The sequence below is a fragment of the Streptomyces sp. NPDC001492 genome (assembly GCF_053597275.1).
This window is the reverse complement of record NZ_JBSFHW010000017.1, coordinates 1-115,343: the sequence shown is the minus strand read 5'-3', so window position 1 is coordinate 115,343 and position 115,343 is coordinate 1. Positions and strand designations below refer to the sequence as shown.

The window sequence follows — 115,343 nt, the reverse complement described above, 5'->3', positions numbered from 1 at the left end:
CAACGTCCAGCCGGTCTCGGTGAAGTCGTCGACGAGGAGGACGGGGCCACCGGCCTCGGCCAGAGCGGAGGCGAGGGCGGGCGGCACGGTCAACGTGCCGTCCAGTGCCTTCAGTCGCTGTGCACTGTTGCTTCGGGAGACGTGGGACGCGTCGCTCGCGTATTCCACGGAGCCGAGCAACGGCAGCCTGCCGACCTCCGCGATGCGCGCACCCAGGGAGTGGATCAACTGAGGACGGGTGCGAGAGGAGACGGTCACCACACCCACCGGGCGCGGCTGCGGGTCAGCCGCTCCCGAGGCCCATCCCCCGGGCCCCCTGGCCCAGTCGGCGAGCACGCCCACGACGGCCTTCGCCACGTCGTCCGGCACGGGACCGTCGGGGGCCTGTGCCGCCAGCATCGGCCGCAGCCGGTTGCCCCAGCCGATGTCCGACAGCCGGCCCAACGCCCGCCCGGGAGCGGCCTGTTCACCGGTCGGGATGCGTCCCTTGAGGTCGACGCCGATCGCGGGCAGGCCGGTCGGCCACATACGGCGTGGCTCCACCTCCACACCGGCCCGACCGAGATCCACCCGCGCCGCGTCCAGTGCCGTCGTGGACATGTCCGTGGTAAACCGCGCCCCGGCGCAGTTGTCGCAGCGGCCGCAGGGCTTGGCCCCCTCGTCGTCCAGCTGGCGTTGCAGGAACTCCATGCGGCACTCGGTCGTCGAGGAGTACTCACGCATCGCCTGCTGCTCGGCCCTGCGCTGCCGCGCGACCCAGTCGTACCGCTCCGCCTCGTACGTCCACGGCTGCCCCGTTGCGATCCAGCCGCCCTTGACGCGCTTGACCGCCCCGTCCACGTCGAGAACCTTGAGCATGGTCTCCAGGCGGGAGCGGCGCAGCTCCACCAAGGGCTCCAGGGCGGGCAGCGACAAGGGCCTGTCCGCTCTCGCCATGACATCGAGAGTGCGGCGTACCAGGTCTTCCGGCGGGAAGGCGAGCGACGCGAAGTACTCCCAGATCGCCTCGTCCTCCTTCCCCGGCAGCAGGAGCACCTCGGCGTGCTCGACTCCGCGCCCGGCGCGACCCACCTGCTGGTAGTAGGCGATGGGCGAGGACGGCGATCCCAGGTGCACCACGAATCCGAGATCAGGTTTGTCGAACCCCATGCCCAGAGCGGAGGTGGCGACCAGGGCCTTCACCCTGTTGGCGAGGAGGTCGTCCTCGGCCTGCTGCCGGTCGGCGTTCTCGGTCCTGCCCGTGTAGGAAGCGACCGTGTGACCGCGGTGCCGCAGGAAAGCAGTGACCTCTTCGGCAGCGGCCACGGTGAGCGTGTAGATGATCCCGGAACCCGGCAGCTCGCCCAGGTGGTCGGCGAGCCAGGCCATACGATGTGCGGCGTCCGGCAGCCGCAGCACGCTCAGGCTCAGGCTCTCCCGGTCCAACGGGCCCCGCAGCACCAGGGCGTCCGACGTGCCACCGGTGCCGAGCTGTTCGGCGACGTCGGCGGTCACGCGCGCGTTCGCGGTGGCCGTGGTCGCGAGCACCGGGACGCCCGGCGGCAGATCACCGAGCATGGTGCGCAGTCGCCGGTAGTCCGGCCGGAAGTCGTGCCCCCAGTCGGAGATGCAGTGGGCCTCGTCCACCACCAGCAGTCCGGTGGCGGCGGCCAGCTTGGGGAGCACCTGATCCCGGAAGTCCGGGTTGTTGAGGCGCTCCGGACTGACCAGCAGGACGTCGACCTCACCCGCGGCGATCTCGTCCTGAACGGTGTCCCACTCCTCGGTGTTCGAGGAATTGATCGTCCGTGCATGGATACCGGCCCGGGCCGCGGCCTCGACCTGGTTGCGCATCAGCGCGAGCAGCGGGGAGACGATGACCGTGGGTCCGCTGCCCCGGGCCCGCAGCAGCGACGTCGCCACGAAGTAGACCGCGGACTTGCCCCACCCCGTGCGCTGCACCACGAGCGCCCGGCGTCTGTCGGCGACCAGCGCCTCGATCGCCCGCCACTGGTCCTCGCGCAGTCGGGCCACCCCTGTGGCATCCCCGACGAGGCGGGCGAGGACCGCGTCCGCGGCCGCCCGTAGTTCCGCGTTGCTCGTGTGCTCCATGCACCCCATCAAACAGGAAGGCACCGACAAGCCCGACCGGACCTGTGGAGGCGAGGAGTGCTTGATGTGTCCCTGGCTTGAGTTATCCACAGGGCAAACCGGAATACCGCGCTCCGCGAGATCGTCTGCGCATGACGAACCACGGCGAAACCACTGGATCCCCCGAAAACGGCAAGGCCGCACGTGACGGCGCCGAGCACCACGACGGACACGGCGACCCCGGCCGACCGGAAAAGCACGTCGGCCCGGCCGCTTCGGACGACCACGGCGGGCGCGACGCGCAGGGCGAGTACGGCGCACAAGACGCGCACGAGGAGCGCCCGGGCCGCCCGGACCACGTCGACTGCACCGCCTACGAGAGCCACGGCCCCGAGCACCAGGTCACGCTGCGCACCCCGGCCGAACTGGCCGATGCCCTGCCCTATCTGTTGGGGTACCGGCCCGAGGAAAGCATCGTCCTCGTCGCCCTGCACGACAGGGACGGCCGCGGCCGATTCGGCGGCCGTGCCCGGCTCGGCATCCCGGCGAGTACGGACGACTGGGCTTCCGTTGCCCAGCAGCTGGCCCACGGACTCGTCACCGGCAGTGAGCGCAGGGGAGCCCGGCCCGAACAGATGGTCGCCTACCTCTGCCAGGAACCGGCCAAGGGCGAGTCGGGGCGGCAGGTCATGGAGCGGTTGCGTCCGCTGGCCCAGAAACTGCGGGTCGAGTGCGGCCGGCTCGACGTGCCGGTGATCGAGGCGCTGTGCATCTCGGACGGCCGCTTCTGGTCCTACTGCTGCGGGAACGAGGCCTGCTGTCCGCCCGAAGGCCTGCCCATGGGCCTGCCCGGCACCTCCGTGCTGGCCGCCGCCGCCACGTACGCCGGCCTGCAGGTACGGGGCACTCTGCGCGAGCTGCGGGCCAGGCTGCAGCCCTGGGAGACCGCGGCCGCCCTGGAGCAGGAGAGTGCCCTGGACGCCGCGAGCATGGCCTTGGTCCCCAGGATTCTCGACGACGCCAGCCGTGAGGGTGTCGCCGAGGAGACACTGGAACTGTCCGCGCAGATCATGCGCCGACTGGCCGGCGCACGGCCCGTGTCCGGCACGCTCACCGCGGATCTCCGCGACGACGAACTGCTCGCACACGACGAAGCCGCGACACTGATTCTCGGCCTCCAGGACCGTGCGACCCGAGACCGCGCGGCCGAGTGGATGGAGGGCGAGGAGGCCGCACTCGCCATCCGGCTCTGGCGGGCCCTGGCCCGCCGGTGCGTCGGACCCTACGGCGAACACGCGGCGGCACCGCTGACGCTGGCCGGTTGGGTCGCCTGGTCCACGGGTGACGACCTGGAGGCCCGGGAAGCCCTCGCCATGGCACTCGGCGCAGATCCGGGCTACCTCTTCGCCCGGCTCCTGCACCAGGCCTGCAACGAGGGTCTGGACCCGGAGTCGATCCGCCGTTGCCTGCGTGCGGAACGACGGGGCAGGGGGCGGACGGCAGCCGAGCAGTCGCACGGCAAGGAGGGGACCGCAGAGCCGGTGACGGCCCAGGCCGTCGAGTCGAACCGGGCGTCGGAGCGGGCGCCGGAGCTGGTGTCGGGATCGGTCTCGGAGTCGGAATCCGTGTCGCAGTCGGTGTCGGGATCGATGCCCGACTTGGTCTCGGAACCGGTGTCGGAATCGGGGTCGGAGGAAGCTCCCCGCCCGCGACGCCGTGTCCGTTCCAGCGGCACGACCCGCAGCCATTCCCGCTCGGCAAGGCCAGAAGGCCGGGGGAGTGGCACGGGCGCCCCGCGCCCGCGGACGGCAGTGGCGAGCGGTAGCCGTCCCGGCGCCCCACGGACCGGTCGCACGCGCCCGCGTACCCCCGGGAAGGGCGCCGCCCGCCGCGGGGACCAGTGCCCCGAAAGCATGCGCCCCGGAGACGGTGGCACTGAGGAGCAGGCGTGAGCAGGTTCTGGTCGAGCGCCGGTCGGGGCGACCGGACCGACGGCAGTCGCGGAGTGCTCCGCGCGCGGCAACGGGACTGGGCCGGGGCTGCTCAGCGTCGTCGCTGCCGCCCGTCCCGGCAGGCCTGTCGCAGGCGTGACCCGGAGGACCGCTGGTCCGTTCACCTGAGTGGCGGAACGCCTGGATGGGCGGGGCCCGCCACACAGCCCACGTCCGTCCGGATCCTCCCACCCGGCGTCGCACACGCCCGAGGTGCACCGAGCGCAGAAGAAGCCGCCCCATGCATCAGCCGACTCCGCCCTCCGCTGCCGGCGACGACACTTCCGGCGCAAGCCGGCCCATGCTGTCTCCCGGGGCGGCCGCCCACTCATCAACCGACGCGGACCTTGCCACCCGGCGCGACGCCCGGTCTGCGGCCGACAGCACACGCGCCTCCGCACCGAGCGGCCAGGACTGGTACCCGCCTGGGACGACGGAACGACCCGGGCCCGCGATCGGGGCGAACTGTCAGGACGGGCTCCCGGGCAGGCCGATCGGTCAGGGCCTCACCGCCGTTCCCACGGACAACCCTGGGCGCTGTGCACTCGAGCCGGCCGAGCCGGGCCGCTCCCTGCCCCGGCCGGCCCATCCGGACCGACTGCCAGCCGGGCCGGCCGGTCCGACCGAACCCTCCGATCCACTCACAGGCCGGAAACGCTCGTTGCCGTCACCTCCGGACCAGGGCCGGATCCTGCCACCATCCCCAGGTCAGGCGCCGCGCTCGTCCATCTCCTCACCCCCAGGAGCAGTTCCACCGTCCCGAGCCACAACTTTGCCGCCACCGCGACGGCCCGTCGAACTGCCGTCCACGCACACCGCAATGATCTGCGTCGCGCTCCCGGGACTCGCCGTCTCGTCGGAGGACGGGCAGATGAACGGTCAGGGGCTGGAAGGGTTCTACCGGGCGGGCCGACGCGTGCTCTCCCGATGTCAGGTCCGCGTGGCCGGGCGCGAACCGCTGACGGTGCAAGCCCGGATGACCTCGGCCGACCGGTCCCGCTTCGTGGGCACGTTGCGTGCCTCGCCGCATTCCGGCCCGGACCCGGACCTCGTCGTCGAGCGCATTCGCCATGCGGACGGGACGGAGCGCATCACCTTGCACAGTGCGGCCCGGCGCCCCCTGCGTGTGCCTCTCGAAGTCGCCCTCGGCACGGACCTGGCCGACCTGGGGGCCATCGCGTCCGGCACCGCTGGGCCCGAACTTCCCGCCAGCGTCCACGACTCGGGCCTTCGCTGGTCCTGCGCCACCGGGAACTCGTCGGTCACGGCAGACCCGCCGCCCGCGGACGCACTGGCCTCCGCAGGGTTGCTGCGCTGGGAGTTCGAGCTGCCCCCTGGCGGCAGCACCAGCGTGGAGCTGCGGGTACGGCCGGACGGAACGGGCCCTGTCCGAACGGTGAGCCGCGCGGCGACGAGCCCTCTTGCCTCGGCGAGGGCGTCCGGTGACGACCCGCGGGTCCAGTCGCTGCTGCGGACAAGCGTCGAAGATCTCCATGCCCTCCTGCTGCGCGACCCCGCCCACCCCTTGGACATGCAACTCGCGGCAGGAGCCCCCTGGCGCTGCGGTCCGGCCCCGGCCGAGGCACTGGCGGCGGCGCGGATGACGCTGGCCCTCGGTACCCGGCTCACCGCAGGCACGCTGCGTACCCTCGCCCGCACCCAACTCCGGGGCGCGGGACCGCAGTCCGGCATGATCCCGGGTCCGCGACGGGACGCGGGCATCCATCTGCCGCCGGGCTGTACCGGCATGGAAGCCACGCTGCTCTTCCCCGCGCTCCTCGCGGAGGCCCGCCGCTGGGGCCTTCCCGAGGCCGAGACGGAGGAACTGCTGCCGGCGGCCGAGCGCTGTCTGGCCTGGCTGCGGAAGACCGTCGGCGAGGAGACCTACCTGAGTGACCCGCATCCCGGCGGTCCCGTCCGCTGCGAGACGCAGGCCCACGCCCACCGTGCGGCCCTGCTGGGGGCCGATCTGCTCGACGGCTGCGGGCGGCCGGGCGGCGCCGAGCTGCGGCAGTGGGCCCAGATGCTGCGGGCGGAGTTCAGGGAGGACTTCTGGGTCGACGACCGGGGTGGCGGCAGGCCGGCCGCCGCTCGCGCCCCCGACGGCACCCCGCTGCCGTACCTGGGTGCTGCCGCCGCCCATCTCCTCGACACCGGCCTGCTCGGCGGGGGCGAGCCGGCCCCCGGGCTGCTCGACAAGGTGCAGACCGAACAGCTCGCCCGCCTGCTCGGCGGCCCAGGGATGGACTCGGGCTGGGGGCTGCGCGGACTGGGTGTGAAGGAAGCCGGATACAACCCGTTCGGCCACCGTAGCGGTGCCGTACGGGTCCACGAGACGGCGATCGCCGTCGCAGGCCTGGCCACCGCCGGCTACGAGAAGGAGGCGGGTTCGCTGCTGAAGGGCGCCCTGGCGGCGGCCGAGAGCTTCGGGAACCGGCTGCCCGAGATGTACGCGGGGGAGCAGCGCACCGCCGGGAGCGCTCCCCTCCCGCACCCGGCGGCCTGTCGTCCGGCCGCCACCGCGGCGGCCGCCGGTGTGCTGCTACTGGTGACTCTCGCGGGTATCCGTCCGGACGCTCCGGCCGGGACGATCACACTGCGGCCCATGCACAGTGCGCCTCTGGGCGAGATCGTCCTGAGGGGACTTCGAGTCGCCGGAGCGCCCTTCTCCGTACGAGTCAGCCGCCTCGGTCTCGCCATGGTCGAGGAGGCGGCCGACGGGCTGCAATTGGGAGTGTGACCTGGGACGACGTACCACCGCACAGCACCCGGAACCAGGGGGTGGGGCTCATACCGGACCGAAGTGGATCAGTCATCGAAGCGGCCGACGAAAGGAGTGTTTATCGTCAGGCAGACGACTATGATCGCCGCATGCCCTACGACCCGTCAGCGTTTCCGCCCTTCGCCGTCACCGTGGACCTGGTCGTGCTGACCGTGCGCCGCCATGCCCTGTGCGCGCTGGCGGTACGCAGGGGCGAACCACCGTTCCAGGGGCGCTGGGCACTCCCCGGCGGCTTCGTACGGGCCGATGAGGATCTGGCACAGGCAGCGGCACGCGAGCTGGCCGAGGAGACCGGGCTGCGCGCTCATGACCCCGCCGTTCCCGCCCAGGACAACGGTGCCCACCTGGAGCAACTGGCGACCTACGGAGACCCCAAGCGGGACCCGCGGATGCGCGTGGTCAGCGTCGCCCACCTGGCACTCGCCCCCGACCTGCCCGCACCCCGGGCGGGCGGCGACGCCAGCAATGCGCGCTGGGCGCCGGTCGAGGAGCTGCTGCAGCAGGGCGGTTACGGACGGGACGGCGAACCGGTCGCGCCGCTCGCCTTCGACCACGCCCAGATCCTCTCCGACGGCGTGGAGCGCGCGCGCTCCAAGATCGAGTACTCGTCCCTCGCCACGGCGTTCTGCCCCACCGAGTTCACCGTCGGCGAGCTGCGCCGGGTCTACGAGGCGGTGTGGGGCGTGGCTCTCGACCCGCGCAACTTCCACCGCAAGGTGACGGGCACGCCGGGGTTCCTCGTCCCCACCGGCGGGACCACCACACGCCAGGGCGGCCGCCCCGCCCAGTTGTTCCGGGCCGGCGGCGCCACACTGCTCAACCCCCCGATGCTGCGCCCCGAAGTGTGACGGCATGGTGCCGGGCGTACCGGTCACGGCCTGCAGAGCGGGCCGCGCTATACCCGAAAAATCGGACATAGCGCGCTATCTTGCTTCGGGTGATCCAGGCCTACGGATTGACCAGCAATCCCCGCAAGGAGCTTCCGCCCGCGGTCGACGACGTCTCCTTCGACGTGCGCGCAGGCCGCGTCACCGCGCTGCTCGGCGCGCCGGGAGCGGGCAAGACGACCGCACTCAAACTCATGCTCGAACTCCAACAGGGCCGTGGCATCACCTACTTCAAGGGCCGTCCCTTGCACCGCATCGCCCATCCGGGCCGCGAAGTCGGCGTGCTCCTGGGTGATGTACCGGGACACCCGGCCCGTTCCGTCCGTGGCCATCTCCGCATGCTGTGCGCCGCCGCAGGAGTTCCCGCCCGCCGCGCCGACGAGGTCCTCGAAGTGGTCGGCCTCGTCAGCCTGCGCGACGAACGCCTCGGCACCCTTTCGCGCGGCATGGACCGTCGCCTCGGCCTGGCCTGCGCCCTGCTGTCCGACCCGCACACGCTCGTACTCGACGAACCCGCCGGTGGGCTCTCCCTCCGCGAGGCCCGCTGGCTGTACGGCATGCTGCACGCGCACGCCGCCCAGGGCGGCACGGTCCTGGTCACCACGGCCGACCCGAAGGAGGCCGCGCGCAGCGCCCACCGGGTCGTCACGCTGGACCGGGGCAAGATTGTCGCCGACCAGGACGCCGAGGACTTCGCCCGCACCCGGCTGCGCCCCCGTGTCGCCGTCCGCAGCCCGCACGTCGTGCGCCTCGCCGCCCTGCTCACCAAGGAGGCCCGTACCGCCCAGCGCTCCGTAGAAGTCGTGCACGAAGGCGGCAACCGACTCTCCGTCTACGGCAGTAGTTGCGCCGACGTCGGAGAGACCGCGTTCCGCCACGGCATCCTCGTACATCAACTCGCCGACGAGATCGGGGACATGGGTCCGGGAGCGGTGGACGCACCGGTCGGTGTGCCGGGATCCGCCGGCGAGCCGCAGGTGCCGGACGAACCGCACGCAGCGGACGCAGTCCTGGAGCCCGAAGGGCCGGCGCGCGGTTCGGCCCCCGCTGACGCGTCCGGGCAGGGAGACGCCGACCCGGCTTCCCCGACTCCGGCTGACGCGTCCCATGGAGCGCACCCCGAACCGCCGTCCCCGCCGCTGACTGACGCACCCCAAGAGGGCGGCGCGCTGAAGGCACCCGTCAACGCGCCCCCGTCACGTGCGGCGTCCGGGCGTGCCCCGACGCCGGCCGCACGCCCGGCTCAGACCGGCGCCCTCGACGGCCCGCCCTCGCTTCCGCCCCCCATCTCCGTCCGCCCGGCTCCGAGCCCCCTGCGTCCCCTGCGTTACGAAATCCGTCGCGCCGCCGGCATCGGCACCGGGTTCGTCACCGGGGCCGTCGTACTCGTCGTGTCCGCCCTCGCCGCCGTCCTCCTGGCCCGGATCGGACACACCCCGCAGGCGCGCCTGCTGGCCGCGTGGCCGCGCGAGCTGCCGCTTCCGCCCGCCGCGCTCGGTGCGGGACTGCTCGGCGCGCTGGCCTTCGGCGACGAGTTCCGCCATCCCGCGCTTGCGGCGGATCGCGGCACCGTGCCCCGTCGGCTGGGGCTGCTGGCCGCGAAACTCTTCGTCGCCACGGCCACCGCGCTGATGCTGGCCTTCCTCGCGGTCGGCTGCGACGCCGAGGTGCTCTACATCGTCTACGGACGGGAGCTCATGCAAGTTCCCGCGGACTGGCTTTCGCTGAGCGCGAGTTGGCTCGGTCTCGTCGTCGGATGTGCCTGGGCCGGCGTGCTGGCCGCGGGCGTCTTCCGGTCCACCACGGCAGGACTCGCGGCCGTGGTCTCCGTACCGGTCGTCGTCGTTCCGCTCGTACAGAAGGCCTTGGCGGGATCGTCCGTGCGGATGGCGGCCGGGCTTCCGCTGCGGTTGCGCGAGCTGTTCCTGCTGCAGTGGCCCTTCGGGGGAGAGCGCTATCTGTGGGCCTTGGCGAGGGTGATCGCCCAACCCGTGGGCGGTGCCCTGACGTTGTCGCTCACCGCTCTGCTCTGCGCGTATCTGCTCACCACCCTGCGCAGCAGGGTCCGATGACAACCGTCCGCGCGCTTTCGTCCTCCCCTGTGCGCAACTCCCTGGGGAAAGCCCATTTCTTTCCGATAAGGCGTCAATTGCGACGGGGTGAGCGATCACCCTTTCGTGTGCTTTTCACCAAAGACCTCAAGGGAGTTGGAGAGGGCGCCGACAAAGGATCCGTGAGTACCCTTGCGCACACCATGATGACCGCCGCCCGCTCCGCCGACTCCGGTCTGGCCGGCCCGGGCGATCTCGACCGCTACCCCTACGCCGAGGCCCACGTGGTCGACCGCGTCGGAGCCCCCGCCTGGGAGAGCGCGGACCCGGAGCTGGGCCGCGTGGGCCGGCGCGCCGCGGGCAGCCGCGGACGCGGGCTGCACGGCCAACTCGTCCAGCAGCTGGGACAGATGATCGTCTCCGGCGATCTGGGGGCCGACCGTCCGCTGGTGCCCGAGGAAATCGGCCAGCGTTTCGAGGTCTCCCGCACCGTCGTCCGCGAGTCGCTCCGGGTCCTGGAGGCCAAGGGCCTGGTCAGCGCTCGCCCGAACGTCGGGACGCGTGTGCGCCCGGTCAGCGACTGGAACCTGCTCGATCCGGACATCATCGAATGGCGCGCCTTCGGGCCGCAGCGCGACGACCAGCGCCGCGAGCTGAGCGAACTGCGCTGGACGATCGAGCCGCTCGCCGCCCGCCTCGCCGCCGGGCACGGGCGGGAGGACGTCCAGCAGCGGCTAGCCGACATGGTGGAGATCATGGGTCACGCCATGGGGCAGGGTGACGCCATCACCTTCTCCCGCGCCGACGCCGAGTTCCACTCCCTGCTGATCCAGGTTGCGGGCAATCGGATGCTGGAGCACCTCTCCGGGATCGTCTCGGCCGCCCTCCAGGTCTCCGGCGGCCCGGTGACCGGCTGCGACCGGCCGAACGAGACGTCGCTGGCGCACCACGGCAGGATCGTCGACGCCCTCGGCGCTGGGGACGGCACGGCGGCCGAGTCGGCCATGCGTCAGCTGCTGACCGTCCACCCCGAGGTGGAGCGGGTGGTTCCCGCGCCGCGCGAACACTGACCGCACCCTGCGGGCGGCGCGGCCGGGAGATGCCTCCCCCTCCTGGGGCATGGCTCGGCCGCCGTACCGCCTCCGTCGGACCCCGCAGGATCTCCGGGATCCTGCGGGGTCCGACGGCGCCAAGGGCCGCGGGGACCTTTGGGAAAGCCCCGATCTCGCCCACGGCTGACCCCGTATGTCCTTATCTGTACATTTTTGAGTGCTTACAGGGTGTGATTCGGGCCACGCAGATTGGGCGTAACACTCGGGGAAACAGCGCGATGACCTAAGAGGTGACAGCCGAGGAGGGAATACGGACGCCGTTTGCGGCGCTGTGCATCTTCCCGGTCCCGCCCGCGCCGTCGGCCCAATCCCCAAGCCGGCGGTCGGCTCCTGTCCGTCCTGGACGGGGCCGGAAGCCGTTTTCCAACGTTCCGAGAGGTTGTTCGTGTCGGCCAGCACATCCCGTACGCTCCCGCCGGAGATCGCCGAGTCCGTCTCTGTCATGGCTCTGATTGAGCAGGGAAAGGCTGAGGGGCAGATCGCCGGCGACGATGTGCGTCGGGCCTTCGAAGCTGACCAGATTCCGGCCACTCAGTGGAAGAACGTACTGCGCAGCCTCAACCAGATCCTCGAGGAAGAGGGTGTGACGCTGATGGTCAGTGCCGCGGAGCCCAAGCGCACCCGGAAGAGCGTCGCAGCGAAGAGTCCGGCCAAGCGCACCGCCACCAAGACGGTCGCGGCGAAGACGGTGACCGCAAAGAAGGCCACCGCCACCGCCACCCCCGAGGCGCCCGCCGCCGACACGCCCGTCGAGGACGACGCCAAGCAGGTCGCTGCCAAGAAGGCGGTCGCCAAGAAGGCGGCGCCCGCGAAGAAGACCGTCGCCAAGAAGACGGCGGCCAAGAAGACCAGTGCCAAGAAGGACGACGCCGAGGTCATCGAGGAGGAGGTGCTCGAGGACACCCCCAAGGGTGCCGACGAGCCCGAGGGCGCCGAGAGCGCCGGCTTCGTGCTCTCCGACGAGGACGAGGACGACGCGCCGGCCCAGCAGGTCGCCGCGGCCGGTGCCACCGCCGACCCGGTCAAGGACTACCTCAAGCAGATCGGCAAGGTCCCGCTGCTCAACGCCGAGCAGGAGGTCGAGCTCGCCAAGCGCATCGAGGCGGGCCTGTTCGCCGAGGACAAGCTGGCCAACGCCGACAAGCTGGCCCCGAAGCTCAAGCGCGAGCTGGAGATCATCGCCGAGGACGGCCGCCGCGCCAAGAACCACCTCCTGGAGGCCAACCTCCGTCTGGTGGTCTCCCTGGCCAAGCGCTACACCGGCCGCGGCATGCTCTTCCTGGACCTCATCCAGGAGGGCAACCTCGGTCTGATCCGCGCGGTCGAGAAGTTCGACTACACCAAGGGCTACAAGTTCTCCACGTACGCCACCTGGTGGATCCGTCAGGCGATCACCCGTGCCATGGCCGACCAGGCCCGCACCATCCGTATCCCGGTGCACATGGTCGAGGTCATCAACAAGCTCGCGCGCGTGCAGCGCCAGATGCTCCAGGACCTGGGCCGCGAGCCCACCCCGGAGGAGCTGGCCAAGGAACTCGACATGACCCCGGAGAAGGTCATCGAGGTCCAGAAGTACGGCCGCGAGCCCATCTCCCTGCACACCCCGCTGGGCGAGGACGGCGACAGCGAGTTCGGTGACCTCATCGAGGACTCCGAGGCCGTCGTCCCGGCCGACGCGGTGAGCTTCACGCTGCTGCAGGAGCAGCTGCACTCCGTCCTGGACACCCTGTCCGAGCGCGAGGCGGGCGTCGTCTCGATGCGCTTCGGTCTCACCGACGGTCAGCCGAAGACCCTCGACGAGATCGGCAAGGTGTACGGCGTCACGCGCGAGCGCATCCGCCAGATCGAGTCCAAGACCATGTCGAAGCTGCGCCACCCGTCGCGTTCCCAGGTGCTGCGCGACTACCTCGACTAGGCCATTTCCTCGGAAGCGCCCCTGACCTCGGGTTTTACCGGTCAGGGGCGCTTTTGTGTGTGCGCACAGCGCTGCTAACCCAGATATCACAGCCTCTGGCATATGCTTGAGGCCTGGGCATAAATCCGGACGTAGCCTCTCTCCTGGATTCCTGGCTGCTTCACCTCGCCGCTGAGCGGAAGAGCGTGCAGACGCGCAAGATCTACGGCGACGGGGTCCGGGCTTTCCTGCGCTGGTGTGAGGCGATGGGGCGCCCACCGGTCCTCGGTCGGCCGACCGTAAACGCCTTCGTCTCAGACTTGCTGGACGGGGGTGCTGAGGCGGCCACGGCCCGGTCACGGCAGCTGGCCGTGCGTCCCTTCTCGGCCTGGCTCGCCGAGGAGGGCGAGATCCCTGACGACCTGTTGGCGAACCTCAGGCCGCCGCGGCTGGACCACAAGGTGGTCCAGGAGCTCGACAATGACCAGTGCCGGCTGCTGATCAAGGTGCCCGCTGCACATGGCGGAGCTCTTCGACCTGTGCGGTCAGCTGGTCTATCCGCGCAAACAGCTCACGCTTGTGCGCGACGGTGCCGCGATGAGGCTCTTGGCCTCGGCACGGGCACGGCGCTCCGCCTCGAGCTCATCGATGGACGCGGTCAATCGGGTATGCGCCTGGGTGAAGCCCTTGCGGTGCCCCTCCAGGGTCTCCCGTAGCGCGGCCAATTCCTCGGAGTCTGTGATTCGGGCCTCGTCGCCCGGGTCGGTCGGCGGAACGAACTCCGCCACCGTGCGCCGCCCAGTCAGCGCGTCATGGAACCACAGCCCCAGCTTGTAGCAGGTCCGTACCGCAGCAAGAGCACGCTCAGTGTCGAAGGGGTGCCTGTGTGCTGCCCTATTGCGATCGAGGCGTAGCTGGTCGAAGGCAGCGCGGATCTCCGCGACGAGGGCTCCGGTGCGTGTGAGCGCGTTGAGCCGGTCGAACTGCCCGTCACCCTGCACCCGCATGCCAGTACGACGAATCAGTTCCTCGGCCAGAACCTCGCCGAACTGATCGGACTGCATCAATGAGGAGTCGGGGTTGCTGAAGACCGTGGCCTCGGCGAGGGCCCCATACAGCGATAGCAGCGGCTGATGCTGGAAGAACAGGCCGAAGTTGGGTGATGCCTTCGCAAGATCACGAAGTCGGTCGTCCACGCCGTTCGCTCTCCGTCCCCATACCGAATGGTCAAGGGGTCAGCTTACGCAAGGCCGCTCATACGGCAGCCTCTTTGCGACATGTTCATGCACTGCTCGTGAGGGGGACCTGTCCCGAAGCCTCCCCGGGGCTGCGGGACGGCGCTGTGAACCGAAGCTATGGACCGCGCCGGCATGGTGCGGTTGCTTACTGAACCCCGCGCCTGGTCAGACCACCGAGGTGGCAACGCGGACGGTCGTGACGCGCGACGAACTGATGAGCGCCCTGTCGGCCTGCGGCAAGCGCAGATAGGCAACCGCCCAGCCGCGCGCGAGCCACTGCTGATGCTCTGTCTCCAGGGGAGGTTCGCGGCATCGGGTAGCACCGCGATCACGTACGACGAAGCGGAGGCGCCGGTCAGCCGCTTGATCAACGAGTTCGGGCCGACGGTGGTGAGCCCACAGACGGCTCGTCAACGGGCGGCAATGCCGTTCGTGCACCCGGAGCGCAAGCTGTGGGACCCTCGCGATCAAGATTCCCTCGAGTGCTCCCGCGCGTGGCAGCCAGCTGGGAGCCTGCGGTGCCCACGGCCGACCCCACCCACGCGGTGCACCTCGATGGCTAACGGTTTGGGAGAGAGAGTCGAGCCGTTAGCGGATCTCCAGGTCGGCGCGGACCGTCCCTCCGAGCCCTGCCGGGAGGTGGCGCGACAGGTGAACGTGGATTGGTGAGGGTACAGCTGGTATTCGCATCACGAAACCTGTGAGGCAGAGCAGGGCGACCCCCCCACTGGGAGTCAGGCCGCGCCCTTTTTATGCTGCTGATCGGTTCTCCGAGCCGCGGTGAGGTGGGCCCTCTCCCCCTGCGAGGTCGCCCGCCCACAACAACGCTTTTCAGTCACCGGCGGCACTGGCGACGAGAGCGACTGTCACGAATTCGTGACCGGCGGTTGCGACCGACTACACCCAACTTGCCCACTTGTGCGCTTACTTGCATCTGCAAAGCAAGGAGGCGAATTGTCAGTCCCCGCAGCTAAAGTGAAACCTGACGCTTTGGCTAACGGGGAGGATGCTGTGGCGGACGACGTGCCGATCGATGCACCTTTGGCGGACCCAGCCGCGTGGGCGGCGGGTGCATTGGAGGGAGCAGCAGCGGCGCTGGGCGCAGCCCCATTGGGCGTCGGAGGAGCCTTCCAGGCAGCCGCTTCGGCTGCTGGTGACGTCTTCACCGAGCTGCAGTCCTTCACGAAGTTCCGAAACCGCATCGACGCGCTCCTGCGTGACCTGCGGGAAGGCCCCGCAGGCCCGAAGCAAGTGGGACAAGAGACGGTATCGCGAGCCAACTTCGGCGGCGGATCCAACGGTTGGGCCGAGGCAACCGACCTCTTCGCCTCGCACAAGACGGTGATCTCGGAGCTGGAGAAGCTCTCCAAGCTGCTCACCGACTCCATCGAGGGCATGAGCATCGCGGTCCTGGCCTCGCACAAGGGCTACGAGAACGTGGACGCGGACGTCCGCCGGCGCATGCTGGCGATCAGCAAGGACACGACCGAGCACTACGGCGGGAGCTACGAGCCGCAGATTCCGGGTGCACCGGGTGGGGAGACCGCGAAGCCGGGCGGCACCTCCGGCAGTGGGGACACGTCCGGCGCGTCGAGCTTCTGATGACGGCTGGTTACGCATCACGGGGACACGCACGGGGATGACGGGGAGACGAGATGGGTGACAAGGGCAGCGGCGGCAAGACGTCGTTCGAGAGCATGAGCCACGAGGAGATGCTCGCCTGGCTGGATCAGGCCGACCCCGGCATGGTGCTCGCCGCCGCGGCCAAACTCGTGTTGGTGGCCGCGGAGATCAAGAAGGTCGGCGAGGAGCTGAAGACGCGCCCGCAGTGGGTGAGTTGGAAGGGCGAGGGCGCCGACGCGTTCCGCAGTTGGAGCGCAGACCTCGCGAACGCGACGCTGAGGCTGGCGGACTACAGCTCCGGCGCGTCGAAGTGGCTCACCGAGGCTGCCGGGACGATCGGGAGTGTCCAGGCGTCGATCCCCCGAGACACGTCGTACGGCCAGTCCACCCTGAGTAAGGCGCAGGCGAACCTGGAAGCAGCGCGGGCCACGCAGAAGGACCCGGATTCGGCTTCCGTCGTCCGTGACTCCACCCGGGATATTCAGACGGTCTTGGCCAAGCGGGAGTCGGAGCGGCAAGAGGCTGCTCGGCAGATGAAGAAGCTCGGGGAGTCTTACACGCTGTCTGCGCAGCAGATGGACGCGTTGGAGAAGCCGGCGTTTCCGCCGCCGCCTGCGGCTGTCATGCCTTCGAACATCGACAGCACCAGTGAAGATGTCGTACGCACCGATGGTGCCTCTGGCGCGGCTGAACCAGGCGGATCCGCTGCGCGGCACAGTGGCTCGGTGAGCCCGGGCAATGCGGTGGGTGGGCCAGTTGGTGCTTCTAAGACTTCACCCGATGTTCCGGGAGCCCCTGCCGGAGGAGTTGCGCGTCCTCAGCCACCCACTGGGACGGAGATCGACAGCGCTGCCACTCTGCCCGAGGCGCCAACTCGGCCGCCGAGTAGCCCGCCGACGGCAGGGGGACGGCCGGAGGGAAATCCAACGATGCCCCCTGGTTTGGGACTGCCGTTGCCTGGAGGTACACAAAGGCCGGCGGGCTCTTCGACAGGGGCAAGCCGCCCCTCTCTTGGATCCCGGCCTCCGGTAGCCCCTGGGCAGGCTGTGAATGGCACCAGGCCTTCTGTGCAGCGCGCCACAGCAAGAGGAGGCATCACGGGCGGGAGGCCAGTGCCTCCGTCTCCGGGGCGAGCCACTGGCCGCATCCCGCGAGGCACAGTGATCGGTGACGGTGAAGGTGTCAACGGCCGTGGCCCAGCGGGCCAGCCCACCAGTTCCGGAAGGCCTGCGGCTGTCCAAGGCGAAACTGGAGGTGGCCGCCGCACCGCAGGACAGACCGAGGGCATTGTCGGTGGTCGTCCCCAAGGGTCAGGCGGCGTGAACGCCCGTCCCATAAGTGCCGGCGGCTCCACCACGGCACGTGGTATGGCTCCCTCTGCACCAGGCGGTGGGACGAGTAGTCGTCGCCTCGCCTCCGAAACTGGAGGCATCGTCGGCGGCCGTCCCCAGCAGCCTGGGACGGGGCGCGCACGCCCATTCACCCCAGGTGGCTCTGGACTGGTACAAGGTTCGGGCAGCAGCGGGCACCCAGAGACGCCCACAGGTCAGGTTGGCGCACGCGGCGGGCACTCGGCCTCAGGCGCGGAACGCCGTACCGGCGAGCCGCAGCACGCTGCCGGACCAGTCAGGCGTGGTGGACCTGTGGCACCGGCGGGCTCTCGTTCCACGGAGTCCCGTGCAGAGGATCGCCGAGGCGACCGCCCCGACTACCTCACTGAAGACGAAGAGACCTGGCAGCAAGGCACACGTCGCGCTACACCGCCCGTCGTTGACTAGTTAGGACCGCAAGAGGAATGCCGATGCCCACCAGCAAGATGCAGCGTGTCACTCACAGGGCCCTGCTCCCTGGAGTACTGGCAACCCTTCTGGTGGGCATCGCCGCCACACCGTCCCATGCGGAGTCCATCCGCTCCCAGCAGTGGCATCTGACCGCTATGAAGGCGGAGGAGATGTGGAAGATCACCAAGGGGGAGGGGGTCACTGTCGCAGTCATCGATAGCGGGGTCGATGTTAAGAACCCTGATCTCCGCGGCCGGGTACTGAACGGGAAGGACTTCGCGCCAGACGCCCGAGGCGATCAGCACACTGACTACAGCGGCCACGGCACGGGCATGGCTGGATTGATTGCCGGAACCGGCGAGAGCGGGGCCGGGGATGGTGCTTTCGGCCTAGCCCCAGAGGCGAAGATTCTGCCTATTCGGGTACGCGACAACGCAAGCGTATTCACCGAAGCGATCAGGTACGCCGCCGCTGCGGGGGCCAAGGTCATCAATATTTCCATGGCAACAGATGGAAGCGTTACGACTCCAGCCGTGCGGAAACAACAGAGCCAGGCTGTGAAGTATGCCCTGGACAAGGGAGCTTTGGTCTTCGCAGGTGTTGGCAACAGTGGTAACTCGTCTCTTGTTTATCCGGCCGCTACTCCGGGGGTCGTCGGAGTGGGATCGGTCGGCAAAGATCTCCACAAGACAGACGAGTCGCAATACGGTCCCCAGGTAGATCTGGCCGCGCCGGGCGTCGACATGGTCCACGCATGCGGCGGCAAGACAGGCCTATGCAAAACCAGTGGCACGAGTGACGCCACTGCCCTCGCCTCCGCAAGTGCAGCCCTCATCTGGTCGAAGCACCCTGATTGGACCAACAACCAGGTCCTCAGGGTCATGCTCAACACAGCCGGCGCCCCGGCAAGCGGCGCCAAGCGAAACGACTACATCGGCTACGGAATCGTGCGTCCCCGGATCGCGCTGAAGACGCCCGGCAATCCCGGCCCGGCCGACAAGTACCCTCTCCCCGACCTGGCCGCCGCGGAGCCAGAGTCCCCGTCCTCGAACGCCTCTGAACCGGCCGGAAACAAGAACGAGGAGGACAAGCGGTCCGCCGCCGTCCCCGCAGGCGAGGGTGACGGCAACGCGGCCCTCTGGATCACCCTGGGTGTTGGGGCTGCGGCCCTGCTGGGTTCCGCAATCGCCATTCCTGTAGTGCGCGCCCGACGCCGCAACACGACGCTCATCGGCCAGTAGGGCAGATCTGGTCCATGCTGACGGCCGCAACACACCAGTCCCCGCGACCAGCAGGGTTCAAGTTGGCATACGGTCTCACTGAGTACAGGTACTCAAACGCGTTGGCGGCAGATGCGGATGGGGCACGTGAGGCCGTGGCACTGCCGTACTTCTCGACTACGGCAGCGTTGCTATCGCACGCTCACAACCGACCGTTCGGCGGCATACAACAAGACACGGGGAGGAGCCACGCATGGCGTGGGAGGAGTGGGAGCAGCTCAAGGCCGCGGCGGTCGAGCGGAATTCCTCACGAATGCAGCTCAATCAATTGCCGCCCGACCCCGGAGGGGGCGGGACGCAAGGAGATCTCGTCGTAGGTCATAAGGATCTTGAGGCGGTTGGCAAGGCGGCTCATGATCTGTTCGAGGAATTCACGCGCTACAGCGGCCACGCACGTGTCGCCTCGGAGGCGGCCGCAGGTGTGCTCAAGAGTGAGAGGTTCGCTCTGGGGGCTGCGCTGGAGCATGTAGCCGAACGCTGGAGCGAGCAGACGCAGACACTGTCGGACGCCTGTGCCCACATCGCCAACCACCTGCGGTACACCCAGAATCTGCACGCCGCCGACGATTCGTTCATCGCTGGTGCCATCAGCAGTATCGCCACCCTGGACGAGGGTTTCGACGAGCGGAAGGGCCACTGACGCCGATGGACCTCGACGCACTGCGCTACAGCAACTTCTCGAAGCTCGGTGAAGCGATCACCGACTGGGAACAGATGACAAAGAAGCTCGCGGACCTGCAGAAGGACGCCGAGAACAACCTCAAGGCCAGGGCCGACAAGGCCCAGTGGGCTGGGATCAACGCCACCGTCAGCCGCGAGTTCATCACCAAGACTGCCGCCGAGTTCGCCGACGCGCACACCCAAGCCGACTCCATCACCAAGATCCTCAGCGACACCCGTGGTGAACTCATCGGCTACCGCACACAGTTGAACGAAGCGATCACACGAGGCACGCAGCAGAACTTGACCGTGATCGACACCGGCGAGGGCACGTTCACCGTCACCGGGAACACCCGGCCTGACTGGGCATCCGACCCTAGCGGAGAGACCGGCGCGACGGACCAGAAGGCGGTGGACGCCCTCCGCGATGAGATTCAGGGCATCCTGACCAAGGCGACGCAGAGTGACAGCAGCGCTGCGAAGGTCCTGATGCTTCTCGTCGACCAGGCCAGGTACGGCTTCGCCGACGCCTCCTATGCGGACCGGGACTCCGCGGCCAAGGCTGTCGCGGCTGCGGAGAAGCTGGCGCAAATGGCCAAGGACCCGTCCAAGATGACCCTGGACGACATCGCCGACTTCAACCGCACGATGAAGAAGTACAGCGGCGATTCCCTGTTTGCGGAGCGGTTCGCCACGCAACTGGGGTCCAAGGGGACGCTCCAGTTCTGGACGGAGATGACGTACGCACATGCGGGAGCTAGGGGCTCCGAGCTCAAGGCGATGCAAAGCCTGCAGAAGAACCTGAGCCTGACCTTGGCCACAGCGTCTTTCTCGGACTCGAACGCCATGCGGGAGTGGAAGACGGACCTGATCGCCGAGAGCAACACCAACTTCCGTGCCAGTGGCTCACTGAGCCCGGTGGGAGCCCTGGGCGCTCAGGTGATCAGCAGCCTCATGCGGGAGGGGCAGTACGACACCGAGTTCCTGGACGACTACCGGGAGAAGCTCTTCAAGGCCGACAAGGGAGCGGGGGATTCGGGCACCCATAATCTGTGGGTCAAGGGCTACGACGCCCTGGACCTCGTCTTCGGCGATGGGAACGGCCGGGACCCGCTGGAGGGGCTGTTCGACGGCCTCTCTCACAACCCCGAAGCAGCGACGCATGCGTTCGAGTCCAAGTCGGACCTGGACCACATGCTCGGCACGACCATGTACACGGACCGGGGTGAGTCACTCGGGCGAGCCCTGGAAGCCGCTGTCACCGGAGTCGCCAACGGCGACACCACTTCCATGGCTCCGCCGCACAGCGCTGCTCAGGTGAAGATCATGGCGAACATTATGGAGGCGGTGGCACAGCCCGGCGGAGGCGCTGATCTCGTGAGCAAGGGCTTGGGGGACAGCTTCGGCGACATGGCGGCTTCTTATATGCCGGAGATCAGCCAGACGCTCGCTGGCCATGGTGCGGAATCCATCTTTCTGACCAACAGTGATGATCCTGACGGACTGGGGAAGGTTCGAGATGTGGTGAGATTTATTTCTGCCGTATCCGGGGATCCATCGGGACGAGCAGGTGTCATCCTCGGTGAAAGTATTTACACCAGCGGGCTTATTGAATCACACCTTGCGGACCCTTCCTTGTTCGACGGTTCCCATGAGCAACTCCTGAAAGATATTGGCACGAATGCTGGCATTATCGAGGGTGTTGTCGCTCATTCTGTGGCTGACGGCGAAGTTCAATCTGCCGTTGATGGTGAGAAGGCGTACAACGACGCCTTGAAAGCAAAGGGTGATATTGCCAAAACCTGGATTTCGGTCGGCATGACCTTCGTTCAGGTCCCCGAAGCATACGGAGGGGCAGCAATGGGGGCAGTGGTCGGAGGAGGGGTCGGGGCCGTCGCCGGAGCAGCCGTTGATCGGCTGCTGCAAGGTCAAGAGATGGACGGCGCACGCGACGAAGCTCTGTATCGCAGCGCTGGGGATCTGTATGACTCCCGCGATTCAGTCAGCCAGCAGACCCAGTGGGCGGCTGGAGAAACCATCGATCGGCACCACCTCCATCTCCCGAAGGACGGCACTAACAATCTGCTCCGCGACGCCGTGAATGAGGGCTGGGACGCTGGCAGTGAGTTCCTAAGTGGAACGAAGGAGCGTCCGAATGGCTGAGAATAGGGGACCGAAGGCAACTCGGCATGGCGCGAAAGGCCTTCTTTTCAGCCTGACAGCCCTCTCCCTTGCGGGCGTTGGCATCTGGTTCGGATACGTGCAGTTCTTCACTAAAGGGCTCGAGCATCTGCCCTCCAAGATATGTGGAGGCACTGTTGAACGGGGCATGGTCATCCAGGTGCTGCCGTCGGCGCGATCGGCGGAGGAAGGATCCAAGCGCCAGAATGCTGGGGATGATTTCACGTTCTACTGCCACGTTGTCACCAGCGGTGATTCTTCCCTCTGGGGCGAGGCGCGGGTCCGACCCGTCTCCAAGACGGACTGGATCAAAAGTTATCGGGGAAACGGCGGCGACAACCAGATCATCCGTACCTCGGTCGATGGCATAGAGGCTGTGGCGCAACTCGATACCGAGCACGCTGAGGTGTACGTGCCCTGCGTACCTCCCGCTGTACCTTCCTACAATGCCTCTGAGGACTACGCGGTCATCACCACGGTGGAGGCCGACGGAGACGTCAAAGCAACCGGCACAGCACTGCGACAGACCCTGACCGACATCGCCTACCAACTGACTAAGCACACCTATAAATTGGCCGAATGCCAGGACCCTCGCGATTTTCCCGAGGAATTGCCACGCTACGGGGACCGCTGATGAGGGACGACGAGATTCGGTCCCACTTCGACGGCCGAGGCCGGGTCGAAGTCCGGCTCAATGTGTCAGCGCTGCCTCGGGCCAAGGAGATCGCCCATGCGCTCGGGTACCAGTTGCTGTCGAGCGGGAGAATCGCCCGATGGGTTCACGTGCTCGTCTTCCAGCGCGACGACGACCCACTGGCACGCCGCCGAGCCGAGCAGACCGTTGAGCGGCTGCGGGCGGGCGGCCCGGTCCTGTCCGACGGCGAGCTGCCTGCGCCCCCGCCTCCACCTCCGGCACCAGCGCCGCCTCTGACGCCCCGGCCGCCAGAACCCCGCCCCCGCCGGTCGCTGGAACCCCAGCCACCGCCACCTGTAGGCCCGCCTGGGCTCCGGATCCCGCCCCGGCCGCCTTACCCGCCTCCACCACCGCCTCCGCCTGATGTCACACCGGACTCTTCGCCGGAATGACGTTCGAGCGTCCTCCTGTGGACATCCCGCGTCACTCTGGCCGGCCGAGGTGGTGCGGCGTCGCCCATGTACAAGACGGTGTGCCGGGCATGCGAGAGCTGGTGTCCCGGGTGTTTGGGGCACAGCTTCCGGACGGCTTTGCAGGTTGGAGGCCGATAGTGGGGGTGGAGCGGTCGCGGTCGGTGGGGACCTGGCTACTCCAAGGTGGCCTGGAGGGCGTGGATGTGGGGCTTCCAGAGCCAGGCTCCGGTGCTGTCTGGCAGACCGGATGCCAGGGTCAGCACTCGCTGGGCGTCCTCGGGGCGGTCCGCGCCGGCCAGGGCCCTGGCGTATTCGTACAGGTCGCGGGCCATCTCCTCGCGGTGGTCCGGGTCGCCGTTGAGGTCTTCGCCCAGGCGCTGCTCGAACAGGGGGATGGCCTGTGTCCAGTTCCGCCGGGCCAGCTCCGTTCTGGCTCGGGCGATGGTGATCAGGTCGTTCTTGGTGCGGTCGTCGGTGCGGCTGTAGTCACGTAGCCAGGCGTTGTCCTCGAGTGCCGCCAGTTGGGCATCGGCCAGGGCCGAGTCGTCTGTTGCGATGGCGAGTTCCAGGCGGTGAAAGGTCAGGGTCATGATCCAGCGCTCGCCCTGGGCGTCAGGTCCCAGACCGCTGAAGTAGGCCTCGGCCTCGTCCAGGAAGGCCCGGTACGCGTCAGGTGTCAGCTCGCCGAGGTGATACTCCAGGCGGCGCAGGGCGGACGTCGTGATGTAGCGGCCCTTGGTGTTGCCCCGGCGCTCGTCCACCGCGATGGAGCGGTGGAACCACGAGCGCGCCGCTTCGGCGTTGCCGAGGAGGAACTCGAGGTAGGCGAAGTCGTAGAAGATCGCCGAGAGGTTGCCCGGCTCCTCGTCGCCGGAGACGTCCACCGAGACGAGGCGGCGCAAGATTTCGCCCGCTCGCTCCAGGTTGGCCGCGCCGCCCAGGCGGCGGATCCGGGCCGACTCGCGATGCGCCGCAACCAGGGCCAGCGCCTGCTGGCGGTCCGGGGCTGCGTGTTCCCGCAGCATTTCCTCGTCGCTCAGCAGGGTCAGGACCTGTTCGTACAGCTCTTTGCCGTCGGCGCGGTAGCCGAGTGTGTCGCCGAGCTGGTCGTGTGCCTCGAGGCTGATGACGATGCGGGCGAGCCCGCGGGCCAGTTCGTCCCGCATGTCCGGCGCGACCGTCCAGGCGGCGATGTAGTCGGTGGTCAGGCTCCCGAAGCCGACCTCGGTGTGTTGTGCCTTCGCCCGGCCGAACGGCAGGTCGCCCAGCAGGCCCATGAGCGGATCAAGGGCCTCGGGAACGTCCTCCTCGAGCGCGGTGACCAGATGTCTGGCCGTGTAGGTCAACGCGTAGACGTCCTCGCAGGACGCCCAGTCGTGGCCGTACAGGCCGAGAAGGTTCTGTGCCAGTTGGAGGTGGTTCGTTGAGGGTTGCACGCTCCAATACTCATGCCTGGACGCGGTGGTGAGGAAGTCCGCCAGGCTCCCGTGGCAGAACCTGACCCGGTCGTGGTCGACGCGCAGGATCGGCCCGAGGTCGTCCAGGACGGCCGTGAGAAAGTCCGGAGAGCTCGTGGGGAACCCGAGATACCGCGCGAGGCTCTGCGGCGGCAGCGGGGTGAAAGCGATCGCGAGGGTGGCCAGCAGGGGCTGGTAGTAGGCCTTCCAGCGGCTGTCGCCCGCCCTCTTGCCGGGGACGCGGCGGCCCGAGGCCCGACGTGCCTGGCCGACCAGATACTCGTAGAGATCGTCGAGGCCGTCGGGGAGGCTCTGCGGGTCGAGCAGGTCGGGGACGGTCTTGGCCCAGAGTGCCGCGTAAAGGAAGACGTTGTCGGCCTTGCGCGCCACTTCGCGGTCGAGCCCGGGACGTCCGGTGATACCGGCCTGGGCAAGGACGGACTCGGCGTACTCGGTGATCTCGTCCTCGATCTGCCGGCGGTGCCCATCCAGGCTGATCCGCTCGTACCGGTTCTGCTGGCGCCGGTAGAACTGCCCCAGCGGCATTGGGCGGGTCGTCACCACCACCCGCAGGTTCTCCGGCAGCTCCGCGCAATCGGTGAGCCAGTCGATGATCGAGTCCTCGCCGCCGGTCCAGCCGGTGGCCGCGCCGATCTCGTCCAGTCCGTCGATCAGCAACACGATCGAGGCCGACCGATCGGCCGCGGCCAGCCGTGCCGCTGGTTCGATCAGTGCCTGCCTGGTCAGATCGGCCAGACTTGTCCGTGACAGGTCGTCGATCAGTTCCCCGATCCTGACCGCGATCACTTGTCCGGCCTTCGCCGCTGACTGCCTGACCTCGAAGGCCGTCCTGCGGAAGGACGACACGACCAGCCTGCCAATGTCGACGCCGATCAGGTCATCGGCCTGCTCGACCTCCATCGTCGCGCTCACGGCCAGGTCCAGATCCATCAACTCGGGACGCAGCACCGCGATCTGATGCCCCACGCGAACCAGGAACGCCCGCCCGTCTCCGGACGACAACGGCGCGATACTGTCACGCCGGATGAAATAGCGGGGATTGATCCCCGGCTCGCGGGCCAGCGACGCGAGAAACGTGCTCTTCCCGGTCCCCGCGACCCCTTCGAGCACGATGAACCGGATACGCGGCGTGTCGAGGAGATCCTTGACCTGGTCCAAGAGCCAGTCCCGCCGCCGGATGAGATCGCCGGTGAGGTGCTCGTCCAGAAGATCCTCGAAAAGCAGCTCGTCGCGCTGCATCAGTCGAGCGTGTCGATTTCAACGCCGACAACCGGTCCGCTCGCCGACTCGGACATGATCTGCGCATCAATGTTCGCCGACGCCCGCACCGTACCCAGCCGGACCGCCACAGCCCCGTCTTTGAGCTCCTCGACGTCGACGACAGCCCTGATCCGATACTTCGAAGGCGCCCGTCTCTCGCCCTCGAAGTCGATCTGCCGATCATGGAGATGCTCAAGCAACGTCCGCGCCCGATCCATCGCCGCCAGCGCGTCCGCGTCGTTCCTCACCTCATCGGCCGGCCGCGCAACTACCCCACTCAGGGTTCCCTGTAGCTCCTCAAGCTCGCCTCGCTGCTCCGGCGACGGCTCCCGCACAACTGGAAAGTTCCTGTCCTCACGCCGACGATCCAGTACAGATCCGACGCGATCGAGGAGAAACGTGGCAACGGACGGTATCCCCGCAAGTGAGATAGCGGCCAGCGAAATTGGCTCCATGCACCACTGATACCGAAGTATCCCATGCGCCGTGTGCGCTTCACGAGTTTTCCACCGGCCGGCACGCCCCGCAGCTCAGGGTGGGTACCTCCCGTGCGTACCCACCCTGAACGAAACAGGCCGCGTCAGTAGTTGGCCGCAGCCTTCCTGTCCGACGCGCTGTACGCCGCGCTCGCCTCACGGACCGCGTTCGCGATGGAGTTGAGGGCCTGGTGGATCTCCCGGGCCTTGATGTCCCATTCGCGGTGGAGGCCGTCTGCTGCGGTCTTGGCCTCGCCCTCGAAGAAGTCCGAGAGGCTCTTCATTCGCTGCTGGAGGGCTTCCAGGTCCGTGTCCAGCTTCTTGGCCTGGGCGGTGATGTCCGTTGCGGCCCTCTCAAGTTCCGCGTAGGTAACGAGCATTGTGCCGTTGTCTGCTGCCATGGCTTCTCCAACTACTTTTCATGTCTGCTGTGTTGAGGGTCTACGGCGACCCCGGATGGGCCCTGTGGCCTGGTCGCGCCCGAGCTACATGCCGGAGAAGGCCGAGGTTCCGGCCGGGGTGCTGCCGGCCGAGCCGGAGCCGCCCGCGTCGATGCCCTGGAGAGCCTGGTAGATCTCGTTGTCGGTGCTGCCAGCGATGCGGCGGTTGTCGTTGACCGCGCTCTGGAAACGGACGAGCAGACGGCCGATGTGGGCCATGCGCTCGTTGATTTCGGTCTGCTTGCGGTCGAAGGACACGGCGCCCTGGCCCTGCCACTTGCCTTCCACACCGTCGATCACAGCCTGGAGTTGCTGCAGTTGCTGCTTCACCGATCCGAAGCGTTCGTTGAGCTCCTGCTCGAACTGCCGCAGTACGTCGTCTGTGACCTTCTGGGTTCCTGCCATCTGTTCTTCCTTTCCGGTGCTTTCCGGTGCGTGGTGTGTTCGACGGCTGGGAGAGGCTCGGCGCGTGGCACGTCCGGTGCGATCCGCCGCGAGAGTGCCGTAGTGAGACGCTCGAATCGCTTCTCAGGCTGAAGAGTCGGCCCGCTCATGGGCAGTTGCAGCCTCGTGGAGATTCGCGGTGTGACGGCCCCGTACTCGGTCTCCAATGCCCCGGACATCGTCGGCACACGGCATGACGCTCACCCCTCCCCGTTTGCTACGACCGCAGGTCATTGCGATCGCGGCGACGCGAACGTCACCGATTGCATGCGTGTCACTCTAGCCACTACCAGTGACAGGGCCAACGGCCTTCTCGGCTATCCCGAGTGCGTCCTCCTCCGGCCATCCCGCATCGCCACCGCCCCGCCCGCGATGACCGCCACCAGCACCAAGCTGCCCACCACCACATAGGTCCCGAGGCGAACAGCCCGCTCCTGCGGGGTTTCTCCGAGCGGGAGTTGGGCCACGGTGGGACCCTCGGCCTGCCCTGCGCCTTCGTTGCTCGGCACAGGGTGGTCGATCGGTTTGTCGTCCTCCGTCAGGGCACGTACGGGGTCGACGACGCCCCAGCCGACCAGGCGGTCATGGCCGGGGATGGAGCGGTCCGCGGTCTGCATGATCTGGGCGGTGATCTGTTTCTGCGCCCAGCGTGGGTGCTTGGCCTTGATGAGGGCCGCGACCCCGGCGACGTAGGGGGCGGAGAAGCTCGTGCCGTTGTCGGCGCAGTGTCCGCCGCCGGGGACGGTGGAGACCATGTCGACCCCCGGGGCCGCAACGTCGACGAACTCGCCGGACTGGGAGAAGGCTGCACGTTCGTTGTTGCGGTCCGAGGCGGCCACCGCCAGGACACCGTCGTACGAGGCCGGATAGGTCTTCTTTACGTTGCCGTCGAGGCCGTCGTTGCCTGCCGAGGCCACGATGACGATGTTCCTGGCCAGGGCGTTGTCCACCGCATGTTTCAGTGTGGAGGTGGCTTTGATCGGGTTGACCGTGTCCTGGGAGATGTTGATGACGTTGGCCCGGGCCACGTTTGCGGCGTAGTCGATGGCGGCGGCCAGGGTCTCGGTGTCGCCGTGGCCCTCGGCGTCGTTCTGCTGGATCGGGATGATCGTCGCCTTGGGGGCCAGGCCGACGAAGCCCGTGCCCTTTGCCGGCCTGGCAGCGATGATTCCGGCGACCTTCGTGCCGTGGCCCACCGTGTCGGTGGTCCCCTGCTCGCTGCCGCGCTCGATCTTGTTGCCGTTGTCGTCCTTGAGGTCCTTCTGCAGGAAGTTACGGCCGCTCTTGACGTCCACGGCCGGGGCGAGTTGGCGGTTCTTGACGTCCACGCCTGTGTCGATGACCGCGACGCGTACGCCTTCGCCCGTGGACTGTTTCCACAGCTCGTCCAGCAGGACCCGTTGCAGCGCCCAAGGGCGCCCCTCGTAGGTCTTACCCGGGAAGGTGCACTGATCGGCCGTGTCGGCGGCTGGGACGGACGCGGTGGCGACGGGCGCCGAGGGCAACCCGAGGAACGCGAGGGTGACGGCGCCCGTTCCGGCGAAAAGGCGCAAGCGGCGATGCGTACGCATTACTCGGCCCGCCCGCTCACGAGCCCTGCGGCTGCCGTGCCGCGCCCGTCGACAGACGCGGTCCCGTCGGCAGGAACGCGGACCATGCCGCCGGGATCGGCGCCGGCGTCACGTCCTTGTAGCCGAGGCAGTTCTGCGCCTGCTGTGCCTCCTGCAGCTCCGCCGCACGCTGCTGCTTCCTCTCTGCCGCCGAGCCTGAGGAGCCGATGCCCGCGTCGTCCGTCGTGCTGTCGCCGTTGGACTGCATGGCGTAGCGCAGGCCGGTGTCGGTGACCAGGAAGAAGAACCCGGAGCTGGTCGACGAGCCGGTGAACTGGCGGAAGAACTGGCCCGAGCCGGGGGTGACGTACGCGCTGCTCGAACCGGTGGGAAGGGTGGCCGGGAAGTCCCTGCCCGCCCAGGTGCTGAGGGTCGTGGCGCCCTGGTGCTCGTCCACATCGCGCAGGACGTTGCACACCGTGTTGCGGCTGCCTTCCTCGGTGCTCGCCGAGTTGACCGGCTTGGGCTCCTGCTGAGGCCAGGTCTTGTCCGTGCCGAAGGGTGCCCCGGGTGTGAAGCTGCCGGCGCTGACCGGCAGCGCTCGGCTCGCCTGTCCGAGAACGGCCAGGTCCTTGCTGCTGAGCAGGAGCTTCGCCATGAAGTCGGAGACTGGCGCGACCCGCCCCCGCAGGACGACGTACTTCTGGATCTTGGTACCGGACGGCGCCTCCAGGACCATGCCCACCTTGTTCGCCCCGGCCGGCAACTGGCCCTGGACCCCGGCGGCGGTGCCGGGCGTGTCCGGGATCCCCGGGAAGGCGATGGTGTCGCCCTTGTGCAAGGTCTCCAGCCAGCCGGCGGACACCCGCTGGGGTGTGCGGCCCTCGCCGACGATCTGGCGCAGCAGCACTTCGTCGTTGGTCACGCGGTACGCCGTTCCCTTGGCGTCGATGACGTAGCGGGTACGGTCCGGGCCTTCCACGTACATCAGCTCGCCGCCGCGCAGCCGCTCCGCGCCTTCGGTCCGGTGCATGTCACGCCGGGCGAGGATGAACGCCGCCTTCTGGATGGCACGGCCACCTTCACCGGGGCGTTCGCAGACCACCCAGCGCTTCTTCGATCCGGCTTCGTCGGCGTCGGGCAGCCGGTCGGGGGCGTAGGGGATGCCGAGGGTGGGGCCGTGCGGGATCTTGCCGTTGTCGAGCACCGATTCGTCGACGTTGATGATCGTGCCCTTGTCGGGCTGGAGTAGAAGCTTCGCCGAGGACATGTTCAGCACCGGGTGCAACTGCGCCTTGCCGTCGGTCGTGAGGATCACGTACCGGGTGGTCGACTTGCTGGAGATGATGATGTTCTCTCCGGGCTTGTCCCAGCCCTGGGGCGCGGTGGGCTTGAACAGGCCCCAGGCTCCGAAGGCCGCGAGGATGACTGTAGTGACAATCGCACCCGGCACGATCGCGCGCAGTGGGCGTGGCCAGCCTTCCTCCGTGCCGTTCGGGTTGGGCTGCAGGAATTGGCCGACCAGGCGCCGGCGCGCGAAGGTGTAAGCGTTGAGCTCATCCCGCCGTGATGCCATCTGCCTGCTGCCTCTTTCCCCCGCTGGTTGATCTGGTTGTTCTGGTCTCGTACGAGGAACTCACGATGAGAGCGAGCGCATCTGCTGGTATGCGCCGAACACTGCAAGACACAGCGGCAGCAGCGTCAGAAGCACGAAACTCTCGGCGATCTCCAGGAATCGGCCCCAGAACGGGGTGACCCCTTTGCTCGGGACGACCAGCGCGATCGCGGCGATAGCCCCGGCGACGACGACAACCGCGACCGACAGCCAGACCAGCCTGGTGGCGAAGGCCGTGCTGTCACCCCGCAGCGCCTCCAGGACCATCCACCCAGGCGGGTTGAGGGAGAGGCCGAGTCCCAGGAGCACCAGCGAGGCAAGTCCCGCAGCGAGCGTGCAACCCACCTGTGCGGTGTGCCGGAACAGGTGGGCGCGCATCAGCAGGGCCAGGCCCGTCGCGAGCGCGAGGAATTGAGCCCACAGGTCGTCGGAGAACGCGAGCACTGCGGCCGCAGCCGTCGCGACCAGCGCACATCCGCCGACCAGGCCGAGCAACAGCTCATGGCCGCGTCGTGCCTGAGCGGCGATGCGGGCGGCGTCGATCGTGGCGGATGCCTCGGTGCCATGGCCATCGCCGTCGTCGCCGGGGTCGTCGTAGCCGCTGCCGACGGCGGTGCGCGGCGGGTCGAAGCCGATGGGAAGTCGGGCGAAACGTGTGGCGAGGCTTGGCAAGAAGGCGAGGGCGCCCACGGCGAGCGGGGAGCAGAGCGCTGCGGTCTCGACCGGCCTGATGTCGGCGAGGATCGACGCGAAAGTCAGCAGCAAGCCGAGGGCCGAGGCGAAGACGAAGGCGACGAAGGGGCCGTCACCGCTCGGTGTGAGGATCACCAGCAGGAACGATCCCACCAGCACGGCGGCGCAGGCGAGCAGGAACTGAAGCCTGCCGATACCTTCTCCGGCCGGCAACGCGAGCAGTCCGCTGCCGGCGACTCCCAGGTTCGCGAGGGCGCCTGTGCCGAAGGCCACGGACGAACCGCGGTCGCCGTACACACGTGCGCGTACTGCGGCGATCGCCAGGAGTACGACGCCCGAGATCGCGGCCACGATGCCCGGGAGCCCGTTCATGTCATGGCGGACGTCAGAGCTCCAGGCCACGAAGGCGAACAGCATCAACAGCACACAGCTACCGAAGAGACCCGCGCTGCGCAGGAGTTCGTCGTTCCACAGTGCGCGGTCGCGGGTGACGGCGCTGGCTGTGGCGTGCGAGACGTCGTCAAAGACCGCAGGCGGAAGGGATTCAGCGAAGGGGCGCAGCAACAGGAACTCACCGTCGACGATGCGCTGCGCGGCGAGTGAGCGTGCCTCATCGAGCACTGTCCCGTCGCGGCGTACCAGGTGATATCCGACCGGGGCGCCGGGTGCGGGGCTCTGCCCCGACAGGCGCAGGATCTCCGGGTAGAGGTGCGCGAGGGGAATGTCGTCGGGGAGCGCTACATCGATCCGGCTGTCGGGTGCCGCCACGATGATCCGGCGGAAGCCGGTGCTGCGAGTGGTCGGTGTCCCGGGTCCCTGATAGGGCCCCGGTCCCGGGTGACTGCCGGTGTTTCCCGCCGTTTGAACCGTCGTAGGCACCTACTGCTCCCCCTCGCGGTGCTTTTCAGATCGCGGGCCGCGCCCCTGTCCCGTTCATTTGCGTGTCCGCTCTCATTCCGAATGACCGTGAATGACCACGAATCCGCTGTATGTTCGCGGGTTTCGCGGGTGCGCACACACGTGGCGTTACCCTACCGCCCGCGATGTCAGTGCCCGCCAGTAGGATCTGCTCCAGATCCAATCCGGATGAAGTCGGCGCCACGGGGGTGCGGACAAGGGCTCTTCAGTCCGCGAGGGGGGACAGGGCAGCTTTGAGCCAGATCGTCGTCAAACGGCCGCCGAGGGCTTTGCCCGCCGAGGTGCCCGCCGATCCAGTGCAGTTGCAATCCCCACCTGAGTTGCCCAGAGGGCAACAGGAGGGCGCGCTGATGCAGCTGCTGCCCATGCTGGGCATGGGCGGTTCCGTCGTCTTCTTCTTCATGACGCCGAACCCGGTCATGCGCATCATGGGCATGGTGATGATCGCGTCGACGATCGCCATGGGCATCGCGATGCTTGTTCGCTACCGGCGCGGTACGCAGGGCCAGCTCGCCGATATGCGGCGGGACTACCTGAAGTACCTGGCCAAAACTCGTAGGTTGGTTCTTCGTACCGCTCGTCTGCAGCGCGACGCGCAGTTCTATCTGCATCCGGCGCCCGAGCAGTTGTGGGCCCTGGTCGCCGAAGGCAGCCGCGTCTGGGAGCGGCGCATCAGTGACGAAGACTTCGGGCAGGTTCGGATTGGTCTGGGCGGCCAGCAGCTCGCCACCCCCCTGGTCGCACCCGAGACCGCTCCGGTGGACGAGCTGGAACCGCTCACCGCCGGGGCCATGAAGCAGTTCCTCAACGCGCACAGCACAATCGAGGGCCTGCCCATGGCGATCTCGCTACGGGCCTTCTACCACCTCACCATCAGCGGGGACGAGAGCCACGTCCGCGCGTCGGTGCGTGCCCTGGTGGCCTCCCTCGCCTCGCTGCACTCACCGGACGACCTCGTCGTAGCCATCGCTGCAGGGCAAGACGCAGCTCCGCACTGGGAGTGGGCCAAGTGGCTGCCCCACGCCCAGGCCGAAGGAAGCGATGGAGCAGGCAGGCGCCGTCTGATCACGTCCAGTGCGCAGGATCTGGAGCTGCTACTCAAGGAGGAGCTCGAAGGCCGCCCGCGGTTCCAGGCCGGCGGCCAACCCTTGCTGGAACAGCCGCACATTGTCGTTGTGCTCGATCAAGAGGCCCTGTCGCCGTTGTCGGCGCTGGCAGCGGCCGAAGGACTGCAGGGTGTCACGATCATCGAGGTCGTGTCCGGCAGGCTCACCGGGGCACGCGGCGGCCTCTCGGTCGTGGTGCATCCCCATCTGCTGCGCCTGGAGTCCGGGGACGGTCTCGTCTACGAAGGGACACCGGACCGTCTCAGCCCCGAGGCCGCCGAGGCTCTCGCGCTCCAACTCGCGCCCCTGTACATGGCGTCCGGCGGCGACTCGGACGAACCGCTGCTCGCCAACCTGGAGTTCACCGATCTCCTCGACCTGGACGATGCGGAGTCCGTGGACGTCGGCCGCACCTGGCGCCCGCGCTCCCGCGCCGAACGCCTGCGGGTGCCGATCGGGGTCGGCGAGGACGGCTCCCCGGTGATGCTGGATCTGAAGGAAGCCGCGCAGGACGGCATGGGCCCGCACGGTCTGTGCGTCGGCGCCACCGGATCCGGCAAGTCCGAACTGTTGCGCACCCTCGTGCTGGGCCTTGCGGTGACTCATTCCTCGGAGACCCTCAACTTCGTCCTCGCGGACTTCAAGGGCGGTGCCACCTTCGCCGGCATGGCCGACCTGCCACATGTTGCCGCGGTGATCACCAACCTCGCGGACGACCTGACTCTCGTGGACCGCATGGGGGACTCGATCCGCGGCGAACTCAACCGCCGTCAGGAACTGCTCCGCAAGGCGGGCAACTACGCCAACATCCACGACTATGAGAAGGCTCGCTCGGCCGGCGCCGCCCTGGAGCCCATTCCCTCTCTCGTCCTGGTCATCGACGAGTTCAGCGAGCTCCTCTCCGCCAAGCCGGACTTCATCGACATGTTCGTCCAGATCGGCCGCATCGGCCGCTCCCTGGGCGTCCACCTGCTGCTTGCCTCACAGCGCCTGGAGGAAGGCCGCCTGCGTGGACTGGAGACCTACCTCTCCTACCGCGTCGGGCTGCGGACGTTCTCCGAGGCCGAGTCGCGCGCCGCCCTCGGCGTCCCCGACGCCTACCACCTGCCGAACCTCCCCGGTTCGGGCTATCTGAAGTACGGCACCGACGAAATGGTCCGCTTCAAGGCGGCCTACGTGTCGGGTACGCATCGGCCCGCCTCCGCCCGAGCCACCACAGGGGACAGTCCGCTACCGGTGGACCGCCGTCCCGCTCTCTTCACAGCGGCCCCCGTGCCGGTCCAGTACGTACAGCCCGACCCCCGGACCCAGGTGCCGGACCCGCGGGCGGGCGGGAACGACGCGCTGGCAGACACCGTGCTCGACGTCATCGTCCGGCGGCTCACCGGGCAGGGCCCTGCCGCACACAGGGTGTGGTTGCCGCCGCTGGACAATCCTCCTTCGCTGGACGCCCTGCTTCCGGGAATCGCTGGGGTCGAGGGCCGTGGCCTGACCAAGCCCGGTTACGAGGGCGCTGGCCGGCTCATCGTGCCGCTCGGTGTCGTCGACAAGCCCTTCGAGCAACGGCGCGACACCCTGTACCGGGACTTCTCCGGTGCCGCTGGCCACATGCAGATCATCGGCGGGCCGCAGTCGGGCAAATCGACACTGCTCCGGACGATCATTTCGGCTTTCGCGCTGACCCATACGCCGCACGAGGTGCAGTTCTACGGACTGGACTTCGGCGGGGGCGGCATGTCGGCCGTCTCCGGACTGCCACACGTCGGCGGCATCGCCTCACGCCTCGACCCGGAGCGGGTACGCCGCACGGTCGCCGAGGTGTACGGCATCCTGACACGCCGCGAGGAGTACTTCCGTAGCTCCGGCATCGACTCCATCGCCACCTTCCGTAAGCTGCGGGCTCGCGGTGACATCTCGGTAGCGGACCAGCCCTGGGGGGACGTCTTCCTGGTCATCGACGGCTGGGGCAACTTCCGCACCGAGTACGAAGCCCTGGAATCAGCAGTCCTCGACATCGCCGCGCGAGGCCTGGGCTACGGCATCCACCTGATCCTCACCGCCTCACGCGCCATGGAGGTCCGCGCCAACCTCAAGGACCTGCTGATGAACCGCCTCGAGCTGCGGCTCGGCGACCCCATGGACTCCGAGCTGGACCGCAAGGCAGCCGGAAACGTTCCCACGGGCGTGCCCGGCCGGGGCGTCATTCCGGAAGCACTGCACTTCATGGCAGCGGTACCCCGCATCGACGGCATCCACTCCGACGACAACCTGTCCGAGGCGACCGCGGCCATGAGCCGGGACGCGGACCGCCACTGGACCGGGCCCAGCGCGCCAGCGGTCCGCCTCCTGCCACGCCGCCTCCCCTTCGCAGACCTGCCTGCGGCCATGTCGGAACCGGCCCGGGGCGTTGCCTTCGCCCTCGACGAGAACAACCTGGAACCGGTCCACGTCAACTTCGAACAGGACCCCTTCTTCCTCGTCTTCGGCGAAAGCGAGTCCGGCAAGTCCAACTTGCTGCGCCTGCTCATCAAGCAGGTCACCGACCTGCACGACGCCGACTCGTGCAAGCTCTTCGTCATCGACAACCGCCGCTCGCTCCTCGATGCGACACCGGCATCCCACCTGGCCGAGTACGTCCCCATGTCCAACGCCATGGACCACCACGTGGAGGCCCTGGCCGACCTCATGCGGCGCCGCACACCTTCGCCCGAGGTCACAGCCGAGCAGCTGCGGGCACGCAGCTGGTGGAGCGGCCCGACGGTGTACGTGGTCGTCGACGACTACGACCTGGTGTCGACGTCCGGAGGCAACCCTCTCGCCCCGCTCACGGAGCTCCTCCCGTTCGCGCGCGACGTGGGGATCCGCTTCATCGTGGCCCGGAACACCGCTGGCGCCGGCCGCTCCTCGTACGAACCCTTCATGCAGCGCATCAAGGAACTGGGGGCACAGGGCGTCGTCCTCTCCGGCGACCCGAACGAGGGCGACATCCTCGGCAACGTACGCCCACGCTCGATGCCCACAGGGCGGGGGATCTTCGTCTCGCGGAAGCGGGGGAACTTGTTGGTGCAGACAGGACTCATCGGGGAAGACCATCGCTGATGGCCCGCTACGCCCTGCCGCCGGGCGTAGCGGGCCCCCGTGCCGACCGCTCGGAAATCATTGGCACGACCTCGAAGTGCTTGACCAAGAGCAGCCCCAAACACGGTCGCCGTTGGCCCAACGCCAACCTAGTCATCATCCAGCCGCCCGAGGTCGCGGCAGACGGAAACCACCAACCTGCACTTGTCGATCAGATCGAGAGCCTCCTCGGGAGGCATGGTCTCGCAGTACTCGCGGATCTCGGCAAGGATCTTCGCCAGCTCGGGATCGATCTCCTCCGAGAATGCGAGTTCTTCGTCGCCGATGGCCATGGTCATCACTTCTTCGCGCAGAGGACGCGGCGCTCAGTCCCGGAGATCGGGACGGTGCCAGTGGCGTTCGCCAAGGACTTTGGTCCACTCGGCGACGAGCCGCTCATGACTGTCCTCAGGAAGTTCGTCCAGGTTGGGGCGGAGTCCCTCGATGATCTTCGCGACCTCCTGCGGGTCGCGCCGGACGGGCAGACCGAGGTGGTGGGCTATCGTGCGTAGGGTCATGGTGGGTCATCTCAATCCAAGATATTTCACGCACAGCGCTCCCCACCCACCTGCATCTATGCAGGTCACGCACAGCGCTTACCAATCCATACTGCGCGACTACCTCGACTAGTCGACGACGTACGACACCGAAGGCCCGGTTCTCCCGCGTGGGGGACCGGGCCTTCTCGTGCTGTCGCGCAGGTGCGGGGTGTGACGGGCTGGATCACTCTGGGTCTCCCACGACCATCCCAGAGTGAGGAGCTCGTATGCGTCGTCCCTTTGTCCGGGCGCTGGCCCGGCCGCTGGCCCTTGTGGCCGCGGCGACCGCTATACCGTTGCTTTCCACTGCCCCAGTGGCCGCCGACAGCGTTGTCATAGGGAGTTTCCCGATCGACGTGTCAGAGAGTCCGTGGACGGTGGCGCTCTCCAGCCGTGACCGGTTCGGGGGTACGCGGGCGGGACAGTTCTGCGGCGGTGTGGCCATCGGCCGTACGACCGTACTCACCGCGGCCCACTGCATGGGTGAGGACGTCCTGGGAGCGCCGCCGGAGCGCGTCCACGACCTCAAGGTCATCGCGAACCGTACGGATCTGCTTTCGGATCGCGGCCGGGAGATCTCGGTACGCGACGTCCAGGTGAGTCCGACCTTCGACAGCGACAGCAATGCCGAGGACTTCGCCGTGCTCACCCTCGCCACACCGCTGCCGCGCAGGTCGGTCATCGCGATGGCGGCAGCCGGTGATCCTGCGTACAAGCCGGGCACGAGCGCGACCGTCTCCGGGTGGGGCGATCTCACCGGTGGCGGTGACTACGCACACAGTCTGCGGGCGACACGCGTGCATGTGCTGCCCGACGCCCGGTGCGAGGAGGCGTATCCGGGCAGCGCCGACGGCACGTACCAGGCCAAGAGCATGCTGTGCGCCGGGGAGGCGGGAGGGGGCCACGACGCCTGTCAGGGGGACAGCGGTGGGCCTCTTGTCGCCCAGGGCAAGCTCATCGGGCTCGTGTCCTGGGGGAGCGGCTGCGGTCGTGCGGGCAGCCCAGGCGTCTATACGCGCGTGTCCGAGGCTCTACGAGGGATGAGTCGGCACGGCGGAGGCAGGGCCCACTGACGGTGCCCGGCGGTATCCGGGGTACGAGCGCGGGCGGCGCGGTCCCTGAAGCAGGGGCCGCGCCGCCCGTACCGGCCTGTGCCGGAGCTGGCTCGTCGTATGTGCGAGGTATCAGCGCTCTTCTTCGGAGGCGGATGCCGGAACGGACGTCAGCCGCTCCGTCTCGTCCTGTATCTCAGCGGCGATCTTCTTGAGTTCCGGCTCGAACTTGCGGCCGTGGTGGGCGCAGAAGAGCAGTTCTCCGCCGCTGAGCAGGACAACGCGCACGTAGGCCTGCGCGCCACAGCGGTCGCAGCGATCGGCGGCCGTCAGTGGGCTCGCGGGGGTCAGAACAGTAGTCACGTCGCCTCTTCTCTAGCTCGACGAGCTGTCGTACCAGGGTCAACATCCAACCAGCCCTAAAACGTTCCCGCCCCGGGCTTTTCCTCGAAAAAATCTTTCGAGGCCGGCTGTCTGCTGCCGGTTGGCGGCGAATGTGCCGTATTGCGTGTCTGTGTGTCGTACGGGTTCGCGCAGTCTGTCAATGTCTGGTCCTCCCGGCTGGCTTGCCGGTTGTTCATGAGGACGTGCCCGGAGCCTAAATGGTTCATGCCTCGAAGGGAACGTGATATGTACTTCACTCCATCGAGGGATCGAACACGCATGCGACTCTGGACTAGTCTTAACTCAAGACGAGGGTGGCGTTACAACGGCTCTACCAGGCCTCGGTACCCTCTTGACGGCGACCGAAGCCGGGCCCTTACCCACCAGGGCCCCACCTGAAATTCAGCGAGGAGCGAACCGCGTGACCGCCGAGACGTCCGTGCCGTCCACAGCGCTGCTGGCAGGAGCAGACCGGGACGGTTCCAACTACACCGCGCGGCACCTGCTCGTCCTCGAGGGGCTCGAAGCCGTGCGCAAGCGCCCGGGCATGTACATCGGGTCCACCGACAGCCGCGGTCTGATGCACTGCCTGTGGGAAATCATCGACAACTCCGTCGACGAGGCCCTCGGGGGCTACTGCGACCACATCGAGGTGATCCTCCACGACGACGGCTCGGTGGAGGTCCGGGACAACGGCCGGGGCATCCCGGTCGACGTCGAGCCCAAGACCGGTCTCTCCGGCGTCGAGGTCGTCATGACCAAGCTGCACGCCGGCGGCAAGTTCGGCGGCGGCTCCTACGCCGCCTCCGGCGGTCTGCACGGTGTGGGCGCCTCCGTGGTGAACGCCCTGTCGGCCCGCCTGGACGTCGAGGTGGACCGCGGCGGCCACACCCATGCGATCAGCTTCCGCCGCGGCGTGCCGGGTGCCTTCGCGGCGAACGGCCCCGAGGCCAAGTTCGAGGCCACCAGCGGGCTGCGCAAGACCAAGCGGATCCCCAAGACCCGCAGCGGCACGCGCGTGCGTTACTGGGCCGACCGGCAGATCTTCCTCAAGGACGCCAAGCTCTCCCTGGAGAACCTGCACCAGCGTGCCCGGCAGACGGCGTTCCTGGTGCCCGGCCTGACCATCGTCGTCCGTGACGAGTTCGGGCTCGGCGAGGGCGGCAGCAAGGGCGAGGAGTCCTTCCGCTTCGACGGCGGCATCAGCGAGTTCTGCGAGTACCTGGCGAGCGACAAGCCGGTCAACGATGTCCTCCGCTTCTCCGGCCAGGGCACCTTCAAGGAGACGGTCCCGGTCCTGGACGACCACGGCCAGATGACGCCCACCGAGGTCACCCGTGAACTCGGCGTCGACGTCGCCATGCGCTGGGGCACCGGCTACGACACGACCCTCAAGTCGTTCGTCAACATCATCGCCACCCCCAAGGGAGGCACCCATGTCGCCGGCTTCGAGCAGGCGGTCACCAAGACGATGAACGAGGTGTTGCGCGCGAAGAAGCTGCTGCGCGTCGCCGAGGACGACATCGTCAAGGACGACGCCCTCGAGGGCCTCACCGCGGTCGTCACCGTCCGCCTCGCCGAGCCCCAGTTCGAGGGCCAGACCAAGGAGGTCCTCGGCACCTCGGCGGCCCGTCGCATCGTGAGCACCGTGATCTCCAAGGAACTCAAGGCGTTCCTGACCTCCACGAAGCGGGACGCCGCAGCGCAGGCCCGTGTGGTCATGGAGAAGGCCGTCGCCGCTGCCCGGACGCGCATCGCGGCCCGCCAGCACAAGGACGCCCAGCGCCGGAAGACGGCTCTGGAGTCCTCGTCGCTGCCCGCGAAGCTGGCCGACTGCCGCAGTGACGACGTGGACCGCAGCGAGCTGTTCATCGTCGAGGGGGACTCCGCGCTCGGCACCGCCAAGCTGGCGCGCAACTCCGAGTTCCAGGCGCTGCTGCCGATCCGCGGCAAGATCCTCAATGTCCAGAAGTCGTCCGTGACCGACATGCTCAAGAACGCCGAGTGCGGCGCGATCATCCAGGTCATAGGAGCCGGCTCGGGCCGGACGTTCGACATCGACGCGGCCCGCTACGGCAAGATCATCATGATGACCGACGCCGATGTGGACGGCTCGCACATCCGGACCCTGCTGCTGACGCTGTTCCACCGGTACATGCGGCCCATGGTCGAGGCGGGCCGGGTGTTCGCCGCCGTGCCGCCGCTGCACCGCATCGAGATCGTCCAGCCGAAGAAGGGCCAGGACAAGTACGTCTACACCTACTCGGACCGTGAACTGCGCGACAAGCTGCTGGAGTTCCAGAGCAAGGGCATCCGCTACAAGGACTCCATCCAGCGGTACAAGGGCCTCGGCGAGATGGACGCCGACCAGCTGGCCGAGACCACCATGGACCCGCGACACCGCACCCTGCGCCGGATCAACCTCTCCGACCTGGACTCCGCAGAGACGGTCTTCGATCTGCTGATGGGCAACGACGTGGCACCGCGCAAGGAGTTCATCTCCAGCTCGGCGGCGACGCTGGACCGGTCGCGCATCGACGCATAGCCGTTGGGCCCTGGCCGGAGGGCTCGGCCGGGGTGACCAAGGTCGTCGTACGTCGGCTCCACCCGTGGGTGGAGCCGACAGCCGTTTGCGGATCCACCCACGATCCACCCCTGCTCCGATCTGCTGACCTGCGGACTTCCGTAGCGTCGAAGGCGTCGACAGCACTCGCTGCCGACTCCCCTCTTCGCTCACGGAGGCTCTGATGTCCGGGCTCGTCAACGCGCTGGCGATCGCGGCTGTCGTCGTTCTCGTAGTCGTGCGGCAGTTCCGCGCACAGCAGATCGGGACGGGCCGGCGCTGGTGGCTGCTGCCTGTGATCCTCGCCGTCGTGGCGCTCCGCGAGCCCGGCATCCTCGACGCCCACCACCGCACGGAGTCGGTCGTCCTACTGGGCGCCGAGCTGCTCATCGGTCTTGCCACCGGGGCCGGATGGGCCTGGACGACCCGAATATGGGCGGACCCGGACGGAACCGTGTGGAGCAAGAGCACCAAGGCCAGCGTCACCGTCTGGATCGTCGGTATCGCCCTGCGTGTCGGCCTCTTCGCGCTCGGCGCGGTCTTCGGCGTCCATCAGGACAGCTCGGCCCTGCTCGTCGCCCTCGCGGCCACCCTCCTGGTCCGCTCCGGGATCCTGGTCTGGCGGGCGCAGTCCGTGGCTCCCGCGGACGGTGGGGGTTCGGCATACGGTGACTTCATGGTCCGCCCTGCGCGGAAGGAGTGCGTGTGACGCAGAACGCCTGGATGCGCTGGCCCTCGCGGGAGGCGCTCGGGCGGGCAGGTATCTCGCGACCTCGGCGTGTGCTCGCCTGGGTCGTGAGATTGTTCGCCCTCGCCATCCTGCTGTGGGGGGCTTTCCACAGCAGCCGGGTCCATGGCTGGGTGACGGTCGTGGGTGCCCTCGGTGTGGTCGTGGCCGGAGTACTCGCCTGGGCTCTGTACCGGACCACGTTCCAGCACAGGCTCTGGCCCTCCCTCGGCATCCTGCTTGCGCTCCTGGGACTGGCCGTCGGCGCCGAGGCCGTGGGCTTCCGGGCACCGGCACTCGTCCTCTGGTGCGGCTGCGCCGTCACCGCGCTGGAACGGCTGCCGCTGGCGGTCGCCTGGCCGACGGCCTCCGTGGCCCTCGCCTCCTACGCCGCGGTCAACAACGACGTGTGGCTGACCACGGCGGCCACGACGGCGGGCCTGGCCCTGGCCGGCTACGTCCTGCGCCTCGACGCCGAAGCCCGCGGCAGCGCCCAGCGCCTGCTCGCCCAGGAGCGTGCCGCCCGGGCAGCGGAGGCGGAGTCGGCGGCGCTCGCGGAGCGGGCCCGGATCGCACGGGAGATCCATGACGTGTTGGCGCACAGCCTGTCTGCCCAGCTCGTGCACCTGGAGGCAGCCCGGCTGCTCATCGAGCGGGGCGCAGGCCGGGACCAGATCCTGGAGCGGGTGGTGGCGGCAAGGGGGATGGCCCGTGACGGTCTCGACGAGACGCGGCAGGCGCTCTCGGCGCTGCGCGGAGAGCTGACTCCGCTGGAGGACTTCCTCTCGCAGCTCGTCGGTGCGTCGGCCGGTGCCGAGGTCACCATTACGGGTGAGCGCAGGCAGCTGCCCGCGGAGGCCTCGCAGGCCGTACGCAGAGTCGCGCAGGAAGCCCTGACGAACGTGCGCAAGCACGCGCCGGGCGCCAAGGTGCGGGTGCGGCTCGACTACAGCGACCATCAAGTGACGCTGGATGTACGGGACTCCGGCGGTACGCCGGGCGAACTCGCCGGGGCGGGCGCCGGGTACGGTCTGCTGGGCATGCGCGAGCGTGCCGAGCTGTTGGGCGGCTCGCTGGAGGCAGGGCCGGACGAGGAGGGGTTCGCGGTGACGCTGAAGGTGCCTGTATGACGGAAGGGACGGAGCCGCGGCCTGCGCGCGTAGTGGTCGCGGACGACCAGACCGTGGTGCGTGAAGGCATCGTGATGCTGCTGGGCCTGCTGCCCGGGATCGAGGTCGTCGGTGCCGCGGGGGACGGGGACGAGGCGGTGCAACTGGTGGCGGAACTCGCCCCGGACGTGGTGCTGATGGACCTGCGCATGCCGCGCTGCGACGGGGTGGAGGCGACCCGGCGCATTCGCACGGAGTACCCGGGGACGCAGGTCGTGGTGCTCACGACGTACGCGGATGACGAGTCCCTGTTCCCGGCGTTGCGGGCTGGGGCACGGGGCTATCTCACCAAGGACGCGGGCGGGGACGAGATCGTACGGGCCGTGCAGAGCGTGCTGTCCGGGGACGCCGGGCTGTCGCCGAGCATCCAGCGGCGGCTGCTGGAGCGGCTGTCCGGTCCGGAGCCGCAGCCGCCGGCTGCGACGGAGGCGCCGGACGGGCTCACCGCGCGCGAGACCGAGGTGCTGCTGCTGATCGCCGACGGCCTCAGCAACCAGGAGATCGCCCACAAGCTGCATGTCTCCACCGCGACCGTGAAGACCCACATCAACAATCTCTTCGCCAAGACGGGACTCAAGGACCGTGCCCAGGCGGTCCGTTACGCGTATGCAAAGGGGCTCGCGCGGCCACCAGCGGGATGAGTCACCTGATGGGGTGAAGAGCGCGGAGAAGAAGAGTCGGGGATCTCGCCGTTCTGTCCATCCTTGGGCATGCAGTCAAGCAACGACCGCCCCCGCGGAGGCGGTGGCGGCGCCGATGGTTCGGCCGAGCACCGCGATCATGCCCCGTCCACCGCAGAGGCATCCGGGGGTGCCAGGTACGACGACCCGTGGTACGACGCGCTCGCCTCCGGATGGGGCGAGTCGGACGGCGTCGGCAGCCCCGTGCCCGAGGCCGGGCCTGAGCGCCGGACGAGCGAGGACGAGACAGCCGCTGCGGCCGACGTGTATCTCGAGGTGCAGCGCAGCGCGGCGTTCCAGGAAGTGCGCAGCAGATACCTCAGGTTTGTCGTGCCGGGAGTCGTTGTCTTCCTCGTCTGGTACGTGGCGTATCTCGTGACCGCCACCACCGCGCCCGGGCTGATGGCGCATCCCGTGGCCGGCGCCCTGAACGTGGCGATGCTCGCCGGGCTCGGTCAGTTCCTCAGCACCTTCCTGTTCGCGTGGGCCTACGCCCGGCACGCGCGGCTGCGCCGGGACCGGGCCGCGCTGGAACTGCGGTGGAACACCCAGGAGTTGACGCGGGGAGTCCGGGGTGGTGCGTTGTGACGGGCGACCATCAGACGCTTGCGCTGTTTCTCTTCAGCGTGTTCGTCGCCATCACGCTGGCGATCACGACGTGGGTGAGCCGCAACCGACGGGGTTCGGCGGAGGAGTTCTACGCGGGCGGGCGTCTTTTCTCGCCCATGGAGAATGGTTTTGCCATCGCGGGGGACTACATGTCGGCCGCTTCCTTCCTGGGTGTCACGGGGCTCATCGCGCTGTTCGGATACGACGGACTGCTGTACGTGGTCGGCTTCCTCGTCGCCTGGCTGCTGGTCCTCTTCCTCGTCGCCGAACTGGTGCGCAACTGCGGGAGGTTCACGCTCGCCGACGTGGTTGCGGCACGGATGAGCGAGCGGCCGGTGCGGATCGCGGCGGGAACTTCCTCGGTCACCGTGTCCGTTCTGTATCTGGTGGCGCAGATGGTGGGGGCGGGCAGCCTGGTCGCGTTGCTGCTCGGGGGCACGAGCGCGGCGGCGCGGGCCTGGACCGTCATCGGTGTCGGCGCGCTCATGGTGATCTATGTGTCGCTGGGAGGGATGCGGGCCACCACGTGGATCCAGATCGTCAAGGCGGTACTGCTGCTCGCGGGGACGGTCGCGTTGACCGTGCTCGTCCTGCTGCGGTTCCACGGCGACTTCGACCGGCTGCTGCTGACGGCGGCCGCGCGCAGTGGCCACGGCGATGCGTTCCTGGCCCCGGGGCTGAAGTACGGCGGGGACTGGACCGCCCGCCTGGACTTCATCAGCCTGGGACTCGCCCTGGTGCTGGGCACGGCAGGGCTGCCGCACATCCTGTCCCGCTTCTACACGGTGCCCACCGCCCGGGCCGCGCGGTGCTCGGCGCTCTGGTCGATCGGGCTCATCGGCGGCTTCTACCTGATGACGATCATCCTCGGCTTCGGAGCGGCCGCGATCGTCGGGCCGGATGCGGTACGCGGGTCGAACGCGGCCGGGAACACGGCGGTCCCGCTCCTGGCGCTCGCCCTGGGCGGCGGCGCGAACTCCACCGCAGGAACGGTTCTCTTCGCGGTCGTCGCCGCCGTCGCCTTCGCCACGATCCTCGCGGTGGTCGCCGGAATCACGCTCGCCTCCTCTGCGTCCGTGGCCCACGATCTGTACGCGTCACTGCGGCGCAGCCGCGCCGAGCCGCGCAGCGAAGTGGCCGTGGCGCGCGTCGCCTCGGTCGGCATCGGCGTGGTCGCGATCGCCCTCGGCCTGCTGGCCCGCGACCTCAACGTCGCCTTCCTGGTGGGCCTCGCCTTCGCGGTCGCCGCGTCCGCGAACCTCCCGGTGCTGCTCTACTCGCTGTTCTGGCGCGGCTTCACCACCCGCGGTGCCGTGTGGGCCGTATACGGCGGGCTGGTCCCCGCGCTCGCCCTCGTTGTGCTGTCGCCCGTGGTCTCGGGCAGTCCGGAATCGCTGTTCCCGGCCGTCGACTTCCAGTACTTCCCGCTCCAGAACCCCGGCCTTGTGTCGATCCCGATGGGTTTTCTCGCGGGCTGGCTCGGCACGGTCACCTCCGACGAGGTCCCCGACGAGGCCAAGCACGCGGAGACCGAGGTGCGGGCGCTGACGGGAGCAGGGGCCGCCTAGGAAACTCCGCCGCCCTCATCGTCGTAGGACACACGCCTGATCGGCATACGCCTGATCGTCGTCGTACACCTGCAGCAGTTTCGTACGGCCTGCAGCGCAGGCTTGGGGCTACGGCGTCACCCATGCGTACCGGTGTTCCGGGCGCCCTGTGTCGCCGTACTTGAGGGAGAGGCGGAGGCGGCCGGCCTGCTCGAGGTGGCGGAGGTAGCGCTGGGCGGTGGAGCGGCTCAGGCCGGTCTCCGCGGCCACCTCGTGGGCCGAGAGCGGGTGTTCGGCGTGGTGCAGGACCCGGCAGATCAGGTCGGTCGTCGGTTCCGAGTGGCCGCTGGGCAGGCCTGGTGACGAGGGCGCCGGCGTGGTGCGCAGGGCTCCGAAGATCCGGTCCACCTGCTCCTGGCCTGCGATGCCGCGGCCGCCCACGCGGTCGACGGTGCGGCGCAGCGCGGCGTACGAGTCGAGACGGGTGCGCAGGGCGGCGAAAGTGAACGGCTTGACCAGATAGTGCAGCGCGCCCAGGCGCATCGCGGCCTGCACGGTCGCCACGTCGCCGGCCGCGGTGATCATGATGACGTCCGTGCCGAGGCCCTGTTCCCGCATGCGGTGGACGAGTTCGAGGCCCGTCTGGTCGGGCAGGTAGTGGTCGAGCAGGACCAGATCGATGGCCCCGCGCTGCACGCTGGCCAGCGCCTGGGCAGCGCTGTGCGCGCGGGTGGCGACCCGGAATCCGGGAACCTTTCCCACGTACTTGGCGTTGATCTCGGCAACGCGGAAGTCGTCGTCCACGACCAGGACGTCAATCATCGGGCCTCTTTCTGTCAAGGCCTGGCGAGCGTTAAGCCCGTGTTTCGGCTCCGCTGTTGTAGCGCGCGCAAAACGAGCACAACAGGCTGTTGCAAGCAAAAGAACGGCATGCGCTCACAAGGCTGCTGCTGTGGCCCGGGCCACATCTACCGTCCCCGGCCATGAGCGCAGACACCAGCCCCGCCATCCAGCTACGGGGCGCGAGCAAGATCTTCAGGACCCCGTCGGGGGGTCTGCACACGGCCGTCAGGGAGCTGGACCTCACGGTCGGGCGCGGTGAGTTCGTGGCGGTCGTCGGCCCCACGGGTTGCGGCAAGTCGACCACGTTGACCCTGGTCAGCGGGTTGGAGGAGCCCACCGAGGGTGAGGTCCTGGTCGCCGGGGAACCGGTTCGCGGCGTCGGCGACAAGGTCGGTTTCGTCTTCCAGCAGGACGCCACCTTCCCCTGGCGCACCGTGCTGTCGAACGTCATGGCGGGCCCGCGCTTTCGCGGTGTGCCCAAGCCGGAGGCCAAGGAGAAGGCCCGCGAGTGGCTGGCCCGGGTCGGGCTCGCCGCCTTCGAGGACCGCTACCCGCACCAGCTCTCCGGCGGCCAGCGCAAGCGCGTCGCGCTCGCCGCGACCTTCGTCAACGACCCCGAGATCCTGCTGATGGACGAGCCCTTCTCGGCGCTCGACGTGCAGACCAGGGCGCTGATGTCGGACGAGCTGCTCGAGCTGTGGGAGGGCACGGGTGCCTCGGTGGTCTTCGTCACACACGACCTGGAGGAGTCGATCGCACTGGCCGACAAGGTCGTCGTCATGACCGCCGGTCCGGCCACCGTGAAGCAGGTCTTCGACATCGACCTGCCGCGGCCGCGCAAGGTCGAGTCCGTGCGTCTGGAGCCGCGGTTCATCGAGATCTACCGCGAGATCTGGGAGTCCCTCGGCGAAGAGGTCCGCATCACCCGTGAGAGGGGTGCCGCCCATGTCGCCTGACGTCATGCCCGAGGCACAGGTCGCGCTGACCATGACCGAGCCCGGCAACAAGACGGACCGTGCGCAGTCACGCGCGCGTGCCGCCCGTAGACGCACGATTGTCGTTCTGGTCACCCGCGTGGTGCTTCTGGTCGCCGTCCTGGGGCTGTGGGAGATGCTCTCCAGGGCCAAGGTCATCGATCCGTTCAATTTCTCGATGCCCTCGAAGATCTGGGACCAGATCTACACCTGGGTGATGCACGGGACGGCGCAGGGGCCTCTGGGAGAGCAGATCTGGTACACGCTGTACGAGGCGCTGCTCGGTTGGGTGCTTGGCGTGATCGCGGGTGTCGTCCTTGGCATTGCGCTCGGGCGGATCGCCTTCCTCGCCGATGTCCTTGGTCCATACATCAAGGTGCTCAACTCGATGCCGAGGATCATCCTCGCCCCGATCTTCCTGATCTGGTTCGGTCTCGGTCCGGCCTCCAAGGTTGCCTCGGCTGTGGTCCTCGTCTTCTTCCCGGTCTTCTTCAACGCCTTCCAGGGTGCCCGTGAGGTGGATCGCAATCTGGTCGCCAATGCCCGCATCCTGGGCGCCAGTGACCGTCGGGTGACCCTTCAGGTCGTCATCCCGTCCGCCACCTCGTGGATCTTCACCAGCCTCCACGTCAGCTTCGGCTTCGCACTCATCGGAGCCATCGTCGGCGAGTACATCGGTGCCACCAAAGGCATCGGCCTGCTCGTATCGCAGTCCCAGAACACGTTCAACCCCGCCGGTGTATACGCCGCGATGGTCATCCTCGCCGTCGTCGCGCTGGCCGCCGAAGGGCTGCTCACCTTCATCGAACGCCGTGTCTTCCGCTGGAAGCCGACGAACTCGTAGCACCTGGCGCCCTCTTGGGGCCCGCCGTCTCCTCACCTCCCCGCACCGCCCTCTCACAAGGACGTGAATCATCATGCGCAAGTCCGTCAGGTATGGCACGCTCGCCGCCGCCGGCCTGCTCGCTCTCTCCTCCCTCACCGCCTGTGCCAACGACGCGGCCAGTACCGCCTCCACCAGCAAGGGCGACGGTAAGGGTACGAAGGTCAAGATCATGGTCGGTGGCCTGGACAAGGTCATCTACCTCCCCGCGATGCTCGCCCAGCGGCTCGGCTACTTCGACGCCGAAGGCCTCGATGTGGAGATGCTGAGCGAGCCCGCCGGTGTCCAGGCCGAGACCGCGCTCGTCTCCGGGCAGGTGCAGGGGGCGGTCGGCTTCTACGACCACACCCTCGACCTGCAGACCAAGGGCAAGGCCGTGGAGTCCGTGGTGCAGTTCTCGCACGCGCCCGGCGAGGTGGAGATCGTCTCCAGCAAGGCGGAGGGCGACATCAAGTCGCCCAAGGACTTCAAGGACAAGAAGCTCGGCATCACCAGTCTCGGCTCGTCGACCGACTTCCTCACCAAGTACCTTGCCGTCAAGAACGGGGTGAAGGTCAGCGACTTCACCCCGGTTGCCGTCGGCGCGGGACCGACGTTCATCGCGGCGCTCCAGAAGGGTGCCATCGACGGCGGTATGACGACCGACCCGACCGTCGCCAACATTCTGGACAAGAAGGCGGGCAAGGTTCTGCTCGACATGCGTACGCCCGAGGGCTCCCAGGAGGCGCTCGGCGGCCCGTACCCGTCGTCAAGCCTGTACATGCAGACGGACTGGGTCAACGGTCACAAGGACACCGTCCAGAAGTTGGCCAATGCATTCGTCAAGACGCTCAAGTGGATGTCCACCCACAGCTCGACGCAGATAGCCGACAAGATGCCCGCCGACTACTCGCAGGGCAACAAGGTCCTGTACGCGGCAGCCATCGAGAGCACACTGCCGATGTTCACCAAGGACGGTGTCATGCCCAAGGACGGCCCCGAGACGGTCGAGAAGGTCCTCAAGGCGTTCAACCCCAACATCAAGAACGCCAAGGTGGATCTGAGCAAGACGTTCACCACCGAGTTCGTGGAGAAGGCCGCGGGCTGAATCCGTATGTAAGTGGGGGCACGGCCCCTTCCCCCGCCCCCACCGGCCGTGCCCTCAGGCGCGGGCCGCCCACACGTAACGGTGTTCAGGGCGGCCCGCGTCGCCGTATTTCAGGGTGAGCCGGGCCCGTCCCGTGCGCTCCAGGAGCTTCAGATAGCGCTGGGCGGTCTGCCGGCTCACTCCGGTCCGGTCGGCGATCTCCTGGGCCGACAGGGGGCCTTCGGCGCTCATCAGGGACTGGCGTACGAGCTCCGCCGTGTTGGGGGAGTGGCCCTTGGGCAGCGCCGGCTCCGAAGAGGCCGACAGGGCACCGAAGATGCGGTCCACCTCGGCCTGCTCCGCCTCGCCGCCGCCGTCGAGGGTGCGGCGCAGTTCCGCGTACGCCTCCAGCTTGGCGCGCAGGCCCGCGAAGGCGAACGGCTTGACAAGGTACTGGAGCGCGCCGTGCCGCATCGCGGCCTGCACGGTCGACACGTCACGGGCCGCCGTCACCATGATCACGTCGGTCTGGTGGCCGCGCCGGCGCATCTCCTGGACGACCGCGAGACCCGTGTCGTCGGGCAGGTAGTGGTCCATGAGGACCAGGTCCAGACGGGGCAGTGTCTCCAGCCGGTGCAGCGCCTCGGCGGCGCTGTGCGCCTCGCCGGCCACGTGGAAGCCCGGCACCTTCTCGACGTAGGCGGCGTTGACCTGGGCAACCCTGGTGTCGTCGTCCACGACCAGGACCTCGATCATCGCGACTCCTCCTTGACGGTCGTGTCCGCGGTTGCCGTGAGGGCCGGCTCTTGTGCCGGGTCGGTCAGCGCTTCCGGCAGGACGACGGTGAACTCCGCGCCGCCACCCTCCGCTTCGCTCACTGTCGCGCTGCCGCCCTGCCGCTCCGCGAGCCTGCGCACCATGGACAGGCCGATACCGCGCTTGCGGTGTGCGGGCGGCTCCTTCGTGGACCACCCGTCAGTGAAGATCAACTCGTGTTGTTCCGCCGGGATCCCGGGCCCGGTGTCGCGCACCCTGAGGACGGCGGTACGCCCTTCTGCGCGCAGCTCGACCTCCACGCGCGCGTGGAGGGTGCCCGCGACCGCGTCGAGCGCGTTGTCCACCAGGTTCCCGACGATCGTGACGAGCCCCCTGGGGTCGATCAACCGGTCCGGGAGCCGTGTCCGGTCCGACACCCACAGGGCGACGCCGCGCTCGGCCGCGACGGTCGCCTTGCCGACCAGCAGAGCGGCGATGAGCGGGTCCTGGATCTTCTCCGTGACCTGTTCCGCCGTGACCCTGTGGTCACCGACCACCTCCCCGACGAACTCCACGGCATCGTCGTACATCTCCAGTTCGAGCAGCCCCAGGAGCGTGTGCATACGGTTGGCGTGCTCGTGGTCCTGGGCGCGCAGGGCGTCGATCAGGCCCCGCGTCGAGTCGAGTTCCCGGCCGAGCTGCTCCAGCTCGGTCCGGTCGCGCAGGGTCGCCACGGCGCCGCCGTCGTCGGTGGGCATGCGGTTGGCGACCAGGACGCGCTGGCCGCGCACGGTGAGCAGGTCGGTGCCCGTCACCCGGCCGGCCAGGATGTCGGCCGTACGTCCCTCGCCGAGCGCCTCGTCGGGGGACCGGCCGACGGCCTCGGCATCAATGCTCAGCAGCCGGTGCGCCTCGTCGTTCAGGAGGCGTATCCGACCGGCCCGGTCCAGGGCGACGACGCCCTCCCTGATGCCGTGCAGCATCGCCTCGCGCTCCGCGAGCAGCGCCGAGATGTCCGAGAAGGCCAGGTCACGCGTCTGCCGCTGGACGCGCCGTGAGATCAGCCAGGCGGCCAGCGCACCGACGGCCAGTGCACCGCCGGCGTAGGCGAGCAGTCCAGGGATCGCGCCGATGAGGTCGGCCCGCACGCTGTCGTACTTGATACCGACCGAGACCGCCCCGATGATCTTGCCGTGGGCGTCCCGCAGGGGCACTTTGCCGCGGGCCGAGCGGCCCAGGGTGCCGCTGTCGATCTCCATGACCTCTTTGCCCGCCAGGGCCTCGTGGGGGTCCGTGGAGACGATGTTGCCTATCTCCGACGGCGTGGGATGCGACCAGCGCACCTTGTGCCGGTCCAGCACCACGATGTACTCGGCGTGTGTGGCCCGCCGGATCCGCTCGGCCTCCTTCTGCACCGGGCCGTTCCTGGTCGGCGGGGTGTTGAGGACTCCCTCGGCGATATGCCGGTCCTGCGCGGTGGTCTCGGCGATGGCCAGCGCCCGGCGCATCGCCTCCTGGTCGAGCTGTTTGCTCAGCGGAGCCAGGAACAGTCCGGTCGCGAGCACCGCGACGCCCGCGGCGATCGCCACCTGCATCAGCAGCACCTGCGAGAACACCCGCTTCGGCAGACCGAGGCGCAGGCGGCGTGCGGGGGGAGTGGGGCTCATACCCACGACGGTACGTGGACGGCCCGGAGCTGCCGTAGAGGGTGTGGCATGCATCTCTTGATCAATGCTGAGCCGAGTGGTCGAAGCATTGATCGGCGCGGTCAACTCGCGAGCGCGGTCATGCTCAGCTCGTGCACCGCCAGGACCTCCATCCGCGCAGGCGAGCCGAGAATCGATGTCCCGCAGTTCTCCGGGCGGGGCGGCAGGGACGCACCCTGGGCGACCTCGACGCGCCACCGGCGTCCGTCCGCATGGGCGACGGTCACCTGCCAGTGCGGCGCGGCTCCGTCCGTTCGTACGACGGTCAGGGCGTCCGCCGCGTCCTCGCGTACGGCAGAGCGCACGGCCAGCTCGGCCGCCTGACCGGGCCGCTCCCATGCGGAGCGCCCGCGGCAGCCCTCCACGGCGATCCGTCCCTCCTGGACGCCGTGCAGGACCTCCCTGACGGCGTGGGCCTCGGCGCGGCCGTACGCGTACCCGTGGGGAAGGACGAGCAGCGTGGGCGAGAAGCGATGGCCACCCAGATGAGTGACCTCCCAGACGCCGTCCCCCTCGGAGGCGGCGAGCTCTGCCGCGAGCGGGCGGCCGAGCAGCGCGCAGCAGCGGTCCCGCTTGCCGTTGGTGCAGACGAGGGCGAGCGGACCGCCGGCGTGTGGTCGAGCACCGAGCGTCGAGTCGACGGTGTGGTGCGCGCCCCTGCCGAGCGCGGCGAAGTCGAGGGAGAGTAGAGCCCGTGGGTCGCGGACCGTGGCGGAGTGCAGCCATGCGTTGCCGGGCGCGGTGTGCGCCGCGTACACCTGTCGCGTGGTGGGAGTGCCGCAGTCGGCGTGCCGTCCCGGGCGCCGGATCAGCGCGATACGCACGCCCGTGCCCTTCGCGGACGCCTCCAGGGCGCGGCCGAGTGCCGGATCGAGGTGGCTCGAAGTGAGCGCCTTGGCGCCCCAGGGACCCGGCTGCTCCAGCAGCAGCCAGGTTCTCGCGGTGGCCGCGGTTCCCGGAAGGGGCTCGTCGAGCTCCCGGGAGACGGTCGAGCACGTACTCACAGAGGTGAGCCTAACCTGACTTGGCTCACCGTGACTTCCGGCCGCGTCCGTTTCCTGCGCCGGCCGGGGCCGATTCCTCCTACGGCAGCGGTTGGGGCGGCTTCGGACCGACGTAGTGTCCACTGGGCCGCATGCGCAGCGGGCGTTCCCCGTACTCCTCGAGCGCATGGGCGATCCAGCCCGCCGTGCGTGCCATGGCGAAGATCGTCTCGCCCGCGGTCGAGGGCATGCCCGAGGACGCCGTGAGCACGGCCAGGGCCAGGTCGACATTGGCGTGCAGCGGAGTGTGGCGGGCGGTGGTGGCCACGATGTCGCGGGCCGCTGCCAGGGCGGGGGCGGCTCGGGGGATCTCCTCCAGGAGGCCGAAAAGGACACGCGCGCGTGGGTCCTCGCCGGGATAGAGCCGGTGACCGAGCCCCGGGATGCGACGGCCTGCCCGCAGCTCCTGCGCGATGACGGGGGCTGCGTCGCCCTCGTCGAGCACGTCGAGCAGCAGGCGGTGGGCGAGGCCGCTGGCCGCTCCGTGCAGGGGGCCTTCCAGCACTCCGAGCCCTGCGGAGACGGCCGCGTAGGCGTGGGCGCGGGCCGAGGCGGCGACGCGCACGGCAAGCGTCGAGGCGGCGAGGTCATGGTCGACGAGCAGGGCGAGCGCGGTGTCCAGCACCCGCAGCGAGGCCTCGTCCGGGTCGAGCCCGCTCAGCCGCGCCCACAGGCGGTGCGCCAGCGGACCCTCGTCACGGTGGCCGCGCCGGGCCGGCGGCAGGGCCGCGACGAGGGTGGGGATGAGGGTGCGCGCGGTGCCGAGGACGGCGTCCTCGGAGAGGTCGAAGCGCAGCGGGTCCGCGACCGCGGCGGCGATCGCCGCAACCCGCAACCGGTCGGTCGGTCCGGTGTGTTCGGGCAGCGTGTCGACGGCACGGCGGGCCAGGGCGACGGGGGTCTCGGGTGCGGTGAACACCATGCCGGGACGCAGTCGGCCGGTCCACAGCCACTCGGCCACCTCTTCGTACGAGTGGCGCGTGGCCAGCTCGGTGGCGTCGACGCCGCGGAAGAAGTACCGGTCCTTCTCGATGAGGGTGATGCGGGTCCGCACTGAGAGCTCGCCGCCCGATGGTGAACTCCCGCTGCTCTCCCGTCTGTTGCGCCGGGCGAGCGCCTCCACCTCCTTGACGTCGAAGGTGCTGCCCCTGCCGCCGGGCACGCGTCGGCTGCTCAGCTGGCCGCGGCTCACGTAGGCGTACACGGTCTCGGGCTTCACGCCCAGCAGTTCGGCGGCTTCCTTGGTGGTCAGCCGGCGTTCGGCGTGACCGGCGGAGGGGTCTTGATCGCGCATGGGGTCACCGTATCCGTATCACGACGCATGGATCCAAAGCATTGATTCAATCAATATTGACAGAGGGTGAGTCAATCATCGACAGTTGAATCAAGTCCAGGGAGGAATGCATGTCCGTCAACAGGTCAGCCGCCGCCACCGTCGAGGTGCCGCGAGGGCTCGCCGGCGTCGTCGTCACCGACACCGAGATCGGGGACGTCCGGGGGCTCGAGGGCTTCTACCACTACCGCCAGTACTCGGCCGTCGAACTCGCGCAGACCCGCGGCTTCGAGGACGTCTGGTATCTCCTGGTCCACGGCGAACTGCCGGACGAGGCGCAACGTACGGGGTTCATCTCCGAAACGGCCGCACTGCGGCGGCTGCCCGACGAGGTGCGGGCGGCCCTGCCCGCCATTGCGGCGGCGAGCGGGCGGTCGGGCCCACTGGCCGGTATGCGCACCGCGCTGTCGCTGCTCGGCGCGGTGAAGGGCTTCCGGCCGGTATACGACATCGGCCCGGCCGACCGCCGTCAGGACACCCTCGTGGCGGCCGCGGCCGTGCCGACCCTGCTCACGGCGCTGTACCGACTCGGCCGAGGGTTCGAGCCGGTGGAGCCCCGCGAGGACCTCTCCTATGCGGCCAACTACCTCTATATGCTGACGGGTTCGGTGCCGGAGTCGAGGCGGGCCCGGGCGGTCGAGCAGTACTTGATCTCAACCATTGATCACGGCTTCAATGCATCAACCTTCACGGCCCGGGTCATCGCCTCGACGGGAGCGGACGTTGCCGCCTGCCTCGCCGGAGCCGTGGGGGCGCTCTCCGGTCCGCTGCACGGTGGTGCGCCCAGCCGGGCGCTGGACACGCTGGACGCGATCGGCACCCCGGACCGCATCGACCCCTGGATCCGTGAACGTGTCCTCGCCGGCGACCGCATCATGGGATTCGGTCACCCTGTGTACCGCACCGAGGACCCCCGTTCCCGGATGCTCCGAGAGGTGGCCCAGAGCTTCGGCGGCCCGCGCGTGGAGTTCGCCGTGGAGGTGGAGCGTCACGTCGAGAGCATTCTGGCGGAACTGAAGCCCGGCCGCGAACTCCACACGAACGTCGAGTTCTACGCGGGCGTGGTCATGGAACTGTGCGGTCTGCCCCGCGAGATGTTCACTCCGACGTTCGCGGCGGCGCGGGTGGTGGGCTGGAGCGCGAACATCCTCGAACAGGCGGAGGACTCGAAGATCATCCGGCCGGTGGCGCGGTATGTGGGGCCGGGGGCGCCGGTGACAGTTCCAGGCGCGGTCTGAGGTGTGCGTGAGGTCCGGTTCCGATCCGGAGCCGGACCTGACGAGGTCGTGGGCGAGCCTGTCTCTGCGGGGTAAGCGCTGTTCGGCTCGAAGCCGTCCTGTGGCGGCGGAGGTGTGGTGCGCCGGACGGGAGTGAAATGAGAGATCTGAAGGATGCGTCTTCCGGAGGTTGCCCCTCCATGGGGTCACCGAGTGCACCTCAACGGCCGACGGCGGAGTCCTTGCGGGGCCTGCAGCTCTCAGCTGTCGGGGATGTCCGCTTTCGCGCGGAGGAAGGTCTCTCTGCTCACGATCACAATGCGTTCGTAGCTGGCACGTGAGGCATCGGGAGGGAGTTCTTTCTCGAGCGCCGCGGTGGCCTCTGTCCCGATGACGGCGAAGTTTCCGTCACTAAGTTCGAAGATGTCCGGGCATGAATCGCCGGACAAACTGCCACGCTCACGTGGGGAGGCACCGATGCGGCGCACGATCTTCAACGGGATCCCTGTCTTTGGAAGCGGTGGATGATAGCCCTTGGGGCGGGGACAGGGTAGCGGCCCGCCGTACCGATCTTGACAGGGGACCGGCTATGGGCATGTCTTGATTGACGTCATGTCAACTTCCGTCACTCTTCGGTCGGTTCACCCACAACCCACCACTCTTCGGTGTCGGCTTCGTCCAAATCGCGGATGAGGCGGTCCACCATTCGGCCCACCCGCGCCTCGTCGGAGTCTGATTTGAGGCTTGCGCGATGAGGGCGGTGGGCGTCCCAGTAGTCGCGAAAGATGGAGTTCCGGCAGATCATCCGGAGGTGGCCGTGCAGTTCCTCCCAGTTGACCACGCCTACTCGATAGGCGAGCAGAGCATTGGTGTACAGGGCGTTCGCGAACAGGTATTGGCGGCGCTGGACAGGGGACTCCACCTGGATGTTGCTGTACACAGCGGCCAGGTCGGGATCCTCCATCGCTTTGCTCAGGAGGTAGAACTGCAGACGCTGCTGCTCCGTCAGCATGGCCTGTCGGTCGTCCTGCTCCATTTTTGCTACACGCTGTCGCAGTTCCTCGAACCGGCTTCGTTGTGCAGCCAGGGCAACGAGTACTCCCACGGTGAAGGCGAGCCCTGCGGCGGCGGCAGAACCCAGCCCCCGTGCATCCGTGTTCTGTGTGGCCATGTCAACCCCCGAGTCAGGCGGCCGTCCGCCGGTCGTCGGGATGCGGGTCGACTGATGGGGACCGGCGAGCGGTGGGCGGCGCTTGCCGTCTCCCAGGGTGCCGAGCGGCTCTGATCGGCAGGGAGGCGGAGAGGAGGCGCACGGAGGGAAGCGAGGGTCGCACGCTCCGGCGCCTTGCCCAACGTCTGCCCCGCAAGTGCTGCTAACAATCGTTCACTTCGCGGTGATTATTCCGGCTCGTATCCTGGTCCGGCATTCAATTCTCGTTTGTGCGCCGGGTGCGCGATCCGGTGCACGCGTCGGTGTCAGAGAGGTCGCACGTTGAGTCAGCCGAGCCACAGCCTCCGGCAGATCCCGGTCGTCGTACTCGCCGGATTCCTGGGCTCCGGCAAGACCACCCTCCTCAATCACCTCCTCCACCGCAGTGGTGGCAGCCGTATCGGTGCCGTCGTCAATGACTTCGGCGCCATCGAGATCGACGCGATGGCCGTGGCCGGAGCGCTCGGCGACTCCACCGTCTCGCTCGGAAACGGCTGCCTGTGCTGTGCGGTGGACGTCAGCGAGCTCGACCTCTATCTCGAGCGCCTCGCCCGGCCCTCCGCCGGCATCGACGTCATCGTGATCGAAGCCAGCGGCCTCGCCGAACCCCAGGAACTCGTGCGCATGGTGCTCGCCAGTGAGCAACCCGGGATCGTGTACGGCGGTCTCGTCGAGGTGGTCGACGCCGCCGAGTTCGACGACACGCGCGCGAAGCACCCCGAGATCGACCGGCATCTCGCCCTCGCCGACCTCGTCGTCGTCAACAAGCTGGACCGGGCGCCGGACGCGGAGCGCGTCCTCGGGCTCGTCCGCTCCCTCGTCGACCGCGCGGCCGTCGTCCCGGCCACCTACGGCCGCATCGATCCCGAGTTCCTCTTCGACTGCAGGCCGAGCGAGGAGCGCATCGGGCAGCTGTCCTTCGACGACCTGCACGAGTACGGCGAACACGGGGAACTCGGCGAGCACGGCCACGCCGATCATCTGCACGCGGCCTACGACAGCCTGTCCTTCAGCTCCGAAGTGCCCCTGGACCCGCGCCGGTTGATGGAGTTCCTCGACAGCAGGCCCGAGGGGCTGTACCGGATCAAGGGGTACGTCGACTTCGGGCCCTACGACGTCCACAACCGCTACGCCGTGCACGCGGTGGGGCGCTTCCTCCGGTTCTACCCGGAGCCCTGGGCGCCGGGCGATGCCCGCCTCACCCAGCTGGTTCTCATCGGCTCAGGCATCGACGCGCCCGCCCTCGGCAAGGAGCTGGCGGCGTGCAACAGCGACGCCCCGCACACCGCCGACGAGCACGGTATGTGGGGCGTCCTGCGCTATGCACAGGATCCGGAAGAGGATCTCGCCGAGCCGCCGGCCTAGACGGGACCCGCCACCACCGCCACCGTCTTGGCCAGGGACACGCCCGAGCCGTCGCGGCGCGGGTCGATCTCCGGGAGGTCGGCCGGGGTGCCGTTCTTCTGCGCCGCCTTGGCCGGGACGGCGCCCGCCCAGGCCAGGGACAGGCAGTCCTCGCCCTTCAGGAACCGCTGGCAGCGCACCCCGCCGGTGGCGCGGCCCTTGCGCGGGTACTGGTCGAACGGGGTCAGCTTGGCCGTCGTCTGGACCGAGTCGTCGAGCGTGCCGCGTGAGCCCGCGACCGTGAACACCACCGCGTCCGCCGCCGGGTCGACGGCCGTGAAGGAGATGACCTTCGCGCCCTCGGTGAGCTTGATGCCCGCCATACCGCCCGCCGGACGGCCCTGGGGACGGACCTGTGAGGCCTGGTAGCGCAGCAGCTGCGCGTCGTCCGTGATGAAGACCAGGTCCTCCTCGCCGGTGCGCAGCTCGACCGCGCCCACGATCCGGTCGCCGTCCTTGAGCGTGATGACCTCCAACTCCTCCTTGTTGGACGGGTAGTCGGGGACCACACGCTTGACGACGCCCTGCTCGGTGCCGAGGGCGAGACCGGGGGAGGACTCGTCCAGCGTGGTCAGGCAGACCACGGTCTCGTCGTCCTCCAGGGAGAGGAACTCCGACAGGGGCGCCCCACCCGACAGGTTCGGCGCCGACGCCGTGTCCGGCAGCTGGGGAAGGTCGACGACGTTGATCCGCAGGAGGCGGCCGGAGGAGGTCACCGCGCCGATCTCGCCGCGTGCCGTCGCCGGGACCGCCGAGACGATCACGTCGTGCTTCACGCGCCGGGCGTCGGCGTCCTCCGGGAAGGGCTCGCCGTTCGACGTGCGGGCCAGCAGGCCCGTGGAGGAGAGCAGCACCCGGCACGGATCGTCCGCGACCTGCAGCGGTACGGCGGCCGCCGGGGCACCCGAGGACTCCAGCAGGACCGTACGCCGCTCGGTGCCGAACTTCTTGGCCACCGCGGCCAGTTCGGAGGAGACCAGCTTGCGCAGCTCCGCGTCCGACTCCAGGATCCGGGTGAGCTCCGCGATCTCCGCGTTCAGCTTCTCCTTCTCCGACTCCAGCTCGATGCGGTCGTACTTGGTCAGGCGGCGCAGCGGTGTGTCGAGGATGTACTGGGTCTGGATCTCCGAGAGGGAGAAGCGCTCCATCAGGCGTTCCTTCGCCTGCGCGCTGTTCTCGCTGGAGCGGATCAGCCGGATGACCTCGTCGATGTCGACGAGGGCGGTCAGCAGGCCCTCCACCAGGTGCAGACGGTCGCGGCGCTTGGTGCGGCGGAACTCGCTGCGGCGGCGCACGACCTCGAAGCGGTGGTCGAGGTAGACCTCCAGGAGCTCCTTGAGCCCCAGGGTGAGCGGCTGGCCGTCCACCAGTGCGACGTTGTTGATGCCGAAGGACTCCTCCATCGGCGTCAGCTTGTACAGCTGCTCCAGGACGGCCTCCGGGACGAAGCCGTTCTTGATCTCGATGACCAGGCGCAAGCCGTGCGCGCGGTCGGTGAGGTCCTTGACGTCGGCGATGCCCTGGATCTTCTTCGAACCGACCAGGTCCTTGATCTTGGCGATCACCTTCTCCGGGCCGACCGTGAAGGGCAGTTCGGTGATGACCAGGCCCTTGCGGCGGGCGGTGACGGTCTCGATCTCGACCGTGGCGCGGATCTTGAAGGTGCCGCGGCCCGTCTCGTACGCGTCCCGGATGCCGGAGAGGCCGACGATCCGGCCGCCGGTGGGCAGGTCGGGGCCCGGGACGTGCTTCATCAAGGTGTCCAGATCCGCGTTCGGGTAGCGGATCAGGTGGCGGGCGGCCGCGATGACCTCGGAGAGGTTGTGCGGGGGCATGTTCGTCGCCATGCCGACCGCGATGCCCGAGGAGCCGTTCACCAGCAGGTTCGGGAAGGCGGCGGGCAGCGCCACCGGCTCCTGCTCCTGGCCGTCGTAGTTGGGCGTGAAGTCGACCGTGTCCTCGTCGATCGACTCCGTCATCAGGCTCGTCGCCTGGGCCTGACGGCACTCCGTGTACCGCATCGCGGCCGGCGGGTCGTCGTTGCCCAGCGAGCCGAAGTTGCCGTGGCCGTCGACGAGCGGAACGCGCATGGAGAAGGGCTGGGCCATGCGCACCAGGGCGTCGTAGATCGACGCGTCGCCGTGCGGGTGCAGCTTGCCCATGACCTCGCCGACCACGCGCGCGCACTTCACATAGCCGCGGTCGGGGCGCAGCCCCATCTCGTTCATCTGGTAGACGATGCGGCGGTGGACCGGCTTGAGGCCGTCGCGGGCGTCGGGCAGGGCTCGGGAGTAGATGACCGAGTACGCGTACTCGAGGAAGGAGCCCTGCATCTCGTCGACGACGTCGATGTCGAGGATGCGCTCCTCGAACGAGTCGTCGGGCGGCGGGGTCTTCGTGCTGCGGCGGGCCATCGCTGCCGGCTCCTCTTTTCTGGCTGCTCGCCTACGGGTCGCTCACGTCCCCTTCGGCTCGCTCATGCTGAAGCGTGAACGGTATCTGTCGCGGACCATTGTGGACCGCGGCACTGACAACGCGGGTCCAGGACCCTGTCTCGGCGGTCCCGGCCGGTGGGCGGGGCCTACCTCGCCGCGGCTGCCCGCAGGCTACGCGATCCGCTGTGGGCGTATGTGGTCCGGGAACTTCGCCGACGATCTGCGCGCTTGCATACAGTGGCAGGACCGGCAGGAAAACCGCGGTTAGAACCACCGCATCCGCGAGGCGAAGGGACGTACATGCCCATGGGTCACACGGCCACAGACCAGGCAGGCACCGGGGGCCTGACAGCGACCGAGCACCGCCTGGCCAACGGCCTGCGCGTGGTGCTCTCGGAGGATCACCTGACCCCGGTCGCGGCGGTGTGCCTCTGGTACGACGTCGGCTCGCGCCACGAAGTCAAGGGACGTACCGGCCTGGCTCACCTTTTCGAGCACCTGATGTTCCAGGGCTCCGGACAGGTCAAGGGCAACGGCCACTTCGAGCTCGTGCAGGGCGCCGGCGGCTCGTTGAACGGCACCACCAGCTTCGAGCGCACCAACTACTTCGAGACCATGCCCGCCCACCAGTTGGAGCTCGCCCTCTGGCTGGAGGCCGACCGGATGGGCTCCCTGCTCGCCGCCCTCGACGACGAGTCCATGGAGAACCAGCGGGACGTCGTCAAGAACGAGCGCAGGCAGCGCTACGACAACGTGCCGTACGGCACGGCCTTCGAGAGGCTGACCGCCCTCGCCTACCCGGAGGGCCACCCCTACCACCACACGCCGATCGGCTCGATGGCCGACCTGGACGCGGCGACCCTGGAGGACGCGCGCGCGTTCTTCCGCACGTACTACGCGCCCAACAACGCCGTCCTCTCGATCGTCGGCGACATCGACCCGGAGCAGACGCTCGCCTGGGTCGAGAAGTACTTCGGATCCATCGCCCCGCACGACGGGAAGCCGGAGCCCCGCGACGGCACGCTGCCCGAGATCATCGGTGAGGAGCTGCGCGAGGTCATCGAGGAGGAGGTCCCGGCGCGCGCCCTGATGGCGGCCTACCGGCTGCCGCAGGACGGCACGCGCGAGGCGGACGCCGCCGACCTGGCGCTCACCGTCCTCGGCGGCGGCGAGTCCTCCCGCCTCTACAACCGGCTGGTACGGCGCGACCGTACGGCCGTCGCGGCCGGATTCGGTCTGCTGCGGCTGGCCGGAGCGCCCTCCCTGGGCTGGCTGGACGTGAAGACCTCCGGTGACGTCGAGGTGCCGGTCATCGAGGCCGCCATCGACGAGGAACTCGCCCGGTTCGCCGCCGAGGGCCCCACGGCCGAGGAAATGGAGCGCGCCCAGGCCCAGCTGGAGCGCGAGTGGCTGGACCGGCTCGGCACGGTCGCGGGCCGCGCCGACGAACTGTGCCGGTTCGCCGTCCTGTTCGGCGACCCGCAGCTCGCCCTCACCGCCGTCCAGCGCGTCCTGGAGGTGACGGCCAAGGAGGTCCAGGAGGTCGCCAAGGCACGCCTGCGGCCCGACAACCGCGCGGTGCTCGTCTACGAGCCGCTCTCGCCCGAGTCCGCGGAGCACACCCAGGACGAGGACTTCCCCGAAGACCCCGAGTCCGAAGCCACGGTGGAAGCCACCGACCAGAACGAGGAGGCGGCCAAGTGACCGAGCTCGCCACGATGCAGTTCCACCCGCAGCCCCGGGCGGGCGAGGCCAAGCCGTGGGCGTTCCCGTCCCCCGAGCGCGGCGCGCTCGACAACGGCCTGACCGTCCTGCGCTGCCACCGCCCCGGCCAGCAGGTCGTCGCCGTCGAGGTGCTCCTCGAGGCGCCCCTGGAGGCCGAGCCGGCCGGTTTCGAAGGCGTCGCCACGATCATGGCGCGGGCCTTCTCCGAGGGCACCGACAAGCACTCCGCCGAGGAGTTCGCCGCCGAGCTGGAGCGCTGCGGAGCCACCCTCGACTCGCACGCCGACCACCCGGGCGTACGACTGAGCCTGGAGGTCCCGGCCTCCCGTCTCGCCAAGGCGCTCGGTCTGCTCGCCGACGCCCTCAGGGCGCCCGCGTTCGCCGACAGCGAGGTCGAGCGGCTGGTCCGCAACCGCCTGGACGAGATCCCGCACGAGCTGGCCAACCCCTCGCGCCGTGCCGCCAAGGAGCTCTCCAAGGAGCTGTTCCCGGCGACCTCGCGCATGTCGCGCCCGCGCCAGGGCACCGAGGAGACGGTCGAGAAGATCGACGCGGCGGCCGTACGCGCCTTCTACGACCGCCATGTCCGGCCCGCCACCGCCACCGCGGTGGTCGTCGGCGACCTCTCCGGCATCGAGCTGGACGCCCTGCTCGGCGACACCCTGGGAGCCTGGACGGGCACCAAGGCCGAACCCCGCCCCGTGCCGCCGGTGACCGCCGACGACACCGGGCGCGTGATCATCGTCGACCGTCCGGGCGCCGTACAGACGCAGTTGCTCATCGGCCGCGTCGGCGCCGACCGGCACGACCGCGTGTGGCCCGCCCAGGTGCTCGGCACGTACTGCCTCGGTGGCACCCTCACCTCCCGCCTGGACCGCGTCCTGCGCGAGGAGAAGGGCTACACCTACGGTGTGCGCGCGTTCAGCCAGGTCCTCAGGTCCGCCCCGGACGGCTCCGGTGCCGCGATGCTCGCCATCAGCGGCTCCGTCGACACCCCGAACACCGGCCCGGCGCTCCAGGACCTGTGGACGGTGCTGCGCACGCTCGCCGAGGGCGGGCTCACCGACGCCGAGCGAGACGTCGCCGTACAGAACCTCGTCGGTGTGGCTCCGCTGAAGTACGAGACCGCGGCGGCCGTGGCCAGCACGCTGGCCGACCAGGTCGAGCAGCACCTGCCCGACAACTACCAGGCGACGCTGTACCGGCAGCTCGCCGAGACCGGCACCGTGGAGGCCACCGCGGCGGCCGTGAACGCCTTCCCGGTGGACCGTCTGGTGACGGTTCTCGTCGGTGACGCGGCCCAGATCAAGGAGCCCGTCGAGGCCCTCGGGATCGGCGAAGTCACCGTCGTGACAGCCGAGTAGAGGCTGCCTCAGCGGCACGCGCGCGTAGGGGCCCTGGTGACTGATGCGTCACCAGGGCCCCCTAATGTCCGGATTGCGGGAGAGGTTGCCTGTCTGCCCTGTGGCATGCGCTACAAAAGGCGTGATCCGTTTGGGGATTGAAAGTGCTCCCGCTTAGCGTCTTCCGGGCTGTCCGTCAGGCACCGCGCCGCACCCGCGGCACCGGACAGCCATCGCCGAGTCCCCGTACGGCGCGAGCCAGGGGAGCCGGGGACCCACCGCAGTCCCTGGGGTGAATCGGACGCCCGCGCGTGCAGCGAGGGGGTCCGTAGGAGACCTTCCTGCTCCGAACCCGTCAGCTAACCCGGTAGGCGAGAGGGAAGGAAAGGACCAGCCACCACATGGCGTTCACGCGCGCCACCGGGAAGCACCGTCGCCCCACACGGATGCACCGCACCACCACCCGCGCCGCCGGGGTCGCGGCCCTCGCCACCACCGGCGTCATCGGCACCCTGGCAGCCCCCGCGCTCGCCGCCGACACCTCCGTCGAGCAGACCGGCCTCACCCCCGTCATCGCCATCGGCGACACGATCGCCGACAGGATCGACGCCCAGGCCGACGCCCAGAAGCAGGCCGCCGAGGAGGCCGCGCTCAAGAAGGCGGCCCAGGAGGCGGCACGCCAGAAGGCCGCCGCCAAGGCCAAGCAGGAGCGCGAGGCCAAGGAGCGCGCCGCGCGCGAGGCCGAGCGCAAGCGCCTCAACACCTTCGTGGCGCCGATCTCGAACTCGTACGTCTCCACCGGCTACCGGGCCAGCAGCTCCCTGTGGTCCTCCGGCAGCCACACCGGCATCGACTTCCACGCCGCGAGCGGCACGGCCGTCCACGCGGTCGGCTCCGGCACCGTCGTCCAGACGGGCTGGGGCGGCGCCTACGGCAACCAGATCGTGATCAAGATGCAGGACGGCACGTACACCCAGTACGGCCATCTGTCGTCCATAGGCGTCTCGGTGGGCCAGACGGTCACCCCGGGCCAGCAGATAGGCCTCTCCGGCGCGACCGGCAACACCACCGGACCGCATCTGCACTTCGAGGCCCGTACGACCCCCGAGTACGGCTCGGACATCGACCCCGTCGCCTACCTGCGCTCGCACGGCGTGAACGTCTGACGACAGGTCGCAAGACCCCTCTTGAGGCCCCGGCTCCCGAGCCGGGGCTTTCGGTGTTTCTGCCGCCCCGCTGTCCAAAAAATATCCATGGATTCCGGCCCGCCGTCGGAAATTCCGGCTCCGTGCAATAGAGTCACCGATACACGTCAATCATCGACGTTTCACGGGGATTAAGTCGGAGGTCGGTCATGCGTATTCCGGCGCACTCGGTGTGCACGGCGATCCGGGACGACATCGTCGCCGGTGTCTACGAGCGTGGCAGCCGGCTCACCGAGGAACTCCTCGCGCGCCGCTACGGAGTCTCGCGTGTCCCCGTGCGCGAGGCCCTGCGCACCCTGGAGGCCGAGGGCTTCGTGGTGACCCGGCGGCACGCGGGCGCGTGCGTCGCGGAACCGACCGAGCAGGAGGCCGCCGACCTGCTGGAGATGCGCATGCTCCTGGAGCCGCTCGGCGCCTCCCGGGCCGCCCAGCGGCGCACCGACGCCCATCTCAAGGTGCTGCGCGGCCTGGTCAGACTGGGCCAGGAGCGGGCCAGGAGGGGCAACAGTGAGGATCTGCGCTCCCTGGGAGGCTGGTTCCACGAGACGCTCGCCCAGGCCTCCGGCAGCCCCGCGCTGGCGTCGATGCTGACCCAGCTGCGCCACAAGATCGCCTGGATGTACGCCGTGGAGGCACCCGCCAACCCCGTGGAGTCCTGGGCGGAGCACGGCGCGATCGTCGACGCCGTGGCCCGTGGCGACAGCGAGCGCGCGCGGGCGGTGACCACCCTGCATACCGAGCGCTCGAGCGCGGTGCACCGGCTGCGGTTCGGCGGCCCGGAGCGGGCGAACGGTGTGAGGAACTCGCAACATGCCGTAAACATGTCGGGCCTGCGGCATTAACACGGGCGCCGTATACAAAGAGAGAACAATTCGCGGGGCATTATTTCTGCTGCCCGCGACCGGAAATTGCACCACCTAGGTGCGGGAAATGCGAAGGGCTCGCCCGGCAATTCGGACGAGCCCTTCTGTGGTGCCGTGATCAGACGGTCTCGGGGAGTTCCTCGAGACCCTCGGAGACCAGCTTCGCCAGCCGGTCGAGGGCGACGTCGGCACCCTCGGCCTCGGAGGCGAGGACGATCTCCTCGCCGCCCTGGGCGCCCAGGCCGAGAACGGCCAGCATGGAGGCCGCGTTGACGGGGTTGCCGTCGGCCTTGGCGATCGTCACCGGGATACCTGCGGCCGTGGCGGCCCGGACGAAGATGGAAGCGGGGCGGGCGTGAAGGCCCTCGGCCCAGCCGACGTTGACGCGGCGCTCAGCCATGTGATGCTGCCCTTCAGTGTCTCAGGGTTGTCTAGACCAGTTTCCCACACGTGAAGCGTCTCCGGAGCGGTTCTGTGTTCCGTCCGGGGTGGGCGGTCGGGCCGCGGCCTCGGCCCGACTTCCGTCCTTGTTCTCTTCTCTGCGGACTGCCGTGTTCTCCACAGACTGCCTCGCGCCGTTGTCGGACGCGAGCCGTACTCTGGGGCCCATGCAGACCTCGCCGGACCGGCACGAGTACCCCGCCCACTGGGAGGCCGACGTGGTGCTGCGCGACGGCGGCACCGCGCGCATCCGCCCCATCACCGTTGATGACGCCGAGCGCCTGGTCAGCTTCTACGAGCAGGTTTCGGACGAGTCGAAGTACTACCGCTTCTTCGCGCCCTACCCTCGTCTGTCCGCCAAGGACGTCCACCGCTTCACGCACCACGACTTTGTGGACCGGGTGGGACTCGCGGCCACGGTCGGCGGCGAGTTCATCGCCACCGTACGCTATGACCGCATTGGTGCCGACGGCATGCCCGCGTCGGCTCCGGCCGACGAGGCCGAGGTCGCCTTCCTCGTCCAGGACGCCCACCAGGGGCGCGGGGTCGCCTCCGCCCTCCTCGAACACATCGGCGCGGTCGCCCGGGAGCGCGGCATCCGCCGCTTCGCCGCCGAGGTGCTGCCCGCCAACAACAAGATGATCAAGGTGTTCACGGACGCCGGGTACACCCAGAAGCGCAGCTTCGAGGACGGCGTCGTACGCCTGGGGTTCGACCTCGAACCCACCGACCGCTCCCTCGCCGTCCAGCGCGCGCGTGAGCAGCGTGCCGAGGCGCGGTCGGTACGGCGGCTGCTCGTGCCCGGCTCCGTCGCCGTCGTCGGCGCGGGCCGCAGCCCCGGAGGTGTGGGCCGCAGCATCCTCGACAACATCCGGGACGCCGGCTTCACCGGGTCGCTGTACGCCGTGAACAAGGCGCTCCCCGAAGACGTCAAGGAACTCGACGGCGTCCCCGCCCACCGCACTGTCCGCGACATCGACGGACCCGTCGACCTCGCGGTCGTCGCCGTGCCGGCCGAGCACGTCCCCGAGGCCGTCACCGAGTGCGGCGAGCACGGTGTGCAGGGACTCGTCGTCGTCTCGGCCGGGTACGCCGAGAGCGGGCCCGAAGGGCGCGAGCGCCAGCGCGAACTCGTGCGGCACGCGCGCACGTACGGCATGCGGATCATCGGGCCGAACGCCTTCGGGATCATCAACACGTCCTCCGAGGTACGGCTGAACGCCTCCCTCGCCCCCGAGATGCCCCGCCCCGGCCGGATCGGCCTGTTCGCCCAGTCCGGCGCCATCGGCATCGCGCTGCTGTCCCGGCTGCAGCGCCGCGGCGGCGGCGTCACCGGGGTCACGGGTGTGTCCACCTTCGTGTCGTCCGGCAACCGCGCGGACGTCTCCGGAAACGACCTGATCCAGTACTGGTACGACGACCCGGACACCGATGTCGTGCTCATGTATCTGGAGTCCATCGGCAACCCCCGCAAGTTCACCCGTCTCGCCCGCCGCACGGCCGCCGCCAAGCCCCTGGTCGTGGTCCAAAGCGCCGGATCCGCCCCCCAGGGACACGCCGTACGGGCCACACGGCTGCCGCACGCGACGGTGTCCGCCCTGCTCAGACAGGCCGGCCTGATCCGCGTGGACACGATCACCGAGCTGGTCGACGCGGGCCTGCTGCTCGCACGGCAGCCCCTGCCGGCCGGCCCGAGGGTGGCGATCCTGGGGAACTCCGAGTCCCTGGGGCTGCTCACGTACGACGCATGCGTCTCCGAGGGGCTCAGGCCGCTGAGGCCGCTGGACCTCACCACCGGGGCCTCGGCGGAGGACTTCCACCAGGCTCTGCTGCGGGCCCTGGGGGACGACTCGTGCGATGCGGTCGTGGTGACCGCGATCCCGGCGATCGGCGAGGAGTCACCGGGGGATGCCGAGCTGGCGGAGGCGCTGCGATCGGCCGCCGAGTCCGTTCCGGGCAAGCCGGTACTGGTGGTGCACGTGGAGCTCGGCGGCCTCGCGGAGGCCCTGTCGGCCGCGACCAGCACCGCACCGCAGCCGGACACCGCGGCGACCGCCACCCGCCGGTTGCGCCCCTCACAGCAACTCCCCCCTCCGGTACGGGCCCAGGAACCCGCGGCCCCCGCCACCTGCTCCCGCCTCATCCCCGCCTACCCCGCCGCCGAGCGCGCCGTCCGCGCCCTCGGGGAAGCCGTGAAGTACGCCCAGTGGCGCCGCGACAGCACCGACCCCGGCAAGGTGCCCGAGTTCGAAAACATCGACGAGAAGGGGGCCGCCCGGCTCATCGGCGGGATGCTGGCGCGCGGGCAGGGGCTCACGCTCGGCACCGAGGAGACCTGCGAGCTGCTCGGGCAGTACGGCATCCCCGTGCGCAGGGCGGTGCCCGCCTTCACCCCGGACGACGCCGTCCGGGCCGCCGAGACCCTCGGCTACCCCGTCGCCCTCAAGGCCACCGCCCCGCACCTGCGCCACCGCGCCGACCTGGGCGGTGTACGCCTGGATCTCGCGGACGAGGAGCAACTGCGCCGGGCGTACGCCGAGTTGACGGAGCTGTTCGGAAAGCCGGAGGAGCTCAGGCCGGTCGTGCAGGCGATGGCGCCACGCGGCGTGGACACGGTGGTACGGGCCGTCATCGACCCGGCGGCCGGGGCCGTCCTGTCCTTCGGGCTCGCCGGAGCCGCCTCCCAGCTGCTCGGCGACATGGAGCACCGTCTGGTCCCGGTCACCGACCGGGAGGCGGCCTCGCTGGTCCGGTCGATCCGGACGGCGCCGCTCCTGTTCGGCTGGCGTGGCTCGACCCCGGTCGACACCCCCGCACTGGAAGAGCTGCTGCTGAGGGTGTCCCGGCTGGTCGACGACCACCCCGAGGTCGTCGCCGTGACCCTGGAGCCGGTCGTCGTCGCCCCCCGTGGTCTGACCGTCCTCGGCGCCTCCGTCCGCCTCGCGCCGCCACCGGCCCGCGACGACCTCGGGCCGCGCACCCTTCCCGTCTACTGAGACGTCCGCCGGGACAGCGCTGACCGGTGCCTCGCAGTCAGTGCACCCCCGTAGGATGGACGTCATGGCCAAGACCAGTACGACGACCCAGGGGCTGCGCGCGGCGATCGAGCGCAGCGGCTACTACCCGGCCCTCGTGGCCGAGGCGGTGGAGGCCGCCGTGGGCGGCGAGCCCATCCGGTCGTTCCTGGTCCACCAGGAGACCACGTTCGACGCGAACGAGGTGCGCAGGCACGTCACGGTGCTCGTCCTCACCGGCAACCGCTTCATCGTCAGCCACACCGACGAGCAGGCCGCGGACACCACCTCACCGACGCCCTACGCCACGACGTCGACGGAGTCCGTGAAGCTCGGCCGGATCTCCTCGGTCGTGGTCAGCCGGGTGGTCGCCAATCCGGAGCAGTACCAGCCGGGCACCCTGCCCCGCGAGGTCGTCCTCACCATCGGCTGGGGCGCGGTCTCCCGCATCGACCTCGAACCCGCGGCCTGCGGCGACCCCAACTGCGAGGCCGACCACGGGTACACGGGCAACTCGACGGCGGACGACCTCAGCCTGCGCGTCAGCGAGGCCGGCGACGGGCCGGAGACCGTCCGCCAGGCGCTCGCCTTCGCCCAGGCGCTCTCCGAGGCCACCGCGGACCCCACCCGCTGATGTCGCAGTCCGCTCCCTGGGACACCCACCCGGAACCCCTCGCCGTCGACTCCGCGCCGCCGCCGGAGTACGGCAGCGGCTCCCTCGCCGACCTGCTGCCCACACTGGCCGCCGGCATGGCCGTACCGGGCATGACCGCCGCGATCACCGAGCTGACCCCCGCCGACCGGAACTGCGTGTTCCTGATCGACGGACTCGGCTGGGAGCAGCTGCAGGCGCACCCGGACGAGGCCCCCTTCATGACCTCGCTCCTCGGCAGCTCGCGCGGTGGCACCGGTCGCCCCCTGACCGCCGGTTATCCGGCGACCACCGCGACCTCCCTCGCCTCCGTCGGTACCGGTCTGCCGCCCGGTGCGCACGGCCTGCCCGGCTACACCGTGCGCAACCCGGAGACCGGTGAGCTGATGAACCAGCTGCGCTGGCGGCCGTGGACGTCGCCGCGCGCCTGGCAGCCGTATCCCACGGTCTTCCAGCTGGCCGAGCAGGCCGGGGTGCACGCGGCACAGGTGACGTCACCGACGTTCCAGAACACCCCGCTGACCCAGGTCGCCCTCAGTGGCGGAACGTTCCACGGACGGCTGTCCGGCGAGGACCGCATGGACCTCGCGGCCGGGCAACTGGCCGCCGGAGACCGCTCCCTGGTCTACACGTACTACGCCGAGCTGGACGGCGCGGGCCACCGCTACGGCGTCGCGTCGGACACCTGGCGCGGCCAGCTCATGCACGTCGACCGCCTCGTCCAGCGCCTCGCCGAGCAACTGCCGCCGCGCACCGCGCTGTACGTCACCGCCGACCACGGCATGGTCGACGTCCCCTTCGACGAAGAGCACCGCATCGACTTCGACGAGGACTGGGAACTGCGCGCCGGTGTCGCCCTGCTGGGCGGCGAGGGCCGCGCCCGGCACGTGTACGCGGTCCCGGGCGCCGAGAACGACGTACTCACCGTCTGGCGCGAGGTGCTCGGCGAGCAGTTCTGGGTGGCCTCGCGGGACGAGGCGATCGCGGCGGGCTGGTTCGGCCCGCACATCGACGAGCGTGTGTACGCGCGCATCGGCGACGTGGTCGCGGCCGCCCGTGACGACGTCCTGATCATCGCCTCCGAGCGGGAGTCCAAGGAGTCGGCGATGGTCGGCAACCACGGCTCGATGACCCCTGCCGAGCAGCTGGTCCCCCTGCTCGAAGTACGCTCCTGAGGCCCACCCTCCGATCCCCTCCACCGAAAGGTGCTCAACTCCCCATGCCCGAGCTGGTGTTCTTCTCCGGAACCATGGACTGCGGGAAGTCCACGCTGGCTCTGCAGATCGAGCACAACCGCTCGGCACGCGGCCTGGCAGGGATGATCTTCACCCGTGACGACCGCGCGGGCGAGGGCAAGCTCTCCTCCCGCCTCGGCCTGGTCACGGACGCGGTGGAGGTCGAGGACGGACAGGACCTGTACGCCTACCTCGTCGACCACCTCTCGCAGGGCGGCCGCGCGGACTACGTCATCGCGGACGAGGCGCAGTTCCTGGCACCGGAGCAGATAGACCAACTCGCGCGCGTGGTCGACGACCTGGGCCTCGACGTCTACGCCTTCGGCATCACGACCGACTTCCGCACCAAGCTGTTCCCCGGCTCCCAGCGCCTGGTCGAGCTGGCCGACCGCGTCGAGGTCCTGCAGGTGGAGGCCCTGTGCTGGTGCGGCGCTCGCGCCACGCACAACGCCAGGACGGTGGGCGGCGCCATGGTCGTCGAGGGCGCACAGGTCGTCGTCGGCGACGTCAACCAGCCGGAGGCCGTCGGCTACGAGGTCCTGTGCCGCCGCCACCACCGCCGCCGTATGACGGCGACGACGTCCGGCTCGGCGGCGCTGTCCCCGGACGTGCTGCCGGTGTCGCAGACCTAGACGGACTGCCCGGTGCTCACTGAGGGCTCTCGATCAGGGAGAAGCGGGCGCCCTCGGGGTCGGCGACCGTGGCCACGCGCCCGTGGGCGCTGTCCCTGGGGGACTTGAGGACATGGCCGCCCAGGTCCACGAGGCGGACGACGGCCTCGTCCGTGTCGGCGACTTCGAAGTACGTGATCCAGTGCGGGCCCCGGTCGCGCGGCAGGGCGGTGCCCACGCCGTGGATGCCGGCGACCGGACGGCCCTCGATGTGCAGGCTCACGTAGTCGAAGTCGGCGGAGACGACCGGCTCCTCCTCGTAGCCGAAGACCGTCTCGTAGAACTTGGCCACGCTCGCCGACTCGAAGGTCAGCAGCTCGTTCCAGGCCGGGGTGCCGGGCACGCCCGTGAGTGCCGTGCCGAGGTGCCCGGCCGCCTGCCAGATGCCGAAGACGGCACCGGCGGGGTCCGAGCCGATCGCGAGACGGCCGGCCTCGGCGGCGTCCAGGGGCCCCACCCCGATCGTGCCGCCGCACAGCCGTACCGTCTCCGCGGTCAGGTCCACGTCGTCCGAGGCGAGGTAGGGCGTCCAGGCGATCGGCAGATGGCGGTCCGGCGGCAGCTGGCCGATGCCGGCCACCTCGTAGCCGTCGAGCAGGGCGCGCGCGTACGGGCCGAGCTGCTGCGGGCCCGGCTGGAACTCCCAGCCGAACAGCGCGCCGTAGAAGTCCTGGGTCGCGGCCAGACCGTGCACCATCAGGCTCACCCAGCAGGGCGTGCCGGGCGCGTGCCGAGCGTGCGTCTCGCTGTTCGGGCCGGCCGACCCCCGTGCCTCCGTCATCGTCACTCTCTCCTCGACCCCTCGCGGTCGCCGTGTCGCTACCGCACTCCGGATCTCCGTGCAGATGCTCGCACCACAGATGCGACCGCGCGCTCCGGGCGCGCCGCATGCCTGGAGGATGCCCGGTGTGCGGTTTGTCGTCCGTTTCTGTGCGATTGCCGACGCGTGTCGATCAGCTGTACAGCATGTGCCCGAACCCGTACGCCTCGTGATCGGGCCTGTCCGGCCGAGCAGAGTAGCCGGACGTGGACGATGAGGCCACCCTGTGCGCGAGGATGGGGGCCATGAACGCCATCATCTCCGCGTCCGAACTCGCGAGCGAACTGGCGGGGCCGCGCCCGCCCGTACTGCTCGATGTCCGCTGGCAGCTCAGTGTGGCCAAGGCGGCCGGCGAGCCGCCCTTCGACGGTCGGGCCGCCTATGCGGCCGGGCACATCCCCGGTGCCGTCTACGTCGACCTGGACTCGGAGCTCGCCTCCGCGCCCGGCGAACGCGGCCGCCACCCGCTGCCCGACCTCGGGGTCTTCGGCGTCGCGATGCGCCGCGCGGGCGTCTCGGCCGGGACGCCGGTGATCGTGTACGACGGCGGGCAGGGCTGGGCGGCGGCCCGTGCATGGTGGCTGCTGCGCTGGACGGGTCACCCGGACGTGCGGGTCCTCGACGGCGGGTTGCCGTCGTGGGAGGGGCCGCTGGAGACGTCGGCACCGGCGCCGGCGGAGGGTGACTTCGAGCCGGTTGCGGGCGGTGCGGGGCTGCTGGACGCCGATGGCGCGGCGGCGCTCGCGCGGGCCGGGGTGCTGTTCGACGCGCGGGCGGGGGAGCGGTATCGCGGGGAGGTGGAGCCGATCGACCGGGTCGGCGGGCACATTCCCGGGGCGGTGTCGGCGCCGACGAACGAGAACGTGGGGGTGGACGGGCGGTTCCTGCCCGCGGAGGAGTTGGCCGAGCGGTTCAAGGCGCTGGGCGCGGCCGACGGTTCGCCGGTCGGCGTGTACTGCGGTTCGGGTGTCTCCGGGGCCCACGAGGTGCTGGCGCTGGCGGTCGCGGGGATCGACGCGGCGCTGTACGTGGGCTCGTGGTCGGAGTGGTCGTCGGACCCGACTCGCCCTGTTGCTGTGGGTGCCGACCCCCAGTAGACCTGGGGCGCGGGGGAGCGGGTCCGCTCGCCGGCACTGGCCGGGCGCCGCCCTGGGTGGCACGAATGCCCGCAGGCTGCTCAGGTGGCGGACCGAGTGGCGCCCCGGGCTGCTCCCAGGCTGCTCGGGTGGCGGGCCGGGTGGCGCCCCCGGGCGGCCCGCTGGCTCGGCAGGTGGCGGGCCAGGCGTTGCCCCGAATGGGCACGGCTGCTCGGGTGGCGGGTTGGGCGTCGCCCGAGTTGCACACATCCCCGTAGGCCACGCAGGTGGTCGGCCGGGGGGCCGACCTTCGGTGGGGCGAGGTCACCCCCGTGCGGTACGACCGCTCGCAGTCCGTGCATGAGTGAGGGCCGCGCCGACCAGGCGCGGCCCTCGTTCTCGTGCGGTTGTCCGTGCGGTCGGCTACTCCTGTTTCTTGCGTCGCGTGCCGAACACGATCTCGTCCCAGCTGGGGACCGCCGCACGGCGGCCGGGGCGGACGCCGTCGGCCTCGGCCTGGCGGTCGGTGGCGCCGACGAGGCGGTCGCGGTGGCTGGTGACGGAGCGGGGCATGAGGACGTCCGCGTAGGCGGAACCGGCAGAGGCGGCGGGGGCCGGGGGCTCCTCCTCCTCGGCTTCGGCGGCGGCGGGCTCCTCCGGCGGTGGCGGCGGAGGAGACGCTTCTGCGGGGCGCTCCGGGACCACCAGGTCGCCGCGGAAGCTCGGTACCGCTTCCAGCAGGCTGGTCAGCGAGTCCCGTTCACCCGAGCTCTCCTCGGCGGGCTCGGAGGCCTGCGCCGGCAGGCTCGGCCGGTCGAGGGAACGGTCCAGCGGACGGTCACGCGGCAGCCGTGCGATGCGCGGTACGAACGGAAAGCTGGGCTCCGGCGCGGCGAGGTCCTCGGACTCGCCGATCAGTGAGCGCGCCTCCTCGTCGACGGCCTGGACGAGCCGCCGGGGCGGATCGTACGTCCAGCTCGCCGAGTGCGGTTCGCCCGCGACCCGGTAGACCAGCAGGACCTCCCAGGTGCCGTCGTCGCGGCGCCACGAGTCCCACTGCACGGTGTCCTTCTCGACGCCGCGCAGCAGCAACCGCTCCTGCACGGCCTCGCCGAGCTGGGGCCCGGCGTTCTCACCGGGCCGCCGGACGGGCGTCTTGCGGGCCCGCTCGGCCATGAACGCGCGCTCCGCGAGCACCGGGCCCTCGAAGCGCCGTACGCGGTCGACGGGGATGCCGGCGAGCTGGGCGACTTCTTCCGCGGAGGCACCGGCGCGTATACGCGCCTGGATGTCACGGGGGCGGAGATGGCTCTCCACCTCGATCTCGATCTGGCCGAGGCGGGGCCGGTCGCCGCGGACGGCGGCGCGCAGCCGTTCGTCGATCGGAAGCGTGTACTCCGTTGCGTCGGCAGCCTTCAGCACCAGCCGTGTGCCGTCATTCGAGACGGCCACGACACGCAGTTCGGGCATGGGGACCTCCCGGGTGGTGCCTGCCGACGTCACGTGCGTCGCTGCTTCCGCTAGTCGAGTGTGGCCTGCCCGGGTGCAGCCTGCCACAACCTTGCCGAGTTGCCCGGCGTGTCGGGCCAGGGCCCTGGATCGCCGTTATGGCACGGTTACCTATTCGCAACGCTAAGTGACCAACTCCGTCACCCTGTGCAACTAGCCCCCTCCCGGCGGTCCTTGAAGGTCGCGGACGCCCTGGCGGGAGACCGGACCCAGGGCTCGCAACAGTACTCCATTCGGGCCATGTGCGTGGATCGGCGCGCCGCCCAACTTCTGGCAACGGACCGGACCCGGCCGCCCGTTGCCGGTTTTCGGGATCTTGAACGTGGCGTACTTCACGGAATCGGCAGAAACGGAACCAATGGCTACGGCCCCAACACCCGCCGCAGGTAGTCGTTCTGGAAGCGCCGGTCCGGATCCAGCCGGTCCCGCAGCGCGGTGAACTCGCCGAAGCGCGGATAGACCTCGGAGAAGTACTCGGCGTCCCGTGTGTGCACCTTGCCCCAGTGCGGCCGGCCCTCGTGCGCGGTGAAGATGCGCTCGGCGGCGGTGAAGTACGCCTGATAGGGCGTCCCCCGGAACATGTGGACGGCGATGTACGCGCTGTCGCGGCCCGATGCCGTGGACAGGGTGATGTCGTCGGCGGGCGCCGTGCGCACCTCGACGGGGAAGCTGATCCGCAGACCGGAGCGCTCCACCATCGTCTTCAGTTCGCGCAGTGTCTCGGTGAGGGCCTCGCGCGGGACGGCGTACTCCATCTCCATGAAGCGCACCCGGCGCGGCGAGGTGAAGACCTTGTACGGAATGTCGGTGTACGTGCGCGCGGACAGGGCCTTGCTGGAGATCTGGGCGATCGTCGGGACGGTCGCGGGTGCCGCGCGGCCGACCCACTGGGCGACCTGGAAGACGCCGTTGGAGAGGAACTCGTCCTCGAACCAGCCCGCGATCCGGCTCACCGGCTTCTCGGGGCCCGCGCTGCGGTTGTTGCGCTTGGTGTTGGTGGAGCCGGTGTGCGGGAACCAGTAGAACTCGAAGTGCTCGTTCTCGGCCCACAGTTGGTCGAACTCGGCGAGCACCCTGTCGAACGGCATCGGTTCCTCGCGCGCGGTGAGCAGGAAGACCGGCTCCACGGCGAAGGTGATCGCGGTGACGATGCCGAGGGCGCCGAGGCCGATCCGGGCGGCCGCGAAGACGTCCGAGTTCTCCTTCTCGGAGCAGGTGAGCACCGAACCGTCGGCTGTGACCAGCTCAAGTCCCTTGATCTGGGCGGCTATCGAGGCCGACTCGCGGCCGGTGCCGTGCGTGCCGGTGCTGGTCGCGCCGGAGACCGTCTGCTCCATGATGTCGCCCATGTTGGTCAGCGACAGACCCTCGCGGGCCAGCGCCATGTTGAGCCTCTTGAGCGGGGTGCCGGCCTCCACGGTGACCGTCATGGCGTCGCGATCAATCTTGCGAATGCCGGTCAACAGTTGAGGGCGGATCAACACACCGTCGGTGGCCGCGATGGACGTGAAGGAGTGTCCGGTGCCGACGGCCTTCACCGTCAGCCCGTCCTGAGCGGCCTGCCGTACGGCCTCCGACAGTTCCTCCACGGAGGCCGGCTCGACCTCCCGTGCGGGACGGGCCGTGACGCTGCCGCCCCAGTTACGCCACGTGCCGTTCTTCCCGCTCGCTGTGCTGCTCAACGGTGCCTCCCCGACGCGGAGCCGGCCTGCTGAGCCGGCGGTACCCCAGGAAACCGACCGTGACCGCGACGGCCCCGGACACCGCCGGAACCCCGTACCCGGCACGTGCGCCGGCCGCGTCGATGACCCAGCCGGCGATCGAGGAACCGAGTGCGACGCCGACCGCGAGGCCGGTGCTCACCCAGGTCATGCCCTCGGTCAACTGTGCGCGTGGTACGTGCTCTTCGATCAGGGACATGGTGGTGATCATCGTGGGAGCGACGGCCATGCCCGCAACGAACAGCGCCACGGCCAGAAACGGCAAGTTTCCGACCAGTAGGAGGGGGATCATACTCACGGCCATCGCGCATATGCCCAGCAGCCAGCGGCGTGCGGGCGCCCCCTTGAAATGCAGCAGCCCGAACACCACACCTGCCGCACAGGAGCCCGCCGCGTACAGCGCGAGCACGACGCTCGCGGCGGCCTTGTGCCCCCGCTCGTCGGCGAAAGCCACGGTGACCACGTCGACGGAACCGAAGATCGTCCCGGTCGCCACGAAGGTGGCCACCAGGACCTGAAGGCCACGCGCGCGCAGTGCCGTACCGCCGCCCTGCTTCTCCCGGGGGTGCGGCTCCGGCTCGGTGGCACGCTGGGCGGTCAGCCAGAAGACGCCGGTCGCCAGGAAGCAGGCGGCGAGCAGCGGCCCCGCCTCCGGGAACCAGGCCGTGGACAGACCGATGGAGATGATCGGCCCGAAGATGAAGCACACCTCGTCCACGACCGACTCGAAGGAGTACGCCGTGTGCAGCTGCGGAGTGCCCCGGTACAGGGCCGCCCAGCGGGCGCGGATCATCGCGCCGAGGCTCGGCACCGAGCCGATGCCGGCGGCGCACACGAACAGCACCCGGTCCGGCCACCGGAAGTGCGCGGCGAGCAGCAGCCCTGCCGCCGAGACGAGCGCGACGAGCGTCGCGGGCCGCAGCACCCTGCGCTGCCCGTACTGGTCCACCAGCCGGGAGATCTGCGGCCCGATCGCCGCGGCCGCGAGCGCGATGGTCGCCGACAGGCCGCCCGCCAGCCCGTAGCGCCCGGTGAGCTGGGAGATCATCGTGACCACGCCGATGCCCATCATCGACAGCGGCATCCGGCCGAGAAGACCCGCGGCGGAGAAGCCCTTGGTGCCGGGAGCGGCGAACAGGGCACGGTAGGGGCTGGGCACGGGGTCTCCGATGGCTACGGCTCAGAAAGGTGCTGACGACGGAAAAGTGCTGGCTGGAGCTCAGTAAGGTGCGAATGCGGCTGATACAGCTTACGAGTGGGGTCACCCTAATGCACCCGGCAATTCGGCCGGTGAACGCGTCCGGAATACGGCCCGCCCCCGCTCGTCACCCCGCCGTTTCCCGGCCGTCAGTGCCGGGTGGCAGGATCGACCCATGTCAGACGCGCTCGATGCCACCCCCTATGACGCCCTGCTCCTGCTCTCGTTCGGCGGCCCGGAGGGCCCGGACGACGTGGTCCCGTTTCTGGAGAACGTCACGCGCGGGCGGGGCATCCCCAAGGAACGCCTGAAGGAAGTCGGGCAGCACTACTTCCTGTTCGGCGGGGTCAGCCCCATCAACGACCAGAACCGCGACCTGCTGGACGCCCTCCGCAAGGACTTCGCGGACCACGGCCTGGACCTTCCGATCCACTGGGGCAACCGCAACTGGGCGCCCTATCTGACGGACACCCTGCGCGAGATGGTCGCCGCCGGCCACCGCCGCATCCTGGTCCTCACCACCAGCGCCTACGCCTCGTACTCGGGCTGCCGCCAGTACCGCGAGAACCTCGCGGACTCGCTCGCCGAGCTGGCCGCCGAGGGCCTGGAGCTGCCGAAGATCGACAAGCTCCGGCACTACTTCAACCACGAGGGCTTCCTTGAGCCCATGATCGAGGGCGTCCTGCACTCCCTGGCCGACCTCCCCGAGGACGTCCGGGACGGCGCGCACCTCGCGTTCTCGACGCACTCGATCCCCACCGCGTCCGCGGACACCTCCGGCCCGGTCGAGGCCCACGGCGAGGGCGGCGCGTACGTCGAGCAGCACCTGGAGGTCGCTCAGCTGATCGCCGACGCGGTCCGCGAGCGCACCGGCATCGACCACCCCTGGCAGCTCGTCTACCAGTCACGCTCCGGCGCCCCGCACATCCCGTGGCTCGAGCCCGACATCTGCGACCACCTGGAGGAGCGGCACGCGGCCGGAGTCCCGGCGGTCGTCATCGCGCCCATCGGCTTCGTCTCCGACCACATGGAGGTCCTCTACGACCTCGACACCGAGGCCAAGGCCAAGGCCGAGGAGCTGGGCCTGCCGATGCGCCGCTCGGCCACCGTCGGAGCCGACCCGCGCTTCGCCGCCGCGATCCGCGACCTCGTCCTGGAGCGGGCGTCCGTGGAGCGCGGCGAGGAGGTCACGCCCTGCGCCCTGGGCGCCCTGGGCGCGAGCCACAACCTCTGCCCGGTCGGCTGCTGCCCGGCCCGTGCCGCCCGCCCGGCCGCCGCGGGCGCCGACAGCCCCTACGCGTGAGGAGTGCCGTGACCGAGCCCCTGCACCAGGAACTGCTCGCACTGGCCCAGGAGGCCGCCCGCCGCGCCGGGGCGCTGCTGCGCGACGGCCGCCCGGCCGACCTGGCGGTCGCCGCGACCAAGTCGAGCCCGATCGACGTGGTCACCGAGATGGACATCGCGGCGGAGAAGCTGATCACCGACCTGATCTCCGAGCACCGCCCGGACGACGGCTTCCTCGGCGAGGAGGGCGCCTCCACCGAGGGCACCAGCGGGATCCGCTGGGTGATCGACCCGCTCGACGGCACGGTCAACTACCTGTACGGGCTGCCCACTTGGGCCGTCTCCATCGCGGCCGAGCAGGACGGCGAGACCGTCGTCGGGGTCGTCGCCATCCCGATGCGCGGTGAGACGTTCCACGCGGTGCGCGGCGGCGGAGCGCGCGCCACGGGCGCCTGGGAGGGCGAGCGCGAGCTGGTCTGCCGCCCGGCGCCGCCCCTCGACCAGGCCCTGGTCTCCACGGGCTTCAACTACGTCACCGAGGTCCGCACCCACCAGGCCGAGGTCGCGCGGAAGCTGATCCCCCTGCTGCGCGACATCCGGCGCGGCGGCTCGGCCGCCGTCGACCTGTGCGACCTCGCGGCCGGCCGCCTCGACGGCTACTACGAGCGCGGGCTGCACCCCTGGGACCTCGCGGCCGGCGACCTCATCGCCCGGGAAGCGGGCGCCCTGACCGGTGGACGCCCCGGAGAGCGCCCCGCACACGCTCTGACGATCGCCGGCACCCCGGGCGTCTTCGAGCCCCTCCAGCGCCTCCTGGAGGACTTCGGCGCCTGGCACGACTGAGGGCCGTACCGCAGGGTGACATCGTGACCAACGGGCGGTGAACGCCGTCGTACGACAACGCAGCGGGCCCCCGGCGCTGGATTCGCCGGGGGCCCGCTGTCGTACGTACGCGCTGATCAGACGCAGACGCTAGGCGCCGACCTCCACACCGTGCTCGGCGGCGAGGCGGCGCAGGTCGTCGAGCTCGCTCTGCTCCACCTCGACGAGGAAGTCGTCGCCCTCGTCGCGAGCCCGCGTCAGGTCGGACTCGGTCGTCCTTATGCGCTGCAGAAGTCCTGCGGTGAATGCGTCCATGCTGCGCCCCCTCGTCCTGGGTCGTGGGTCGGTGGCACGGGGGTGTGCCGTTCGGAAGGGGCGATCACGTCTCCATCAGGTGCCAGGCACACGCGCGCCTGGGGTGGCGACGGTGCCGGACACCCACGCCCACTCTGCGGAAAGCGGATTGCGCCGTACCGCATGGTGCTGCGGCACTAGCAGAGCGTGATCGCGGGGTATGAACCGTCCTCCCCCCGCTCCCTTCCACGGAAACCTCAACCCGGCGAGAAAATCTCGCATTCCCGGGTCTCATACCTGTCCTTCATCCTGCCCTCATGGTCCGTCCCCCGGCTTACCGCCGACTTATGACCGAAAAGGGCAGGATGGAGGCACACACTCATGAAGGCCCCTGCCCGCGTGTGCCCTTGTCGGCGCTACGCGGGTGGACACAGGAAGGACAAGCGACGTGCGCGTACTCGTCGTCGAGGACGAGCAGCTGCTCGCCGATGCGGTGGCCACCGGACTGCGCCGGGAGGCCATGGCCGTCGACGTCGTGTACGACGGTGCGGCCGCCCTGGAGCGCATCGGCGTCAACGACTACGACGTGGTCGTCCTCGACCGCGACCTCCCGCTCGTCCACGGCGACGACGTCTGCCGCAAGATCGTGGAACTCGGCATGCCCACGCGCGTGCTGATGCTCACCGCCTCCGGCGACGTCAGCGACCGCGTCGAGGGCCTGGAGATCGGCGCCGACGACTATCTCCCCAAGCCCTTCGCGTTCAGCGAGCTCATCGCACGCGTGCGTGCCCTCGGCCGGCGCACCAGTGTGCCGCTGCCGCCGGTGCTGGAGCGCGCGGGCATCAAGCTGGACCCCAACCGCCGCGAGGTCTTCCGCGACGGCAAGGAGGTCCAGCTCGCGCCCAAGGAGTTCGCCGTCCTGGAGGTGCTGATGCGCTCCGAGGGCGCCGTCGTCTCCGCCGAGCAGCTCCTGGAGAAGGCCTGGGACGAGAACACCGACCCGTTCACGAACGTCGTGCGCGTGACCGTCATGACCTTGCGCCGCAAGCTGGGCGAGCCGCCCGTGATCGTCACCGTGCCCGGCTCCGGCTACCGGATCTGATGCGCGATGGCCGCAACACCCGCTCTCCCCACGGCACCCCCGAAGCCCACCTGGGACCCCCGGAAACCCGAGCCGCCCTTCCCCTGGCTGCGCCCGACCATCCGCATACGCCTCACCCTGCTGTACGGCGGCATGTTCCTGATCGCCGGCATCCTGCTGCTGTCGATCATCTATCTGCTGGCCGCCCAGGCCCTCCATGAGGGCAGTGGCCAGGCGTTCTCGGTGACCGGCAACTTCGACATCACCAGCACCACCTGCCCCGCGGTGAACTCGGCACCGAAGAGCGCGGTCAGCGCGATCCTCGAGAACTGCGACGCCATCCAGCGCCAGCACGCCCTCGACGACCTGCTCAGCCGTTCCCTGCTCGCCCTCCTCGGCCTCGCGATCATCGCCTTCGCCTTCGGCTACGCCATGGCCGGCCGGGTGCTCTCCCCGCTCGGCAGGATTCTGCGCACCGCGCGCGCGGTGGCCGGCTCGGACCTGTCCCGCCGGATCGAGCTGGACGGCCCGGACGACGAGATCAAGGAACTGGCCGACACCTTCGACGACATGCTGGAGCGCCTGCAGCGTGCCTTCACCGCCCAGCAGCGCTTCGTCGGCAACGCCTCGCACGAGCTGCGCACACCCCTCGCGATCAATCGCACGCTCCTCGAGGTGCACCTGTCCGACCCGAACGCGCCGGCGGAGCTGCACCAGCTCGGCAAGACGCTGCTGGCCACCAACGAGCGCAGCGAGCAGCTCGTCGAGGGCCTGCTGCTGCTCGCCCGCAGCGACAACCAGATCGTCGAGCGCAAGCCGGTGGACCTCGCCGAGGTCGCCGAGCAGGCCGTCGACCAGGTGCGCTCGGAGGCGGACGCCAAGGGCGTGGTGATCCGCGGCGAGCAGAAGCCCGCGGTCGTGCAGGGCAACGGCGTGCTCCTGGAGCGGATCGCGCTGAACCTGGTCCAGAACGCCGTGCGGTACAACGTGCCGGAGGACGGCTGGGTCGAGGTCACCACCGAGGTCCGGCACGGCCAGGCGGTCCTGGTCGTGTCGAACACCGGCCCGGTGGTACCGGCGTACGAGATCGACAATCTCTTCGAGCCCTTCCGGCGGCTGCGCACGGAGCGCACGGGCAGCGACAAGGGCGTCGGTCTCGGTCTTTCCATCGTCCGGTCGGTGGCCCGCGCCCATGGCGGGCACATTTCCGCCCAGCCCCGTGAGGGGGGTGGCCTCGTGATGCGCGTCGCGCTGCCGATCTGAGATCATGTCGCCGACACACGGGGATGTTCGCTTTGCGCGGAATTTTCCGGCCGCCGAACGGAGCATCCCATGTGTGATCGATCACAAGGGCGATTTTCCGGCCATCTACTCTCCGTGATCATGAGGACTGCCGTAAAGCCGGGAAAATCCGGGTTTTCGGGTGTCCTGATCACGGGAAGTACAGGGTGAGGCGCCTTTGAAGAGCGGTAGGGGGACCGTGTACGGTCCCGTTCGCCATCCAAGCCGATCACTCTTGAGGAGTCCGGTTGGGTGTCGATTGAGTAACAGACCTTGATGTGAGGCAAAATCTCCGCCTCGGGTCGGGCACAAGTCCGGCCTCTCACGCGTTACGTGCGCTGGAGACACCGCAGACACCCAGAGGGGGAGAGCGACATGGCAACGGATTACGACACCCCACGCAAGACCGACGACGACGTCGACTCGGACAGCCTTGAAGAGCTCAAGGCCAGGCGTAACGACAAGTCGACCTCCGCAGTGGACGTCGACGAGTTCGAGGCCGCAGAAGGCCTGGAGCTGCCCGGCGCGGACCTCTCGAACGAGGAGCTGGCCGTCCGGGTGCTGCCCAAGCAGCAGGACGAGTTCACTTGCATGAGCTGCTTCCTGGTGCACCACCGCAGCCAGCTGGCCCGGGAGAAGAACGGTCAGCCGATCTGCCGCGACTGCGACTGAGGCCGGGTCGGCCGTGATCGGCTCGACCCCTCCTTGGAAGCGCCGCTCCCCCCTGGCGGGAGCGGACGAAGGGCCGCCCGGCGGCCCTCATGGCGCGCGTGACGACGAGCGGGGCCCATCCGGTGCTACACCGGGTACGAAAGGGCCCACAGGATCGGCCTCGCTCGAACCGGCGGCCGGCCGGGGTGACCTTCCGGCCCCGCCGCAGACACCCGTGCCCGTCGCGAGACGGGCCGGGGTGATCCGCGACAAGGCCAGGGCAGGCGTCCGCAAGGGCGGCAGCGCCGCCAGGGCGGGCCTGGCGTATGTCGCCGACCGGATCATCGAGAACGCCCCGCGGATCCCCGTACGGGACCTCGCGGCGCTCCGCAGGCAGTTCCCGGGCCTGGGACCCGAGCAGCTCGCGGACAAGCTGGTGGCGGGCGCCGCGGCCGCCACCTCGACGGTCGGCGCCGGGATCGGAGCGGCGGCGATGCTGCCCGTACCGCTCGCGATGCCGACGGAGCTGGCCGCCGAGATCACCGGCGTCGCGACGATCGAGCTGAAACTGATAGCCGAACTCCACGAGGTCTACGGCGTACGCCCGCCCGGCAACCTCAAGCAGCGCAGCACCGCGTATCTCAACTCCTGGTCGGGAGAGCGCGGGATCGACGTGACCAAGCCGTCGACCGTGAGTTCCGCGCTGAACGGCCCCATGAAGCGCGAACTGCGCCAGCAGATCATGAAACGCATGGTCCGCGACCTGCCGAACCTCATGCCGTTCATGGTGGGAGCCGCCGTGGGGGCGGTCATGAACCGCCGGGACACCAAGAAGCTCGCGGCCCGGATCCGGAGGGACCTGAGAAAGGTCCAGGTGCCCTGGGACGCGCTCCCCGAGCTCCCGCCCCTGGAGGCCCCGGAGCGGCCGCTGGAACTGGAGGACGGCTCGGCGGCGGGCTGAGCGGGGTTACGCCACGGCCTCCCTGGCCGTCCTCAGCGCCTCGGCCAGACGCTCCGGCTCCCGCGTCGACAGGTACAGATACGGCGTCGGGTCCTCGGGGTCGGTGACCTGCACGCGCAGGGCCGTGGGGATGTAGGCGCGCAGCAGCAGGAAGGCGCGGGTGTCGGCCTTGTAGGTGCGCCAGGCGCGCGCCTCCTCCGGATCCAGGACCTCGGCCTCGCCCAGCGCCGTGACAGGGATCTTCGCCTCGCCCGCGATCAGTGAGCCGCCCACCACCCGGATGCGGACCGAGCCGTACGCGCTCGCCGCGACCGCCATCGCCGCCGTGCCGCCGACCAGGCCGCCGAGCAGCGGCAGGGTGCCGAAGGGCAGCAGGATCAGGGCGAAGGAGACGCCCACCAGGAAGGAGATCAGCCACCACGAGCGGGGGGCGGTGAGGCGTTCTTCGTAAGGGGTGGCGGAGAGCTGCATGGACCCCAGCTTGGCACGGTGTCCGGATTTGGTGGACGCGCGGGTAAGGTCTGCGGCTGTGAGTGGTACTTCCCCAGCTCTTCAGCCTCCCGCCGACGCGGTGAAACCGGTGCGGCACCCCGATGCTCCCGCACCCGGTGAGCTGCTCGGTGCCCACTACGAACAGTGTTTCGGATGCGGCGGCGGGCAGCCCCATGGACTGCACCTGGAGGCACGGGCCGGCGAAGGCGTCACGATCACCGCGGAGTTCACCGTGCAGCCCGCTCACCAGGGGGCGCCCGGACTGGCCCACGGCGGGGTGCTGGCCACCGCCCTGGACGAGACCCTCGGCTCGCTGAACTGGCTGCTCAGGACGATCGCCGTGACCGGACGGCTGGAGACCGACTTCGTGCGGCCCGTTCCGGTCGGCACGGTGCTGTATCTGGAGGCCGAGGTCACGGCGGTGGCGGGCCGCAAGATCTACTCGTCCGCCACCGGGCGCATCGGCGGCCCGGACGGGCCGGTGGCCGTGCGCGCCGACGCGCTGTTCATCGAGGTGAAGGTCGACCACTTCATCGACAACGGCCGCCCGGAGGAGATCCGGGCCGCCATGGACGACCCGGACCAGAGGCGGCGTGCCCGCGCCTTCGAGGTGAACCCGTGAGCCGTGACCCCGTGAACGTACTGATCCGGCGCGTCGACCCGGACGTACCGCTTCCGTCGTACGCACATCCCGGTGACGCGGGCGCCGATCTGCGTACCGCCGAGGCGTGTGAACTGAAGCCGGGGGAGCGGGCCGTGCTGCCCACGGGGGTGTCGATCGCCCTCCCTGAGGGGTACGCGGCCTTCGTGCACCCGCGGTCCGGGCTCGCCGCCCGCTGCGGTGTCGCCCTGGTGAATGCCCCGGGGACGGTTGATGCCGGGTACCGTGGGGAGATCAAGGTGATCGTGGTGAATCTCGACCCGCGCGAGGCCGTGCGGTTCGAGCGCTTCGACCGGATTGCCCAACTGGTCGTCCAGCAGGTCGAGAGGGTCCGCTTCCAGGAGGTCGCGGAGCTTCCCGGCTCGGCGCGGGCCGAAGGGGGCTTCGGGTCCACCGGAGGTCATGCCGCGGTGGCCGGGACGAGCAGCACAATCGGTCAGGCCGCCGAAGGCGGCACTACGGGTGGGAATCGATACGCTTCGGTCGTATCCGACCGGGAAGGACAGTGACGTGTTCGGACGTCGCAACAAGAAGGGTGCCGCCGAGGACGCGGCCGGCGAGGCCGAGCAGGTCGTCGACAGTGTCGACACTGAGGCGGACGACGAAGAGCGCGAGCGCGTGAGGCTCGAGCCCGAGCCGCGGCCGGACGGGCCCTGGGACGACTCCGAGGTGCGCGACCCCGCGGAGGGTCGCGTGGACCTGGGCGGTCTCTTCGTGCCCGGGGTCGACGGCATGGAGCTGCGGGTCGAGGTCGCGGGTGACGCGATCGTCGCGGCGACCGTCGTGCTGCGCGACAGCGCCATCCAGCTGCAGGCCTTCGCCGCACCCAAGCGCGAGGGCATCTGGGGCGAGGTGCGCGAGGAGATCGGCGCCGGCATCACCCAGCAGGGTGGCATCGTCGACGAGGTCGAGGGCCCGCTCGGCTGGGAGCTGCGCGCCCAGGTGCCGGTCCAGCTGCCGGACGGCACGGGCGGCTTCCAGGTCGTGCGGTTCGTCGGTGTGGACGGTCCCCGCTGGTTCCTGCGCGGCGTGATCTCCGGCCAGGGCGCGGTGCAGCCGCAGGCGGCCGGCCTGCTCGAGCAGATCTTCCGGGACACGGTCGTGGTCCGCGGCGAGGGCCCGATGGCGCCCCGCGACCCGATCGTCCTGAAGCTGCCGAACGACGCCCAGATGGTTCCCGAGGGCATTCAGCAGGAGGAGGGCTCGCGCTTCTCCGGTGGCATGGGGCAGCTGCAGCGCGGACCGGAGATCACCGAGGTCCGCTAGGCGCTCCGCCGGGCACGACGTCCGAGAGCCGCACCCTCCGGGGTGCGGCTCTTTCGCGTGCGCGACCCCTTGACGGCGCATTGGTCTGTACCTACGGTCTCCGCTCAACGCGCCTGTTCATAAAGGCGCTTCACGTTCACATACGAGAACGGATGCCCCCCCCATGCGCCGTACCGCACTCCTCGCGACCGCCTCCTCGCTTGTTGTGTGCATGATCGCGTGGCCCGCCGCCCGCCATGCCGACGCCGCCCCCTCCGCCTTCGTGCACCCCGGAGTCACCGTCTCCACGGCGCAGCTGGACTTCACCCGCAGCAAGGTCAATGCCGGCGCCCAGCCCTGGAAGGGCGCCTTCGACCAGATGCGGGCGAGCAAGTACGCCGACCTGAACCGCACCCCGAAACCGCGGGCGACCGTCGAGTGCGGCTCCTACTCCAACCCCGACCACGGCTGCACCGACGAGCGCCAGGACGCGATAGCCGCGTACACCGACGCACTCGCCTGGTACGTCACCCGCGACGACCGGTACGCGAAGAAGTCGATCGAGCTGATGGACGCCTGGTCCGCCGTGATCAAGGAGCACACCAACAGCAACGCACCCCTGCAGACCGGCTGGGCGGGCTCCTCCTGGCCGAAGGCCGCCGAGATCATCAAGTACACGTACACCGGCGGCTGGCCGAACTCCGGCCGCTTCGCGACCATGCTCCGCAACGTCTACCTCCCCGAGGTCATCAACGGCTCCCACTCCAACGGCAATTGGGAGCTGTCGATGATGGAGGCCGCGGTCGGCATCTCCGTCTTCCTCGAGGACAAGGCGTCGTACGACAAGGCCATGGCGAAGTTCCGGACCCGTACGGCCGCGTACGTCTATCTCTCCTCGGACGGCGATCTGCCGAAGACGGTGCCCGGCCAGCACCTCGACACCAAGGCGAAGATCGTCGGCTACTGGCAGGGGCAGTCCACCTTCGTCACCGGGCTCACCCAGGAGACCTGCCGCGACTTCACCCACACGGGGTACGGCATCTCCGCGATCTCGCACGTGGCCGAGACCAGCCGGATCCAGGGCCAGGACCTGTACGGCACCGACGTCGGCGAACGGCTGCGGCAGGCGCTCGGGTTCCAGGCCAAGTACCAGCTGGGTGCCGCCGTGCCGAGCTGGCTGTGCGGCGGGTCGCTGAAGCTGGGGCTCGGGCCCGTCACCGAGGTCGGCTACAACGCCCTGCACAACCGCCTCGGCATCGCGATGGCCAACACCCAGGCACTGACCGAGCAGCAACGCCCGGCCGGCACCAACAGCCTCTTCGTCGCCTGGGAGACCCTCACCCACGGGGACAACCCGAGCTGACGGACGTGGTCCCCGGGAGCGCGGTGCCGATACGGCTGCGCCGGAGCTGCGTGACGCGGAGGTCGGCGAGCGCTGATCGGTACGGCGTCAGAGTTCCGTCAAAGACGGCACCGAGGCCGCTCCCGGGAACTTTTGTCGCGATTGCTGGCCGTAAGGTCGACGCTGCGTGGGCAGCAGTGACCGGAAGACAATGAGGCCATGGGACGCGGCAAGCTTCGGATCTACCTCGGTGCGGCACCGGGCGTCGGCAAGACGTACGCGATGCTTTCCGAGGCGCACCGGCGGGTGGAGCGGGGCACCGACTGCGTGGTGGCCTTCGTGGAGCACCATGGCCGGCCGCGCACCGAGGTGATGCTGCACGGCCTGGAGCACGTGGCGCGCCAGGAGCTGGAGTACCGCGGCACGGCCTTCACCGAGATGGACGTCGACGCCGTCCTCACCCGCGGCCCCCAGGTGGCCCTGGTGGACGAACTCGCCCACACCAACGTCCCCGGCTCACGCAACGCCAAGCGCTGGCAGGACGTCGAGGAACTGCTCGCGGCCGGCATCGACGTCGTCTCGACCGTCAACATCCAGCACCTGGAGTCGCTGGGCGACGTGGTCGAGTCGATCACCGGGGTACGGCAACGGGAGACCGTGCCGGACGAGGTCGTGCGGCGCGCGGACCAGATAGAACTCGTCGACATGTCGCCCCAGGCCCTGCGCCGGCGGATGGCGCACGGCAACATCTACCAGCCCGACAAGGTCGACGCGGCCCTGTCGAACTACTTCCGGCCCGGCAACCTGACCGCCCTGCGGGAGCTGGCCCTGCTGTGGGTGGCGGACCGGGTCGACGAGTATCTGAAGCAGTACCGCAGCGACCACCGGGTGTCGAAGATATGGGGCTCGCGGGAGCGGATCGTGGTCGGTCTGACCGGCGGACCCGAGGGCCGCACCCTCATCCGGCGGGCCGCGCGCCTCGCGGAGAAGGGCGCGGGCGGCGAGGTCCTGGCCGTCTACATAGCCAGCAGCGACGGACTGACGGCCGCCTCCCCGAAGGAACTGGCCGTGCAGCGCACCCTCGTGGAGGACCTCGGCGGCACCTTCCACCACGTGGTCGGCGACGACGTACCGGCGGCGCTGCTCGCCTTCGCACGCGGGGTCAACGCCACCCAGATAGTGCTCGGGGTCTCACGGCGCAAGAGCTGGCAGTACGTCTTCGGGCCGGGCGTCGGCGCGACGGTCGCCCGCGACTCGGGGCCCGACCTCGACGTCCACCTGATCACGCACGCCGAGGCCGGCAAGGGGCGCGGGCTGCCGGTGGCCCGGGGCGCGCGGCTGGGCCGGTCGCGGATCATCGGGGGCTGGCTGGCCGGCGTGCTCGGCCCCGCGGTCCTCGCGGTGCTCCTGAACACCGTCCATCTCGGACTCGCCAACGACATGCTGCTGTTCCTGGCGGTGACGGTCGCGGCGGCGCTGCTCGGCGGCCTGCTGCCCGCACTGGCCTCGGCCGCGCTGGGCTCGCTGCTGCTGAACTACTTCTACACACCGCCCCTGCACCGCTGGACCATCGCCGACCCGAAGAACATCGTCGCCATCGTGATCTTCGTGGGCGTCGGCGTCTCGGTGGCCTCCGTGGTCGACCTGGCCGCCCGGCGCACCCACCAGGCGGCCCGGCTGCGCGCCGAGTCGGAGATCCTGTCGTTCCTCGCGGGCAATGTGCTGCGCGGCGAGACCGGTCTGGAGGAGCTGCTCGAACGGGTCCGTGAGACCTTCGGCATGGAGTCGGCGGCCCTGCTGGAGCGGGCCGACGACCACGCCCCGTGGACCTGCGCGGGCCGCGCGGGCCTCGGCCCCGCGGTACAGCGGCCGGAAGAGGCGGACGTCGACGTGCCGGCCGGTGACCACATGGCGCTGGCGCTGACCGGGCGGGTGCTGCCCGCCGAGGACCGCCGGGTGCTGGCCGCGTTCGCCGCCCAGGCGGCCGTCGTGCTGGACCGCCGACGCCTCCAGGAGGAGGCCGAACAGGCCCGGACGCTGGCTGAGGGCAACCGCATCCGTACGGCGCTGCTGGCCGCCGTGAGCCATGACCTCCGTACCCCGCTGGCCGGGATCAAGGCGGCCGTGTCGTCCTTGCGCTCGGACGACGTGGCGTGGTCCGAGGAGGACCAGGCGGAGCTGCTGGAGGGCATCGAGGAGGGCGCCGACCGGCTCGACCACCTGGTGGGCAACCTGCTCGACATGTCCCGCCTGCAGACCGGCACGGTCACCCCGCTGATCCGCGAGGTCGACCTCGACGAGGTCGTCCCGATGGCGCTGGTCGGAGTGCCCGAGGACAGCGTCGAGCTGGACGTGCCGGAGACCCTGCCCATGGTCGACGTGGACCCGGGCCTCCTTGAGCGGTCGGTGGCCAACCTGGTCGAGAACGCCGTCAAGTACAGCCCGCCGGGCCGGGCGGTACTGGTCGCCGCCAGCGCCATCGCCGACCGCGTCGAGGTGCGCGTGGTCGACCGCGGACCCGGCGTCCCCGACGACGCCAAGGAGCGCATCTTCGAGCCCTTCCAGCGCTACGGCGACGCCCCGCGCGGAGCCGGCGTGGGCCTCGGCCTCGCCGTGGCGCGCGGCTTCGCCGAGGCCATGGGCGGCACCCTGAACGCCGAGGACACACCCGGCGGCGGCCTCAGCATGGTCCTCACCCTGCGCGCGGCAGGACCGCGCGCCCAGGAGCCTCTTCACCCGGCGGAACCCGAAAGGCAGGCCACATGACCCGTGTGCTGGTCATCGATGACGAGCCGCAGATCGTGCGCGCCCTCGTGATCAACCTCAGGGCGCGCAAGTACGAGGTCGACGCGGCCCACGACGGCGCCACCGCCCTCCAGCTCGCCGCCGCCCGCCACCCCGACGTGGTCGTCCTGGACCTGGGCCTGCCCGACATGGACGGCGTCGAGGTGATCCGCGGACTGCGCGGCTGGACCCGGGTGCCGATCCTGGTGCTGTCCGCCCGGCACACCTCCGACGAGAAGGTCGAGGCCCTCGACGCCGGCGCCGACGACTACGTCACCAAGCCCTTCGGCATGGACGAACTGCTCGCCCGGCTGCGGGCCGCCGTCCGCCGCGCCGAGCCGGTCGGCGCCGGCGAGGACGACGTGACCACCGTGGAGACCCGGGAGTTCACCGTCGACCTGGCCGCGAAGAAGGTCAACCGGGGCGGGAAGGACGTACGGCTGACGCCCACGGAGTGGCATCTCCTGGAGGTGCTGGTGCGCAACACGGGCCGGCTGGTGAGCCAGAAGCAGCTCCTCCAGGAAGTGTGGGGTCCGTCATACGGGACCGAGACGAACTACCTGAGGGTGTACATGGCCCAGCTGCGCAGGAAGCTGGAAGCCGACCCCTCGCACCCCGAGCACTTCATCACTGAGCCGGGGATGGGGTACCGGTTCGAGACGTGAGCGGCGTCGGTTCGGGCGCCGGGGCCGCGGGTACGTAGCTGTCAGAGCACCCCGGTACGCTTCAGATATGAGTGCTGTTCCTCGTTCCGAAAAGCCGGTGGGCCGGTTCCGGCGCATGCTCGACCGGCTCTCCTCTTCGCAGGAGGACCTGGAGTCCGAGGAGCTGCGGGAGGACACCGCGACCGCCGGATGTACCCGGATCGGTGACTGTCACGACCGACAGATCGTCACGGTTACTGGTACCTTGCGCACGGTCACCCTGCGGCCGCGCGCGGGTGTCCCGGCCCTGGAGGCCGAGCTGTTCGACGGCTCCGCCGCCCTGGACGTGGTGTGGCTCGGCAGACGCTCCATCGTGGGCATAGAGCCGGGGCGCAGGCTGATCGCATCGGGCCGCGTCTCGCTCAGCCGGGGCCGCCGGGTGCTGTTCAATCCGAAATACGAACTGAGACCCCTCGGACGGGAGTAGCCGGTGACGTCGCTCGACAAGCCGACCGAAGACACTCAAGCCGACGACGCGCGGGCGGTGACCGAGGCCGCCCTGTTCGAGGCGTTCGGCGGAGTGCGGGGCATGGTCGAGACGGTGCTGCCCGGCCTCCTCTTCGTCACCATCTTCACGATCAACAAGGACCTGCACTGGTCGGCCATCGCCGCCCTCGCGGTGTCCCTGCTGCTCGTGGTGGTCCGCCTGGTCATGCGGGACACCGTCAAGCACGCGTTCAGCGGTGTCTTCGGCGTCGCCTTCGGTGTCGTCTTCGCGATGATGACGGGCAACGCCAAGGACTTCTACCTCCCCGGCATGCTCTACACGCTGGGCCTGGCGCTGGCGTACATCGTCACGACCCTGTGCGGGGTCCCGCTGCTGGGGCTGATCCTCGGGCCGGTGTTCAAGGAGAACCTCTCCTGGCGGACGCGCAATCCGGGGCGCAAGAAGGCGTATGCCAAGGCCAGTTGGGCCTGGGGGCTGATTCTGCTCGCCAAGTGCGCGATTCTCTTCCCGCTGTACTGGTGGGCGAACACGGCGCAGTTGGGCTGGGTGCTGGTCGCGCTGAAGATTCCGCCGTTCCTGCTGGCTGTGTGGCTCACCTGGGTGTTCCTGGCGAAGGCGCCCGCGCCGATCGACGTGTTTGCGGAGATGGAGGCGGAGGAGAAGGCCGAGAAGGAGCGGGCCGCCGCGGCGGGGGCCGACGCCAGTGGCGGTCGGCACCGGCGCGAGGCGTAGGGTTTCGCCCCCGCCGCCCCTTCCCGTCCCGACTCTGGGGGCTCTGCCCCCAGACCCCCGCGTTCGGCCTGACGGCCTCGTCCTCAAACGCCGGACGGGCTGAAAGAACAACAACAGGGCGCCCCCGGGTTCAGGGGCGCCCTTCGTCGTACCGGACGAGCGATCAGCTCGCCGTGTCCTCGCGCCGCACCGACAGCAGATCCTCCAGCTGTTCCTCGCGGGCCTGGGCGGCGACGAACAGGAGTTCGTCGCCGGGCTCCAGGGAGTCGTCGCGGGACGGGGTGAGGACTCGGGTGCCGCGGATGATGGTGACCAGGGACGTGTCCTCGGGCCATTCGACGTCGCCCACCTGGGTGCCGGCCAGGGCCGACTCCTCCGGCAGCGTCAGCTCCACCAGGTTCGCGTCGCCGTGGCTGAAGCGCAGCAGCCGGACCAGGTCGCCGACCGAGACCGCCTCCTCGACCAGGGCCGACATCAGACGCGGGGTCGAGACCGCCACGTCGACGCCCCAGGACTCGTTGAAGAGCCACTCGTTCTTGGGGTTGTTGACGCGGGCCACGACGCGCGGGACGCCGTACTCCGTCTTCGCGAGGAGCGAGACGACCAGGTTCACCTTGTCGTCGCCCGTCGCGGCGATCACCACGTTGCAGCGCTGGAGCGCCGCCTCGTCCAGGGACGTGATCTCGCAGGCGTCGGCCAGCAGCCACTCCGCCTGCGGGACGCGCTCGACCGAGATGGCCGTCGGCGCCTTGTCGACGAGCAGGACCTCGTGGCCGTTCTCCAGCAGCTCGCCCGCGATCGAGCGGCCGACCGCGCCGGCACCGGCAATGGCGACCCTCATCAGTGACCGCCCTCCTCTTCGGGACCCTTGGCGAAGGACGCCTCGACCTTGTCGACCTCGTCGGTGCGCATCATCACATGCACCAGGTCGCCCTCCTGCAGCACCGTCTGCGAGCTCGGCAGGATCGCCTCGCCGAGCCGGGTCAGGAACGCCACGCGGACGCCCGTCTCCTCCTGCAACTTGCTGATCTTGTGGCCGACCCAGGCCGCCGAGGCATGCACCTCGGCGAGCTGGACACCGCCGGTGGGATCGCGCCACAACGGCTCGGCGCCCGAGGGCAGCAGCCGGCGCAGCATCTGGTCGGCCGTCCAGCGGACCGTCGCGACGGTGGGGATGCCGAGGCGCTGGTAGACCTCGGCACGACGCGGGTCGTAGATGCGGGCCGCGACGTTCTCCACACCGAACATCTCGCGGGCCACCCGGGCCGAGATGATGTTCGAGTTGTCTCCGCTGGACACGGCGGCGAAGGCGCCGGCCTCTTCGATGCCGGCCTCGCGCAGGGTGTCCTGGTCGAAGCCGATCCCCGTGACGCGGCGGCCGCCGAATCCGGGGCCGAGGCGGCGGAAGGCCGTGGGGTCCTGGTCGATCACTGCGACCGTGTGCCCCTGTTGCTCCAGGGTCTGGGCCAGCGCGGAACCCACTCTTCCGCAGCCCATGATGACGATGTGCACGACCGTCCTTCCGGTGTCAAGAGTTACTGCTCAGCCACATCAGGGTCTCAGACAGACGCCCAAGCTACACACGCGCGGTAGGACGTCGGCACCCCTGTGCACGGTTGCCGTACGCCGTGTGACCTCAGCGACGGCTGATGCTGCGGACGCTGGCAAGAGTCAGGATTCCGAGGCCGACGAGGGCCGCCGCGGCGCCGATCAGCTCTGCGGTGGCATGCATGGAACCTCCAAGGGGCGGCAACTGGGGCGGTGATTGTCATATAGGCATGAGGGCGCGGCGACCTGCGGAATCCGTCGCCGGAGCCCCCTTTGTTTTCACCCGGAGGGCAGATGGGTGGGGGAGGGTGGTTGGGTGCCCGTTCGAACGCCTACGATTACCTGTTGTGTCCAAACTGACCGACGTGCCCAAACGGATCCTGATCGGGCGCGCACTGCGCAGTGACCGGCTGGGCGAAACGCTCCTGCCGAAGCGCATCGCCCTCCCCGTCTTCGCCTCCGACCCGCTGTCCTCCGTGGCCTACGCCCCGGGAGAGGTGCTGCTGGTCCTGTCCATCGCGGGCGTGTCGGCGTACCACTTCAGCCCCTGGATCGCCCTCGCGGTCGTCGTGCTGATGTTCACCGTGGTCGCTTCCTACCGGCAGAACGTGCATGCCTACCCCAGCGGCGGCGGCGACTACGAGGTCGCGACCACCAACCTGGGCGCCAAGGCGGGCCTGACCGTGGCCAGCGCCCTGCTCGTCGACTACGTGCTCACCGTCGCCGTGTCGATCGCGTCCGGCATCGAGAACCTCGGCTCCGCGATCCCGTTCGTGGTCGAGCACAAGGTGCTGTGCGCCGTCTCCGTGATCGTGCTGCTGACGCTGATGAACCTGCGTGGCGTGAAGGAGTCCGGCAAGCTCTTCGCGATCCCGACGTATGTGTTCGTCGGCGGCGTGTTCATCATGATCGCGTGGGGTGCGTTCCGCGGGCTGGTGCTCGACGACACCATGCGGGCGCCGACGGCGCAGTACACGATCAAGGCCGAGCACCAGGGGCTGGCCGGTTTCGCGCTGGTCTTCCTGATGCTGCGCGCCTTCTCCTCCGGCTGTGCGGCACTGACCGGTGTCGAGGCGATCTCCAACGGCGTCCCCGCCTTCCGCAAGCCCAAGTCGAAGAACGCGGCGACCACGCTCGCCGCGATGGGCCTGCTCGCCGTCACCATGTTCTGCGGGATCATCGTCCTCGCCCTGACGACCAAGGTCCGTATGGCCGAGAACCCGGCCACCGACCTGCTCAAGCACGGCGTCGGGGTCGGCGCCGGCTACGTGCAGAACCCGGTGATCACCCAGGTCGCCGAGGCGGTCTTCGGCAAGGGCAGCTTCCTGTTCCTCGTGCTCGCCGCCGCCACCGCCCTGGTGCTGTTCCTGGCCGCCAACACCGCCTACAACGGCTTCCCGGTCCTCGGCTCGATCCTCGCCCAGGACCGCTACCTGCCCCGCCAGCTGCACACCCGAGGCGACCGCCTCGCCTTCTCGAACGGCATCGTGCTCCTCGCGGGCGCGGCCACCTTCCTGACCGTGATCTACGGCGCCGACTCGACCCGGCTGATCCAGCTGTACATCGTCGGCGTGTTCGTGTCCTTCACGCTCAGCCAGACCGGCATGGTGCGGCACTGGAACCGCCATCTGGCCGTCGAGAAGGACGTCGCCACCCGCCGCCACATGGTGCGCTCCCGCGCGATCAACGCCTTCGGCGCCTTCTTCACCGGCCTCGTGCTGGTCGTCGTCCTGGTCACCAAGTTCACGCACGGCGCCTGGGTCGCCCTGCTCGGCATGGTGATCTTCTACGCGACGATGACCGCGATCCGTAAGCACTACGACGGCGTGGCCGCGGAGATCGCGGCGCCCGAAGGCCCGAGCGACGACAGCGTACGGCCCTCCCGCGTCCACTCGGTCGTCCTGATCTCGAAGATCCACCGTCCCACGCTGCGCGCCCTCGCCTACGCCAAGCTGATGCGCTCCGACAGCCTGGAGGCGCTCACCGTCAACGTCGACGCGGCGGAGACGAAGGCGCTGAAGGAGGAGTGGGAGCGGCGCGGCATCGACGTACCGCTGAAGGTGCTCGACTCGCCGTACCGCGAGATCACGCGGCCGATCATCGAGTACGTCAGGGGCCTGCGCAAGGAGTCGCCGCGCGACGCCGTGTCCGTGATCATCCCCGAGTACGTGGTCGGTCACTGGTACGAGCATCTGCTGCACAACCAGAGCGCGCTCAGGCTCAAGGGCCGGCTGCTGTTCACGCCGGGCATCATGGTGACGTCCGTGCCCTACCAGCTGCAGTCCTCGGAGGCGGCGAAGAGCAGGGCCCGCAAGCGGCAGGAGTGGAACGCACCGGGCTCCGTGCGGCGCGGTCCGGCCCAGGAGGGCCGGCCGAAGCAGCCCTCGGGCTCCCAGAACTGACACACGTCGGTCAACGGCCGGACGGCACCCACGTAGACTGGTGGGCTGTTGTCCGGCTGTTGCCTTTCGCCAATTCCCTCTCGATGTTGTGGAGTCACCCCGCCATGCAGGCAGAACCGAAGAAGTCGCTGGTCGGGGAGGAGTACGAGGTCGAGATCGGCCCCGTCGCCCACGGCGGGCACTGCATCGCCCGTACCGCCGAGGGCCAGGTGCTGTTCGTCCGGCACACGCTGCCCGGTGAGCGGGTCGTGGCGCGGGTCACGGAGGGCGAGGAGGGGGCCCGTTTCCTGCGCGCGGACGCGGTCGAGATCCTCTCGGCCTCGAAGGACCGCATCGAGGCGCCCTGCCCCTACGCCGGCCCCGGCCGCTGCGGCGGCTGCGACTGGCAGCACGCCAAGCCGGGGGCGCAGCGCCGGCTGAAGGGCGAGGTGCTCGCCGAGCAGCTGCAGCGGCTCGCGGGCCTGACGCCCGAGGAGACCGGCTGGGACGGCACGGTGATGCCGGCCGAGGGCGACAAGCTGCCCGCGGGCGAGGTGCCTGCCTGGCGGACGCGTGTGCAGTACGCGGTGGACGCCGACGGCCGTGCCGGTCTGCGCCGGCACCGCTCGCACGAGGTCGAGGCGATCGACCACTGCATGATCGCGGCCGAGGGCGTCAGCGAGCTGGGCATCGAGAAGCGCGACTGGGCGGGCATGGCGTCGGTCGACGCCATCGCGGCGACGGGATCGCAGGACCGCCAGGTGATCCTCACGCCGAAGCCGGGCGCCCGGCTGCCGATCGTCGAGCTGGACAAGCCGGTGTCCGTGATGCGGGTGGAGGAGAAGGACGGCGGGGTGCACCGCGTCCACGGCCGTCCCTTCGTCCGAGAGCGCGCGGACGGCCGTACGTACCGGGTCGGCAGCGGAGGCTTCTGGCAGGTCCACCCGAAGGCCGCCGACACCCTGGTGACCGCGGTCATGCAGGGCCTGCTGCCGCGCAAGGGCGAGATGGCGCTCGACCTGTACTGCGGCGTGGGCCTGTTCGCGGGAGCCCTGGCCGACCGGCTCGGCGACAAGGGCGCGGTCCTCGGCATCGAGTCCGGCAAGCGGGCCGTCGAGGACGCCCGGCACAACCTCGCCGACTTCGAGCGGGTGCGGATCGAACAGGGCAAGGTCGAGGCCGTACTGCCGCGCACCGGAATCACCGAGGTCGACCTCATCGTCCTGGACCCCCCGCGGGCGGGCGCCGGCCGCCAGACGGTCGCCCACCTGTCCTCCCTGGGCGCCCGCCGGATCGCCTACGTCGCTTGCGACCCGGCAGCGCTGGCGCGGGACCTGGGGTACTTCCGGGACGGGGGGTACCGGGTGCGGACGTTGCGGGCGTTCGATCTGTTTCCGATGACGCATCACCTGGAGTGCGTTGCCATCCTTGAGCCGGTGGCTAAGGGCTCCTGACCTGCGGTTTTGTACGTGCGCGTTATGTGCGGTGGGCGTTACGGGCGATGTCTTGACGCTCATGACGCTCATTTGACGCTCGTTCTGATGGAGTGTCAGGTGACCGGAAGCGCAGGTGATGAGCGCTGCCTCAGTCGCCTGTACGTTGACCGGCCGGAGGCTTCATCATCCAGCGCGGGCCGCCACGCGGGAGCGGAGCGGGCAGCTGACCCGCTCCTGAGTGCGGCGTTCCCGGCTGGGAGTTCCCCCGTCGGGATGGTGGGATGTGAATCCCTGTAGGTTCGCCATGGGAATGTCCCGTTCCATAGCGACGACCTGCGTGTTCTCGCGTCGTCTCGCTCGGTTGGCCCGGCATTCCGTCTCACGATCTTGTTCCTTACGGTCGGCCGAGGGTGGTTCCAGCTCCATCGCGGCGCGGCGTTCATCGATGTCGAGAATCGAGCCGGTCGAGGTCGGCAACGGGCTGCGGGCGCAGAGTCGAGCCGTCTGGCTCGTTGCGGTCTGCGCATACCCCTGGCTTCGCCAGCTGTTGGGCAAGACGCCAAGTCTTTCTTGTTCGCCGCGGCGCTGGTGCCCAGCGACTCCGGGCATGTGGTCTGTGTCCGAGAAGTGATCCTTGACTCTTGGCGACCTTGCGGGTGTGATCACTCGCATGTGGCCGCTGAGGAGAAATCTGCCCCACGAATCTGAAGGACGGGCGCTGCGCGTGGCTGACGGCCTCAGGCACGGGTTCATGCCGAAGGTCCTGATGCCCTCCTTCGGTTAGGTCACATAGGACCGTATCCGAGGGCAAGTGATCGACCCGATCAACCCCAGGTCTCCGGAGTTCTGCCCGCCTACGGTCCTGTCAGCAGCTTGGAGCGCGGTGAGGTCATCCGTAGCGACTCCCGACCTCAACGCCCGCGGCTCCGACACCATCGGAACAACCGAGACGAGGTTCCGTGAACATCAAGTATGAAGACTGGGACATAAGTGTCACTGTCGGACTGACCGCGTTGGCCGCCTGTTCGGCACGCGCCGTCGAAAGTGACCGGCCCGATCGGCTCATCGAAGACCCGTACGCGAAGGACTTAGTGCTGGCCGCACGGGCGCCCAAGCCGCTGCCGACGACGGTCGCAGAAGCAGACGGCGCATCCACGTCCATGATGTCCTCGCGGTTCACGGGCGTCCGCTCCAGGGTCTTCGACGACTTCTTCGCCCAGTCGGCGCGGGAGGGAATCGACCAGGCCGTCGTACTTGCGGCCGGACTCGACGTCCGCGGGTACCGGCTGCCCTGGTCATCCGGCACCGTTGTGTACGAGATCGACCAGCCAGGAGTCTTGCGGTACAAGGAAGAGGTCATGGCGCATCTGGGTGTGACGCCCGGTTGCGACCGGCGTGCGGTGGGCGTTGACCTCCGCAAGGACTGGGTGAGCGCTCTGCGGTCGGAGGGTTTCGATCCCGAGCGACCGACGGCGTGGATCGGCGAAGGGCTGCTGCCGTATCTGCCGGCGCGGGCGGAAGCTGACATGTTCAGCGCGATCGCAGCGCTGTCCGCCCCCGGTAGTCAGGTCTGTGTGGAGTTCATGCCGACAGGCGTCGTGGAGCGTTTCGCCGCCCACCCGACGATGCAGGGGACCAGCGACTCGCTGGGCGTCGACATTGGCGACATGTGGAATGCCGAGCCGCGGCAGGCCGTCGCTGACCGTCTGCGCGAGATCGGCTGGAACGTGACCGTCGATACCGTGCTCGACCGTGCCCGTCGACTCGGTGTGCCGCTCGATGAAGAGTTCGCCGGCATCGTCGAAATGCTGGGCGTTCCCCAGGACAGCCCCCTCGCGGCGACCTTCGGCGAGTGCGCGTTCGTGACGGCTCAACTGCCGCGCTGAGACCGGTTCGTTCTGGCCACAGTGACCCGCGTGAAGCGGGGCAGGTCGCGCCCATCAGTAGGGCGGGACCTGCCCCGTGCGGCCAGGCTGTGATACGTTTTCAACATGGTTGCTCCTGCACATGCGCTCTACGCCCGCTAGGCGATCCCGCCTCACCGCCTTCCGTTAGTCGAAGGCGGGCGTGACATTTCTCCGTAGCCGCTGTTCAACTCCGACACACCGTTTGGATATGTGTGCTCTCGGATCCGCAGCGCACGGAGGGTCTTCTTTCCCGCGGTGCCCACGGAGTCTGACCCATGTCGGCTCCCCCACCCCGGGTTCACGCGCATTCCCGGCAAGGGATGTCCAAGCAGGAGTTCTCTCGCACATGGCGTCAGCCGAATCACACGTGGGCTCTGCCCATGTCACCGACCACACCCCACAATCCTCAAAGCTCGACGGCGCGTTGCTCAAGGTGGCCGCCGCAGTGATTGCTGGATCGATCATGGCGATCCTCGACACCACCGTGGTGACGATCGCGCTGCAGAGTCTGATCGTCCAGTTCCACACCTCCTTCGACACCATCCAGTGGGTCACCACCGCCTACATGCTTGCGTTGGCCACAGTGATTCCCGCGACCGGCTGGGCGGCCGAACGCTTCGGCACGAAAAGGCTGTACGCCTTCGCGCTCACCGTGTTCCTTGTCGGCTCGGTCCTGGCCGGGCTCGCCTGGGACATCGGCTCGATGATCGTCTTCCGGGTGCTGCAAGGACTCGGGGGAGGCATTCTGACGCCCGCCGGCATGACCATCCTGACCAGGGAGGCGGGACCCGCGAGGGTCGGTCGGGTCATGTCCCTGCTCGGCGTGCCGATGCTTCTTGGGCCCTTGGCTGGGCCGATCATCGGTGGCTGGCTGGTCGAATCGGTCAGTTGGCGCTGGATCTTCTACCTCAACGTGCCCATCGGACTGCTCGCGTTGGTGCTGACCCTGCGCTACCTGCCCCGTGACAGCAAGCCGGCGAAGGGGACGTTCGATCTCCCCGGGATGCTCATGCTCTCACCCGGGGTGGCCCTGCTGCTCTACGGCATCTCCAACATCCCTCGGTCCGACGGCATCACAGCAGGCATTTGGGCACCGGTCGTCCTCGGGGTTCTTCTCGTCCTGTGCTTTGTCGTGCGGGCCAACCGGATTGAGCACCCCTTGCTGGATCTGAGGCTGTTCCGCAACAGGGGCTTCTGTGTCGCCATCGCCACGATGGCACTCTTCGCCATCGCTTTCTTCGGCGTGATGATCGTGCTTCCCACCTATTTCCTGATGGTACGTCAGCTCGGGGCCCTGGAAGCGGGCGTGCAGTTGCTGCCACTCGGCCTTGGCGCCGTGGTGACGATGCCGGTGGCGGGGCGACTGGCCGACCGGATCGGTCCAGGCAAGGTGGTCGTCCCCGGCCTGCTGCTGATCTCGGCCGGACTTGCGATCTTCACCCAGGTGGATCCCTCCAGTGCGTACTGGACCATGCTCGCTCCCGGGCTCTTCGTCACCGGTCTCGGTGTGGGTGCGACGATGATGCCGATCATCTCTTCGGCGCTGCAGCTCCTGAACGGACCTGCGGTGGCACGCGGTTCGACCACAGCCAACATCATCCAGCAGGCATTCGGCGCCGTCGGCTCCGCCGTCATGGCGATCGTGCTGGCAACGGGTCTTGCCCGCCGGTTCGGTGTGCCCGTCAGCCAAGGCCAGTTGGCGGCGACCACGGCCTTGGCTGATCCGAAGCAACGGTCCGGTGCGCTCGACATGGTTTCAGGCACTTTCACGATGACCTTCGGTTGTTCCCTGGCGCTCATGGTGGTGTGCCTCATTCCTGCCTTCTTCCTGTGGAGGCAGCCGCCGGCAGCGGGCAACGGGCCGGTGGACCATTGAGGTCGACTCGCCTCTGCCGCCCCCCAACTACCTACCCCCAGTCGCCTTTGTGCTGGTCAGACGCAGTAGGCGGCCCGTCAAAAAGGAGGATGGAGAAACATCTTGATGACCGAGATGGAGCAGCAGATCACCTGGACCGACAGGGAAGGCCATACCCAGACCGCCTTATGGCACTCCGAGAACGCCGCCGTCCCACCGCGGCGCGTCGTCCTCGCCGACGACCGGACGAAGGCGGATGACGCCTACCGCATGGCGGCCGAAGGTACAGCGATGCTCTGGTGTGGGGACTTCCACAACGCGCGTCAGCTGCTCTCCGCCATGAAGCGGCGGATCGATCGCCGGCGACGACGTCCCGCGGACGATGCAGCGATCGCATTCAATCAGCACCGCCAAGCTCAGACCTTTCGAGCCAAGGTGCTTGGTAGCCTCCTTGTCCTGGTGGAAGAGGGCGCCGTGCTGCCGTTACGTCGTTCCCCCGACATACGAGCGGCCTGCGCGGAGGCGGGATGTCCTCTGGATCGGCCCTTCGTATGTTCCCTCACTGCTCTGCTGGGAATGACCGGATCTCACGAATGGCGCCGTAAAGGCGTCGAGGTGCCGGCCTTGGGTGGCGCGCGAATCCATCCGCACTACGGTGTTTTCTCTCCCGTTCGCGGGGAGTATGTCGACCTCGTGGCGAGGGCGCCGCTCCCTGATGCCTGCTCAGTACGGCCGACGGCTTTCGATATCGGTACGGGGACCGGAGTCCTGGCCGCAGTACTGGCGCGGCGCGGCGTGGCCGAGGTCATCGCCACCGATCTCAATCCGCGGGCTCTGGCCTGTGCCCTGGAGAATGTCGAGAGATTGGGGCTGGCGGCGCAGGTGCGGGTGACGGAAGCTGACCTCTTTCCCGCACGACGCCGCGCCGCACTTGTTGTCTGCAATCCCCCATGGCTGCCCGCGAAACCTACCTCCATGCTGGAGTCGGCGGTTTACGATCCTGGCAGCCGAATGCTGCGTGAATATCTCCGTCGGTTGCCCGATCATCTCGAACCAGGAGGCGAGGGGTGGCTGATCCTGTCTGATCTCGCTGAGCATCTCGGGTTGCGCACCCGTGATGACCTGCTGGTCCTGTTCAGGGAAGCGGGACTTGACGTGGTGGATCGACTGGACACCAGACCTCGTCATCAGAAGGCAGATGACACAAGCGATCCGCTTCATGCCGCCCGATCACGTGAAGTCACGTCTCTCTGGCGGCTGACTGTCAGATCGCCCTGAGGAATCCAATGATCGCGTCTCCGTCACCGAGGAAATATTCACCACTCCTTGGGGCTCGTAAGCCGTGATACGTGCCGCATAAAGCAGGTTGCGTGTCCTGTTCGGATGAAACGGGTTACGCAACCTGTTCGGCTAAAGCGGGTTGAATGACCCGCTGGAAGCGTCAACCTCTTCGAGCATATCCAGGGTTGGTCATGCAATAAACTATCGGAATCCCTTCTGGCTGGAATCTTTAGGCACCAGAACTGGTCCGCACGCTTGGTGGACCAGGCGTGCAGCGGGTCTGGTGCCGTCTTCAGAACCCAATGGAATCGAGCCATCTCCCCCGCCCGTCATTGACTGGGGTGGCGGCACCAGTGATACCAAGGTGCTGTCATCAGTGATCTACGGTGACGGCAACGGGGGCGTTGTGCTGCAATCTCATGCGGGCTGCGACCTCCGTCTTCTCCATTCTGTCGTTGTAGCAGACATTGTCACATGCATTGATGTGACGAGTTGGGCGGAGAGTGATGGAACAGCTAGACATTCCCGTGCTCATAGTCGGCGGTGGGCTGACCGGCCTCTCAGCGGCGGTCTTCCTGCGCCAACAGGGCGTCGACTGCCTGCTGGTGGAGCGTCACCGCAGCACCACCTTCCTGACCCGTGCGTCGGGCATCAACGCGCGCACGATGGAGCTGTTACGCAACGCCGGCTTGGAGGAGGCGGTCGTCGACCGTAGCCTCCAGCTCATAGAGGGCAAGCGGTGGCGCGAACTCGGCCAGCCGGCCGATCAGATTCCGTGGGTCGTTCTGCGAGCACGTGACCTCGCCGACATCGAGAAAGCCGTGATCGTTGAGGAACCCTCGCTCGACGTGGCGGATGTCAGTCCAGCGCGTTCCCAGTGGTGCGGGCAGGACAAGCTTGAGCCCATCCTGCGCGACGAGGCCGTCCGGCGTGGCGCGGACGTCCGCTTCCACACGCAGCTGGAGTCGTTCGAACAGGACGCTGACGGCGTGAGCGCGGTGATCAGTCATCGCGACACCGGGGCTCGTACCGCTGTTCGGGCCCAGTACGTCATCGCCGCGGACGGCGTGCGTAGCGGCGTCCGACAGCAGCTGGGCATTACGAGCACCGGTCAGGGATCGCTGGGCAAGGCGATGAGTGTGCTGTTCAAGGCCGACTTCGATTCGGTCCTGCACGGCCGCCGCTTCGTCATCAGCTACATCGCCAATCCGCAGGCTCCAGGCGTGCTGCAGACCTTCGATGAGAACAGGTGGATCTTCGGGTTCTTCTGTGACGCCTACCGGGCGGGTGGTGGCGACTTCGATGAAGAGCGCTGCGAGGAGATCGTCCGGACTGCTCTGGGCGTAGAGAACATCCCGCTCGACGTGCAGCTCACTCAGCCCTGGGAGATGTCACACAACGTCGCTGACGCCTACCGCGGCGGACGGGTGTTCCTCGCCGGCGACGCGGCGCACGTGCATCCGCCAGCCGGCGCTTTCGGCGCCAACGGCGGGATCCAGGACAGCCACAATCTGGCATGGAAGCTCGCTGCGGTCCTGCAGGGCCGCGCCGGCGACGCCCTGCTGGACACCTATCACAAGGAGCGGCACCCGGTCGGGGCGGAGATCGCCGACCAGGCATGGATGCGCCACACTTACCGGCTCGACGGCGACAGCGGCCTGGGGGCCAGGCTCATCGACACCAAGGTGGTGGCGGCCGGTTACCGCTACACCTCCTCGGCCGTGGCAGGTCCTGCGTTCGACACGGCGATCCCCCAGCAACTCGACCTGACCGGCAGGCCGGGGCAGCGCGTCCCCCATGTGTGGCTCGACCACGGCGGTCGCCGGGTCTCAACGGTTGACCTCGCCATCGACGAGTTCCTCCTTTTGGCGTCCTCCGCAGGGACGCCCTGGGCCGACGCGGCACGGCGCATCGCCGCGGCCGCAGGTGTCCCGCTGACCTCCCACGTACTCGGGACGGCGCTGAAGGACCCCGACGGCGCTTTCTCCGAGGTCACAGGGATCGGGGACACCGGTGCCCTGCTCCTTCGTCCGGACGGCTTCGTCGCTTGGCGCGCTGAAAGGGCGGCGGATGACCCGGAGGCCGTACTGAAGAAGGTCTTCGACCAGATCCTGGCCCGTACCTAACCCCGTCCCGTCGCCAAGGAGTTCCCCCACGATGACGCGACTCTCTCTCAACGACCAGCACTACACGCTCGTCAACACCTTCACGGTCTCCCCGGACGACCAGGAGAAGCTGTACCGGCACCTGGTCGACATCACCGAGCGGACCATTCGTCACCTTCCCGGCTTCATCTCCGCCAACTTCCACCTCAGCCATGACGGCAACCAGGTCCTCAACTACGCCCAGTGGGAGAGCGAGGAGAGCTTCCGAGCCATGCACGCTCTCCCCGAGCTGCGGGAGCACTTCACGTTCTGCCGCAGCATCTCCACCCCCACGTCGATCCCTTGCGCTTTGGTCCACGTCGCCGAGGGGGCCCGCTGATGGCGTTCCGGACACTCATGGTGTTGCGCATGGATCCGGGCGACGCCGAGCGCGTGGCCGCCGCCTTCGCGGAGCACGACATGACCGGGCTGCCCGAAGAGATCGGACTGACCCGCCGCACCCTGTTCCGCTTCCACGACCTCTACATGCATCTCATCGAGTCCGACGCCGACGTGCTGCCCGAACTCCTCAAAGCACGCGACGATCCGCGCTTCCAGACGGTCAACGCGGAGGTCGGCAAGTACCTCACGCCGTACTCGTCCGACTGGCATCAACTCACCGACTCCAAGGCCGAAGTCATCTACACCTGGGAAGGGGGCAGTTCGTGATCGCGCAGATACCACCTCCCATCATAGGCGTCGACGACGTGACTCCGTCGACGAGGCAGGGGGGCCGGACCAGGGCCCTGCTCACCCCGAAGTCGGCAGGGGCGACCGATGGTTTCCTCGGCACCCTCGATCTCGAACCGGGTGAGCGGGTCACCGAGCACTACCACCCCTACTCCGACAAGTATCTGTACGTCGTGACGGGCCATGTGATCGTCCAGGTCGACGGAGAGGAGGTCAGCCTCGACACTCATCAGGCGCTGCTGGTCACACGCGGTCGGCGGCACAGCTTCGAAAACCGGGGCGGGACGGCCGTCCGTCTCGTCTTCCAGATCAGCCCGCTCGCACCCCGTCCCGAACTGGGCCACGTCGACACCGAATCGGTGCCCCATCCCGATGAGGCACCGCCCGCGGTAGGGGGCGTGCAGTGACCGGCCGCCAGGTCGTGATCACCGGCCTCGGTGTCCGGGCACCTGGTGGAAAGGGCGTCAAGGAGTTCTGGGATTTGCTGAGTTCGGGCCGGACGGCCACACGACGCATTACATCCTTCGACCCTTCGCCATACCGGTCGCAGATCGCGGCGGAGATCGACTTCGACCCACAGCAGGAAGGTTTCACCACGGAACAGATCGCCCACTGGGACCGAGCCGTGCTGCTGGCTGTGGCCTGTGTCCGCGAGGCGGTGGTGAACAGCGGGCTCGAACTGGCGGGCCTGCGCCCTGAAACGGTCGGCGTCAGTATCGGCAGCGCCGTCGGCTGCACGACCAGTCTCGACACTGAGTACGCCAGGGTCAGCCGGCGCGGTGAGGGCTGGCTGGTCGATCACACGCTCGCCGTGGAACAGCTTTTCGACTACTTCGTCCCCACCTCCATCCCCCGCGAAGTGGCGTGGGAGGTCGGAGCCGAGGGGCCGGTGACACTCGTCTCCACCGGATGCACTTCGGGACTCGATGCGGTCGGGCGTGGAGCGGAGCTGATCCAGGACGGACAGGCTGATCTGGTGCTGGCCGGTGCAACGGATGCTCCGATCTCACCCATCACGGTCGCGTGCTTCGACGCGATCAAGGCGACGTCTCCGAACAACGACGATCCCGAACACGCCTCCCGTCCCTTCGACCGGCGCCGGGACGGATTCGTGCTCGGTGAGGGCGCGGCGGTGTTCGTCCTTGAGGAGAGGGAAGCCGCGCTGCAGCGCGGGGCGCGCATCCTCGCCGAAGTGGCGGGGTTCGCGACCCGCAGCAACGCCTTCCACATGACCGGGTTGCGGCCTGACGGCCGGGAGATGGCTGCGGCGATCGACGCCGCACTCGGCCAGGCACGCCGCGGCCCCACCGACGTGGACTACATCAACGCCCACGGATCGGGAACCCGGCAGAACGACCGGCACGAGACCGCAGCGTTCAAGCGCAGCTTCGCGGGCCATGCCCACGGGATACCGGTGAGCTCCATCAAGTCGATGATCGGGCACTCCCTCGGCGCCATCGGCTCCCTTGAACTCGCCGCCTGTGTCCTGGCCATGGAGCACGGCGTGATCCCGCCCACGGCCAACTACGCGGAGCCGGACCCCGAGTGCGACCTCGACTACGTGCCGAACGTGGCCCGCGAGGCGGCCTTGGACACCGTTCTCAGCGTGGGCAGCGGCTTCGGTGGCTTCCAGAGCGCCGCCGTACTCACCCGGCCCGAAAGGGGCCGGAGGTGAACGCATCCATGTCAGGCTGGATCACGGGAATCGGAGTCGTCGCACCCAACGGCGAAGGTGCGACCGACTACTGGACGGCGACCTTGGAGGGCCGCAGCGGTCTGCGTCCGATCACAGCGTTCGACGCCGAGCAGTACCCCGTGCATGTCGCAGGCGAGGTCGGTGCCTTCGACGACGCGCGCTACCTGTCGTCCCGGCTGCTCCCGCAGACCGACCGGATGACCCGTTACGCACTGGTCGCCAGCGACTGGGCACTGGAGGATTCCGGCGTCCGTCCGACGGAGCAGGACGAGTTCGCCACCGGGGTGATCACGGCCAGCGCAGCCGGCGGGTTCGAGTTCGGCCAGCGAGAACTGCAGAAGCTGTGGGGCACCGGGCCGGGCAAGGTGAGTGCCTATCAGTCCTTCGCCTGGTTCTATGCCGTCAACACCGGCCAGATCTCCATCCGGCACGGCTCGCGCGGCCACAGTTCGGTCACCGTTGCCGAGCAGGCGGGGGGTCTGGACGCCGCGGCCCAGGCGACCCGTCTCGTGGACAAAGGCACCCTGCGCACCGCGATCACCGGCGGATTCGAGGCGTCCGTGTGCCCCTGGGGTCTCGTCGCACAGATCCCCAGCGGACTGCTCAGCAGCGAGCGCGATCCCGAGCGGGCATACGTGCCCTTCGACCGGGACGCCACCGGGTGGGTGCCGGGCGAGGGCGGCGCCGCGCTCATAGTCGAACGGGCGGCCGACGCCCGCGCTCGCGGCGCGGGCCACGTGTACGGCCGCATCGCCGGACACGCCTCGACGTTCGACCCACGACCGGGCCTCGGACGTCCGTCCGCGTTCGCGCGGGCCATCCGCCTGGCCCTCGACAAGGCTCGGCTCACGGCGGCGGACATTGATGTCGTCTTCGCCGACGCCTCCGGAGTCCCTGAGCGGGATCGTGCCGAAGCCGCTGTGCTCGCCGAGGTGTTCGGTCCCCGGAGCGTCCCGGTCACGGCCCCGAAAACCATGACCGGACGGCTCTACTCGGGCGGCGGAGCCCTCGACATGGCCACCGCCCTGCTGGCGCTCCGTGACGGCGTCGTCCCCCCGACCGTCGGCACCCGCGAAGCACCTCCGGAGATCGACCTGGTGCTCCGCCAGCCTCGTGAACTCCCCTTGAAAAGCGCCGTTGTCGTCGCGCGCGGAACGGGCGGCTTCAACTCCGCGGTCGTCCTCACCCGCGTCTGACCAATCCCCTGGAGGTGCACCACCTTGCTGTCACTCGAAGAACTCGTCTCCACCATCCGCCGATGCGCCGGAGACTCCGATGTCGCGGCTCTGGACGACGGCATCCTCGACCTCTCCTACCAGGACCTCGGGTACGACTCGGTCGCGATCCTGGAGATCTTCGCCGAGTTGGGAAGCGAGCACGGAATCGCGATCAGCGACGAGGAGGTCTTCGAGACCAGGACCCCGCGCGAGACCCTCGCCCTCGTCAACAGCAGGACGGAGGCCGCCTGATGGCCGCCACCGACAACACGATCGTCGTCCAGGCACCCTTCGAGGTCGTCTGGACCATGACCAACGACGTCGAATCCTGGCCGGCGCTGTTCGCCGAATACGCCGACGTGGAGATCCTCCGGCGCGAGGGCGACGCCATCGAATTCCGTCTCACCACACGCCCCGACGCCGACGGCCATGTCTGGTCGTGGGTCTCCCGCCGTACCCCCGACAAGGACGCCCGTACCGTCCTCGCGCACCGCATCGAGACCGGCCCCTTCCGCTTCATGCGCCTCAAGTGGACCTACCGCGAGACACCAGACGGTGTGGAAATGCGCTGGATGCAGGAGTTCGAGGTCAAGGACGAGGCGCCGTTCGACGACGCCGCGATGGCCGAGCGACTCGACCGCAACACCCGTCTCAACATGACCCGGATCAAGCAGTTGATCGAAGAGCGCGTCGCCAAGGAGGCGGTATGACCACGACACACGAGGAACAGACGACGGCTGGCGGACTGCCGACGGAACTGCACGCCCAACGCCTGCTGCTCCTCGCCGGGGCCGGACGTCTCGCCCGGGTCGTCCACGTCCTCGTGGAACTGGACATCGCGGAACGCATCGGAGACGCCTCCCTCACAGTCGACGAACTCGCCGCCGCCACAGGGACACACGCGCTGTCCCTCTACCGCATTCTGCGTGTCGCGGCTTCCGTCGGCATCTTCCAGGAGGGGCCGGAGAAAGTCTTCTCGGCGACGCCGCTGTCCGACGGGCTGCGCCCCGGACATCCAGGGAGCGTGCTGCCTCTGGTCAGGTACAACTCGATGGATCTGACGCTGCGTCCCTTCGACCAGATCCTGCACAGCGTCCGCACGGGTTCACCCGCGTTCGACGAGGTGTTCGGGCAGTCCTTCTACGGCTACCTGGAGAGCCACCCAGAGGCGGGCGAGTTCTTCGAGCGGTTCATGCTGCACTGGAGCCGCCGACTGGTCTCCGAGGAGTTGCCGAAACTCGGGCTGGAGCGCTTCAGCCGCATCGCCGACCTCGGCGGCGGGGACGGCGGGTTCCTCGCCGAAGTCCTGCGCAGGCAGCCGGAGACCACAGCCGTCCTGATGGATCTGCCCAGGGTCGCGGCTTCCGCCACAGCGCGTCTGGCCGACGCCGGAGTCGCCGACCGCGTCACCGTCGTTCCGGGAGACTTCTTCCGTGAACAGATCCCCGCCAACTGCGATGCCTACCTCCTCAAGGGCGTGCTGCACAACTGGTCCGACGACAAGGTGCTGGAACTGCTGCGCCGTCTGCGCACAGCCATCGGGACCAGTGCGGCGACGCTGCTCGTCTTCGACGTCGTCATGTCCCCGGACAACCGCTGGGACCACGGCAAGTTCCTCGACGCCGACATGCTCGTCCTGTTCGGCGGCAGGGAGCGCACGCTCCCCGAGTGGCACCAACTGTTCACCGCGAGCGGGTTCGAGCTGACCAACGAGCCCGAGTACCGGTGGTCGATGCTCGAATGCAGGCCGATATGAGCCTGGACCGGACGCGGCACACACCTGCTCGGGTGCAGCTGACCGGCGTGCAGGAAACCCTGCTCGCTCCGCTCTACGTCCGGGCACTGGACAACCGGGCCCCGAGACCGGTGCTCGGGGACACCCTCGCCGAGGAGCTGATGCTCCGTCTCGACTACGACTTCCGCAAAATGAAGTTCGCCGGCCGCGACCGCCGTACGGTCCCCTTCAGAGCCAAGCGGCTCGACGAGTGGACGGCGGCCTTTCTCCGCGCCCACCCCGATGCCGTGGTGGTGCACCTGGCCTGCGGCCTGGACAGCCGGGCACAGCGCATCCACGTACCGGACACCGCACTCTGGTTCGACGTGGACCTCCCCGCCGTGATGGATCTGCGGCGCGAACTGTTCCAGGAGTCCACCGGCTATCGCATGGTCGCCGCGTCGGTGATCGACGGGGACTGGCTGGCCCAAGTGCCCGATGACCGGCCGGCCCTGGTCGTCGCCGAGGGTCTTGCCCCATATCTCGCCGAGGCCGACGGGCTGGCGATGCTGCGGAACCTCACCGGCCGTCTGCAGGGCGGGGAGATCCTTTTCGACGCGGTGCTCCCGTGGACCCGACACATCGCCCGGTACGCCCGGCTCGTCAGGCAGACCGGTGCATCGTTCGGCTGGGCCGTCGACGACCCCCGTGACCTGGAGCGAGCTGTGCCCGGCCTGCGGGTGCTCGACGAGTGGTCCATGTGCGACTCGCCGTATGCCGACCGGCTCCCGTCACGCGACCGTGTCGTCCTGGGCGCGATGCGCTTGGTGCGGCCCCTGCGCTACGCCTACCGGTTGCTGCGCTACCAATTCTGACCGTCCAGGAGGGCAGAGAGCATGGACTCCGCACATCTGGCGCGAGCCCTCATCAACAGTGCCGGAGGCACGCCGTCACACACCCGGGAGGAGATCGAACGGATCGGCATCGACGAGACCGCCGCGTTCGTCGTGGCTGAACTTGCCAGCCGGGTCGAGACCGGAGCATTCGGTGGATCCGCCCACATTCAGCTGGTGTTCGACGGGGCCCGGACCGTGCCGTGGGTGCTCGACGTGAGCGGCTCCGGCGTCTCCCACCGGGCCGCAGAGCTGCAAGATCCCGAAGTCGTGGTGACTCAGGACCTCACCGAGGTCGCACGGTCCCTGTTCGGGCCGTCGGGAGAACAGTCGGACGCGACCCGCACCGTGTTCTGGCGCGACCACGACGACCCGCGCGTCTATTTCGACCCGCCGCCTGCGTTCCCCGCGGTCGAGCGGATCCTGGCGGCTCTCGACGGGCGCGGCACACCACGGCTGGCTGAACTCGCCCTGCGGCACGGCTCGGACAAATGGGGCGTACACGAGTACACGCCCCCCTACGAACACCACTTCGCGCCGTATCGGGACCGCGCCGTCACGGTCGTCGAGATCGGAGTCGGCGGATACGACGACCCCGCGGCAGGCGGTGGCTCCCTGCGCATGTGGAAAAGGTACTTCCGGCGCGGGCTCATCTACGGCGTGGACGTCACGGACAAGAGTGCCCATCAGGAGCCGCGCGTCGAGACAGTCGTGGCCGACCAGGCCGACCCGAACTCGCTGAGCGACCTCGCCGACCGGATAGGGCCCATCGACATCGTCATCGACGACGGCAGCCACGTCAGCGCGGACGTGGTGACAGCCTTCGGTGCCTTGTTCCCCCGGCTGCAGCCTGGCGGACTGTACGTGGTCGAAGACCTGCAGACGTCGTACTGGCCGAGCTTTCACGGCTCCTACGACGATGACGCGGGCACGAGTGTCGGATTCCTGAAGGGGCTTGTGGACGGGCTGCACCACGCCGAGTATCCGGCGCGGGCGGGCCGCAGGCCACAGCCAACCGACCGCACAGTGGGTGGCCTGCACCTTTACCACAACCTGGCGTTCGTCGAGAGACGCGCCAACGCCGGTCACGGCGGCATCAGCCGGTTGCGGGAGGCAGACTGACATGCGTGTGATGGCGGTGGCGACTCCCGCATTGGGCCACCTGTTTCCGTCCGTACCTCTGCTGTGGGCACTGCGCGCGCTCGGGGACGAGGTACTCGTCGTCACCGGGGGTGACGCCACACGGGTCTCCGAGGCCGGGCTGCCCGTCGTCGACGCGCTACCCGGCGAGACCTTGGCCACCTTGTTCGACGACTTCCAGGCCGGCGATGCCACGTTCTTCGCGGGACTGAACCGCAGGCCGATGGAGTCGATGGCCGACCTCACGCCCGTCTTCGCACATGTCGCAGCACGTCTGCTGGAGCCGACGCGCGCCGTCGCACGACGCTGGCGGCCCGATGTCGTCCTGACGACCCATGGGCAAGGAGCAGGACCCATAGTGGCGGCGGAGCTGGACATTCCCCTGGTCGAGCACGGCTTCGGATTCGCCCGTAGCAATGGCGTACAGGAAGCCGTACGCACCGCCCTGGCCGAGCAGTTCGGCCAGGCAGACGTTCCCCCCACCTCCCTGTTCATCGACATTGCCGTACCCAGCATGACGAAGGTCCCCGAAGGGATGACGATGCGAGGCGTCCCCTACAACGGGGGAGCGCTGGTGCCCGAAGCGGTGCTCGCCACGACCGATCGGCCACGGGTCCTGGTGACGGCGGGCACACAGTTGTTGCGGTCCCACGGAGCCGACGCCCTTGCCTGGCTACCCGCAGTCGCGGCAGCGTCCGACATGGACTTCCTGCTCGCGGTAGGGAACGCCGACCTCTCGACGCTCGGCGTGCTCCCGCCCAACGTCCGGACCCTGGAATGGACACCGTTGTCCACTCTGCTCCCTACATGCTCGGCCATCGTGCACCACGGCGGCTCGGGTACCACCATGTCGGCTCTCGCCGCAGGCGTACCGCAACTCGTGATGCCGGCCCTGGCCGACAACCACATCAACGCCCGGGCCGTCGAGGAACGCGGAGTCGGCATCGGCACCGCCGATGCCGCCGCAACGGCGCTTGCCTCGCTGCTGAGCGAACCGGCGTTCTCGAAGGCCGCGCGTGACGTCGCTGCAGAGATCCGATCCCTGCCCTCCCCGGCCACGCTCGCCGCCCGCCTGCACGGCCTTCTGGGCTACCCGACAACCTATGGAGAGGCATGACCACTACGACAGCGGCAGCCCTGACCGTCCTGCCTGCCACGGCCAGCCTTCAGCAGCGGGAACTGCTGGCCGCGCTCGACCGGATCGGCCTCGAAGCCGCATCCGAGATCCTGGTTCGCGAACTACTGGCCCGATGCGCCACCCCGGACAACATCGACGAAGCACGTGTGGGCATCGCTGTGGAGCACCGTGACCAGCGGACCGAACGTGTATTCACTCTGCGCAACGGTGCCCCTGTCCGGCTCGACGAGCATGACGCCGAGCCGGCTCCGGCCCGACTTACCTTCGACCTCGCCGATCTGGTCCGTGGCGTGTACGGGCCCCCGCCCGGCCCCGGAACGGGCTGGTTCACGGTCGACCGTGACGACGAGTGGTTCGTGCGGCACGCCGACGAGGGCGAGCCGTTCCGGATCTTCGAGTCGTACATGCGTGCCGTTGACGTCCTCGTCCGGGCCGCCACCCCGCACTCCGGTGATCTGGGACGGCTGGCGGCGCGCTACGCCTCCGACAAGTGGGGACTGTGGCACTGGTTCACGCCGCTGTACGAGCACCACTTCGGACGGCTGCGGTACCAGCCCGTCCGGGTGCTCGAACTCGGCATCGGCGGCTACCAGGACCCCGCCGAGGGCGGCGGATCCCTGAAAATGTGGCGGTCCTACTTCCCCCAGGGCCTCGTCTTCGGTGTCGACTACTTCCCGAAACACGGGTTGGACGAGGACCGGATCCGCACCTTCCAGGGCAGCCAGGACGACCCCGAGTTCCTTCGCCGACTCGCCGAGGAACACGGACCGTTCGACATCGTCATCGACGACGGCAGCCACGTCGCTCGGCACCAGCAATCGGCGTTCCGCGAACTGTTCCCGGCCGTCCGCAATGGCGGCTTCTACGTCATCGAGGACCTGTGGACCGCGTACTGCCCCGGCTACGGCGGCGCGGCGACGGCACGGGCAGGCGGGGACACGTCGATCGGTCTGCTCAAGACGCTCCTCGACGACCTGCACTACGAGGAGTGGACAGAGCCAGAGCCGACCGCTCCCGGATTCGCGGCCCGCGACCTGGTGGGCCTGCACGTCTACCGCAATCTCGCGGTCCTGGAGAAGGGCCGCAACGCTGAGGGAACGATCCCGTTCTTCGCGCCCCGCGAGATCGACTACGTATGACCGACCGGCCAGTAGGAGGCGAGCAAGTGACGAAAGACGCCCGAAACCTGTACCTCGACCTGATGAAGAAGGTGCTGACCAATCTGATCTACCGGGACGCGGCGATCCAGACCTTCGAGTACGAGGGCGAGGCCGGGGTCGACGCCAGGCTCCTCGGACGCGACTGGCCGAGCGTCGCCCACACCATGGTCGGGCTGAAGCGACTGGACAACCTTCAGTATTGTGTGGAGACCGCGCTGGTCGACCATGTGCCCGGTGATCTCGTCGAGACCGGCGTCTGGCGCGGTGGTTCCTCGATCTTCATGCGAGCCGTGCTGCGCGCGCACGGCGACACCACGCGCAGGATCTGGGTCGCCGACTCCTTCCAGGGCATGCCGGAAGTGGGCCCCGAGAGCCACGAGGTCGACCGGGAGATGCGGTTGCACGAGCACAACGGCGTGCTCGCGGTGTCGGTGGATCAAGTTCGCGCGAACTTCGACCGCTACGGCCTGCTGGACGACCAAGTCCGTTTTCTGCCGGGCTGGTTCAAGGACACCCTACCTACGGCGCCGCCCGGTCCGCTGGCCGTGATCAGGCTGGACGGCGATCTGTACGAGTCCACCACGGATGCCCTGGAGAACCTCTTCCCAAGGCTCTCCCCAGGAGGCTTCGTCATCATCGACGACTACGCCATCCCGGCGTGCCGCGACGCAGTGCACGACTACCGGGACCGGAACGGGATCTCCGATCCGATCAATGAAATCGACGGCACCGGCATCTATTGGCGCAACAGCCACACGCACCATCGCTCACAGGAACTCGCGGCCATCTGATCCGTCGACTCATTCCCCTCGGCACACTCTGACCGCTTACGGGGTGATGAGGCCCCAGCGGTAGCAACAGCCTCGTCACCCTCTCAGAGCCAGACCAAAGGAATCGCATGTCCCGTCGCCTGTTCACCTCGGAGTCCGTGACCGAGGGTCACCCCGACAAGATCGCTGACCAGATCAGCGACACCATTCTCGACGCGCTTCTG

The 115,343-nt window shown here is 69.0% G+C and carries 96 protein-coding genes, 2 pseudogenes and 1 riboswitch (1 of these 99 running past the window's edge); of the genes and pseudogenes, 69 read left to right on the top strand and 29 right to left on the bottom strand.

The window, feature by feature from the left end; translation table 11 throughout:
* Positions 1-2,091 carry the 5' portion of a RecQ family ATP-dependent DNA helicase gene (locus ACWC1K_RS22420; RefSeq protein WP_450833670.1) on the bottom strand. 75 nt of this gene lie to the left of the window's left edge, so 2,091 of the gene's 2,166 nt are visible here — the first part of the coding sequence; the start codon lies at positions 2,089-2,091; its stop codon lies beyond the left edge, outside the window.
* Between the two features lie 131 nt (positions 2,092-2,222).
* Between ACWC1K_RS22420 and ACWC1K_RS22415 the strand changes: the two genes are divergently transcribed.
* From ACWC1K_RS22415 to ACWC1K_RS22385, 7 genes and pseudogenes are all read left to right on the top strand, one after another.
* Positions 2,223-4,022 carry a DUF4192 domain-containing protein gene (locus tag ACWC1K_RS22415; protein ID WP_450833668.1) on the top strand — a complete coding sequence of 600 codons (1,800 nt, stop codon included), beginning with the start codon at positions 2,223-2,225 and terminating at the stop codon, positions 4,020-4,022.
* Positions 4,023-4,881: 859 nt separating this feature from the next.
* The gene (locus ACWC1K_RS22410) at positions 4,882-6,801 is read left to right on the top strand and encodes a glycogen debranching N-terminal domain-containing protein (RefSeq protein ID WP_450833666.1); all 1,920 of its coding nucleotides are present in this window, start codon (positions 4,882-4,884) and stop codon (positions 6,799-6,801) included.
* Positions 6,802-6,932: 131 nt separating this feature from the next.
* Positions 6,933-7,691 carry an NUDIX hydrolase gene (locus ACWC1K_RS22405; protein WP_030939512.1) on the top strand — a complete coding sequence of 253 codons (759 nt, stop codon included), beginning with the start codon at positions 6,933-6,935 and terminating at the stop codon, positions 7,689-7,691.
* An 89-nt stretch (positions 7,692-7,780) separates the two neighbouring features.
* Positions 7,781-9,802 carry an ATP-binding cassette domain-containing protein gene (locus ACWC1K_RS22400; RefSeq protein ID WP_450833664.1) on the top strand — a complete coding sequence of 674 codons (2,022 nt, stop codon included), beginning with the start codon at positions 7,781-7,783 and terminating at the stop codon, positions 9,800-9,802.
* A gap of 161 nt (positions 9,803-9,963) precedes the next feature.
* Positions 9,964-10,851 (top strand): FadR/GntR family transcriptional regulator, encoded by an 888-nt coding sequence (locus ACWC1K_RS22395; RefSeq protein WP_123967933.1) that lies wholly within the window; start codon positions 9,964-9,966, stop codon positions 10,849-10,851.
* Between the two features lie 427 nt (positions 10,852-11,278).
* Complete coding sequence (locus tag ACWC1K_RS22390) at positions 11,279-12,808, top strand: RNA polymerase sigma factor (RefSeq protein ID WP_450833662.1); 1,530 nt, start codon at positions 11,279-11,281, stop codon at positions 12,806-12,808.
* Between the two features lie 113 nt (positions 12,809-12,921).
* Positions 12,922-13,182 (top strand): annotated as a pseudogene (locus ACWC1K_RS22385) (site-specific integrase); the annotation flags it as partial.
* Positions 13,183-13,341: 159 nt separating this feature from the next.
* On the opposite strand, the gene ACWC1K_RS22380 reads toward ACWC1K_RS22385, so the two are convergent.
* Entirely contained in the window at positions 13,342-13,983 is a 642-nt protein-coding gene (locus ACWC1K_RS22380) for a hypothetical protein (RefSeq protein WP_450833660.1), read from the bottom strand.
* Between the two features lie 238 nt (positions 13,984-14,221).
* Between ACWC1K_RS22380 and ACWC1K_RS22375 the strand changes: the two are divergent.
* From ACWC1K_RS22375 to ACWC1K_RS22350, 6 genes and pseudogenes are all read left to right on the top strand, one after another.
* Positions 14,222-14,566, top strand: a pseudogene (locus ACWC1K_RS22375) (phosphorothioated DNA-binding restriction endonuclease); the annotation flags it as partial.
* A 470-nt stretch (positions 14,567-15,036) separates the two neighbouring features.
* Positions 15,037-15,627: a hypothetical protein gene (locus ACWC1K_RS22370; RefSeq protein ID WP_450833658.1), complete on the top strand. Its 591-nt coding sequence runs from the start codon at positions 15,037-15,039 to the stop codon at positions 15,625-15,627.
* A gap of 1,822 nt (positions 15,628-17,449) precedes the next feature.
* Positions 17,450-18,670 (top strand): type VII secretion-associated serine protease mycosin, encoded by a 1,221-nt coding sequence (gene mycP / locus ACWC1K_RS22365; RefSeq protein ID WP_450833656.1) that lies wholly within the window; start codon positions 17,450-17,452, stop codon positions 18,668-18,670.
* A 232-nt stretch (positions 18,671-18,902) separates the two neighbouring features.
* On the top strand, positions 18,903-19,349 hold the full coding sequence (locus ACWC1K_RS22360) for a hypothetical protein (RefSeq protein ID WP_450833654.1): 447 nt from the start codon (positions 18,903-18,905) through the stop codon (positions 19,347-19,349).
* Positions 19,350-19,354: 5 nt separating this feature from the next.
* Positions 19,355-21,532, top strand: coding sequence for a hypothetical protein (locus ACWC1K_RS22355; protein WP_450833652.1), 2,178 nt, complete (start codon positions 19,355-19,357; stop codon positions 21,530-21,532).
* The gene (locus ACWC1K_RS22350; protein ID WP_450833650.1) at positions 21,525-22,184 is read left to right on the top strand and encodes a hypothetical protein; all 660 of its coding nucleotides are present in this window, start codon (positions 21,525-21,527) and stop codon (positions 22,182-22,184) included. The genes ACWC1K_RS22355 and ACWC1K_RS22350 overlap by 8 nt, the downstream gene beginning before the upstream one ends.
* Positions 22,185-22,830: 646 nt before the next feature.
* Here ACWC1K_RS22350 and ACWC1K_RS22345 read toward each other — a convergent pair.
* The 7 genes from ACWC1K_RS22345 to eccD form a co-directional block, all read right to left on the bottom strand.
* Positions 22,831-25,374, bottom strand: coding sequence for a hypothetical protein (locus tag ACWC1K_RS22345; protein WP_450833648.1), 2,544 nt, complete (start codon positions 25,372-25,374; stop codon positions 22,831-22,833).
* Positions 25,374-25,850, bottom strand: a complete 477-nt coding sequence (locus ACWC1K_RS22340) for a hypothetical protein (protein WP_450833646.1) — start codon at positions 25,848-25,850, stop codon at positions 25,374-25,376. Before ACWC1K_RS22340 ends, ACWC1K_RS22345 begins: the two co-directional genes overlap by 1 nt.
* 125 nt (positions 25,851-25,975) lie before the next feature.
* Positions 25,976-26,272, bottom strand: coding sequence for a WXG100 family type VII secretion target (locus ACWC1K_RS22335; protein ID WP_450833644.1), 297 nt, complete (start codon positions 26,270-26,272; stop codon positions 25,976-25,978).
* A gap of 84 nt (positions 26,273-26,356) precedes the next feature.
* Positions 26,357-26,716: a WXG100 family type VII secretion target gene (locus ACWC1K_RS22330; protein ID WP_450833643.1), complete on the bottom strand. Its 360-nt coding sequence runs from the start codon at positions 26,714-26,716 to the stop codon at positions 26,357-26,359.
* 356 nt (positions 26,717-27,072) lie between these two features.
* The gene (gene mycP, locus ACWC1K_RS22325) at positions 27,073-28,326 is read right to left on the bottom strand and encodes a type VII secretion-associated serine protease mycosin (RefSeq protein ID WP_450833642.1); all 1,254 of its coding nucleotides are present in this window, start codon (positions 28,324-28,326) and stop codon (positions 27,073-27,075) included.
* Positions 28,327-28,342: 16 nt separating this feature from the next.
* The gene (eccB, locus tag ACWC1K_RS22320; RefSeq protein ID WP_450833640.1) at positions 28,343-29,881 is read right to left on the bottom strand and encodes a type VII secretion protein EccB; all 1,539 of its coding nucleotides are present in this window, start codon (positions 29,879-29,881) and stop codon (positions 28,343-28,345) included.
* 60 nt (positions 29,882-29,941) lie between these two features.
* Positions 29,942-31,492: a type VII secretion integral membrane protein EccD gene (eccD, locus tag ACWC1K_RS22315; protein ID WP_450833638.1), complete on the bottom strand. Its 1,551-nt coding sequence runs from the start codon at positions 31,490-31,492 to the stop codon at positions 29,942-29,944.
* A gap of 272 nt (positions 31,493-31,764) precedes the next feature.
* Here eccD and eccCa point away from each other — a divergent pair, with 272 nt between their 5' ends.
* The gene (eccCa, locus tag ACWC1K_RS22310; RefSeq protein ID WP_450833637.1) at positions 31,765-35,736 is read left to right on the top strand and encodes a type VII secretion protein EccCa; all 3,972 of its coding nucleotides are present in this window, start codon (positions 31,765-31,767) and stop codon (positions 35,734-35,736) included.
* A 128-nt stretch (positions 35,737-35,864) separates the two neighbouring features.
* Here eccCa and ACWC1K_RS22305 read toward each other — a convergent pair whose 3' ends face one another.
* Together ACWC1K_RS22305 and ACWC1K_RS22300 are read right to left on the bottom strand one after the other, a co-directional pair.
* A complete protein-coding gene (locus tag ACWC1K_RS22305) occupies positions 35,865-36,047 on the bottom strand; it encodes a hypothetical protein (protein ID WP_450833635.1) in 183 nt (60 codons plus the stop codon).
* Between the two features lie 33 nt (positions 36,048-36,080).
* Positions 36,081-36,272 carry a hypothetical protein gene (locus ACWC1K_RS22300; protein ID WP_450833633.1) on the bottom strand — a complete coding sequence of 64 codons (192 nt, stop codon included), beginning with the start codon at positions 36,270-36,272 and terminating at the stop codon, positions 36,081-36,083.
* Between the two features lie 248 nt (positions 36,273-36,520).
* Here ACWC1K_RS22300 and ACWC1K_RS22295 point away from each other — a divergent pair, with 248 nt between their 5' ends.
* Positions 36,521-37,366, top strand: coding sequence for a S1 family peptidase (locus ACWC1K_RS22295; RefSeq protein ID WP_450833631.1), 846 nt, complete (start codon positions 36,521-36,523; stop codon positions 37,364-37,366).
* A 111-nt stretch (positions 37,367-37,477) separates the two neighbouring features.
* Here the strand turns inward: ACWC1K_RS22295 and ACWC1K_RS22290 are convergent, their stop codons facing one another.
* A complete protein-coding gene (locus ACWC1K_RS22290; protein WP_030945102.1) occupies positions 37,478-37,708 on the bottom strand; it encodes a DUF7455 domain-containing protein in 231 nt (76 codons plus the stop codon).
* A gap of 442 nt (positions 37,709-38,150) precedes the next feature.
* On the opposite strand from ACWC1K_RS22290, the gene ACWC1K_RS22285 reads away from it, so the two are divergent.
* The 6 genes from ACWC1K_RS22285 (at position 38,151) to ACWC1K_RS22260 (ending at position 45,045) form a co-directional block, all read left to right on the top strand.
* Positions 38,151-40,274 (top strand): DNA gyrase/topoisomerase IV subunit B, encoded by a 2,124-nt coding sequence (locus ACWC1K_RS22285; protein WP_450833629.1) that lies wholly within the window; start codon positions 38,151-38,153, stop codon positions 40,272-40,274.
* A 202-nt stretch (positions 40,275-40,476) separates the two neighbouring features.
* Positions 40,477-41,001: a DUF1453 domain-containing protein gene (locus ACWC1K_RS22280; RefSeq protein ID WP_450833628.1), complete on the top strand. Its 525-nt coding sequence runs from the start codon at positions 40,477-40,479 to the stop codon at positions 40,999-41,001.
* On the top strand, positions 40,998-42,149 hold the full coding sequence (locus ACWC1K_RS22275) for a sensor histidine kinase (protein ID WP_450833626.1): 1,152 nt from the start codon (positions 40,998-41,000) through the stop codon (positions 42,147-42,149). Before ACWC1K_RS22280 ends, ACWC1K_RS22275 begins: the two co-directional genes overlap by 4 nt.
* A complete protein-coding gene (locus tag ACWC1K_RS22270; protein WP_450833625.1) occupies positions 42,146-42,829 on the top strand; it encodes a response regulator in 684 nt (227 codons plus the stop codon). Before ACWC1K_RS22275 ends, ACWC1K_RS22270 begins: the two co-directional genes overlap by 4 nt.
* A 69-nt stretch (positions 42,830-42,898) precedes the next feature.
* Positions 42,899-43,456 (top strand): DUF485 domain-containing protein, encoded by a 558-nt coding sequence (locus ACWC1K_RS22265; RefSeq protein WP_450833623.1) that lies wholly within the window; start codon positions 42,899-42,901, stop codon positions 43,454-43,456.
* A complete protein-coding gene (locus tag ACWC1K_RS22260; protein ID WP_450833621.1) occupies positions 43,453-45,045 on the top strand; it encodes a solute symporter family protein in 1,593 nt (530 codons plus the stop codon). Before ACWC1K_RS22265 ends, ACWC1K_RS22260 begins: the two co-directional genes overlap by 4 nt.
* Positions 45,046-45,153: 108 nt before the next feature.
* On the opposite strand, the gene ACWC1K_RS22255 is transcribed toward ACWC1K_RS22260, so the two are convergent.
* Positions 45,154-45,846: a response regulator gene (locus ACWC1K_RS22255; protein WP_450833619.1), complete on the bottom strand. Its 693-nt coding sequence runs from the start codon at positions 45,844-45,846 to the stop codon at positions 45,154-45,156.
* 161 nt (positions 45,847-46,007) lie between these two features.
* On the opposite strand from ACWC1K_RS22255, the gene ACWC1K_RS22250 reads away from it, so the two are divergent.
* The 3 genes from ACWC1K_RS22250 to ACWC1K_RS22240 all read left to right on the top strand — a co-directional run bounded on the left by ACWC1K_RS22250 (position 46,008) and on the right by ACWC1K_RS22240 (position 48,811).
* The gene (locus ACWC1K_RS22250) at positions 46,008-46,823 is read left to right on the top strand and encodes an ABC transporter ATP-binding protein (protein WP_450833618.1); all 816 of its coding nucleotides are present in this window, start codon (positions 46,008-46,010) and stop codon (positions 46,821-46,823) included.
* On the top strand, positions 46,813-47,685 hold the full coding sequence (locus tag ACWC1K_RS22245) for an ABC transporter permease (protein ID WP_450833616.1): 873 nt from the start codon (positions 46,813-46,815) through the stop codon (positions 47,683-47,685). The genes ACWC1K_RS22250 and ACWC1K_RS22245 overlap by 11 nt, the downstream gene beginning before the upstream one ends.
* 73 nt (positions 47,686-47,758) lie before the next feature.
* On the top strand, positions 47,759-48,811 hold the full coding sequence (locus ACWC1K_RS22240; RefSeq protein ID WP_450833614.1) for an ABC transporter substrate-binding protein: 1,053 nt from the start codon (positions 47,759-47,761) through the stop codon (positions 48,809-48,811).
* Positions 48,812-48,865: 54 nt separating this feature from the next.
* On the opposite strand, the gene ACWC1K_RS22235 is transcribed toward ACWC1K_RS22240, so the two are convergent.
* The 4 genes from ACWC1K_RS22235 to ACWC1K_RS22220 form a co-directional block, all read right to left on the bottom strand.
* Positions 48,866-49,546: a response regulator gene (locus ACWC1K_RS22235; RefSeq protein WP_450833612.1), complete on the bottom strand. Its 681-nt coding sequence runs from the start codon at positions 49,544-49,546 to the stop codon at positions 48,866-48,868.
* Positions 49,543-51,213 (bottom strand): ATP-binding protein, encoded by a 1,671-nt coding sequence (locus ACWC1K_RS22230; protein WP_450833610.1) that lies wholly within the window; start codon positions 51,211-51,213, stop codon positions 49,543-49,545. The genes ACWC1K_RS22235 and ACWC1K_RS22230 overlap by 4 nt, the downstream gene beginning before the upstream one ends.
* 101 nt (positions 51,214-51,314) lie before the next feature.
* Positions 51,315-52,256, bottom strand: coding sequence for a sucrase ferredoxin (locus ACWC1K_RS22225; RefSeq protein ID WP_450833608.1), 942 nt, complete (start codon positions 52,254-52,256; stop codon positions 51,315-51,317).
* A gap of 79 nt (positions 52,257-52,335) precedes the next feature.
* Entirely contained in the window at positions 52,336-53,589 is a 1,254-nt protein-coding gene (locus tag ACWC1K_RS22220) for a citrate synthase (protein WP_450833606.1), read from the bottom strand.
* 110 nt (positions 53,590-53,699) lie between these two features.
* On the opposite strand from ACWC1K_RS22220, the gene ACWC1K_RS22215 reads away from it, so the two are divergent.
* Positions 53,700-54,866, top strand: coding sequence for a citrate synthase/methylcitrate synthase (locus ACWC1K_RS22215; protein ID WP_450833604.1), 1,167 nt, complete (start codon positions 53,700-53,702; stop codon positions 54,864-54,866).
* Between the two features lie 239 nt (positions 54,867-55,105).
* On the opposite strand, the gene ACWC1K_RS22210 is transcribed toward ACWC1K_RS22215, so the two are convergent.
* Complete coding sequence (locus tag ACWC1K_RS22210) at positions 55,106-55,342, bottom strand: hypothetical protein (RefSeq protein ID WP_390699646.1); 237 nt, start codon at positions 55,340-55,342, stop codon at positions 55,106-55,108.
* Between the two features lie 128 nt (positions 55,343-55,470).
* Entirely contained in the window at positions 55,471-56,016 is a 546-nt protein-coding gene (locus ACWC1K_RS22205) for a DUF6082 family protein (protein ID WP_450833602.1), read from the bottom strand.
* A 321-nt stretch (positions 56,017-56,337) separates the two neighbouring features.
* Here ACWC1K_RS22205 and ACWC1K_RS22200 point away from each other — a divergent pair, with 321 nt between their 5' ends.
* Positions 56,338-57,420 (top strand): CobW family GTP-binding protein, encoded by a 1,083-nt coding sequence (locus ACWC1K_RS22200; protein WP_450833600.1) that lies wholly within the window; start codon positions 56,338-56,340, stop codon positions 57,418-57,420.
* Here the strand turns inward: ACWC1K_RS22200 and ACWC1K_RS22195 are convergent.
* Positions 57,417-59,873 (bottom strand): DNA gyrase/topoisomerase IV subunit A, encoded by a 2,457-nt coding sequence (locus ACWC1K_RS22195; protein WP_450833598.1) that lies wholly within the window; start codon positions 59,871-59,873, stop codon positions 57,417-57,419. The genes ACWC1K_RS22200 and ACWC1K_RS22195 overlap by 4 nt on opposite strands.
* Positions 59,874-60,200: 327 nt before the next feature.
* Between ACWC1K_RS22195 and ACWC1K_RS22190 the strand changes: the two genes are divergently transcribed.
* The 4 genes from ACWC1K_RS22190 to ACWC1K_RS22175 all read left to right on the top strand — a co-directional run bounded on the left by ACWC1K_RS22190 (position 60,201) and on the right by ACWC1K_RS22175 (position 65,009).
* Positions 60,201-61,598: a M16 family metallopeptidase gene (locus tag ACWC1K_RS22190; RefSeq protein WP_450833596.1), complete on the top strand. Its 1,398-nt coding sequence runs from the start codon at positions 60,201-60,203 to the stop codon at positions 61,596-61,598.
* Positions 61,595-62,983: a M16 family metallopeptidase gene (locus ACWC1K_RS22185; RefSeq protein ID WP_450833594.1), complete on the top strand. Its 1,389-nt coding sequence runs from the start codon at positions 61,595-61,597 to the stop codon at positions 62,981-62,983. Before ACWC1K_RS22190 ends, ACWC1K_RS22185 begins: the two co-directional genes overlap by 4 nt.
* Before the next feature lie 203 nt (positions 62,984-63,186).
* A riboswitch (cyclic di-AMP (ydaO/yuaA leader) is annotated at positions 63,187-63,351 on the top strand.
* Between the two features lie 12 nt (positions 63,352-63,363).
* Complete coding sequence (locus tag ACWC1K_RS22180) at positions 63,364-64,128, top strand: M23 family metallopeptidase (RefSeq protein WP_450833592.1); 765 nt, start codon at positions 63,364-63,366, stop codon at positions 64,126-64,128.
* A gap of 188 nt (positions 64,129-64,316) precedes the next feature.
* The gene (locus ACWC1K_RS22175; RefSeq protein ID WP_450833590.1) at positions 64,317-65,009 is read left to right on the top strand and encodes a GntR family transcriptional regulator; all 693 of its coding nucleotides are present in this window, start codon (positions 64,317-64,319) and stop codon (positions 65,007-65,009) included.
* Between the two features lie 139 nt (positions 65,010-65,148).
* Here ACWC1K_RS22175 and ACWC1K_RS22170 read toward each other — a convergent pair whose 3' ends face one another.
* Positions 65,149-65,430, bottom strand: coding sequence for an HPr family phosphocarrier protein (locus tag ACWC1K_RS22170; RefSeq protein WP_030605519.1), 282 nt, complete (start codon positions 65,428-65,430; stop codon positions 65,149-65,151).
* 208 nt (positions 65,431-65,638) lie between these two features.
* Here ACWC1K_RS22170 and ACWC1K_RS22165 point away from each other — a divergent pair, with 208 nt between their 5' ends.
* From ACWC1K_RS22165 to ACWC1K_RS22150, 4 genes are read left to right on the top strand one after another with little or no spacing between them, the layout of a single operon-like run.
* Positions 65,639-68,467, top strand: a complete 2,829-nt coding sequence (locus ACWC1K_RS22165) for a bifunctional acetate--CoA ligase family protein/GNAT family N-acetyltransferase (RefSeq protein WP_450833588.1) — start codon at positions 65,639-65,641, stop codon at positions 68,465-68,467.
* A 55-nt stretch (positions 68,468-68,522) separates the two neighbouring features.
* A complete protein-coding gene (locus ACWC1K_RS22160) occupies positions 68,523-69,119 on the top strand; it encodes a DUF5998 family protein (RefSeq protein WP_450833586.1) in 597 nt (198 codons plus the stop codon).
* Positions 69,119-70,312 (top strand): alkaline phosphatase family protein, encoded by a 1,194-nt coding sequence (locus ACWC1K_RS22155; protein ID WP_450833584.1) that lies wholly within the window; start codon positions 69,119-69,121, stop codon positions 70,310-70,312. Before ACWC1K_RS22160 ends, ACWC1K_RS22155 begins: the two co-directional genes overlap by 1 nt.
* Before the next feature lie 44 nt (positions 70,313-70,356).
* A complete protein-coding gene (locus tag ACWC1K_RS22150; protein WP_450833582.1) occupies positions 70,357-71,004 on the top strand; it encodes a thymidine kinase in 648 nt (215 codons plus the stop codon).
* A 16-nt stretch (positions 71,005-71,020) separates the two neighbouring features.
* Here the strand turns inward: ACWC1K_RS22150 and ACWC1K_RS22145 are convergent, their stop codons facing one another.
* Entirely contained in the window at positions 71,021-71,824 is an 804-nt protein-coding gene (locus tag ACWC1K_RS22145) for a VOC family protein (RefSeq protein WP_450833580.1), read from the bottom strand.
* A 275-nt stretch (positions 71,825-72,099) separates the two neighbouring features.
* Between ACWC1K_RS22145 and ACWC1K_RS22140 the strand changes: the two genes are divergently transcribed.
* Positions 72,100-72,960 (top strand): sulfurtransferase, encoded by an 861-nt coding sequence (locus tag ACWC1K_RS22140; protein ID WP_450833755.1) that lies wholly within the window; start codon positions 72,100-72,102, stop codon positions 72,958-72,960.
* A gap of 402 nt (positions 72,961-73,362) precedes the next feature.
* Here the strand turns inward: ACWC1K_RS22140 and sepH are convergent, their stop codons facing one another.
* From sepH to ACWC1K_RS22125, 3 genes are all read right to left on the bottom strand, one after another.
* Positions 73,363-74,409, bottom strand: a complete 1,047-nt coding sequence (gene sepH, locus ACWC1K_RS22135; RefSeq protein WP_450833579.1) for a septation protein SepH — start codon at positions 74,407-74,409, stop codon at positions 73,363-73,365.
* 401 nt (positions 74,410-74,810) lie between these two features.
* On the bottom strand, positions 74,811-76,130 hold the full coding sequence (locus ACWC1K_RS22130; protein ID WP_450833577.1) for a D-arabinono-1,4-lactone oxidase: 1,320 nt from the start codon (positions 76,128-76,130) through the stop codon (positions 74,811-74,813).
* Positions 76,090-77,328: an MFS transporter gene (locus ACWC1K_RS22125; RefSeq protein ID WP_450833575.1), complete on the bottom strand. Its 1,239-nt coding sequence runs from the start codon at positions 77,326-77,328 to the stop codon at positions 76,090-76,092. Before ACWC1K_RS22125 ends, ACWC1K_RS22130 begins: the two co-directional genes overlap by 41 nt.
* Before the next feature lie 214 nt (positions 77,329-77,542).
* Between ACWC1K_RS22125 and ACWC1K_RS22120 the strand changes: the two genes are divergently transcribed.
* Both ACWC1K_RS22120 and ACWC1K_RS22115 read left to right on the top strand, forming a co-directional pair.
* The gene (locus ACWC1K_RS22120; RefSeq protein WP_450833574.1) at positions 77,543-78,670 is read left to right on the top strand and encodes a ferrochelatase; all 1,128 of its coding nucleotides are present in this window, start codon (positions 77,543-77,545) and stop codon (positions 78,668-78,670) included.
* An 8-nt stretch (positions 78,671-78,678) separates the two neighbouring features.
* Positions 78,679-79,494, top strand: a complete 816-nt coding sequence (locus ACWC1K_RS22115) for an inositol monophosphatase family protein (protein ID WP_450833572.1) — start codon at positions 78,679-78,681, stop codon at positions 79,492-79,494.
* 129 nt (positions 79,495-79,623) lie between these two features.
* Here ACWC1K_RS22115 and ACWC1K_RS22110 read toward each other — a convergent pair whose 3' ends face one another.
* Entirely contained in the window at positions 79,624-79,788 is a 165-nt protein-coding gene (locus tag ACWC1K_RS22110) for a hypothetical protein (protein WP_450833571.1), read from the bottom strand.
* 427 nt (positions 79,789-80,215) lie between these two features.
* On the opposite strand from ACWC1K_RS22110, the gene ACWC1K_RS22105 reads away from it, so the two are divergent.
* From ACWC1K_RS22105 to ACWC1K_RS22090, 4 genes are all read left to right on the top strand, one after another.
* Complete coding sequence (locus ACWC1K_RS22105; protein ID WP_003993508.1) at positions 80,216-80,869, top strand: response regulator transcription factor; 654 nt, start codon at positions 80,216-80,218, stop codon at positions 80,867-80,869.
* Between the two features lie 6 nt (positions 80,870-80,875).
* Positions 80,876-82,111: a sensor histidine kinase gene (locus ACWC1K_RS22100; protein ID WP_450833569.1), complete on the top strand. Its 1,236-nt coding sequence runs from the start codon at positions 80,876-80,878 to the stop codon at positions 82,109-82,111.
* Positions 82,112-82,504: 393 nt separating this feature from the next.
* The gene (locus ACWC1K_RS22095) at positions 82,505-82,801 is read left to right on the top strand and encodes a DUF4193 domain-containing protein (RefSeq protein WP_005481602.1); all 297 of its coding nucleotides are present in this window, start codon (positions 82,505-82,507) and stop codon (positions 82,799-82,801) included.
* A 13-nt stretch (positions 82,802-82,814) separates the two neighbouring features.
* Positions 82,815-83,741 carry a hypothetical protein gene (locus ACWC1K_RS22090; RefSeq protein ID WP_450833567.1) on the top strand — a complete coding sequence of 309 codons (927 nt, stop codon included), beginning with the start codon at positions 82,815-82,817 and terminating at the stop codon, positions 83,739-83,741.
* Between the two features lie 6 nt (positions 83,742-83,747).
* Here the strand turns inward: ACWC1K_RS22090 and ACWC1K_RS22085 are convergent, their stop codons facing one another.
* Entirely contained in the window at positions 83,748-84,212 is a 465-nt protein-coding gene (locus tag ACWC1K_RS22085) for a DUF3093 domain-containing protein (RefSeq protein ID WP_450833566.1), read from the bottom strand.
* 58 nt (positions 84,213-84,270) lie between these two features.
* Between ACWC1K_RS22085 and ACWC1K_RS22080 the strand changes: the two genes are divergently transcribed.
* The 8 genes from ACWC1K_RS22080 (at position 84,271) to ACWC1K_RS22045 (ending at position 92,149) form a co-directional block, all read left to right on the top strand.
* On the top strand, positions 84,271-84,855 hold the full coding sequence (locus tag ACWC1K_RS22080) for a PaaI family thioesterase (RefSeq protein ID WP_351483080.1): 585 nt from the start codon (positions 84,271-84,273) through the stop codon (positions 84,853-84,855).
* Entirely contained in the window at positions 84,852-85,403 is a 552-nt protein-coding gene (gene dut, locus ACWC1K_RS22075; protein ID WP_450833564.1) for a dUTP diphosphatase, read from the top strand. The genes ACWC1K_RS22080 and dut overlap by 4 nt, the downstream gene beginning before the upstream one ends.
* Before the next feature lies 1 nt (position 85,404).
* On the top strand, positions 85,405-86,160 hold the full coding sequence (locus tag ACWC1K_RS22070; protein ID WP_450833563.1) for a DUF3710 domain-containing protein: 756 nt from the start codon (positions 85,405-85,407) through the stop codon (positions 86,158-86,160).
* A 163-nt stretch (positions 86,161-86,323) separates the two neighbouring features.
* Complete coding sequence (locus ACWC1K_RS22065) at positions 86,324-87,502, top strand: alginate lyase family protein (RefSeq protein ID WP_450833562.1); 1,179 nt, start codon at positions 86,324-86,326, stop codon at positions 87,500-87,502.
* Between the two features lie 198 nt (positions 87,503-87,700).
* Positions 87,701-90,247, top strand: a complete 2,547-nt coding sequence (locus ACWC1K_RS22060; RefSeq protein WP_450833560.1) for an ATP-binding protein — start codon at positions 87,701-87,703, stop codon at positions 90,245-90,247.
* Positions 90,244-90,930, top strand: a complete 687-nt coding sequence (locus ACWC1K_RS22055) for a response regulator (protein ID WP_450833559.1) — start codon at positions 90,244-90,246, stop codon at positions 90,928-90,930. Before ACWC1K_RS22060 ends, ACWC1K_RS22055 begins: the two co-directional genes overlap by 4 nt.
* A gap of 67 nt (positions 90,931-90,997) precedes the next feature.
* Positions 90,998-91,396, top strand: coding sequence for an OB-fold nucleic acid binding domain-containing protein (locus ACWC1K_RS22050; RefSeq protein ID WP_099931846.1), 399 nt, complete (start codon positions 90,998-91,000; stop codon positions 91,394-91,396).
* Positions 91,397-91,399: 3 nt separating this feature from the next.
* The gene (locus ACWC1K_RS22045) at positions 91,400-92,149 is read left to right on the top strand and encodes a DUF3159 domain-containing protein (RefSeq protein ID WP_450833557.1); all 750 of its coding nucleotides are present in this window, start codon (positions 91,400-91,402) and stop codon (positions 92,147-92,149) included.
* Between the two features lie 163 nt (positions 92,150-92,312).
* On the opposite strand, the gene ACWC1K_RS22040 is transcribed toward ACWC1K_RS22045, so the two are convergent.
* Together ACWC1K_RS22040 and ACWC1K_RS22035 are read right to left on the bottom strand one after the other, a co-directional pair.
* Complete coding sequence (locus ACWC1K_RS22040) at positions 92,313-92,990, bottom strand: potassium channel family protein (RefSeq protein WP_099931848.1); 678 nt, start codon at positions 92,988-92,990, stop codon at positions 92,313-92,315.
* Positions 92,990-93,661: a potassium channel family protein gene (locus tag ACWC1K_RS22035; protein WP_030939613.1), complete on the bottom strand. Its 672-nt coding sequence runs from the start codon at positions 93,659-93,661 to the stop codon at positions 92,990-92,992. Before ACWC1K_RS22035 ends, ACWC1K_RS22040 begins: the two co-directional genes overlap by 1 nt.
* 383 nt (positions 93,662-94,044) lie before the next feature.
* Here ACWC1K_RS22035 and ACWC1K_RS22030 point away from each other — a divergent pair, with 383 nt between their 5' ends.
* The 20 genes from ACWC1K_RS22030 to ACWC1K_RS21935 form a co-directional block, all read left to right on the top strand.
* Complete coding sequence (locus tag ACWC1K_RS22030; protein WP_450833555.1) at positions 94,045-96,099, top strand: APC family permease; 2,055 nt, start codon at positions 94,045-94,047, stop codon at positions 96,097-96,099.
* 104 nt (positions 96,100-96,203) lie between these two features.
* Positions 96,204-97,532, top strand: a complete 1,329-nt coding sequence (locus tag ACWC1K_RS22025; protein WP_450833553.1) for a class I SAM-dependent RNA methyltransferase — start codon at positions 96,204-96,206, stop codon at positions 97,530-97,532.
* A gap of 941 nt (positions 97,533-98,473) precedes the next feature.
* A complete protein-coding gene (locus tag ACWC1K_RS22020; RefSeq protein ID WP_450833551.1) occupies positions 98,474-99,400 on the top strand; it encodes an SAM-dependent methyltransferase in 927 nt (308 codons plus the stop codon).
* A gap of 367 nt (positions 99,401-99,767) precedes the next feature.
* The gene (locus tag ACWC1K_RS22015; RefSeq protein WP_450833549.1) at positions 99,768-101,297 is read left to right on the top strand and encodes a DHA2 family efflux MFS transporter permease subunit; all 1,530 of its coding nucleotides are present in this window, start codon (positions 99,768-99,770) and stop codon (positions 101,295-101,297) included.
* A 114-nt stretch (positions 101,298-101,411) separates the two neighbouring features.
* Positions 101,412-102,554 (top strand): methyltransferase, encoded by a 1,143-nt coding sequence (locus ACWC1K_RS22010; RefSeq protein WP_450833754.1) that lies wholly within the window; start codon positions 101,412-101,414, stop codon positions 102,552-102,554.
* 509 nt (positions 102,555-103,063) lie between these two features.
* Positions 103,064-104,683, top strand: a complete 1,620-nt coding sequence (locus ACWC1K_RS22005; protein WP_450833547.1) for an FAD-dependent oxidoreductase — start codon at positions 103,064-103,066, stop codon at positions 104,681-104,683.
* 31 nt (positions 104,684-104,714) lie between these two features.
* Positions 104,715-105,041 (top strand): antibiotic biosynthesis monooxygenase family protein, encoded by a 327-nt coding sequence (locus ACWC1K_RS22000; RefSeq protein ID WP_450833545.1) that lies wholly within the window; start codon positions 104,715-104,717, stop codon positions 105,039-105,041.
* Complete coding sequence (locus ACWC1K_RS21995) at positions 105,041-105,370, top strand: TcmI family type II polyketide cyclase (RefSeq protein WP_450833544.1); 330 nt, start codon at positions 105,041-105,043, stop codon at positions 105,368-105,370. Before ACWC1K_RS22000 ends, ACWC1K_RS21995 begins: the two co-directional genes overlap by 1 nt.
* Positions 105,367-105,798 carry a cupin domain-containing protein gene (locus tag ACWC1K_RS21990; RefSeq protein WP_450833543.1) on the top strand — a complete coding sequence of 144 codons (432 nt, stop codon included), beginning with the start codon at positions 105,367-105,369 and terminating at the stop codon, positions 105,796-105,798. The genes ACWC1K_RS21995 and ACWC1K_RS21990 overlap by 4 nt, the downstream gene beginning before the upstream one ends.
* Entirely contained in the window at positions 105,795-107,066 is a 1,272-nt protein-coding gene (locus ACWC1K_RS21985) for a beta-ketoacyl-[acyl-carrier-protein] synthase family protein (RefSeq protein WP_450833541.1), read from the top strand. The genes ACWC1K_RS21990 and ACWC1K_RS21985 overlap by 4 nt, the downstream gene beginning before the upstream one ends.
* Positions 107,067-107,074: 8 nt before the next feature.
* Entirely contained in the window at positions 107,075-108,283 is a 1,209-nt protein-coding gene (locus ACWC1K_RS21980) for a ketosynthase chain-length factor (RefSeq protein ID WP_450833539.1), read from the top strand.
* 24 nt (positions 108,284-108,307) lie between these two features.
* The gene (locus ACWC1K_RS21975) at positions 108,308-108,556 is read left to right on the top strand and encodes an acyl carrier protein (RefSeq protein ID WP_450833537.1); all 249 of its coding nucleotides are present in this window, start codon (positions 108,308-108,310) and stop codon (positions 108,554-108,556) included.
* Complete coding sequence (locus ACWC1K_RS21970; protein ID WP_450833535.1) at positions 108,556-109,014, top strand: SRPBCC family protein; 459 nt, start codon at positions 108,556-108,558, stop codon at positions 109,012-109,014. The genes ACWC1K_RS21975 and ACWC1K_RS21970 overlap by 1 nt, the downstream gene beginning before the upstream one ends.
* Positions 109,011-110,060, top strand: a complete 1,050-nt coding sequence (locus ACWC1K_RS21965; protein ID WP_450833534.1) for a methyltransferase — start codon at positions 109,011-109,013, stop codon at positions 110,058-110,060. The genes ACWC1K_RS21970 and ACWC1K_RS21965 overlap by 4 nt, the downstream gene beginning before the upstream one ends.
* On the top strand, positions 110,057-110,893 hold the full coding sequence (locus ACWC1K_RS21960; RefSeq protein WP_450833532.1) for a class I SAM-dependent methyltransferase: 837 nt from the start codon (positions 110,057-110,059) through the stop codon (positions 110,891-110,893). Before ACWC1K_RS21965 ends, ACWC1K_RS21960 begins: the two co-directional genes overlap by 4 nt.
* A gap of 21 nt (positions 110,894-110,914) precedes the next feature.
* Positions 110,915-112,033, top strand: coding sequence for a class I SAM-dependent methyltransferase (locus tag ACWC1K_RS21955; protein WP_450833531.1), 1,119 nt, complete (start codon positions 110,915-110,917; stop codon positions 112,031-112,033).
* 1 nt (position 112,034) lies between these two features.
* Entirely contained in the window at positions 112,035-113,168 is a 1,134-nt protein-coding gene (locus tag ACWC1K_RS21950; protein ID WP_450833529.1) for a nucleotide disphospho-sugar-binding domain-containing protein, read from the top strand.
* On the top strand, positions 113,165-114,328 hold the full coding sequence (locus tag ACWC1K_RS21945) for a hypothetical protein (RefSeq protein WP_450833527.1): 1,164 nt from the start codon (positions 113,165-113,167) through the stop codon (positions 114,326-114,328). Before ACWC1K_RS21950 ends, ACWC1K_RS21945 begins: the two co-directional genes overlap by 4 nt.
* Before the next feature lie 26 nt (positions 114,329-114,354).
* Entirely contained in the window at positions 114,355-115,140 is a 786-nt protein-coding gene (locus ACWC1K_RS21940; protein WP_450833525.1) for a TylF/MycF family methyltransferase, read from the top strand.
* Between the two features lie 107 nt (positions 115,141-115,247).
* The coding region (locus ACWC1K_RS21935; RefSeq protein WP_352332740.1) for an S-adenosylmethionine synthetase N-terminal domain-containing protein at positions 115,248-115,343 on the top strand (96 nt) is incomplete at its 3' end.

Excerpts from the sequence above, each read along its gene's own strand:
- ACWC1K_RS22415 (WP_450833668.1), top strand. The coding sequence starts at position 2,223 with ATGACGAACCACGGCGAAACCACTGGATCCCCCGAAAACGGCAAGGCC.
- ACWC1K_RS22410 (WP_450833666.1), top strand. The coding sequence starts at position 4,882 with ATGATCTGCGTCGCGCTCCCGGGACTCGCCGTCTCGTCGGAGGACGGG.
- ACWC1K_RS22405 (WP_030939512.1), top strand. The coding sequence starts at position 6,933 with ATGCCCTACGACCCGTCAGCGTTTCCGCCCTTCGCCGTCACCGTGGAC.
- mycP (WP_450833656.1), top strand. The coding sequence starts at position 17,450 with ATGCCCACCAGCAAGATGCAGCGTGTCACTCACAGGGCCCTGCTCCCT.
- ACWC1K_RS22360 (WP_450833654.1), top strand. The coding sequence starts at position 18,903 with ATGGCGTGGGAGGAGTGGGAGCAGCTCAAGGCCGCGGCGGTCGAGCGG.
- ACWC1K_RS22355 (WP_450833652.1), top strand. The coding sequence starts at position 19,355 with ATGGACCTCGACGCACTGCGCTACAGCAACTTCTCGAAGCTCGGTGAA.
- ACWC1K_RS22350 (WP_450833650.1), top strand. The coding sequence starts at position 21,525 with ATGGCTGAGAATAGGGGACCGAAGGCAACTCGGCATGGCGCGAAAGGC.
- ACWC1K_RS22345 (WP_450833648.1), bottom strand. The coding sequence starts at position 25,374 with ATGCAGCGCGACGAGCTGCTTTTCGAGGATCTTCTGGACGAGCACCTC.
- ACWC1K_RS22340 (WP_450833646.1), bottom strand. The coding sequence starts at position 25,850 with ATGGAGCCAATTTCGCTGGCCGCTATCTCACTTGCGGGGATACCGTCC.
- ACWC1K_RS22335 (WP_450833644.1), bottom strand. The coding sequence starts at position 26,272 with ATGGCAGCAGACAACGGCACAATGCTCGTTACCTACGCGGAACTTGAG.
- ACWC1K_RS22330 (WP_450833643.1), bottom strand. The coding sequence starts at position 26,716 with ATGGCAGGAACCCAGAAGGTCACAGACGACGTACTGCGGCAGTTCGAG.
- mycP (WP_450833642.1), bottom strand. The coding sequence starts at position 28,326 with ATGCGTACGCATCGCCGCTTGCGCCTTTTCGCCGGAACGGGCGCCGTC.
- eccB (WP_450833640.1), bottom strand. The coding sequence starts at position 29,881 with ATGGCATCACGGCGGGATGAGCTCAACGCTTACACCTTCGCGCGCCGG.
- ACWC1K_RS22305 (WP_450833635.1), bottom strand. The coding sequence starts at position 36,047 with ATGGCCATCGGCGACGAAGAACTCGCATTCTCGGAGGAGATCGATCCC.
- ACWC1K_RS22300 (WP_450833633.1), bottom strand. The coding sequence starts at position 36,272 with ATGACCCTACGCACGATAGCCCACCACCTCGGTCTGCCCGTCCGGCGC.
- ACWC1K_RS22295 (WP_450833631.1), top strand. The coding sequence starts at position 36,521 with ATGCGTCGTCCCTTTGTCCGGGCGCTGGCCCGGCCGCTGGCCCTTGTG.
- ACWC1K_RS22280 (WP_450833628.1), top strand. The coding sequence starts at position 40,477 with ATGTCCGGGCTCGTCAACGCGCTGGCGATCGCGGCTGTCGTCGTTCTC.
- ACWC1K_RS22270 (WP_450833625.1), top strand. The coding sequence starts at position 42,146 with ATGACGGAAGGGACGGAGCCGCGGCCTGCGCGCGTAGTGGTCGCGGAC.
- ACWC1K_RS22265 (WP_450833623.1), top strand. The coding sequence starts at position 42,899 with ATGCAGTCAAGCAACGACCGCCCCCGCGGAGGCGGTGGCGGCGCCGAT.
- ACWC1K_RS22255 (WP_450833619.1), bottom strand. The coding sequence starts at position 45,846 with ATGATTGACGTCCTGGTCGTGGACGACGACTTCCGCGTTGCCGAGATC.
- ACWC1K_RS22250 (WP_450833618.1), top strand. The coding sequence starts at position 46,008 with ATGAGCGCAGACACCAGCCCCGCCATCCAGCTACGGGGCGCGAGCAAG.
- ACWC1K_RS22245 (WP_450833616.1), top strand. The coding sequence starts at position 46,813 with ATGTCGCCTGACGTCATGCCCGAGGCACAGGTCGCGCTGACCATGACC.
- ACWC1K_RS22240 (WP_450833614.1), top strand. The coding sequence starts at position 47,759 with ATGCGCAAGTCCGTCAGGTATGGCACGCTCGCCGCCGCCGGCCTGCTC.
- ACWC1K_RS22235 (WP_450833612.1), bottom strand. The coding sequence starts at position 49,546 with ATGATCGAGGTCCTGGTCGTGGACGACGACACCAGGGTTGCCCAGGTC.
- ACWC1K_RS22230 (WP_450833610.1), bottom strand. The coding sequence starts at position 51,213 with ATGAGCCCCACTCCCCCCGCACGCCGCCTGCGCCTCGGTCTGCCGAAG.
- ACWC1K_RS22220 (WP_450833606.1), bottom strand. The coding sequence starts at position 53,589 with ATGCGCGATCAAGACCCCTCCGCCGGTCACGCCGAACGCCGGCTGACC.
- ACWC1K_RS22215 (WP_450833604.1), top strand. The coding sequence starts at position 53,700 with ATGTCCGTCAACAGGTCAGCCGCCGCCACCGTCGAGGTGCCGCGAGGG.
- ACWC1K_RS22205 (WP_450833602.1), bottom strand. The coding sequence starts at position 56,016 with ATGGCCACACAGAACACGGATGCACGGGGGCTGGGTTCTGCCGCCGCC.
- ACWC1K_RS22195 (WP_450833598.1), bottom strand. The coding sequence starts at position 59,873 with ATGGCCCGCCGCAGCACGAAGACCCCGCCGCCCGACGACTCGTTCGAG.
- ACWC1K_RS22190 (WP_450833596.1), top strand. The coding sequence starts at position 60,201 with ATGGGTCACACGGCCACAGACCAGGCAGGCACCGGGGGCCTGACAGCG.
- ACWC1K_RS22180 (WP_450833592.1), top strand. The coding sequence starts at position 63,364 with ATGGCGTTCACGCGCGCCACCGGGAAGCACCGTCGCCCCACACGGATG.
- ACWC1K_RS22175 (WP_450833590.1), top strand. The coding sequence starts at position 64,317 with ATGCGTATTCCGGCGCACTCGGTGTGCACGGCGATCCGGGACGACATC.
- ACWC1K_RS22170 (WP_030605519.1), bottom strand. The coding sequence starts at position 65,430 with ATGGCTGAGCGCCGCGTCAACGTCGGCTGGGCCGAGGGCCTTCACGCC.
- ACWC1K_RS22165 (WP_450833588.1), top strand. The coding sequence starts at position 65,639 with ATGCAGACCTCGCCGGACCGGCACGAGTACCCCGCCCACTGGGAGGCC.
- ACWC1K_RS22160 (WP_450833586.1), top strand. The coding sequence starts at position 68,523 with ATGGACGTCATGGCCAAGACCAGTACGACGACCCAGGGGCTGCGCGCG.
- ACWC1K_RS22155 (WP_450833584.1), top strand. The coding sequence starts at position 69,119 with ATGTCGCAGTCCGCTCCCTGGGACACCCACCCGGAACCCCTCGCCGTC.
- ACWC1K_RS22150 (WP_450833582.1), top strand. The coding sequence starts at position 70,357 with ATGCCCGAGCTGGTGTTCTTCTCCGGAACCATGGACTGCGGGAAGTCC.
- ACWC1K_RS22145 (WP_450833580.1), bottom strand. The coding sequence starts at position 71,824 with ATGACGGAGGCACGGGGGTCGGCCGGCCCGAACAGCGAGACGCACGCT.
- ACWC1K_RS22140 (WP_450833755.1), top strand. The coding sequence starts at position 72,100 with ATGGGGGCCATGAACGCCATCATCTCCGCGTCCGAACTCGCGAGCGAA.
- sepH (WP_450833579.1), bottom strand. The coding sequence starts at position 74,409 with ATGCCCGAACTGCGTGTCGTGGCCGTCTCGAATGACGGCACACGGCTG.
- ACWC1K_RS22120 (WP_450833574.1), top strand. The coding sequence starts at position 77,543 with ATGTCAGACGCGCTCGATGCCACCCCCTATGACGCCCTGCTCCTGCTC.
- ACWC1K_RS22110 (WP_450833571.1), bottom strand. The coding sequence starts at position 79,788 with ATGGACGCATTCACCGCAGGACTTCTGCAGCGCATAAGGACGACCGAG.
- ACWC1K_RS22100 (WP_450833569.1), top strand. The coding sequence starts at position 80,876 with ATGGCCGCAACACCCGCTCTCCCCACGGCACCCCCGAAGCCCACCTGG.
- ACWC1K_RS22095 (WP_005481602.1), top strand. The coding sequence starts at position 82,505 with ATGGCAACGGATTACGACACCCCACGCAAGACCGACGACGACGTCGAC.
- ACWC1K_RS22085 (WP_450833566.1), bottom strand. The coding sequence starts at position 84,212 with ATGCAGCTCTCCGCCACCCCTTACGAAGAACGCCTCACCGCCCCCCGC.
- ACWC1K_RS22065 (WP_450833562.1), top strand. The coding sequence starts at position 86,324 with ATGCGCCGTACCGCACTCCTCGCGACCGCCTCCTCGCTTGTTGTGTGC.
- ACWC1K_RS22060 (WP_450833560.1), top strand. The coding sequence starts at position 87,701 with ATGGGACGCGGCAAGCTTCGGATCTACCTCGGTGCGGCACCGGGCGTC.
- ACWC1K_RS22055 (WP_450833559.1), top strand. The coding sequence starts at position 90,244 with ATGACCCGTGTGCTGGTCATCGATGACGAGCCGCAGATCGTGCGCGCC.
- ACWC1K_RS22050 (WP_099931846.1), top strand. The coding sequence starts at position 90,998 with ATGAGTGCTGTTCCTCGTTCCGAAAAGCCGGTGGGCCGGTTCCGGCGC.
- ACWC1K_RS22040 (WP_099931848.1), bottom strand. The coding sequence starts at position 92,990 with ATGAGGGTCGCCATTGCCGGTGCCGGCGCGGTCGGCCGCTCGATCGCG.
- ACWC1K_RS22025 (WP_450833553.1), top strand. The coding sequence starts at position 96,204 with ATGCAGGCAGAACCGAAGAAGTCGCTGGTCGGGGAGGAGTACGAGGTC.
- ACWC1K_RS22015 (WP_450833549.1), top strand. The coding sequence starts at position 99,768 with ATGGCGTCAGCCGAATCACACGTGGGCTCTGCCCATGTCACCGACCAC.
- ACWC1K_RS22010 (WP_450833754.1), top strand. The coding sequence starts at position 101,412 with ATGGAGCAGCAGATCACCTGGACCGACAGGGAAGGCCATACCCAGACC.
- ACWC1K_RS22005 (WP_450833547.1), top strand. The coding sequence starts at position 103,064 with ATGGAACAGCTAGACATTCCCGTGCTCATAGTCGGCGGTGGGCTGACC.
- ACWC1K_RS22000 (WP_450833545.1), top strand. The coding sequence starts at position 104,715 with ATGACGCGACTCTCTCTCAACGACCAGCACTACACGCTCGTCAACACC.
- ACWC1K_RS21995 (WP_450833544.1), top strand. The coding sequence starts at position 105,041 with ATGGCGTTCCGGACACTCATGGTGTTGCGCATGGATCCGGGCGACGCC.
- ACWC1K_RS21980 (WP_450833539.1), top strand. The coding sequence starts at position 107,075 with ATGTCAGGCTGGATCACGGGAATCGGAGTCGTCGCACCCAACGGCGAA.
- ACWC1K_RS21970 (WP_450833535.1), top strand. The coding sequence starts at position 108,556 with ATGGCCGCCACCGACAACACGATCGTCGTCCAGGCACCCTTCGAGGTC.
- ACWC1K_RS21965 (WP_450833534.1), top strand. The coding sequence starts at position 109,011 with ATGACCACGACACACGAGGAACAGACGACGGCTGGCGGACTGCCGACG.
- ACWC1K_RS21960 (WP_450833532.1), top strand. The coding sequence starts at position 110,057 with ATGAGCCTGGACCGGACGCGGCACACACCTGCTCGGGTGCAGCTGACC.
- ACWC1K_RS21955 (WP_450833531.1), top strand. The coding sequence starts at position 110,915 with ATGGACTCCGCACATCTGGCGCGAGCCCTCATCAACAGTGCCGGAGGC.
- ACWC1K_RS21950 (WP_450833529.1), top strand. The coding sequence starts at position 112,035 with ATGCGTGTGATGGCGGTGGCGACTCCCGCATTGGGCCACCTGTTTCCG.
- ACWC1K_RS21945 (WP_450833527.1), top strand. The coding sequence starts at position 113,165 with ATGACCACTACGACAGCGGCAGCCCTGACCGTCCTGCCTGCCACGGCC.